Here is a 115,343-nt window from a genome sequence, read left to right on the forward strand (position 1 = left end):
ACCTTTAAGATACGAAAATCAATGCTTCTTTGAAAATATAAAATATAAAAAAAGAGACTGCCTTTTTAGACAGCCTCCTTTCTTGTTTTTACTATTTGTTTAGTCTTTTATAATTCCTCTCGAAATTACAATCTTCTGAATTTCAGAAGTACCTTCATAAATCTGTGTAATCTTAGCATCACGCATCAAACGTTCTACATGGTATTCTTTTACAAATCCATTTCCACCGTGAATTTGAACAGCTTCAACCGTATGCTCCATGGCAACTTTACTTGCATAAAGCTTGGCCATTGCGCTAGACATATCATAATTATTACCTTGATCTTTATCCCAAGCAGCACGCATTACTAACATTCTAGCAGCTTCAATTTCGGTATGCATATCGGCTAATTTAAACGCGATAGCTTGATGGTTGCAAATTTCTGTACCAAAAGCTTTACGTTCTTTAGAATATTTTAAAGCTAATTCATAAGCTCCAGCTGCAATTCCTAAAGCCTGTGCTGCAATACCAATTCGTCCACCAGATAATGTTTTCATAGCAAATCTAAATCCGAATCCATCATCACCAATTCTGTTTTCTAAAGGTACTTTTACATCATTAAACTGTAACGTATGTGTATCACTTCCTCTAATTCCTAATTTATCTTCTTTCGGTCCGATATCAAAACCAGGCATGCCTTTTTCTAAAATAAAAGCATTAATACCATGAGACCCTTTGTGCTTATCTGTTTGGGCAATTACGATATACACTTCTGCGCGTCCACCATTTGTGATCCAATTTTTCGTACCATTTAATAAGTAATGGTCGCCCTTGTCAATAGCTGTTGTTTTCTGAGATGTAGCATCACTACCAGCTTCAGGTTCACTTAAACAAAACGCACCAATACATTCGCCAGTGGCTAATTTTGTTAGATATTTTTCTTTTTGAGCTTCATTTCCATAAGATTCTAATCCATAACAAACCAAAGAATTGTTTACAGAAACCATTACAGAAGCCGATGCATCAACTTTAGATAATTCCTCCATAATAAGGACATAAGAAATTGCATCCATGCCACTTCCTCCATATTTAGGATCGACCATAATGCCTAAAAACCCTAATTCGCCCATCTTGCGTACTAAGCTTTCAGGAAAAGTTTGTGCATTATCGCGTTCTATAACACCAGGAAGTAATTCTGTTTGTGCAAAATCTCGTGCTGCATCACGAATCATTAAATGTTCTTCTGTTAAGCTAAAGTCCATAAACTATAATATTATTGATTTCTTAAAAATTTGATGCAAAGATAATTTATTATTGCGGTATTTTCAATAAGGAATATTATTTTTACTCATATGGCAAAATATAATTACAACATTATTGCAGTAATGTCCGGAACATCATTGGATGGCATAGATCTTATTTATGCGACTTATAATGTAGATAACAAATGGGATTTTAAAGTTCATTATGCTGAAACGATTAAGTATTCACCACAGTGGAAAACCGTATTGGGAGGATTGGTAAATCAGTCAATGGATCATTTACAGGCTATTGACGCGGAGTATTCTGAGTATTTAGCGACGGTGATTTCTAGTTTTATTAAGAAGCACTCCATTGAAGCTATAGATTTTATTTCTTCGCATGGACACACCGCGTTACACCAACCAGAGCAAGGATTAACATATCAAATTGGTAATCAGCAAATTTTAGCTGATATGTTAAATAGAAATGTAATTTGTGATTTTAGGGTTGAAGATGTAGAACTAGGAGGGCAAGGCGCACCATTAGTTCCCATTGGTGATCGTTTGTTATTTAATGATTTTGAATATTGCCTTAACTTAGGTGGATTTGCTAATATTTCTTTTGAATCTAAAAATGAAAGAATTGCTTATGATATTTGTCCAGTAAATATTGTGTTGAATCATTATGTCTCTAAATTAAACCTAGAGTTTGATGATAAAGGTCAATTAGCTTCCGCAGGAAACGTGAATAAAAGTTTATTATTACAACTTAATGCGCTGCATTATTATAAAGAGGAGCCACCAAAATCTTTAGGTTTAGAGTGGGTAGATTTAAATATATTCCCATTAATTGAATCCTTTCAGCTTGAAACGGAAGATATACTAAGAACCTTTGTTGAACATGTTGCCCTTCAAATTTCAAAAGTTTTAATGGAAAAAAACACAAAAGTCTTGGTTACCGGCGGCGGTGTCTATAATAATTTTTTAATTGATAGGTTACGGCAGTTATCAATAGTTGAAATTGTAATTCCACAGAATGAGATCATCGAATTTAAAGAAGCGTTAATTTTTGGATTATTAGGTGTACTCAAAAAAAGGAATGAAATTAATTGCTTAAAAAGCGTGACAGGGGCAAAACGAAATCATTCTTCAGGAAAAATATTAATTCCGAAAAACAGAATTTAATTAAGCTTTCACTTGGATTGTTTTTTATATTTGTTATTGAATAATAAATGTATCAAAATTGATAAAAGATTTACTTCACACATACGAAAATAAGGAACCTGAAATTGTGTTCCATTGGAATGACGCAGAAACAGAAGCCGAAGGTTGGACTGTAATTAACTCGTTAAGAGGTGGTGCAGCTGGTGGTGGAACACGAATGCGCAAAGGATTGGATAAAAATGAAGTGCTTTCCTTGGCAAAAACCATGGAGGTGAAATTCACTGTCTCTGGTCCAGCAATTGGTGGAGCAAAATCTGGAATTAACTTCGATCCTCAAGATCCAAGAAAAAAAGGAGTTTTACAGCGTTGGTATGCAGCCGTTTCACCATTACTTAAAAGTTATTACGGTACAGGTGGTGATTTAAATGTAGATGAAATTCATGAGGTAATTCCAATTACCGAACAAAGTGGTGTTTGGCATCCTCAAGAAGGTGTTTTTGAAGGTCATTTTAAACCAACAATAGCTGATAAGATTAATAGAATTGGTCAGTTAAGACATGGAGTAATAAAAGTGATTGAAAACCCGAGCTATTCTCCTAGTGTTAATAGGAAATATACTGTAGCAGATATGATTACTGGCTATGGAGTAGCTACAGCAGCAGAGCATTTTTATGATATTAATGGAGATTCTATTAAAGGAAAACGTGTTATTGTACAAGGTTTTGGTAATGTAGGAGCTGCAGCAGCGTTTTATTTTGCTCAAATGGGAGCAAAAATCGTAGGTATTATAGATAGAGATGGTGGGTTAATTAATAAAGACGGATTTTCATTTAACGACATAACCGATTTATACTTAGCTAAAAACAGCAATACACTTATCGCGGATAATCTAATTCCGTTTGCTGATATCAATGAACAAATTTGGTCGTTACAAGCAGAAGTTTTCGCGCCTTGCGCAGCTTCACGTTTAGTGACTCAAGATCAAATAGATCAAATGATAAATACAGGTTTAGAAGTTATTACCTGTGGTGCAAACGTTCCTTTTGCTGATAAAGAAATTTTCTTTGGCTCAATAATGGAATATACAGATCAAAAAATTAGTTTAATACCAGACTTTATTTCAAACTGTGGTATGGCTAGAGTTTTTGCTTATTTTATGGAGCGTAAAGTACAAATGACCGATGAGGATATTTTTAAAGACACCTCTAACGTTATAAGAAAAGCATTAAAAGAAGTACATAAAAATAATCCGACAAAAACAGGTATTAGCGAAACTGCTTTTGAGATTGCTCTCAAACAATTAATATAATTAATTACTTTTATAATTAACACTATGGAAACCGTAATAATACTTGTATTCGTTCTTGGCTATTTAGCCATAACCCTAGAACACAATATAAAAATAGATAAATTAATTCCCGCTTTAGTAATGATGGCTATAAGTTGGGCGTTAATATCCCTAGGTATTGACAATTTTACGCAATGGTTTGATTCGGCTACGCATAACTTAATGGATAATTTTGGTTTGCTTCCGCACGAAGAGAAAATGCATATGATGGAAGAAACCTTACTCCATCATTTAGGTAAAACTTCTGAAATACTTGTCTTCTTATTAGGTGCTATGACCATAGTTGAAATCATCGATTATTTTGACGGCTTTTCAACAATTAAAGGTTTTATAAAGACAAAGAGCAAACGGAAAATTCTTTGGATTTTTGGGTTCTTAGCATTCTTTCTTTCGGCTATCATAGATAACCTTACTGCAACTATTGTATTAATCTCAATTTTACAAAAATTAATACATGATAGGGATGTTCGTATTTGGTATGCAGGTTTAATTATCATTGCTGCCAATGCTGGTGGAGCTTGGTCACCTATTGGAGACGTTACAACGACAATGCTTTGGATTGGTAAAAAAGTAACTACGGGTCATTTATTTGTGTATCTATTCTTACCATCATTAGTTTGTATGTTGGTTCCTACATTTATAGCTTCTTTATTACCGGCCTTTAAAGGTAAAATTGAATCAAAAGAAGAGGATAGTGATAAACCGAAAAGTAAATACAGCGCTATAATGTTGTATTTGGGGCTTGGTGGTATTGTATCTGTTCCAATTTTTAAGACAGTGACACATTTACCTCCTTATGTTGGTATGATGTTGGCATTAGGTGTTGTCGCTATTTTTGCGGAAATATATAGTAATACTAAATTTAGTATGTCTAACCATGACTCAGTAGAAAGTGATGCACACGCACACCACAGTCCTGTTCACTACTCATTATCTAAAATTGAATTACCAAGTATATTATTTTTCTTAGGAATCTTAATGGCAGTGGCAGCTTTAGAGTCTTTAGGTATTTTATTTGGTTTTGCAGGTACGCTTCAAGACACAATGCCGATGCTAGGAACTGAATTACATCATGGTGGTGTTTCGGACTTAGTTGTTCTTTTATTAGGAGTAGGATCAGCAGTCATTGATAATGTGCCACTTGTTGCGGCAAGTTTAGGAATGTTTACAGAGCCAATTGATAATGAGCTATGGCATTTTATAGCGTATTCAGCAGGAACAGGTGGAAGCATGTTAATTATCGGTTCTGCAGCAGGAGTAGTTGCTATGGGAATGGAAAAAATAGATTTCTTTTGGTATATTAAAAAAATATCATGGTTAGCATTATTAGGGTTTTTGGCAGGAGCTGTGGTCTTTATGTTTACAAGAACTATCTTTTAATACACATACTTTTGTTTCAAAACAGACGTTATACAAATAGTTAAAAATAATTTCAATTTTTAGAATATGATAGCATTCAGTACTATTCAAGATGAAGTAGCCGTTTTAACTGATGGAGAATCAGTAGAAAAGACTTTATCCATAATAGAATTAATTACAAGTGGTGGAACATCAGGAATGGTGATTATTTTCATTTTATTCCTACTTTTAATTGTATCCGTATATATTTACTTTGAACGCATTTTCGCCATAAAAGCAGCATCTAAAGTCGATTCAAACTTTATGAATCAAATTAAAGATCATGTGAGTAATGGTAAAATTGATTCCGCTCAAATGTTATGTGCACAGCAGAATTCACCAGTATCTCGCCTAATCGCAAAAGGGTTGACAAGAATTGGGAAACCTTTAGAAGATATTAATACGGCTATTGAAAATGCAGGTCGATTAGAAATATACAATTTAGAAAAGAACGTTAGTGTTTTAGCAACCATTTCTGGTGTTGGACCAATGATTGGTTTCTTAGGAACCGTAATTGGTATGATTATTTCAATTTTTGAATTGGCAAATGCAGGAGGTACTATTCAAATGGATGTTTTAGCAAGTGGATTGTATACCGCTATGACGACAACCGTTGGTGGACTTATAGTAGGTATTGTTGCTTATGTGGCATTTAATCATGTTGTGGGGCGAACCAATAAAGTCGTTTACCAAATGGAGGCGAATTCGATAGAATTTTTAGATCACTTAAACGAACCAATCTAATTATGAATATTAGAGGACGAAATAAAGTTACACCAGAATTCAATTTTGCGTCTATGACCGATATTGTATTTCTGTTATTAATCTTTTTTATGATAGCGTCAACATTGGTAAGTACTAATGCTATTGATATTGTGTTACCTAAAGCAAGTGGTAAGACTGAGAATAAAAAATCAACAGCAGTAAGTATCAAAAAAGATTTGACCTATTATATCGATCAGAAACGTGTAGGCGAAAGTGTTTTAGAAACACAATTAATATCCATATTAGGATCACAAGACGCGCCAACAATTGTCTTAAGAGCAGAAAAATCTGTTCCGGTAGAAAATGTAGTGAAGGTTATGGATATCGCAAACCGAAACAAATTTAAAGTGATATTAGCTGTTCAACCTAATTAAGCGACATCATTTTTGAAAACAACTTATTCTTTTCTGTAAGATTTCAAAGATCTGACAGGTTTATATAAAACAAATGAAATATTTAGAGACCAAACACGAACGTAATTCTGCAAGAATCACAGCACTTATTGCTTTGATACTACTTTTGCTATTGTTTGTTGTGGGCCCTCAATATATGGATCCACCAGAAGAATATGGTGTAGCCGTAAACTTTGGAACTACAGATTTTGGTAGTGGAAATAAACCATTAAGTGAACCAAAGAAGGCTGTTGAAGATAAAGTTGTAGAAGAAGAGGTTGTTGAGGAAGTTCAGCCAGAGGAAGCACAAGTTGCTCCTGCAGAAGCGGCATCAAAAGCAGAAGAGGTAATGACCCAAGATAATGCCGAAGCACTTGCTATTAAAAAGCAAAAAGAAGCTGAAGCAAAGGTAAAGGCTGCAGAAGCGAAAGCGAAAGCGGAGGCCAAAGCTGCTGCAGAAAAAGTAGAACGCGAGAAGCGTGAAGCTGAAGAAAAGAAACGTGCAGAAGAAGCAGAGAAAAAGAAACAGCTAGACAATCTTATTGGTGGAGTTAAAAACGCTTCAGGTACTACTGATGGAGGTGAAGGACCAGATAAACAAGGTGGAAATAAAGGACAACTAGATGGAGATCCTTATGCGGCAAGTTATTTTGGTGGTTCAGGACCAGGAAAAGGTGGAATTGGCTATGGTTTAGGTGGTAGAGGAAGACCATCAAAACAGATTTTTAAACAAGATTGTAATGAATATGGTCTGGTGGTGGTTAGAATTGAAGTTAACCAACAAGGAAAAGTGATTAAAGCGGAACCTGGTATTAGAGGAACAACCAATACGCATCCTTGTTTATTAGAGCCAGCTAAAAAAATAGCGATGTCTCATAAATGGCCAGCAGATGCTGATGCACCAACAACTCAAGTTGGTTTTGTAAGTATTAACTTTGATGTAGGTCAATAGAATGAATTATCAAGATACTGTGAATTGGATGTTTCAACAACTTCCAATGTATCAAAATAAAGGCAACTCAGCTTTTAAAAAGGATTTAACGAACACCATTAATTTAGCGAAGCATTTAAACCATCCTGAAGATCGTTTTAGGTCTATTCATGTTGGTGGTACAAATGGTAAAGGGTCTACAACGCATATGCTCGCTTCAATTTTACAAGAAGCAGGTTATAAAGTGGGTTTATATACCTCGCCGCACTTAAAGGACTTTAGAGAACGTATCCGCATTAATGGTAAGGTTATTACCGAGCAATCTGTTATCGGTTTTATTAAACGAAATAAAGCATTTCTAGAGGCGAATCAACTGTCTTTCTTTGAAATGACTGTTGGTATGGCATTCGAGTATTTTGCAGACCAGGAAGTGGATATTGCAATTATAGAAGTTGGATTAGGTGGACGCTTAGATTCAACAAATATTATTACACCAGAATTATCTGTAATTACAAATATCGGTTACGATCATACGCAAATGTTAGGGCATACTCTTAAAGAAATTGCGGGTGAAAAAGCAGGTATTATCAAACACAACATCCCGGTGGTTATCGGGGAAACACATTCTGAAACGGAACATGTTTTTAGGATCAAAGCAGAAGAAAAGGAATCTACTATTTATTTTTCGGATCAATTAATTGATACAATTTTAGAGAGTGATTTAAAAGGAGCTTATCAAATTCATAATATAAAAACGGTTTTACAGTCGGTAACGATTTTAAAAAGTATAGGGTTTACTATTTCTGAAAAGAACTTAGAAAAAGGACTTTTAAACGTCGCTACAAATACGGGTTTACAAGGGCGTTGGCAGATTTTAGGGGCTGAACCAAAGATTATTTGTGATACAGCTCATAATAAAGAAGGCTTAACTTCTGTGATGAAACAATTACATGAAGAGTCATTTGATCACCTTCATATTGTCTTTGGGGTGGTTAATGATAAAGATTTAGAGCCTATAATTCCTCTATTACCTAAGCAGGCTACCTATTATTTTTGCAAACCAAATGTGCAAAGAGGGCTAGATGCTAAAGTTTTGAAAAAAACTTTCGGGGATAATGGTTTAAAAGGGAAGGTTTACGAGAGTGTAGAATTTGCTTTAAGTGTCGCAAAATCAAACGCTAAAGTAACAGATTTGATTTATGTAGGAGGCAGTACTTTTGTTGTGGCAGAAATTATTTGAATTTTTTTAAAAAAATGTTTTGAGATATTAAAAACTAGACTATATTTGCAGTCCTAATAAATAGGGCGACTAGCTCAGTTGGTTCAGAGCACTTGGTTTACACCCAAGGGGTCAGGGGTTCGAATCCCTTGTCGCCCACAAAGTTCACAGAAATGTGAACTTTTTTTATACGTTACTTCATTTATTAGGGCGACTAGCTCAGTTGGTTCAGAGCACTTGGTTTACACCCAAGGGGTCAGGGGTTCGAATCCCTTGTCGCCCACATCAAAAAGAATCCCGATTTACTTTAGTAAATCGGGATTTTAGCTCCAAAAAAGTACCAAGGCAACGGTTTGAGTTGCTTTTTTTGAGTTAAAATTCCTAGAATCGCTCAAGCGATTCGGAATTGTATTTGAAGGAGTGGTTTCGTAAAGGGATATATAATCCTATTTTAATTTACAAAAGGCTCGAAATGGTTTTGAAAACAAAAATATGGGTCATTAACTCAGTTGGTTCAGAGTGTCACGTCGACAACGTGGAAGTCACTGGTTCGAATCCAGTATGACCCACTTAAATAATAAAAGCCTTTCAAGAAATTGAAAGGCTTTGTTTGTTATAATTAATATAGTAAAGAGCTCTATATTGCCCTTATCTATTGCGATTAATGCTAGGTTATTACTTTACAATTAAATGTTTTGGTAGATCCGCTACATTTTCACAACATAGCTGTTCCATGACTTGTTGAAATTCGCGTTTCATTAAAGAAATGGTATGGTTTCCTCCTTCTTTTCCTAATGCTCCAACACCATACATAAAACTACGTCCCATGAATGTAAATTCTGCTCCATTTGCCATTGCTCTTGCAATATCTGGACCACCACGTAAACCAGAATCTACCATGATTTTGATCTCATTCTTATACTTTTTTGCCAAATGCGTCATGGGTACAATTGAAGATTGACCAGCATCTAACTGTCTCCCACCATGATTAGATACAATTAATCCATCAACACCTAAATTAATCGCTTTTTGAGCATCTATTTCATTTACAACACCTTTTATAACTAATTTCCCTTTCCATTGATCTCTTATAGAAGCTATTCTGTCTTCATTTAAACGACCAGAAAAAGTAACATCCATAAATTCACCTAATTTTTTCAAATTTAGTCCTTTAGGCATATATTTTTCCATGGTTTTAAAAGCAGGTTGTCCGTGTATTAAAGTTTGAATAGCCCAATCTGGTTTTCTAAAAACTTCAATAATATTTTTTAGACTCATAGATGGTGGCATTGCTAAGCCATTTCTAACATCTCTAGGTCTGTAACCAAATGTTGGTACATCTGCTAGAATGACTAAAACATCAGTTCCTGCATGTGCAGCTCTATCTAATAAATCTCTTTTTACTTTTTCTTCAGCAGGATGATATAGTTGAAACCAAGATTTTCCTTCTGTTAATTCTGCAACACGTTCAATACTAGATGTGGTTACTGTACTTAATATAAAAGGGATGTTATGATTAAAAGCTGATTTCGCCAAAATCTCTGGTGAATTTGGCCACATTAACCCTTGTAAACCAACTGGCGCAATTCCAAAAGGAGCATCGTAAGTATGACCAAACAATTCTGCTTTTAAATTAGATTTGTCAAATTTTGATAAATATTGTGGCATCAATTCAATTTTCTGAAGATCAGTACGATTTTTATCTAAATTGATATCTTCATTACATCCACCATCTAAGTATTCAAAAGCGAATTTTGGCATTTTAACCATTGCTCTTTTTCTTAAATCTGTTACTGAAGGATATTTGGGATTTATTTTTATTTCCATATTAAAATTTCTAAAGTTTTAATTACGCTTTCTTATTTATAAATCTTTAAAGTTCGATAACCATAAATTGCGATAAAGCAAAAACATATAAAAGGCAAAATAAATGAGAAATTCACACCAGAAAATGGTCCTATTTTTTCAGTATCTATCATTAATCCTTGTAAAATTGGCATTAAAGCACCTCCAACAATCGCCATTACTAAACCAGCTGCACCAATAGCAGTATCGTCTGCTCTTAAACCGTCTAATGCAATACCGTAAATGGTTGGGAACATTAAAGACATAAATGCTGAAGTAGCCACTAGTAAATAAAGTCCTACAATACCTTCAATGAGTATAACACCAGATGTTGTTGCCATAGCACAAAGTGCAAAAATCATAAGTAGTTTTCTTGAGTTAACATACTTCATTAAAAATGTACTTATAAATCGACTACATAAAAATATGGCCATGGCTACAATATTGTAGTTTTGAGCTTCTGCTTTTGGTATGCCTAAGTTTCCTGCGTATTGGATAATGAATGTCCAACACATAATTTGAGCGGCAACATAGAATAATTGAGCTAAAACACCTTCTTTATATTTTCCGTTTTTGAATAATCTTTTAAATGACGATGCAGCACTAGTTGGATTATCGCTAACCGTTCTTTTAGGCATTTTGGTTAATGATATAACCACCAACATTGCTATAACTACAAAGCCAAGAATGACATAAGGATTTCTAATGATTTCTAAATCGTGCGTTCTAATAATTGCTTTTTGCGCTTCATCAAGTGTACTAAAAATGAGCTCACCAGCGGCATTTCGTTTGTCAGAATCTAAGGCCACAAGGATAAATTTTGAGGCTACAAACATGCCAAATAACGATCCAATAGGATTAAAAGCTTGTGCTAAGTTTAAACGTTGGGTTGCTGTACGCTCGTCGCCCATTGATAGAATAAAAGGGTTGGCTGTAGTTTCTAAAAAAGCCAATCCAAAAGTTAAAATGTATAAAGATCCTAGAAAGAATCCGAAGACTTCAAATTTCGCAGCAGGATAAAATAAAAGCGCTCCAATAGCATAAAGTGTTAAACCTAATAGGATACCTTTTTTATAACTGTATTTTCTAACAAAAAGTGCAGCAGGAATAGCCATCGTAGCGTAACCACCATAAAAAGCTAATTGTACTAAAGCTGCTTTTGCGGTTGAAATCTCCATTACGGTTCCAAATGCTGCTACCATAGGGTTTGTAATATCATTAGCAAATCCCCAAAGCGCAAACAAAGATGTGATGAGTACAAATGGTACTATGACCTCTTTAGATACTACTGGTATTTTTGTTGAATTCGTCATTTAGTCTTAGTATTTTAGTTACAATGAAAAAAAAGCACCATTCAAATTAATATCTAAAAATGAATAGTGCTTTGATAATCTAATCTTAATTTCTATCTATATTGTGCATAGATCACCTTCGTTTGAAGGTATTCTTCCATACCATGCTTTCCATCAGCTCCACCGATTCCAGATTTTTTCCATCCTGCATGGAACCCTTGAATCGCTTCAAAATGCTCTCTGTTGATGTACGTTTCTCCGTATTCTAATTCTTCTGCAGCGTGCATTACTTTATTAAAGTTTTCTGAGAAAATTGATGATGTTAAACCATATTCAGAATCATTTGCCATTGCAATTGCCTCATCCAAAGTGCTAAATTTCATTACTGGTAATACAGGTCCAAAAACTTCTTCTTGGATAATCTGCATATCTTGTCTTACATTAGTTAACAATGTAGGTTGGTAGAAATAGCCTTTATCAAACTGGCTAGATTTTTGTCCTCCAACTAAAACTTCTGCACCTTCTTTCTTAGCAAATTCAACCATTTCGGCTACTTTATCTAATTGCGCTTTAGAAACCAATGCACTCATATCGGGATTGTTATCAGAAAAAGCATCTTCTACTTTTAAAGCGTTCATTTTAGCAGTAACCATGTCTAAAAATTGATCGTGAATAGATTCTTCAACATAAACACGTTCTGCACAATTACATACTTGTCCACTATAAATAATTCTAGAACCAACAACGGCATTAACCGCTAATTCTAAATTTGCATCAGCACAAACAATTGCAGGGGCTTTACCTCCTAATTCTAAAGATACTTTTGTAATGTTTTCAGAAGCCGCTTCCATAACTTTCTGACCTGCAAATACACTACCAGTTAAACTGATAATTCCTGTAATTGGACTTTTAGATAAAGCGTTTCCAACTACTGGGCCAGAACCACACACAAAGTTTAATACACCAGCTGGTAATTCGATTTTTTGTATTAAATCTACCCACTCCATAATAGTATTTGGAGCAATACAACTAGGTTTAATTACACACGTATTTCCTGTTATTAATGATCCTGCAACTTTTCTTGCCATTACAAAAAATGGGAAGTTCCAAGGTAAAATCCCTACAGCAACACCAATAGGTGCTTTATGTAAGAAGATATGTTCTTTTTTACGATCACTTTGTATAATTTCACCTTCTATTCGTCTTGCAAATCCTGCATAATAATCAAAATAATCGGCTGTAACATCAATTTCTACTTGCGCTAATCCAATTACTTTAGCTTGTTCTGCGGCTAAAGTTTTAGCTAAAAACACACGATTTTCACGAATGACATTAGCCATTTTATTTAAATAGCCAGCACGTTCAATTGCTGTTAGAGATTTCCAAGCGTATTGTGATGCTTTTGCAGCATCTAATGCTTTATTCGCATCTTCAACAGAACCATGTGGTATCTCTGACAATACTTCTTCTGTACAAGGGTTAAGTACTTTTGTTACTTCTGAAGAAGTAGATTTTACAAACTTTCCGTTTATAAATTGATTAAATTCTTTCATGAGTGTTTACGTTTAGTTTATGTTGTGATATGTTTAATAAATTCGAAGTTTTTCTTATAAATAAACAAAAGCTCGAATTCTTAATTGCCAATGTGGTTAACAAACTTATCTAACAATGTGTTTTTAGTATTTATCCATATTAATCAATAATATGTATAATTTAAACATTGAAGGGTTTTAGTGTTTGAATTTTCAACCGTATTTGGTGTCAAGAACCCATTAATTATCATTGAAATTTGCTGACCTATAACCGAATGGTATTGGACTCTACAAAGAATGATAGAATTAGATAAAGTCGGTTTCTCAAATCCGTCAATTGCTTGCTCAAAATCCTCATAAGCCTAAAAACACACATTATTAGCCTGAAGTATTAAGTATTTAGAAAGCGTAGTCTAGGTATATTTTCCAGATTTGTAGGATGCCGGAGTTAATCCTGTAACCGATTTAAACACGCGTGAAAAATGATAGCGATCAGAAAACCCTAAATTAAAAGCGACATCTTCAATAGACTTGTTAGTGTGTTCAAATAACTCGCAAGATTTTGCGATTTTTCTATTTTGAACAAATTGATGTAATGTAACGTTCATTTCATCTTTAAATAATCGTGCAAATGAATTTGGTGCCATATTAACCAGCGATGACATTTCAGTGTTGCTTAGTTTTTTGTCAATATTGACTTCAATATAGCGGATGACTTTTAAAACACGTTCGTCTATATTAATGGTTTTCCATAATTCGGGACCAATATTAGTAAGTGCTTCTTTAATGAAGGCTTGTAGCTTTAAATTAAAGGTGAGTTTGAAATTTTTATTTTCAACTTTTAAACGATTGGTTAAATAGTTTAATCGGTCCTTTAGGTAATCGGTTAATTCAATTTTTAGAATACCAGGATAAACACTATCAAAAGGCACTCCTAAATTAAAGTGAACGAAAAAATGGATTAAGAACATGTTTTCTAATTCCGCCTCATCGTGATTGCTATTCAACTGCTTTCCTGAGACATGAATGCCTTCCGTATAAATGTGGTTTTTTGTATATAGTGATGAAAATGAAGTAAACGGAGGAATAATATAGATATGATCCGGATCCATTTCAAAAACAGTATCCTGATGAATTAATTGACCACCTGTGTTTTTATTCCAATATAGTCTCCAAAACGGAAATACCATTTCATGACAGTCCCATAGATCTAATAACCAATATCGGCAACATAACATCTTTAATTTCAGGTCAATAAAATTTTGATGATTTGCGGAAGGATCGCCTAATTCTATTTCTTTTACAAACTTCATGAAGCACTAATGTTTGAATTAGATACAAAAATACAGATTTTGAATATTTAATAAGGTGTATTCTGTCTCTATTTTTGTTACAATAATTTTATTTAAAAAAAGATGAACCATCCATAACTAAAAAAGCAATACTTAATGTTGTGATTAATATGGATGCACCACTTGACAAATAAAAATAATAAACATAAACAAATGAAAACGATAAAACTCCCAGTACAGGTAGAAGCAGAATTAAAAAAAGTATCCGAAGTCGCGGGTTATTTATGGCAACGTGAATGGGCAGAGCGAAACGCAGGAAATATTTCAATGAACTTAACATCTTACTTTTCAAAAGAAGAAGTGCAAGGTATTGGGACAGAAATTCCATTTGAATTTCCAAAAGGAGCTGCAGGATTTGTAATCTACATTACAGGTACTGGTTGTTATTTAAGAGATTTAGTAGACAAGCTTGAAGAAGCGTCTTGTATCTTATATATCAATGAAGATGCGACAGCGTATTCAGTTATTTGGGGAGGTAAGCGTGAAAACTTTGGACCAACGTGTGAGTTAATTTCTCATGCAAGTATCCATTTATTCAATTCTATTCATCATCCAGAGAATTTAGCGGTTGTGCATACACATCCATTAGAATTAATCTGTATGAGTCATCATGAGTTATTTGATAATGAAGAAGAATTAAACAGACAAATCTGGATGATGTGTCCTGAGGTAAAAGTATTTGTTCCTAAAGGAATTCACTGTACACCTTATGCTTTATCTAGCACCGCAGCTTTAGCAGAAGTAACTATGGAAGCGTTTAAAACAAGAAACGTATCCTTATGGGAAAAGCATGGAGCAACAGCAACAGCGCCAGATGTAATGAAAGCTTGGGACTTTTTAGATGTAGCAAATAAAGGAGCTAAAATGTTAATGATGTGTTGGGCAGCAGGTTTTCAACCCGCAGGACTTTCTAACGATCAATTAACAGAATTAGAGCAATTCACATAATAAAAAAATATAATCATGAGTAGATTAATAGGTAGACTACCAAAAGTAGGAATTCGTCCGGTGATTGATGGACGTGAATTAGGTGTAAGAGAGTCTTTAGAAGTTCAAACTATGGACATGGCTAGAGCAGCAGCTAAATTAATAGAAGATACGTTACGTTTTCCAAGTGGAGAAAAAGTAGAGGTTGTTATTGCAGATACTACTATTGGTGGTGTTGCAGATGCAGCAGCTTGTGCCGATAAGTTTAAAAGAGAAGGAGTTGAAGTGTCATTAACAGTAACGCCTTGTTGGTGTTATGGAACAGAAGTTATGGACACTGACCCTTTAACACCTAAAGCAGTTTGGGGTTTCAACGGAACTGAAAGACCAGGTGCTGTGTATTTAGCAGCAGCATTGGCAGGTTATTCTCAAAAGGGATTACCAGCGTTTGGAATTTATGGTAAAGAAGTGCAAGATGGTGGTGACCAAACGATTCCTCAAGATGTATCTGAAAAAATATTACGTTTTACAAAAGGGGCTTTAGCAGTGGCTCAAATGAAAGGTAAATCTTATTTATCTATAGGATACAGTTCAATGGGTATTGCAGGTTCTATGGTAGATGTCAATTTTTTACAAGATTACTTAGGTGTAAGAGCTGAGTTTGTAGAGTCTGTAGAGCTTTTAAGACGTATTGATGAAGGTATTTATGACCATGACGAATTCGAAAAAGCATTAGCTTGGACGAAAGAAAACTGTAAAGAAGGAAAAGATTATAATACACCTGAAACACAGAAATCAGCAGAAGTAAAAGATGCTGAATGGGAAAAAGTTGTGAAAATGACTTTAATCTGTAAAGATTTAATGAACGGAAACCCTAAGTTGAAAGACATGGGATTCGGTGAAGAATCTAAAGGTAGAAATGCTATTATGGGAGGTTTCCAAGGACAACGTCAGTGGACAGATTACCAACCAAACGCGGATTATACGGAATCTATTTTAAATTCATCTTTTGACTGGAATGGTGTTCGTCAAGCGTACACATTCGCAACAGAAAATGATTGTTTAAACGCTATTTCTATGTTGTTTGGCCACCTGTTAACGAATAAGGCGCAATTGTTCTCTGATGTCCGTACGTACTGGAGTCCTGAGTCTGTAGAGCGTGTGACTGGTAAAAAATTAACTGGTATTGCAGAGAATGGAATTATTCACTTAATCAATTCTGGTTCTACAACTTTAGATGCAACAGCACAACAAACAGATGCTGATGGTAATCCTACAATGAAACCATTTTGGGATATTACAGAAGAAGAAGTACAAAAATGTTTAGATAACACAAAATGGCCAGCAGCAATCGCTGAATATTTTAGAGGTGGAGGATTCTCTTCTCAATTTAAAACAAAAGGGACTATTCCATTAACAATGTGTAGAATTAATCTTGTAAAAGGGATTGGACCCGTTTTACAAATTGTAGAAGGATGGAGTGTTGAATTGCCAGAGGATGTTCACGAAACTTTAAATGAAAGAACAAACCCAACTTGGCCAACAACATGGTTTGTACCAAGAACAACAGGAACAGGTTTCTTTAAAGATGTCTATACTGTAATGGCAAAATGGGGAGCCAACCACGGTGCGATTTCTCATGGACATATTGGTGCCGATTTAATTTCTTTAGCTTCAATGTTACGTATTCCTGTTAACATGCATAATGTTAGTGAAGACGACGTATTTAGACCAAGTGCATGGTCTGCTTTTGGAGAAGGCTTAGAAGGAGCTGATTATAGAGCTTGTGAAAATTATGGTCCGTTATACGGATTTAAAGATTAATTAGAATAATTCAAAAGGGTGTTTGGCTTTAAAAATCAAACACCCTTTTTTTAATTTTGAACTGTGATGGTGAATGTAATTGCTGTAATTGATATAGGGAAAACAAATAAAAAAATACTCTTGTTTAATGAAGAGTTTGACGTCGTATACAGAAATGCAACACGCTTTGATGAAGTTGCTGATGAAGACGGTTATCCTTGTGATGATATCGAATCTATAGAAAACTGGATTCAAAATGAGATAAAAAGAATACAAGCTGAAGGTGACTATGCTATAAAGGCTATTAATTTTTCTACCCATGGTGCTAGTCTTATTTATTTAGATGATCACGGCAATAGAATTACACCTTTATATAATTATTTAAAGCCGTTAAGTTTAGACACGTATCATGAGTTTTATGATGCTAATGGAGGGCAGGAAGAGTTTTCTAGAAAAACAGCATCTCCCGCTTATGGCATGTTAAATACAGGACTTCAAATTTTAAAACTACAAAAAGAGAAACCAGAATTTTGGAATAAGGTAGATACGATTTTACATTACCCTCAATACCTAAGTTATCTTTTTACCAAAAAAGTAACTGCAGATTTTACGTCTGTAGGCGCACATACAGCGACCTGGGATTTTGATACGATGCAGTATCATAAATGGGTTTCTGATTATAAATTAAATTTACCGACACCACAAAATGGTAAAGAGGCCATAGTAAGCACTTTTAATGGTGAAGAAATTGCTATTGGAACAGGATTACATGATAGTTCGGCGTCTATTATTCCGTTATTAGAAACAGAAAAAGACAACGAATTTATTTTACTATCTACAGGAACTTGGATTATAGCCATGAATCCTTTTAGCAAGGAAACCTTAACACAACACCAATTAAAAAATAACTGTTTGTGTTTTATGACTCCACAGAAACAGCAGATAAAATCGTCTATGCAGTTTCTTGGAAAAATACATGAAGTTTATATCGCTGCTTTAAGTACGTATTTTAAAGTAGACATCGATACACATTTACAATTAGAGTTAAATGAAGCGTTGTGTAATGAACTCATTAATGCGAATGCACGCGTATTTTTAGCGGAAGGGATTGATAGTGATTTTGAAGCACATCCGTATTTATTAACCAATTATAACAATTACGAAGCAGCTTATTACCAATTGGTTTTTGAAATTAGTAAAAAAGTAATTCAAGGTATTAATTTAATTTCTGATGAAAATTCTGTGATTAAAGACATTTATATTTCTGGTGGGTTTAATAAAAACCTAATATTTATTGCGTTCTTAAAGCTGTTAAAAAATGATATCGAAATAAAAATTTCTGATTGTAAAAATGAAAGTGCTTTAGGTGCTGCATTGATGATGAAATCATATATCTAAAAAAATAAAGCAACTATTATGAGTCATCAAAAAACTACTTTAGGAGAATTTATTATAAAAAATCAAGCTTCGTTTCCCTTTTCTAGTGGAGAACTATCTAGTCTTTTAAACGCATTGCGTTTGGCTGCAAAAGTGGTGAATCATGAGGTGAATAAAGCGGGTTTAGTAGATCTTTTTGGCGATTCTGGTGATGTTAATGTTCAAGGAGAACATCAACAAAAATTAGATGTATTTGCGAATAAAACATTTATACAATCTTTAAAGAATAGAAATATTGTTTGTGGTATTGTTTCAGAAGAGAACGATGAATTTATAACCATTGAAGGGCGCGATAAAGAATCAAATGGGAAGTATGTCGTATTGATGGATCCTTTGGATGGTTCTTCTAATATTGATGTGAATGTGTCTGTTGGGACTATTTTTTCAATTTATAGGAGATTAACTCCGACAGGTACTCCTGTAGAAGAAAAAGACTTTTTACAACCAGGCAGAAACCAAGTTGCAGCAGGCTATATTGTGTATGGTACGTCTACCATGTTGGTGTATACCACAGGAGATGGTGTTAATGGCTTTACGCTTAATCCGGCCATTGGATCTTTTTACCTTTCGCATCCAGATATGAAATTTCCAGAAAATGGTGCTATATATTCCGTCAATCAGGGAAATTATAGTCATTTTCCAGAAACAGTAAAGAAATACATAAAATACTGTCAGGAAGTTGACGGAGATAGACCGTATTCACAACGCTATATTGGTTCTTTAGTTTCCGATTTTCATAGAAACATGATAAAAGGAGGAATCTATTTATACCCAAATAGTACTGTTAATACCGATGGAAAACTCAGATTACTTTACGAATGTAATCCCATGGCATTTTTAACAGAGCAAGCGAGCGGTATAGCTACCGATGGAGAGCAAAGTACATTAGATATAGTACCCACTCATATTCATGAGCGGGCACCATTTTATTGTGGAAGTCCTTCTATGATAAAAAAATTACTTGAATTTATTAGGCAATAGATTAAAATCCGTATATTCTTGTGTCAAACTAAATATATAACATGCTTAGAATTATATGCTTTCTTTGTGTTGTAATTACACTCTCTACTGAACAAGCTTATTCTCAAAACTTTGAAAGAATTTCTAATAAAGAGGGATTCAATCAAAATACTGTTAATGCCATAGAACAAGATAAATATGGATTTTTATGGTATGCCACTCCAAATGGCTTAATCCGTTATGATGGCTATGAATTTAAAACATTTAGTACCCAATCTAAGGGGGAACAAGCCATTTCTAGTAATAATATTACCTATTTATTCAACGATAAGGATGGTATTCTTTGGATAGGCACTAACGTTGGTGTTAATATCTACGTGCCTTGGTTAGAACGTTTTTTTACAGTTCCGATAAACTACAATATAGATGTTAATAAGATTGATACTAAAAATGACGGTTATGTATGGATAACGTCTTCAAAGCAATTAATACGATGCAAGTTAACAGACGTTAATAATGGTGTTTTTGAAGTGTCTGAAAATGTTTTGGATTTTAAGGATGAAACTCTAGAAATTAACACGTTTACATTTGGCCTTAAATCTTCAATTATTTTAGGAACAACAGATGGTTTAAAAATAGTAAAATACCAATCTGAAAGTCCAATATTAAAATCTGAACTTCCAGCTGTAGATGATTTTGATTTTTTTAAGGATAAAGAAATCACTGAAATCATAAAAGTGGATAACATTTTTTGGATTGGTACAACAAAGGGTTTATATAGTTCTAATTTAGACGCTAATGCCAATTATTTAGTTAAGAAAATAAAGGTTCCAAATGAAGACTCTGCGTTTTATGTGAATAGTCTTTTCAATGATAATGATAATGCCATTTGGATTGGAACAACAGGCGATGGGCTCTATAAATTTAATCCAATTCTAAATTCTTTTAAACATTTTAATTATGATTCAAAGAATAAAAACACCATTAGTAGTCATCAAATTAATGCCGTCTATCAAGATACTTTTGATGTGCTTTGGGTTGGTACGGCACAAGGTGGTATTAATAAATTAGACCTTTTTCAAAAACCCTTTTATGCATACACTAACAATCCTTACGATGCGTTTTCAATCGGAGATAATTTAATCACTTCAATTTTAGAAGACAATACAGGTAAGATTTGGATTTCTGGTTACAATAAAAAACTATTTAGAAGTATAGATGCCGTCACAGAAGACAATATAGATAAGATTCAATACGAAGATTTACAAAGTAAATTACCTATTGAAAACACGGATGTTATACGATGTATTTATCAAGATGAGAAAAATTATATTTGGTTTGGTACAGATAAGAAGGTCATTGTTTACAGTCCGGTAAGAAAGGATTTTAAGGAAATTCAACTTTTATCTAGAAATGGGAAAGCGTCCTTATTCTTAACCCGAAAAATCGCGCAAATTAATGATACAGATATTGTTTTAGCAGGGAATAGAATTGTGGTTTTAGAAAATCCTTGGAATGACATCGATAATACTAGGCAACCTAAACTGACTATTAAATTCAGCTTAAAAATCGCTGCCAATAGAGTGCAGTCCTTCTTGCAAGATAGTAACAATCAATTGTGGTTTGGCACCGATGATGGTTTACTACAATGCCGATATAGAGATGGTAAAATTGAAATTGTAAGAGAGTATAACGATACTAAAACAGGTGGTAGTAAACTAAGTTACAATAGTATTTTTTCGCTTCATGAAGATGATAATAAGATTATGTGGATTGGTACGTTTGGTGGTGGTTTAAATAAGTTAACATTAGACAGTGATAGCAATCCTTTAAATATTGAGTACTTCCGTAAAAATGATATTTTACCCGATGATGTAATCTATGGAATTTTACCACAAAAGAACAGTGCTAATTTATGGATTAGCACAGATATGGGGTTGGTGCGATTTAATAAAGAAACGAGCAAAGTCAATGTTTTTGATGTAAGTGACGGCTTAATTCAAAATAATTTTAGACAATCAGCTTATGCTTTAGGAGCGTCAGGTTATATGTATTTTGGAGGTTTAAATGGTTTAACCGTTTTCGATCCACAGAAAATATCTTTAAATAGACAACCTCCAAGAGTTTTAATTACATCGCTTTTAATTAATAATAAACCTGTGAATATAGGTGAAAAATTAAATGACATCATAATTCTTAAAAAAGCGATTTCAGAAACAGATACGATAACCGTTTCTAAAAGTCAACGTATTATTTCCTTTAACTTAGTTGCGGAACACACGTCTGCGCCAGCAAAAAATAAAATAGCATATAAATTAGATGGTTTTAACAAGGATTGGGTAGAAACAGATGAAGGTAAATCGGGAATTACATACACTAATTTATCCGCAGGGACTTACACCTTAAAAGTAAAATCAGCCAATGGTGATGGTGTTTGGAGTACTTCAAACAAAACGTTGACCTTAATTGTTTTGCCACTTTGGTACCAAACGTGGTGGAGTTACACCTTACTAGTTATTATATTTTTAGGCATTGGTGTTGGGATTGTTTTCTATTTTGTTCAGCACGAAAAATTAAAACAAAAATTAATTTATGAGCAATTAGACAAAGACAGGATGGAAGTCATTAACCAAGGTAAATTTAAATATTTTACCAATTTGTCTCATGAGTTTAGAACACCTTTAACCTTAATTTCTGGTCCGTTAGATAGAGTTATTGATAATAATACCAACCCAGAAAGTGAAAAATTCTTGGCTATCATTAAAAGAAATACGCATCGTCTTTTGAGTTTAATAGATCAGTTAATCACCTTTAGACAAGCAGAACAAGGGTATTTAAATTTAAACTTTGCAAAATCTACTTTGGGGGATTTCTTATATCCAACAACAGAGGCTTTTGAAAATTATGCCTTAGAAAAGAACATTAATTTTTATTATAAAATAAATTCTCCAAATGAAGAGATTGTTATTGATGTAGAAAAATTAGAACGAATACTTTTTAACTTACTTTCTAACGCGTTTAAAAACACACCAGTGCAAGGTACTATTAGCATTGATGCGTCTATTGTTTTTGAAGACGATGTAAAAAACATAAAAATTGATGTTATCGATACCGGTAAAGGGATTCCGAAAGAAAGTTTAAATAATATTTTTGAACGATTTTATCAATTAGGGAATCAAGATGGTAATGTTAGTGGAGGAGGTATTGGATTATCCTTTTGTAAATCGTTAGTAGAATTATTTGATGGTCGTATTTCTGTAAAAAGTAAGCCAAATAAAGAAACCCGTTTTACAGTTGTGATCCCTTCTTCAACGATTGAAGAAGTTAACATTGAAGGTAATGATGCAAAGAAATCATTTATAAAAAATTGGGTGCCCCTGCAGGGCAACGCTATAGAAGAGACCAATAATAGCAAAAAGAGCGAGAAACAACATAATGTTTTAGTTGTAGAAAACGAATTAGATATCCAGGATTTTCTTAATAATGCATTATCTGATAAATACAATATCACCATCGCAAATAATGGAGTAGAAGCATTAGAAGAAATTAAGAAAACAGAATTCAGTACTATTATAAGTGATGTAATGATGCCAGAAATGGATGGCTTTGAATTGTGTAAACGCATCAAAGCTAATCCGGAAACTTGTCAGCTACCCGTATTGTTATTAACGGCTTTGGGAGATAACGTGGATTTAATTAAAGGTTTAGAATTTGGAGCTGATGAATATATAAGTAAGCCATTTTCTTTAAAACACTTAGAGCTTCGACTGAAAAAACTCATTGAAAATAACGAGAAGATAAAAGATTATTTCTCTAAAAATAGTTTGCCTCCTAAAGACAAAAAGGAGTTAGGGTTTTCTAAAAGGGATTTAGAGTTTTTAGAAAATATCACAGAAATAATAGAGAAAAACTTATCGAATTCAAATTTTGGAGTAGAAGAATTGTCTACAGAAGCAGGTTTAAGTTCTTCTCATTTCTATAGAAAATTAAAGCAATTGACGGGGCAGGTTCCAAATGCTTATTTACGTAATTTTAGATTGCAAAGGGCAGCAGAGTTATTAGATAGTAATAGTGGTTTTAATGTTGCTGAGGTAATGTACCAAATAGGTATAGAGTCTAACTCTTATTTTTCTACCTCATTTAAAAAACTCCATGGAGTATCGCCTTCCGAGTACTCTAAACGATAAAATGATTGTTTTCAGCAACTAAATGATATAAAAAAGAATGCCATTATAATAGATATAAATTAAGTTTGTTACTCAAACAATTAATTAATTATTAAATCATTTTAAAATTATGAAAAAAACAATATTACTATTGGTATTTACAATCGCATTAACAAGTTCATTATTTGCACAAAAGAACACAGACAAAAAAGTAAATGCATACATAGAGACTGTTGAAAGTAAAATAACACTTACAGACGAAGAAAAGGCAACTTTAATTACGTTAAAGACAGCTCATGCTAATGCTATATCTGAAATTAATGGAAAATATGAAAAAGGTTCAGAAGAGTTAAAGGCTAAAAGAAAAGAAAACAATAAGGAGTTTTCTAAAGGTCTTAATAGTGCCTTTGGTAAAGAGCGTGCTAAAGAAATAAAAGCTGCTTCTAAAAAGAATAAAGCTAAAAAGAAGAAAAAGAGGAATTAAATTCTTTCGTGTTTAGGGACTATACCATAGATCGTTTTTATATAGATTAAATGTACTCTATCTAAAATAAGCCTAAATTAAATTCTAATGCCCTTTAAAAGTATTCAGTACTTTTAAAGGGCATTTGTTTTTTGCACGGTAAAGATTAAAAAAGTGACTATAATGAATCATATCTTCTATGAGTTATTTTAAGCCGTTTCCTGTTATGTAGCAATTAAAATGAATATACTGTGGCCTTATACTTTTATTGCGTTCTACGGTACAGTTAAACTACATAAAACTCAATGTTGGTCGTTGTAAATATGGATTTACATTCTATAATAGTCAATAAATTCAGTATGTAATTAGAAAAGTAATTCTCTGTACATATCTATAAAAAAAAATAGCTTCTTGAAGACCAAGAAGCTATTTTAGAAAGCATTTTTATTACGTTTTATCTAATACGTTCAATTGTAAAATATGTTTTGCCAGTAAACTTGTTAATTACTGCGCCGGTAGCAGAACTCTGAGCCTGGATTTCTATAGTGTCTCCAATCGTTAATTCTACTACTGACGATATTTGTCTAGCAACTTGGCTTGGATTTGTTACATTGTTATAGTGATTTGCAGAAAACTCTTGAACAAAATCAGTACCATTTTTAACAACTGCAATTCCAAAGTAATCTGTATTAGCTTGTGAATTATCTGTATGATAGCTCGCGTTTATTCTATAGAATCCAGCAGTACTGGCAATAAATTGACTGCCAGAACTAAGCTCGGTAGAACCTGTTGCGTTTAGAGTGACATTATTAAAATTGATTTTTACCCATGGTGTTCCTCCTGCTATCGTTTGAGCTGCACCAGCCGGGTCGAATGTTGTCGTAATTAAAGAAAACGTAGAAACATCTGCCACAACAGGTATGGTTTGTTGATCCTCAAAAGTTAATTGACCAGTACCATCAGTAACTAAAATTTGATTTGCAGTACCATCTACTTTTGGAAATGCATAACCAGTATCACTAGGGTCTGCTACTTGTACCTCTCCGTTTACTCTAAATATATTGTTATTAAACTCCCCGTAAATTAGTGGTGTATCACTGCTTGAATTTTGAATGACTAACGTATTCTCAGCTGAGCCAAAACTACTATCTAAGCCCGCATTATTACCAATAAAAACGTTAGAGCTACCTGTAGTATTTCGACCTGTATTTTTACCGATAAACACATTCTCGTCGCCAGTAGCACTTCGACCAGAATTATGACCAACAAATACATTGGAGCCACCAGTAATAAGTTGACTTCCTGAGAAGGTACCCACAGCGACATTATTAACTCCAGATGTAACAAGACCTAAAGCATTAGATCCAAATGCGGAATTATTACCGCTTGTGTTAGATTTAAGCGCCCCATAACCAAATGCAGAATTATTGCTACCATTAACATTTTCATTTAGTGCTTCGTAACCTACACCTGTATTATTCGTTCCGTCTAGGTTTTTATACAAAGCATGATAACCTACCGCAGTAGTTTGATCCGCTGTATTACTATTTAAAGCTGCCGTACCAACTGCTGTATTGCCGTTTCCAGTTTTATTAGAGGTCAAAGCCAAATTACCTACTGCTACGTTGTCTGAACCTAAGGTATTTTCAAACATTGCACCGTTTCCAATCGCTGTATTAGTACTACCTGTGTTTTTTCTTAAGGCATCCGCACCCATTGCTGTGTTTTGATTTGCAATAGTGTTTGCTTCTAAAGCTCTTTTTCCGAAAGCGGAATTTCCTACTCCTAAGGTATTATTTTCTAATGCTGAAAATCCAAAAGCCGAGTTATTACTCACAGTACTTTTTGATAAAGTGGCATAACCGAAAGCAGAATTATGATTTCCATCGACATTCAATTCTAATGATTTATAACCTACGCCAACATTATTATTGTCAGTGGCATCATCATTTACACCAGCATCTATACCAATAAAAATAGAAGAACCATCTTCAGAACCATCGACATCTGATTTTGCATCAGAAAGGTCGTTCAGTTTTTCAATACTTGAAAATCTAATCCAACTTGTTGTTGCTTGATCCCAATGATAAAATCCTTTAGAATTTAAACCAACCGTTGTGGTAAGGTAAACAAGCATTCCATCTTGTGCAGCAGTAGGACTTGTTACGGGGAAAGCGTTAATTCTTGGTATTAAGATACCATCTGTATTAGAAGGTGTCGCTTGGTTAGATGCGGTAATATCTAGAGAGGCTTTTGGATCTGTGTTGCCAACACCAACTTGTGCGTAAGAAAAAGAGACCATAATTAACAACGCATAAAAAACAATATTTCTATGATGCACTTCTCTTACTTTAACTAATTTGTTTTTCATATTATGAGGGAGGTTTATGTATGTTATTTTTATTAATATGGACTACATCTTTATTGCTTTATAAATTTGAAAACTTGAATTTCACTATGTTCTGAATACGCTTTTAGAAAATAAACTCCTTTATTTAGTAGTGAAACATCAAAAGACGCTTGATGGCTTTTAAATTCTAAAACTTTCTGTCCTGTAGTGTTATAAATAATTGCAGAAGCGATTTCTTTTGATAATTTAAAATTTTGCTTTACTGGATTTGGAAATAAAGTAAGCTTATTAAAATCTTCATTAGAGTCAATACTTAATGTTTCTCCTACTAAGAAAGCTCCTTCTGGTCTCACATAGGGTTCGTAATCTGGTTTTGGTAATTGTACCATTCTATCATTTATGTCTTGCATTATAACCATTTCATCTGCCGTAATTAAACCATCGGTAATGGTTGTACTCAACGTTATAGCTGCCCCTGCATCTGTAAAAGTTCTTACAAAACGGTAAGCTTGTTCCGTTTCAAAAATTAAATTGGCACTAGCAACGCTCCATTGCTGTCTAATAGGTGCAAAGTAATGTTTTAATGCTAGTTTACTGCCATCGTAAGAAGACCACGAGTTTTCAGTAATTAAAGGAAAAGAAAATTCTTCGTATGCCCAAGAGTTTGGTGGTGCTCCTTGTCCTAATGGTGTCGGGTGCCCGGCTGTAAAATCCATATAAGGATCATTTGCTTCTAAAAAGAACACTTTATAATCTGTAGGGTTTTCATCATTTATGCCATCAGAATCTACTAATATATTGTCTCCATCTTCATTCTTTACATACGATTTGGTAATGTTGGTAGCAATAGCCGCATCTGGATCAACTTCTCTAATCATAGCGATAAAAGCATTTAAATCGCCTGGTAAATTAGAAACATTATCTATCCAATACCCATCAACCAATCCGTTAAATCGTTCAAAAAAGCCTCTAGCTAAAGTTTGCCATGCTAGACCTTCATCTCCAGCAAAATTAGTAGTGTAATAATTTTCCCATCCAACGACAATTCCTGCTTCGGTGGCATCAACATTACCTTGAATTCTTGATGGTCCTGCTCCATTTACATAGAGAATTACTTTTTTTCCTGCATTCTTAAAAACATCAATAACATCGAGTATGATTTGCTCATTTTCTAACGAAGGCACCATGCCAGGGTGAATTTCATTAGCAATATCTACATAAGGATTATCTCTTAAAGTATAAAAGTAACCATGTGCTGGATGTGTAAAATTGGTAATAATATGCCCTACATCTGGTAAATTATTTACAATCTCCTGCGCACCACCAATCCAGTCATAATCGCTGTCATTATCTAATCTAATACCACCATGTAAATTAAATCTTACACCCCAAGATCCGGATAGAATTGCGGCTAGTGGTACGGTTTGTTCAGAATATCCTGAAATAGTATCAATGTAATAGGTTGAGGTTAATGCTGTTTCATCTTCAGAAGCTAATTCTATAACTATTTGGTCATAACCTCCTGCTAAAATAACCGCAGTCGAAATGGTTATTCCGTCAAAATTGAAAGTAAAAGATTCCCATGTGTCTCCTTCTGTAAATAATGATTGATCAAAAGTAACAACCGAAGCTCCAAGGCTAGAGTTTCTTAAAGACAATCGAATGCTATTATTTGTGGAGTTAAAAGCTGAGGTTGCTAAAGTTGTATATGCTTTTAAAGAAATAGTATAGGAAGATAAATCTGTAATAGGATTCGTTAAGTCAAAACTGATGGTAGGATTGGCCTCCCCATTTCTTATAAATTTAGAAACTGTAGTGTTTGAGTTTAATCCGTTTATTTCCAGGTTTGCTTCATTTGTTATAAATGTACCGCCTGTAGCAGTATTAAAATTAATGTTTTGGATACTACTTGAATTCTCATACCAAGTTTGTTGCGCCGTAATAGAGCTCAAGCAGAGAAATGAAAATAGAACTATTAAATTAATTTTATTAATCATGCGTTTTTATTTTTTATAAAGGTAATTAGTAGTCTATTATTATAGTTTCTCTAATCCGTCAGCTTCTTACTGTAATCCATCTAAACTATTATATCCTAATATTGAGACCGATAAGATTGTAAAAGCACCATTATTTCATTTTTAGTTAATTCAAAAAGGTATTGTTTGTGTTCGGTGCTTCAAATTTTGGTAAAATGATGAATTGATGGATTAAAGCAACATTTAAGGCAATATCAGATATAGTATAGTTTTATAATTTTGTTATTTAGCGGAAGCATTAAAACGTTTTAAAGTGGATTCTTAAAAGCGTAATAATTTAGAAATGTATAAGTCAGAAGGCTTTTAAGAATAAAGCCAGAATTTAATAAAATTGAAATGAAGTATAAAGATCTTATCACCTATGTGGTTGCTGGTGTTTTATGTTTTAACTGTACGGCACAAAATTCAAAAGTAGTCAACCAAAAAATACAGGCTACCTCTAGACCAGAACCTAATGTTATTTTATTACTTACAGATGATTTAGGATGGCAAGATGTAAAGGTTTATGATATTGACGAACCATCTCCATATGAAACCCCAAACCTAGACGCTTTAGCAAAAAAAGGAGTTCAGTTTTGGCAAGCGTACTCTCCGGCTCCGACGTGTGCGCCCAGTCGGTGTGCAATTATGAGCGGAACGCATCCGGCCAGAGCCCAAAAGACACACGTGGTAGGTGGTGCGCCTCCTACGGTTTATGGTAATAAAAATTCGCAACGTATTATAGATCCTTGGTATAGCGGTCGTATGCCCGAAAACGAAATGACTCTAGCGAGAGTATTACAGCAAAAAGGTTACACTACAGGACATACCGGAAAATGGCATATGGCTATTAATCACTTTGCTTTTCCACAACCAACAGATCAAGGGTTTGATGTGTCTACTGCAGATCGTGGCGCAACAAGTCCACAAAAACCGCATCGTTTAACCGATTTTGCAACGACTAAAGCAGATGATCCGTTCCGATTAGATGAGAATGGGTTTCCTTTTCATCAAAATAGTCAGGATGCTTTAACTTTTTTAAAGGAGAATAAACAAGATCCGTTTTTCTTGTACTACGCAACATTTTTAGTCCACGCACCAATTCACACAAGAAGTAAAGCGCTTTTAGAAAAATATTGTGAAAAATTGGGCGTGCCTTTTCCAACAGATCCTAACCATTGGGATGTAAAAGGACAAAATAACCCTTACTATGCTGCCATGGTAGAAATGTTAGATTATTACGTCGGACAAGTTTTTAATTATTTAGAAACCACTGATGATCCCCGTTGGCCTGGACATAAATTAAGTGAAAACACCTATATTATTTTTACTTCGGATAACGGAGGTATGGAAAACGCGCATGGTGATGTGGTAACCGATAATTATCCTTTAGATAAAGGAAAGATAAATGCTAAAGAAGGAGGAACGAGAGTACCTTTATTAATATCAGGACCTGGGATAAAGAAAGGAGTGGAGTCTGATGTTGTGGTTAATGGACTCGATTTTTACCCAACCATTTTATCTTTATTAGATATAGAAAAACCTAAGGATAAGCATTTAGATGGTGCAGATTTAGCGACATTGTTGCTAGAAGATCCTACCGATTCTAAATTGGTTTTAGATAAAAATGGTAACGAAAGAACGACGATGATGTGGCATTTTCCGCATGCGTCATACCAAAGTACGTTGCGTGTAGGTGATTATAAATTTATTAGAAATTATGATTATAAAAATAATTCTAAAATACCAGAATTTGAGTTATACAAATTATATACCACCAATAATGGAGTCGCAGAACGTGTAGATATTGAAGAGGCTAATAATTTAGCAACATCAAATCCTGAAAAAATTAAGGAAATGAACGCGCAGTTGACTTCTATTTTAACCGAAATGAAGGCCAGTTATCCATCGTATAATCCGTATTATAAAAGTGAGATGGAGCATAAAGAAACGGTTCCGACTGTGATATCTGCATCAAAAGATAATAACCAAGTGACTTTTAAATTTAAAGAAAATGGAGCTAAGGTGGTAACCGCTAATTTAATTTATACAACCAATGGAGGACATCGTTATGAAGAATGGTTTAAAGCTGATGCTAAAATAAACGCTGACGCAACCATCACAGCTAATTTACCAAAGGGAACAACACATTACATTATTAATGTTATTGATACGCATAATTTCTTAGTTAGTTACCCTGAAATGCCGACTGTAAAATCACTTAAAAACGACAAAAAGAACTACTCTAACTATGCTTTAAAGAACAATTAATTATTTGCACGAGATTAAAGAATTAAAAAAATATAATGAGTGTAACTGTCTGTATTTCTGAATGAAAGACTTTGTTTTACAGGGAATGAGTCTGTTTTTGGTTGATTTAAGCAACTGAATATCAATTAAAGTGGCTAAATTTGACTAACTAAAATTTTAAACTATATATTATGAAAAAACAATTACTTTTTACTTTAGCTTTTCTAGGAGCTATAACGTTTGCGTCAGCACAAACAGAAATAGCATTTGATGCAGCAGGAGATGATCTTCAGACTTTTACTGTTGGACAACAAGCTTCAGATGATCTTGATGAAGGTATTATTACGGTAGGTGGTACAGGTGTATTAGTATCTAATAATAATTTTATGGGTGTTAGGTCTGATACTCCTACAGATAATGGAGCAACTGGTGTATGGAGTTTTACCATAGCTACGACTTCAACTACTGCAATAAACGCAACACTTAATTTAGATATGGCAAAAAGACCAGGATGTAGTGTAAGTGGAACAGTTGCTGTATCAGGATACACAAATATGTCTTATTCTTTTGGGTCTGATGGAACTGATATTTCTGCAGTAATAGACGCACCTATTGAATTTGGATCAATTATTTCTCTTGTTAGTGGATCTCCCTTAACCGTTACTATAACATTAGACGAAATGTTAAATGTAGATAATACGGCTACATCTATTTTTAGATTAGAAAATGTTATATTAGAAAGAAATGGTTCTTTAAGTTTTGAAGAAATTTCAGCTAATAGCATTGTTGCTAGTGTTTCTCCAAATCCTACAGCAAACAGCTTTCAAATAAATTCTAATAAGAGTATTGAAAGTGTAAAATTATATAATATCACAGGTCGTTTAGTAAAAACATTTGGTGAAGAAGCTAATTATGATATCAGTGATTTAACAACTGGAATTTATATTGCAAACATTAAGACGCAATTAGGGTCTAAAACGATCAAAGTTGTAAAAGAGTAAGCTATTCTATTTACGTTAAATTGATTTTAATAAAAGAGTCCCTTAGTAAAGTTTACTAAGGGATTTTTTTTGCTTTTCTTTAATATGATAAAGTACGTTTTTAAGGATTACTGAATGACTAATTACTACATTAAGGTAATTACTCTTCGCTAGGTCTATAAAAGTTTTGAGCGATAGTAAATGGTTAGTGTAATATCTAACTGGTTGTTTATCAATAGGATTTGTTTGTTTTTACAAGAAATGAGAATGCTTTTGGGTGAATTCAGCAAGGGAGAGTTGTTTGATATAATTAACTTTGACTAACTAATTTTTAAACTAATATATTATGAAAAAACAATTACTTTTTACTGCAACATTACTTTTTGCTACATTTACTACCTTTGGGCAAGCAACAGTACTCGATCCAATGGAATCTACTCCACAACAAGTTAGAGTGGCGGATACAGATTATACTCAAAATTTTACAAGTGGAACTTTTGGAGTGGCGGGATCTGGAGCTAATGTAGCAATAACTGATGCAGCACTTGTTAATGGAACTATCAGTTTTGATGTGGTTTCATCTTCAACAGACTTCGAAGCATCAATTAAATTCCACATAAGAAAATTATATGGTAACTCTGGAAGTGTAGATTTTACTGTAAATGGTACAACTGATTCATTTAGTTTACCAAGTGATCCTGCTGCAGCCAATCTTGATGGTTATGAGGTATTTAATCCTTTAACATTTTCTCAAAATGTAACTGTTTCATCGGTTCCTACAACGATAACATTAGATGTTAATGATATTATCACAGATGCAGCTACTGACGCTAAATTTAGGTTCTATAATGTTACATTTACAAATGTAGCTTTAAGTGTAGATGATTTTGAAACACAAGAAACAAGTGTTAAAATTTATCCTAACCCAGCAAAGAATGGCTTCCAAATAGATTCTAATAACAGTATCGATAGTGTACAGTTATATAGTATTACGGGGCAATTATTAAAAACGTTTAAGCAAGAAGCTAATTATGATATTAGTGATTTAGCAACAGGAGTTTATATTGCAAATATCAAAACACAATTAGGTTCTAAAACGTTAAGAATTGTGAAAGAATAAAGGCATATAGCTTTATTCTAAGTCCAAAATCTTAACCTGCTCAATGATATTAAAAATGAAAGGTAGTAATTCACATTGCTACCTTTTTTTTGATTTATTAAATGAAAATTAAGTGATTTAACTAGTATATGGATTTATCTAAAATTTTAATATCAGCCTTTTTGGTTCTGTCTAATATTCTATTTAGTCAATCTGTACCACCAATAAAAGGAATAGTGATAGATGAAAACAAAGCACCGATAGAATTTGTTTCCGTAGCACTCTTAAAACAGAAAGATTCAACATTTATTAACTATACCCTTACTGATGTTAAGGGCGAATTTGTAATACTAGATACGCCAAAAGATTCGCTTTTATTACAGTTTTCGTATTTGGGTTATGTTACCCATTTTAAGCCTATTCACTATACCAACAAACCTATAGATTTAGGTGAAATCATTCTTAAAGAAGAGGCTTTTGAGTTAGATGCCGTGACGTTATCTGCTGTAATACCCATTCAAATAAAAGAAGATACGATTGCTTTTAATGCTAATTCTTTTAAAGTGAATCCTAGTGATAATCTCGAAACACTTTTAAAAAAGTTACCTGGTTTAGAAATTGAATCTAATGGAAAAGTTGTCGCTCAGGGCAACCAAGTTACAAAGATATTTGTAGATGGTAAAGAATTTTTTGGTGGAGACCCGGCCATTGTATTAAAAAACTTATCGGCAGATGCCATTGCAAAAGTTGAAATAATAGATAAAAAAAGTGATGAGGCAGAATTAACCGGAGTAGATGATGGCAACAAACAGATTGTAATCAATTTCACCTTGAAAAAATCGAGAAAGAATCAAGGTTTCGGAAAAGCGTCTGCAGGTATAGGATTAGACAGTCGTTATTTTGGGAATCTCAACTACAATAAATTTTCACCCAAAACGCAATTGGCTGTTATTGGCAAATTCAATAATATCAACATTACAGGGTCTAACATTCAAGGATTTTTAGAAAACGCAGATGGTATTGCAGATGACTCTGATGACGACACTTCTAATGCTTCTAAAACAAAAAGTTTAAGCGGTTATTTAGAAACAGGTGTTGGTGGGGTCAATGTTAGTCATGAGTTTAAAGATAAAGAATCTTTTAATGCCGACTATTTTTACAATCTATCAGATAATAGCGGAACATCATTTTCTAAACGGATTTCTTTTTCAAATACAAATAATTTTGATTTTGAAGCCGATAATGGTTTCGATAAAATTTCAAAAAACCACAACTTTAACTTCAATTATAAAAACAAATCTAGAAGTACAAACAGCCTCACCATTAAAGGACGTTTAATATCGGATGCGGTTGTTCAAAATTCAACCAGAGACGGTTTATACTTTACTGAAGATGGAGACTTAGTGACGTCCAATCGTCAGAGTTATAGTAATAATAACATTAAAAAAACATTTAACGTTAACATCAATTTCTATCAGAAATTAGCTAAGGTTGGTCGTAGTTTTAGTGTAGGATTTAATACTAATATCAACGGACAAACCAAGGATAATAAACAGACTACTTTTGTCACTAACAATATAAATACGGATACCCCTTCAGTTAGAGAGATTTTTGCTTTACGAGACGAAACCTTTAATAATGGATTGTACAATTTCAATATTAAATACACAGAACCTTTAGGTAATAATCATTATTTTAAACTTCATTCTTCTGTAAGGATCTTAAATCAAGATGAAGACATTTATCAACTTAAAACAACTGTAGCTAACGATAATGCGGAGGAGCTGATAACATTTAAGTACAATAATAGGGAAAGCAGTTACCAAAACCGATTGGGGTACAATTACAGTGTTAAAAAGCTAAATGTTTATACAGGTATTGAGCTTCAAGAGCTCGATAGATCGTTCGGTGTGGTTACTGAAGACGGTTTTAATAGTCGTCAGTTTTACGTCAACCCATTTTCAACGGTGCAATACAAGCCTCGGAACGGTGTAAAATACCGATTAGTCTATAACAAAAAAATACGTAGCCCTCGTACAGCGGAAAGCTCTACAGTTATTAATGATTTGAATCCGTTTTATATAAGGAAGGGAAATCCGAATCTTAAACCAGAAAAGACTGATGATCTCAATATCATAGCCAATATATATAATTACAAATCATCATTAAATTTTACAAGTAGAATTAGATATCAGTTTTCTACAGACGCCATTATACCAAATATTACTATTGATGACGACTTTGTAAAAACAAGAAGCTATATCAATAGTGGAGAGCGAAAACGATTTACCTCATTTTTTAATTTTAGTAAAAAAATAAAAGGATTAGGAATTCGCTATGCTATAAAGAATAGTAATTTTTATAATGTTTCAACCTCATTAATTAACCTTCAACTTAACGATGTGGAATCTAAAGATGTCTCAGTAGGATTGTCTTTAGAGAATGCTAATAAGAATGTTGTGGACTTAAAGATTGGGACTAATTACAGCGTTAATAATACGTCATTTTCTATAGAACAAGATCTTAATCGTATTTATAAAAAGCAGCATTATTTTGCGGCTGTAGATTATGATTTTATAGAGAATCTAAATTTTAATACACAATTTGATTATTTCTCTTATGCTGATAATCAATTTGCGACTAATCTGGAACTTCCTATATGGAATATGGCTATTTCCTACACATTTGGAAATAGCCATAATAGTCTTAAACTGGTCTTAATAGACTTACTTGATGAAAATGTGGATTTCGAAAGACGAAGCACCACTAATTATTTTGAAGAAACTACTTCAGAAAGTTTAGGACGCTACATTATTTTAAGTTATACCCATAGACTCGGTAGCCGAAAGCAACAGAAAGGTTAAGGGCCTTAAATAGTGTAGCGTTTAAATGTTACTGCTTTATTAACTTTAAAGTGCTACTATCACCATCCTTATTGGTTACTTGTAAAAAGTATAAACCTGAATTAATTCTAGAGATATCAATATTCTGATATTGATCCTTGAACTCTAAAGTCTTTGCACCATGTATATTATACAATACACCAGATGTTACAGGTTTATTTAGACTAAAAACACCTTTCGCTGGATTAGGAAACACTAATAGGTCTTGAAGGTTGTCTTCCACATCATCTACACCTAAACTCTCTAAATCTAAATGAAAAGTAATATCATAAACCCTAAACCTTGGAGGAAGTGCATTATCTGCATTGATGAGATCTGTAACTAAAACTTCCATAGTCTGAGCAGATTCAGTAAATGTAGTAGGAACGTTATATTCGTAATACAAGTCATCGGCATCTCTAGTACTTGTATATTCAAAACTTTGGGTTTCATCGCCAATAGTAACATCAAAATTTGCGGTATCTCCTTCACGCGATCTTATATGAAATACAATTTTTTCGCAAACTACCGATTGTTCAGCTTTTACGTTAATATTAAATCCATCACCACCACCTACAGTTCTCATTTGAATAAATGACGAATTTGCTGTGGCACCACCAATTAATTCACCATAGACATCTGATTCTTCAGGTTCAAACAACTGTACTTCGTCTACAGTATTAAGTGTAATTTTAGTGATATTAACAATCTCAAGTTCTTCAGATAATACTAAGAAATTATTTTCATCTCTTAAGTTGAACACAATTCCAGAAGCATCATCAGGTACGTTTGCCGTTATTATATTATCGTTTATAGTGACAGCTTCAGCTTCAAACCATTCTTCATTTTGTTCGTTTTTTCTATACAATAAATGACCATAACTAATTACTGCTTCACCTGAACTATTGGCTATGATTGCAGTTGCTACACCTGAATTTTCATCATAAGTTACTGCGTTAATTGCAGGTACTAGAAGTTGATTTTCTAAAGGACCATCAGGTTCTGCATAATCAGGGTTCCATGCTGGAAATCTAGCATCATTATCTGCTAAATATCCTTCCAATGTATCGATCATATCTTGTTTTAAGGTCTGATCCATCGTAGTTATAACATTTATAGTTTCCTCTACATCTACAAGATTATCTCCTCCATTATACAGTTGATATGCTTCGTAAGTATTGTCAATATAATTTTTATATAATTTGTAATTACCTCTTCGAATAGATGATTTTGATCGTTCATCAGAAGCATTAGGATAGTGCCAAAAAAGATCTGTTCTTTCGGTGGTTGCACCATTTCTTGTTTGTTCTACTATGCTATTAGTTCCTTTTAGTAAATCACTTAAATCTGCACCATCAAAATCATCAGAAAGATTGCTAGCTATAGTTGTTCCTGTTAAAGATAAAATTGTTGGAAAAAAATCTAAACCATTAACAACATTGCTATATTCAGCTACTGGAATCTCTGGCCCAGTTACTATCATCGGCACACGAATACCACCTTCTCTAGAACTTGTTTTTCCTAAATCTAAAGGGAAATTATCTGCTACAACTTCAAATCCATTAGCCGCATTATTTTGTTCTGAAGCTCCATTATCTGAAGAAAATATAATATATGTTGTTTCGAATAACGTTTTACCTGGATGTCTAGGATCGTTAGTTGCTTGTAAATAATCAACTAGCTTACCTAAACTCCAATCTACTGTTTGCACCATAGCGCCATAAAATGGATTATATTCTCCAGCAGCAGTTAAAGGTGTCGTTTCCGTTGGTATACCATTTGGACCAACATCAGCAGGATCTATTTGACCAGAATTAACTAATGTTTGCGTTATAGCCTGTAACATTGGTAGATCTCTAGTTTGAATAGGAGTATGCACCAACCAAGTAGCCATATATAAGAAAAATGGTTCACCAGATCCTCCATTAGCAGCTACTCTATTCTCCATATACGCTACAGCTTCATCTGTAACAGAATCATATGGTATTCCATCAGCATCTAAAGGGTAATTTGGATCATTCCCACCAAAATTTGAAATATCATATCTATCACCCATATTTTGGTTTACACCTCTACTTGTAAATTCAGTATCAAAGCCTTGGTCTACAGCTACAGGAAAACCATTGGCTCCATCAACATGCCATTTACCAACATGGCCTGTATGGTATCCATTTGTACTTAAAGCTTCTGCTATAGTGTACTCATTAACATCTAATCTTTTTGGAAAATAAGGGCCTATCATTTTACGATCAGCTTGTGAATTCCTTAATATAGGTAAACCACCACCAGATACTTGAGTTACTTTAGTTTTAATAGGGTGTCTGCCACTTAACATTGCTGCTCTAGATGGAGCACAGGTTGGTGCAGGAGAATAGGCTTGCGAAAACTTAACTCCAGCAGCAGCTAAAGCTTCCATCTTAGGGGTTTCCCAAGGAACAGGGTCGCCTAGGTTATTAAGATTCGTATCTTGCCAACCTAAATCATCTACGTAAAAAATAACAATATTAGGCTTGTCTATAACTTGACCATGTACTTGTGGGAATAAAAGTAAGCTGAACAAAAAAAGCAATGTAGTGTTTTTCATAATAAATTTATTTTAGGTAAAGGTAAAATTTATGAAGAAATCACTTCTGCTATAATTCACCAAAAATTTACTTAAATCGACCATTTCTTTTTATAGACCAAGTTGCTGTTGTCGTCCTATGTCATCTAACTTCTCGTATGAGTCCATTGGTTTTAGGGGATGTGGTTATAACAAAGAAGCTGCCCTTTAACATCAAAGAAATCATATCTATGATGTTATAGAGCAGCTTGTAAGTTGTTAAAAAAAGATTTATTCTTTTAATAGTTTTAGCGTTGATTTGCGACCATCGTTATGAATCACTTGTAAAAAGTATAAACCTGTTTTTAGATTTGAAATGTCTATATCTTGATACTGATTATTAAATTCGTATGCTTTTGCTCCATATAAATTATATAACACACCAGATTCAACTTCCTTTGAAAGACTGAAAGTGCCTGTTACAGGGTTAGGGAATACCTTTAGATTTTGGCTATTCGCTTCTACCTCATCAACTCCTAAGAATTCGTCGATATGAAATGTAAGATCATAAACTCTAAATCGGGGTGTTAAGCCATCGGAATTTGTAAGTGCTGTAGTTGCAATTTCTAGTTCTTGAGGTGTATTTGTAAAGGTCACCGGAATATCAAAGTCAAATTCAACGTCATCAGTATTTGATAAGCTGGTGTAATTAAAACTTTGCGTTTCACCTGCAATAGTAACATCAAAACTTACCTCATCATTTATTTGAGATCTTATGCCAAATGTAATTCTACTGCATATCACTGAAGTACCAGTTGTAGCTTTTACAAGAAATTTTGCGCCATCTCCTCCTCCTTCTGTTCGCGTTTGAAGATAACTAGCATTACCATTTATAGTCGTAGCTCCTATGAGTTCAGAATGATCTGTTCCAGGATTAAAAAGTTGAAGTACATCAGAACTATTAAGCGTAATCTGCGTTAAAGGAATGGTTGCTAATTCTTCTGATATAATTAAAAAATTATTGTCATCTATTAGCGTGAATACAATTCCAATCGCTGAATCTGGAACATCAGCAGTAATCACATTTCCATTTACGGTAGCGTCTAGTTCAAACCATTCTTCATCATTCTCTTTGTAAAGTACATAGGCTGTGCTAATGGCAGCCTGACTTGGTTCTGTTGTAACAATCGTTGTTCCAACACGCGAAGCTTGATCAAAAGTTGTTGAAACTATTGATGGTACATTATTTTGATTTTCTAATGGAGCATCAGAACCAGTGTAATCTGCATTCCGTTGTGGATATCGCGCGTTGTTAGCTAGTAAAAATGTTTCTAATTTAGTAATCAATCCATTCACAGTAGTGGCATCAACGGTGTTAATGACATTTGTTGTTTCTTCTAAATCGTGATTACTTCCATCTGTATTATACAATTGATAAAGCTCGTAAGATCCATCTAAATGATTTTTGTATAGTTTATATTCATTACTTCGAATAGCCGATTGCATTTGGTCATCTTGATTGTGTGGAAAATGCCAATACAGATCAGTTCGTTCGCTTCCACTAGCATCTTCTACGACAGTAGATTCATTTTTTAACAATGGAGATAAATCAAGACCATCTAATTTATCGGTAATACTTGCATCTGCTGTTGTATTAGTTAATGATAAAATGGTAGGGAAAAAATCTAAATGCGATACCACATTGTTGTAATTTCCAACAGCTACCTCAGGACCTGTTATAACCAGTGGAGTACGAATACCTCCTTCTTGAATATATTTTTTACCTTTATCTAACGGAAAATTATCGGTAACCATTTCTGGACCAACATTTTCCACGCCACCATTATCAGATGCGAAAATGATATACGTGGTTTCATATAATTTTTTACCTGGATGTCTTGGATCATCTGTTACCTTTAAATAATCTACAATTTTACCTAAACTCCAATCTAAAGACGCAACCATAGCTCCATAATAAGGATTGGTTTGTCCAGGTGTCGTAATATTTGCTTCAGAAGTAGGTACCGGAATGCCTAATTTTTCGCAATAGTAAGTTAATAAGGCTAAATCTCTGGTTTGTATAGGTGCGTGTACTAACCATGTCGCCATATATAAGAAAAATGGTTCAGAATTATTAAGCTCTAAGAATGCCAATGCCTCTTCTGTAACGTCATCATAAGGTCTGCCATCTTCATCAATCATAAACGGATCATCTACAGCTGCTGTTGCGTAATTAACAGTTCTATCATCCATACCATTAGCAATACCTCTTCCTGTAAAATGAGAATCAAATCCCTGATCTATTGCTTCAGGAAATCTATTGTGTTTCACTGCCATGTGCCACTTACCAACTTGGCCAGAGACATAACCTTGAGGTTTTAAAGCTTCTGCAATAGTTGTTTCTTCTAGGTGTAACCTCCCTCTATAATAAGGGTGAATCATCTTATTGCTATTATTGTTAACGTTGACTTCTGGAATCTGTCCTCCAGACACATGAGTCATTCGCGTTTGCGTGGTGTGACGACCACTCATCATTGCGCTTCGTGATGGAGCACAAGTAGGAGCAGGAGCGTAGGCTTGAGAAAAATTAGCACCTTCTGCTGCTAAACTTAACATGTTCGGAGTTTCCCATGGTACAACAGCGCCTTCGTCATTTAGTTGAGTGTCTTGCCAACCTAGATCATCTGCGTAGAAAATTATGACATTTGGTCTATCAATAATTTGAGCATATAATTGTGGTATTAAAAAGAGACTAAATAAATAAAGTAGTGTTGTGTTTTTCATCATTAAATTGTTTTTGATAAAGATAAATTTCATAGCGCGTTCATTTCTGCTATAATTACCCAAAAGGTTTCTCATATAGACCATTTGTGTGTTTAACGACTTCTTTTTGTGTTGTTTATAAATTGTCTGTGTTGTGAATTATCATTTCAATGGTTTATTTATCTAACAAAAAAAGCACCATAGTTTAACGCTATGGTGCTTTTTTTTAATTTGAAATCGTTTAATTATTTAACAGCAATTGCTTTAGTTGCAAATACTTTAGTAGTTTTTTGGTAACCACCATCCGGATAACCGATTAAGTAGTTGTTTTCGTCAATTAAGTTGAATACGTAGTGCGTTGTACCTTTAGGTAAGGTTACAGAAACATTATCATTTCTAAGATTCATAGTAATAGGAAACCAGATTTCACCAGGAATACCACCATTAGTCGTGTATATTAATTCCGCCTTTACCACCTTAGCTCCATTGTTTTTATATTTTAACCAAACATTATTTCCATCTATGCCATGTTCAACAACTGTAGGTACTTTAGATTTGTTAGGTAAAGATGCTTTACTGGTAGGGTTTAAATAAGGATATCTCGCATTTAACTTTTCTAAGCGCTCTGTTAAAAGACGGTTCATCTCTTTTGTTTTCTCCGGCATTTTTTCTGCTAGATTTTGAGATTCTTCAATATCCACACGTTTTGAATCCTTTTCATACAATTGATATAAAGCTAAATCTGTCTTTTCCTCAGTTACCGTATATTCACGTACCAGTTTAAAGCCTCCAATTCGTAAAGTCGATTGCATAGCGCTGTTTGGAAAGTGCCACATCATCGTATTTCTTGGTTCTCCGGTTTCAGGATCTAAAACGAGTTGAGCATCTGTTGGGTCTTTATCTAATAATGTAGATAAATCAGCACCGTCAAATATTTGATTCGCATCTTTTGGAGTGTCTGTCCAGCTTAATATAGTAGGGTAGAAGTCTACACCATTTACCATTACATTAGATTCTGCGTTTGGTTTAATAGTTGGGCCTGTTATAATTAATGGTACTCTTACACCACCTTCTTTAGCATTTATCTTTCCTTTATCTAAAGGATAGTTGTCTGTGATAATTTCTCCCGTATGTCTTTCCATACCACCATTATCAGAGGTGAAAATGACATAAGTGTTTTCAATTAACATATGTCCTGGCCATCTTGGATCTTCTGTTTCTTCAAGGTATGTAATAAGTTGACCTGTATAATGATCTATCATTTCTACCATAGCGGCGTAATAGGCATTTTTCTGACCGTTTTCGTCCCACATGTCATTCTTTTTAGGATACTCTAATCCTAATTTTTCATAGTATTTACGTAATAACGCTTCACTACGTGTTTGAATAGGAGTGTGTACTAAACGAGAGGCATAAAATAGAAAAAACGGGTCTTTTTTGTTCGCATCCATAAAATCAATACCATCTTGGGTAATGTCATCAAAAGGGAAACCATCTTCGTCTAAGGTAAATGGATCTGAAGCATCCGTTGTAGCAAATCCTTTTGTTCTATCGGCCATTCTTTTGTGAGCACCAAACCCATGTTTGGTAAAATCAAAACCTTGTTCTTCTGGTAAAGGTTCGTCTGTTCTTGCGATACCAACATGCCATTTTCCTGAGTGTCCTGTTTTGTAGCCATTAGATTTAAGCGATTCTGCAATGGTTACTTTTGAAGCATCTAATGCACCTCGCATCCAAGGGCTAATTAAGGTAGAGCCATGGTTAAAAGGTAATGGTGGATGACCTCCTCTTACGCTAGTTCTTTCTAAACGAACAGGATGTTGTCCTGATAGTATAGCACCTCTAGATGGAGAACACGTAGTTGCAGGCGAATAGGCTTGCCAAAATAAAACACCTTCTTTGGCTAATCTGTCAATGTTTGGCGTTTCAAAAGGCGAAGGCTCGTCAATATCGTAACATTTTACGTCTTGCCATCCCAAATCGTCTGTTAAGATTAATACGATATTTGGTTTTTTTGGACGTTCTTTATCTAACTCAACTGGTCCATTGTTGCTACATGTAGCGGATAAATTAAGTGAAAATAGAAGTGAAAATAGAATTAGTTTAGACATTGTATTTATGTAAATAATTATTAGATATAGTTTTATGTTGAACATATAAGTGGTTTAAGACTTATATTGATGAACGAAGTTAGTTTTTCTTGTTCTTTTTCTTTTTATTTTTTTTGTTCGATTTTTGTTTTTTTGCTGATTTAGAAGGCTTTCCAATTAAAAAAGGCTTTTTTTCTTCAGCTGTTGCATTTCTATCAAATAACACGGCATATTTCTGATATAAGTTATCCTCTACCGCTTCTTTCTTTAATTTGGCAAGGTGCTCATCGTAAATCTTACGCATTTTTTCAAGCTGTTTTTGGGAAGAAGGATCGGTAGCTTTGTTGGTCATTTCTAGTCGATCTTTCCCTATATGGTAAAGCTCTTCGGTTGTACTCATCTCATCATCTTCATAATTCCAAAAAATGTATTTCCAATCTTTAGACACCACTCCCATGGCTTGTATTTCGTCATTGCCCCACATATTAGTAAGTGCAACAGTTTCACGTTTAAATTTCTTTGGCTTTTCTATCAATAAACGTAAATCTTCACCATCCATATTAGCAGGAGGTTCAATGCCTGCATATCTTAAAATGGTTGGAGCCATATCGATGTTTGCTGTAATTTCTTCACGTCTCACACCTCTTTCATTGATAGGCGTTCTAGGATCGTAAATAATTAAAGGCGATTTTGAAGCTTCTTCATAAGGTAATACTTTTCCGCCCATATTATGTGCTCCACAGCTATACCCATTATCACTCGTAAATATGATAATGGTATTGTCGGCAATACCTTGCTCTTCTAACGTTTTTCTAATCATTCCCAATGCGTAATCGACACCGTGGATTAACTGATTGTAATTTTTAATGGTTTTTTGGTAACTTTCTTCAGAATCGCGCCAAAACGTATAGTCGTTATATTGTCTTCCTGTCTTGGCTTGTGGCGCTAAATGAGTTGCATTTTCGGCACCATAGTTATCTGGTTTTTTATAGGTTTTTCCTTCGTAGACATAATCAAAATATTGGTCTGGTGAAAATGGCATATGTGGTGCTTTAAAACTGATAGACATTGAAAAAGGTTTGCCTGATTCTTTTGCTTCAATAATAAAATCCTCAGCCCAAGCGGCATAAGCTCTTGTGCTATGTGGATATTTTTCAGCATATTTAGCCATATACTTGTTGTTGGCCGTTTTGTAACTTGTTTGGCCTAAACCACCTGCCCAATTATCAAAATCATCTACCGGAAGTGCATCCCAACTATTGTGTCTTGTACTGTTGCCTTCATCAGAAACAGCTAATCCAAATTTACCAGCAAACCCTGTATAGTAGCCTTGTTCTCTTAAAAGAACTGGGTAAGATTTAGCAAACTTATCCTTTCTTAAAGGGCCGTGATCAAAATTACAGCCCGCTTTATATTCGTACATACCTGTTAAAATAATGGCTCTACTCGCCATGCAAATCGCAGTGGTGTTGTAATGATTTTCAAATAAAACGCCTTCTTCTGCTAAGGCGTCCATATTTGGTGTGACTACTTGGTCGTTACCATAACAACCTGTTGCAATATTGGTTTGGTCATCTGACAAAAGGAAGATAATGTTTGGTTTGTCTTGTGCAAAACTACTTGCTGTAATTGTGCAGATGATTAATGATAGAAAAATTTTTTTCATAAACTTTTACGATTGTTTTATATGAGTAGATTGATTCTTTTGTTATTGGGATACTATTATTTTTCGAGTGATGCTATAATGATTACTATTGGATAGTTTTACAAAATAAATACCCGAATCTAAGGTGGATACATTTAATTGTATACTTGTAGTTCCATCATCCCATTTCTTTGTTATTACTTTTGTTCCTAAAGCATTTACAACGGTTATATCGTTTACATCGGTAGCTATTCTAGTTATTGTTAATTGGTCCGACGTAGGATTAGGATAAAATTTAAAATCAGATTTATTAGAGAAATTATAAGAACTGGTACTTAATGTTTCTCCGACTAAGAAAGCTCCTTCTGGTCTTACATAAGGTTCAAAATCGGGTACAGGACTAGATAGCAATCTGTCGTTAATGGCTTTCATAATTACCATTTCATCTGCCATAACATAACCTTTGCTAACAACATTATCTATGGTGGTTGCAAAAGTAACGCCAGCTTCGGCATCTACAATTTGCTTGGCAAACCTGTAAGCATCTTCTGTACCAAATATTAAGGGCTGTGAAGATACATGCCACCTTGCTCTAACTGGAAACCAAGCGTGTTTTAAAACGGTATTCCCTTCAAACATTGTCCAGGGATTTTCAAGCATGGCAGGTATGGTAAATTCTTCATAACCCCATGAATTTGGTGGTGCTCCTTGTCCTAATGGTGTAATATGTCCGCTTGTATAATCTTGATAAGTGTTAACTCCTTCAAAACTTACTATTCTGTAATCTCTATCATCGTCATCATTAAGACCATCAGAATCTACTAAAATATTCTGACCGTCTTCTTGGAAATAGGCACCGTTTGGAGAGGCAGAAATAGCAGCTCCTGGATCAGTTGCTCTAATCATGGCTACAAAATCTTCTAAATTGTCATCAGCGTTAAGTGCTGCAGTGGTATCTAGCCAATAGCCATCGGCATAATCTTTAACTTCGAGTATAAAGCCTTCAATTAAATCCTTGTATGCTGCATATTCGTCGCCGGCAAAATTGTTAGTGTAGTAATTGATCCAAGCGGCTTCAAGGTCTGCACCATCATCAATGGCTCTATCTAAGTAATTGGTAGAGATGTACAAAATTACCTTTTTACCATCATCTTTAAACTTTTGCATGACCTCAAAAATAATGTTTTGATTGGCTACACTAGGCACTAATGCTTCATGGATTTCAGTAGCGACATCCACATTACTATTCTGTCTAAGTGCGAAATAATGCGAATGAGCAAAATAAGACAAGTTTGTAATCACATGGCCTACAGCAGGCAATTCATCTAATACTTCTTGTGCACCAGCAGGATGATCATAACCATTTGCCACTACCGTATTTAAACGCTCCCCTCCAAAAACAGGAAACGTAATTCCCCATGAGCCAGACAACCATGAGGCTGGGAGAGAAGGGACGTCTACTACTTGATCTGTTGTGCCACTAATAGAGTCTATATAATACGTAGTTGCAGGAACTGATGCCGTGCCATTGGCAAAACCTAATGCAATATGTTGATAACCATTAGCATTGATAATGGCGTTAGGTATTGAAGTCCCATTAAAATTAAAGGTAAATGTTTCCCATTGTTTCCCAACGGTAAAGTTGAGCTCTATTTCACTTTCTGAACTTACCGTAGGATGAGATAAATGCACACTTATTTTTGAATTATTTGCAGTTAATGCAGCTGTTGGTATATCGATATAGGCTTTGAATGTTACAGCATATCCTGAAAAATCTGTTACAGCCTTGTATAAATCGAATTGTAAAAAAGCACTTGTGCCTTCCTCCCTATTAAATTTAGAAACGGTTGTATTTGTATTTATTCCGGTAGTATTTGGATTTGGAACATCTCTAAGAAATGTGCCTGAGCTTGTACTTTCTTGTTCAATTTTATAGGTGTTTGATTCATTTTCATACCACAGAAATTGTGCATTAGAAACCTGAACAAATGCTAGGAAAAACAAAAAAGATGTTAAAAACTTATACATGATTATAGTTGTATACTTGATTAAATAGCCATTAAATGAAACATGGTTTTCACATTTTGAAGGCTAAGTAAAAATAGCACTAGCAACTCAACTTTATTTACTCTCATTCACTAAATCATTGCTCAAAACTGCCATCAAATCGCAATATTAGGAATTATATCTATTTTAAATATTGTTTTTAATGTATAACACCAATCGATTTGTGTAAACCTACAAGGCTTATTTTTAAAATGTTAATCTTACTTTTTAGTTTTTTTCTTTTTTTTACAATCTGTATATCCTAAAGGTGTCGTACTAAATTTTGATTCCAATTCTTCTATTTTTTCATTTTAATTTGTTGCTAATCATAATATTTTGTATTTGAGTATTACTCTCGATTAATCATTGGGGTTAACCATATTCTTCCAAGATGGATATACAGGTCTTTCTTTTGATTCTCTATACTCATCAACTGATGGAGCAGGAGGAGCTTGTTCGAGCATCTTTTGAAGATTTGTTTTTGTGAATATAAGCGAAGTATCAAGTTCTTCTAATAGTAAATTCTTCGTTTCATGAATATCACTAGGTATATGATACATACCTCCATTACGATACAATTTATACTCTTGATTTCTTACGAATTGAGCGCCTTTATATTTACCTACTTTTCCCCAGTAAGGTTGATAGTGCCAAAATACCCATTCTCTTGGTTTCCCTGTTTCTCCTTGTAGTTGTGGTAAAAAACTACGTCCGTCAATAGGGTCTTTATCTGTCAAATTTAAGGAAGCAATATCCGCAAAGGTGGTATAGAAATCTGTAAAGTCTATTAAGTCTTCACTTTCCATGCCCTTTGGCGTATGTCCTTTCCAATAGGCTATAAATGGAACATGTGTGCCCATGTCTACTGTTTCTCCTTTGGCTCCTTTAATATTTTGCCCATTCCAACGAGAAGTTATAGACTCTGTCCCATTGTCTGATGTAAATAAAATAATGGTATTTTCAAGCAGCCCTTCATCTTCTACTTTCTTTACAATTTTGCCAACAATTTTATCCAAATAATTAACCATAGCCACATAATTGTCTTTTTTCAATTTTCTGTCTCTGGGTGCTCTATTTGCGCTTTGACCTTTTGGTTGGTCGCCGATTGTTTCTGGCGTTGGTACAAAAGGACTATGAACCAAAACAGTTGGATAATACACAAAGAAGGGTTCGTCTTTATTCTCTTCAATAAAATCACAAACAAAGTCAGACATAATATCAGGACCGTATTTTCCCATATTCTCTTCTGTGCTTATCAATTTTCCATTACGTTCTAAGGGTGGACTCCAAAAACGTTCACCTCCGTTTAGGGCTTTTTTTTGTGTTGTTACTTGCCATAAATAAGACTCATCAAAACCAGCTTTTTGTGGTCTATTTGCGTCTAAACTACCTTCTGCATTATGGTACAATCCGTTTAATTGCCATTTACCAGCAATAGCCGTTTTATAGCCAGCATCTTTCATTAAGTGCCCAAATGTTTTGTCTTTAGGATTAAGGTACCCAAAATGGGTGTAATTCCTGAAATTATATTGACCCGTCATAATTTTCACTCTAGAAGGCGTGCAAATTGGTGTAGAATAACAGTGATTAAACTTTATGCCTTTGGAAGCTAAGGCATCAATGTTAGGTGTTTCATAATCTTCGGCACCGTAAGTCCCAAAACAATTCCAGCTTACATCATCAGCCATAATTAATATAATATTTGGCTTTTTAACTTCCTGTGAAATCATAGAAACACTAAAAAAAAGGAATGTAATTCCTATTACAATTTTAATATTTTTCATAACTGTTATATTAATTATTTGTTTGGGCAAATCAGTTCCAATAATAGCCATTTCTAATACAAGTGCGATTCCTAAATATTTCTCTAAACGTCCTGCTAAATTTTAAATACTCTGAAGTATAGTCAGAGTCTATGTGAAAGTTTATTTATTTTTTGAGTTCACCTACTTCTCTGTTTTCACTTCCTTTTGCGATTCCCACATTTAAATCTCCTAATTCTTTTCGGTATTTTTCGACAACTACCATAAGTTCTTTTACTTTTTCTGGGTGAGAAGCGATTACATTGTATTGCTCTCCTGGATCTCTAGATAGATTATAAAGTTCAGGTTGCTCAATAGCCATTTTTTTCGTTTTTCCATGAACACCATCATTTCCTGCTTTTGTATCGTAAGAATTGTATTTATGTGGTAAAACTAACTTCCAGTTTCCTTTTCTAACAGCGTTTAAATTATTTTTTCTATAATAATAAAGAATCGTTTCACGAGGTGTTGCTTCAAAATCTCCTTTCCAAAGTGATGAAATATCTACGCCATCAATTTTATTTTCAGATAGTTTTCCATCTGTAATAGCCGCAAGGGTAGGAAGTAAATCTATAGCACAGGCTAATTTATTACAAACCGTTCCTTCAGGTACATTACCAGGCCAACGAATAATAAACGGAACACGTTGACCACCTTCCCAACTAGATAATTTACCTTCTCTTAATCCTCCAGATGATCCAGCATGATTCCCATAGTTTAACCAAGGTCCATTGTCTGTGGTAAAAATAAATATAGTGTTATCTGCAATTTTATTCTTTTCTAATGCTTTACTTATCTCTCCAACAGACCAATCAATTTCCATCATAACATCTCCATATAATCCTTGCTCGCTTTTACCTCTAAACTTATCAGATACACCAAGTGGCACATGACCCATAGTGTGAGGAACATATAAAAAGAAGGGATCTTTTGCGTTTTTATTGATAAAATCAACAGCTTTCTCTGTGTAAAGTGTTGTTAACTCGTCTTGGTCTTCTAACGATGTTATATATTTTTTAATTTCATTGCCTTCCATCAATGGAAGTTCTGGATATCTTGATCGTTTATGTGTTGTGGGTACTTTTTCTCCAGTTATGTTGTTACGTGGCCACATATCATTTGAATATGGTAAACCTACATACTCATCAAAACCATGTTGTAATGGTAAAAATTCTTTTTGCCATCCTAAATGCCATTTACCAAAACAAGCCGTTTTATATCCTTGTTCCTTAAACATTTCGGCAATTGTTAATTCATCGGAATTAAGTCCTTTTTTATGGAGTGGAGTTAAAGCCGCTGAAATTCCTATTCTATTGGGATAAGAACCTGTTAAAATGCCAGCACGTGAAGCACTACAAACAGGTTGAGCTGCATAATAATTTGTAAACCTCATTCCTTTACTCGCCATATGATCCAAATTAGGTGTTTGGAAACCAGTTGCGCCATAACTTCCTACATCACCATAACCTTCATCGTCTATAAAAATGATTACTACATTGGGTTTTTGGCTATTTTGATTTTGTTTAGATTGACTATAGCTATTAAGAAATAGCACTGTAGTAAATAGTAATAAAAAGTTGTACTTTCTCATTATTGAAATTCTTAATTTAAACTGATTATAAAACAATTGTCTTACCTGGAATTGGAACCGGATAATCTCCAAATTCATTTGGCAAAACAGGTGGAGTTGAACTCATATTAATGTCATCTGTGTAATTGAATAAAGGAACCTTAGACTGTATAGCTTCGTCCCATTGTAGTTCTTTACCAGACCAACCAGCCATTCTACCAAAAACCCCTGTCATAGATGATTTTGCGGCATAAAAAGCGTCATTAAAATAAGGTTTATTATGGTAAATACTTTCAATTAAATTTTTCTGAACTAAGTCGAATGAGCCATGCAGGCGACCGTATTCTTTACTACTTGCTCTAAAAACTTCTTTTCCTTTATTATTATAAATTACAGCGTCTTCAGTAATAATACACTTACCTTTTGTTCCATAAAAATACTCTCCATTTTTATTTTTACAATTTGGTATATTTCTACTATAACTATGCAAAGACACATCATTTTTATATTTGAAGTTAGAGGTTAAGCTATCAAAACCGCCCAAAGAACCTGAGAAATTCTTATCAGGAGATTTCCCTCCTAAAGCGATTACAGATTGTGGATTAGTTTCATTTAAAACCCAGTTTACAATGTCTAAATTATGCACATGAAACTCTTCAATATTTCCTCCACTTACCCAAGCAAACGATCTCCAATGTCTATTTTGAAATTCCATTTCTGTCCACTGTTCTTCTCTCTTACGTTCTAAATCTCCTATAGGTTTTCCTAGCCAATAACATTCTGCGGTATGAATGTCACCAATTGCTCCATCATGTATTTCGTTAACTACAGCTTGGTATCCTGGAGAATATCTTCTTTGTAATCCAGCTGCTACGTACAATTTATTTTGTTTCGCTAATGAAGCTGCAGCTATAACTTGCTGAAAACCGATAGAATCTACACAAACAGGTTTTTCTATAAATACGTGTTTTCCTTGTTTTATAGCTTCTTGAAAAATAGCAGGTTTAAATGCGGCAGGAGTTGTAATGAATACAATATCTGCTAAAGCAATTGCATCTTTATAGCCTTGGAAACCAGTAAATTTAGTGTCTTCAGTTACTTTTATTCTGCTTTTGTTTTTCACTGCCTTTAATAATACTTTTTCTCTGTGATCAATTTTGTCTTTAAACAAATCACACATGGCAACAAGCTCTGTGGGAATTTCTAAATCTAAAGCTGCTTTAACTGCTCTTGCACCTCTTCCTCCACATCCAATGTAGGCTATTTTTAATGCATCTGATGAACTATTATGAAAGCCTAAGACGTTATCTAAAACTTTTGATGAGGTTAAAAGTCCGGCTCCAGCTAAAACTGAATTTTTAATAAAATTTCTTCTTTCCATTATTTTATATTTTTGATTAACTGAATAGGTTTATTCTAACATTGAAGAAAAGAATAGTTCTACATCTTCCTTACTTGGCTGCTCTAAAGGTCTTACCAATCTAAAACCAACAAACTCAGAATCTGTGTTCCACCAAAAACTTTTAGGTAATTGTGGGTCTCTTGCTTTCCAATCGTCTGTTGAAGTTATTCTATTTGTACTTCTGCATTCCGTTTCATCATCTAAAAATGAACCTCCTCGGGCTGATCTTGGGTACAATGCATCTGGCATTCCTCTAGGATCTTTTTCTCCATCTTTTATTGTAGTGTAATAATCGGCATAATACTGATCTAAACACCACTCGGACACATTTCCATAAATATCATATAAGCCGTTAGGGTTTGGTTTTTTTAAACCAACTTGGTGTAATTGTCCTTCTGAATTTTCGGCATACCAAGCATATTCTGATAAATCATTTTTCTTTTTTCCGAAGAAATACGGAGTTTCTGTGCCTGCTTTTGCAGCCAATTCCCATTCTGCTTCGGTTGGAATTCTATAAAAAATCCCCGTTCTTTTATAGAGCCAACGGCAATAAGATAATGCTCCATATTGTGTTAAACCAACAGTTGGTTTCATATCATCATCTCCTAATCCTTTTGAAGGATCTTCATACGGACTTGAGGGTCTAGAAATAACTTCAGTGTTTAAAGTGCCATCAGCTAATATATCACTTGTAGCATCTGTAAATAGTAAAAATTCTTTCTGAGTCACCTCAAAAGCACCCATCCAAAAAGAACTAACTTCCACTTGTTTTTGTGGCAACTCATCAGCTTCTTTTTGTTTATCTTTTTTTGATGCTCCTAGCATAAAAGTAGCACCTTTAATCGGCACCATCTTAAAGGATACATCAGTACCTTTAATCTGTTGTGAATACGGTTTAAATTCAGCTTGAGCAAATCCATTTGTAGCTAAAAAAACAAATGGTATAATTAATAATTTAAGTAATTTCATATAATAGTAATTAAGGTGATTTATAGTTTTATAAAGCTTAAATTAAACTTTACATTTAATTCGTCTTTTGTTTTTAGTTGACCAAAGAAAGCAGTTGGCTTTACAATATTAAACATAGCCATTGTCAGATCTTTAGAGCCTTCGAAAGACATAGTTTTCATTTCCGGATTAAAAAATCCATTTAATGCAACTGTAAGCGGTTTGCTAACACCTGCCGCTGTAATTGTCCCTACAGACTCTAACACAAATTTATCACCATCTAAAGCTGTAATCTTATTTTCAATAGACTTATAAGTTACCAATGGATTTACATCACTAATTAAAGCTTTTTTAATTTTTGAATCCATAATTGGCCCTCTACCACTTTCCATTTTATCAACTGGAAAACTAAATTCTAAATTTGAATAAAGAATTTCACCAACTTCAATTTTAATATCTTCTGATGTAGTAAAGTTTCCTGTAGCCTCCATAACTTCAACAGACCAATCACTAACCGTTGAAGATCCATCAATTTTCATTGTAGATTCTTTAGAAAGCGTGAATGTTGTTTGCGCCTCAACCCCTAAACTAACCAATAAAAAAGCTAGTAATAGTATGCTTATTTTAGTATTCATTCTTTAATTTTTATCTGTTTTAAGAAATTTCTTCGTCTCAAAAATTATATCGTGCTTGTTAAAAATTAACAATTCAATATTCTTATGATTATCGATTATTTTTTCTATTTCATCTTTGTTCACTACAATATTGAATGTTGATGCCAAATAATCAGCTTCAACGGCACTATTTGCAATTACTGATGATGTGAAATTATGAGAAACCGGTGTTAATGTTTTTGGATTTACAATGTGAGAATACTTTTTACCTTCAATTATTCTAAATCGGTATGTTTTACCCGAAGTTGCTATTGCTTGACCAGATTTTAATGCTACGATATAACTATTACTATTTGTTGCTGACACACCAACATTCCAAAAATCAGTATTCTCAGGTCTGCCAAACACTCTTATGTCGCCTGCAGCTTCAATTAAAAAGGAAGTGATGTTTTTTTTCTTTAGAAATGCATAAACTTCGTCAATGATATACCCTTTGGCAATGCCTCCTAAGTCTAATTCACTCTTTCTTGCCAGAAAAATATCGTTGGAATCTGTAATCGTTAAAACGGACTTTAATCCAACAAATTTCTGTTGTTTTAATATCGAATTCTTTGAAGGAAACCTCTTGTTTTTTTCTGCTTTATCCCAAAAGTCAATTAACGGTTTTATTGAAATATCAAAATAACCATTGGTGTTTTTATGGGCTTGTTGTGATAGTTTTAAAAGTGCTATTAATTGGGATGAAGCATTTTTAAGTTTCCTTTTTCTATTCAATAAACTTATGTCGCTCTTTTTTAAGTAATTGCTAAAAATTAGGTTTAAAGAATCAACGAACAAATAAGTCTGATTAGCAATTAAATCTGCATTGTTTTTTTCTGAAGTGTAAAAAATCAGTTTAAAATCTCCACCGAGCTTTTTCTCATTATATGTAAACTTATCTGCATATAAATTTACTGTTGTAAAAACAGCAATTAACAGCATAACGTTTTTATATAAATTCCTTCTAACTTTCACTTTACAAATTTTAACCTTTTTAATAAATCGATGCTTTACTTTAGTTAGCTGTCTTTTTTAAGGTAAAAAACAACAAAAACCGAATTCCTAAATCTTCTATTTTTTGTGTAATTTGTATTTGATGTTTTTAAACGCAACAGGACCATGATCTCCTTGTATCATAATAGGAGCCATAGAAGTTTCTGTCTTAAAAGCAGCTGCTCTAGTTGGGCCAGTAACTTCAATGTTTTTATGTATTAGTACGCCGTTTAACCAAACTTCATCAAATTTTGCGTTTTTAGTTTTATTTCCTTTTTCATCAAAAGTAGGTGCGTTAAATTTTATTTTTATGTGTTGCCATAAACCAGCAGCTTTAGCAGCGTTTATAGTAGGAGGATGCCCTTCGTAACCTTGTTTTCCTTTTTCTGCTGTTTTGTCCCAGCGTTGGTAAATAGCTCCCATATCTGAATATGTAGGTTCTTTGACGTTCCAGCTGTCAAAAAGTTGGATTTCATATCTTCCCTGTAGGTAAATGCCCGAATTAGATCCTATGGGCATCATAACATCTAACTCTAGCTCAATATCTCCATGCTCAAAATTTGTGAAAATATTTTTTCTTGAAGTTCTATCTGAATTGTTTAATAATACACCAATGCCATCAACCCCTGAAATGCTTCTTTTTTTGGACGTATTTACGACTGCGTCACTTACAATTTGCCAGTTTTTTGAAGTTGGTTTAAAATCTGAAAGATCTTCCAATGCCATATGCGTGTATGGTAACGTCTTAAGGTGTTGCGACGTTTGGCCTGTTTTGTCAACGTCTTTTTGTAACCCACATGAACTGATGAGTATTAAAAGCAAAAGATAATTAATAGGTTTTTTCATGCTAGGTTTTTAAATTTACACTAATAGGATAGATTTCTATTCACCATCCCTTTTACCAACAGGTTTTAAGTATCTTTCATCGAATCCTTCAGAATAAAACGGATAATTGTCCCAAGGTGATAAGCCTTCCATTCTAGGATCGTTTGTCTCTTTCAAATACGTGAACAATTCGTCTTTTACATTTTCTAAAGAAATGTGTTTGTAAGATTGGTCGTCTGAAATACAAAACAGAATATTTGGTCTCTTCTTGTTTGGGTTTTTATCACTAGTTTTCTTTTGTGCATTCGCAACAATAGAAATGGCACAAATAAGTAGAAGAGTTAAATAGTTTTTGAATATCATGTTTAATATGTTCGCCAGTACAATACCAAAATTAGCGATAAGTCTGTTTTTAATATTTCTCTAATCTATCTTTTCCTTGCTCTATCATATTAAAAGGCGAGATTTAGGTCTACTGTTGAAGTCTTTAATATTCTGGGAGCAAATGTCACCTCTTTTAAGGATCAGGCAAAACCAATAAAAAAGTCCTTAGTTAAAAATTTAACCAAGGACTTTTTATTGTCATGTCATCTAATTGTTCTAATGATTCTTAAATTATATCATAAGTAATCGTATCGATATAAAATTCAAGACCATTATCTAAATTTGTAAAGTTATTACCTATTAATCTAATTTCTCCGTTAATTATATCAGATGTTAGGTCAGCACCTGTTGGTGTTCCTGAAAAATCAAATACCATCGTATGCCATCCAGCCTCGTCCGATTCAACAAAATTATGTTGTACATATTGTACAGCAGTACCATCACTTAAATAGAATCTAATACGCTCATTAGCATCAAAATTACTAATGTCATTGTAACTAGGCCAGTACATACGTACGGTTACTATTAAATTACTATAATCAGCAAGTGTAACACCCTCTCCTTCATTGAAATCAAAACTAAGGCTTTTATTTCCACTACCAGAAGTAGAACCTATAGTCCATTTTGTTACAGTCGTAGCTTCTACATCTGCAGCATCAGGATTTGCTACTGTTGTTACAGAACAGTCCGTACAAGTCGTTGCCAATGTTAAATTTGTAATTGAATTGTCTACATCGAGCCAAGTATTTTGTGTAGGTGCACTAACATCTTTCTCTAGAGTTACTTTTGCTAACCTAAAAATTGGGTTTGTTGTATTACCTTCAGTTAACATCTCATCTAGAGTAATAGTAACCGTAAGCGGTGTACCTGAAACCAATGAAATCGTTGATGGGAATTCAAAATCGATAGCTGGAGCACTACCACCATTCTCGGTAGAAGTAGCCGCATAAGAAAAAGGTGTCTCTGGATAACCTGTCACAGAAACTGTTCCGCTAACGCTACCTTTTGCTCTTTTTGCTAACTCTAAGTTTAATGTTGCATTAATTGCAGTAGCTGAATTTGTAGTTAAGTCAAAAGTAAAAACTGCAGTGGCACCATCATCACTAGCATCTTCAGTACCAACACCTATAAAGTTATTGTTTTCTACAAGTACGCCTGTACCTCCCACGGTAATAATATCCTGGTTAAGATCATCTTCATCTTCATTTCCTACATTAAATGTTTGACTATTATCTCCCGCGTCATCAAATAATAGTGCTGGGTTACCATCATCATTACCGCCACCGTCATCATTACCACCACCATCACCATAATCACCATCAGATTCTAAGATGATTTGTACTACAAATCCTTCCATGTTATCTATACTGTCAGAAATAAAGATAAACCTTCCGATGTTTTCAAAATTAAAAGAATACACACCGTTTTCTTCACCATTAGTTGCTTCTATAAGCGTCTCCGCTGTGTAAGGCCAGTCATTTCCCTCTGCATCATCAATTCTAAGGGTAGGGTGTTTCGCTTTTAATACTCCAAATGCAAATTGTAAATTTTCCTCAAGGGCACGTGGATAACTCGTTGTATAATTTTCGTATGCGTCAGAATATAAATATATTTTATCTATAATGTCTGTTGTTGTGTTTACGCCAAACCCTATGCCTTCGGATAAATATTGCCATCTTACGATACCATCGGCTGCTGAAGTTATCTCTTCTGGTTCTCCGTGTAATGCTTCTAATTCTACTGAAGTATCTACTCCTATTTCTATACCTTCTACGGTTTTGAAATCTACTGTACCATATTCGTTCATACCAAATGAACCTTGTTCTGGTATCACTACTGGGTCATAGTCTGGATCAGATGAACAGGATATGCTAAACAATAATAGAATAGCTGAAATATACTTGATAGTTTTCATAAAGATTGAATTAGTATTAATATGTCATCAAATATCTCATACTTATGCGAAAAAACGATTCTTTATTCTATCAAATGCTTGCTCTTTTTATGCATAAGTAAGATTTAGTCGTTAATTAGCACGTTAAATCATAGTTTATGGTCTTTAGTTGATACAATATTTAAAAGGTTTGAATTTGGACTTCTCGGGTTTTTAACACAACCCAAATACTTAAACTTAGTCTGCTAACTTAACAACTATTTTATCAATAATAGGTTTTGATTCATTTTCTGAAGAATCCTTAATTTTAAATTCAACTTCAAACCCTATTATTCAGAAAAAGGAACATCATTGAACATCTTTAATCTAAAGGTGCCATCCTCTTGTTGTTCTACCATCCAAACTCCTGTATTTGTTATTTGAGGAAAACCATTTAATGGATCATTGGTAAGCATTCTTAGAACGGCTTTTCCACTGCTTCCATGACCTGAAAGAAGTATGGTATTATGTGATGCACTGCGATCCTCAATTAATTCTAAAACGCGATCTATAATTACCTTTGCCATTGCATTTTCTTTTGCACTTTCAGAATGGTCTCTAGGAAAACGTAGTTTCTTAAATTCATGTGTGCCATCATTGCGTAACGTGAAGTAAGGTTCTTCTTCTGGAAGTAGTGTTATTTCATCTCCTGCTCCAAGTATTTTTTCAGTTGAAGTATGTTGTGGTAAATCTGGCGAAACAATGAGGTTGGTGGCATAGATTTCTGCAAGTTCTGGCCAAATCTCTGCCTTTATTTTTGAATCTTCTAAATAGGGTAATACGGTATTTTTACAACGCCAAGCAGGACTTACGGCTACAAAATCGAAATTAAACCGATTTAATTTTTTAGAGACTCTAGATTGTTGCATAATTCCTTTAGGTGTAAAAGCACTATGGTTACCAACATAAGCGGGCCATTCGCTCTCAGGATATATTCCCCATTCTTTTTTAACATTGTGTCCACCTTCAGCATGTCTTATATAGTAAATTCTAAGCTTTGATTTGGTAGAATCTTTCTTTTGAAAAACTTCAGTATTGCTAGAACTATGGTCCATGGAACTCACATTGCTATCTGAACGTAGAATTCCAAAAAACAAGATTCCCATGACGATAGGAAATGATAGTAATAGCTTTTTCATGGGGTGTATTTTTATTGAATATTAAATTAGTTGAGTTCCGATACCAAAGTTTTACAGCGTTCTCTGTATGCATTTAAAACATCGAGGTAATCTTTATTCCCAACTAAGTTGTTCTGTTCTTTTGGGTCGTTTATAATATCGAATAATTCTTCGTAAATGGGTTGTTCATTTGTTTCAATGGTGTGTTCCGGAATGTATTTATTTCGGTCGTTTTCCTTACTAAACGAACGAATGTATTTAAACTGTTTACTACGTACCCCTTCTTGTCTTGGGTAGCCTTGATCTGTAAATAAGTTTTCTAAAAAGATGTCTTCTCTCCAGTTTTCATTTTTACCATCAATTAATGGTAGCATACTTTTTCCTTGATAAGATTCAGGTACTTTTACTCCGCACATTTCTAAAATAGTTGCAGGAATATCTTGTCCAACCACCAATTCCTCAACAACTTTACCTTTGGTTTTATCGTTGAAAAATGGCGAATACACAATCATTGGTACATGTACAGATTCATCGTATAAAATAGTTTTACCTCCTAAGCCGTGTTCGCCTAAAAACAAACCGTTGTCAGAACAAAAGACGATAATGGTATTGTCTGCTTCGCCTATTTCTTTTAAATAGGCACGTAAATTCCCAACCATTAAATCAATGGCATAATTAGCACGATCCATTCTTAACTTTTCACTTAATAATTTTCCTTTATTAGAGGTGACATAATATTTCATTAAATCTGATGTCGCATATACCTCTTCAGGCAGACTAATAGCTTGTGGGTAGTTGTCTGGTAGTTCTATTTTGTGTTTTACATCGTCATATTTTGTTTTGTAATAGTCTGGATCTTCTGGCTTTGAACCCATACCTCCAATACTAGAGGCATGTGGAAGATTTAAATTAATCCATGCCGAAAAAGGCTTGTTAGGATCTCTTTTTTTAAGTTGATTTTTAATGGAAGGATCCGCATTCTCATAGAAGTAATCGTAATCATCTCCTTGTGATAAATAGGCTTTTGTCGCTTCTAATAAACCTTCAACCTGAGTTTTGTTTTTTAGATTGTCAAACTGTGGGTGTTTTTTGGCAGGATAAAAGCCTAAATGCCCATTGCCATAATAACTGAAATCGGTGTTTTCGACTAAAGGTGTATCCTTTTTATCTCCAATTTTGGTGTGGTGTTTTCCTATAAAAGCCGTAGAATATCCCGCTTTTCTTAATTGTGCTTGCCAGCTGTTTTGGAAGGTTTCTTCGGAAATTACATGCTTAGAAACATTGGTGAAGCCAATTTTATTTCTGCGTTCCCATTGTGCTGTAAAGATGTTCGCTCTACTTGGTCCACAAATAGGACTGGTAATATATGCGTTGTTAAAAAAGACACCTTCTTTTGCCAACTGATCGATGTTTGGTGTTTCTGCTATAGGATCACCTGTCATACTCAACGAATTGAACCTTTGGTCATCCGAAAACACGAAAATGATATTCGGTTTCTTTTGTTGCTTTTGTGCAGTGCATGATGCAAAAGAAGCAAGTATAAATAGGCAGTATAATAGTGTTTTCATGTGTTTTTTAATAAGAACTGTAATAGTCATGACCTGGTAGTCGTTTTGTTTTCTCTCCATAACCGAATAAATTTTGCTCTGCTTCCGATTTTGGTAATTCTTTTATGCTTAAATCTGTTGTCTTTAAAGACTTTGACGTAATAATAACCGATTCATCTTTCTTTAAATTGATGCTATAAGAACCATCTGCTGATTTATTTACAGAAATAGATTTTCCATCGATATAAAATTGTGGATTTTCAAAATCAACTTGAACAATACATGCATTGCCTTTTAAACTTTTTACAGATACAAATTCGGTGTTACCGTCTATCTTTTTAGCACTCACTAAAAAAGCACCTTGTGTTCTAAAATCGTGAAACGCAACGTCTTTCCATTTTTTCGGACTTGCAGGAAATACACGTATTTTTCCACCCCAACTTTGCAACATCATATCGTGTAAGCTTGTGGCAAAAGATAGGGGACTTTCAATCACAGGATTGATTTTTCCTTCGGAATACATAGTCGTTGATGAAATGTTTTTATGCTTGATTAGAAAATCTAGATAATAATAGGCTTTTTCGGCATCGCCTAAATTGGCATACATGGAAGATGCTCCTGTTGCTGTATAACCCGTTACTGGCATCGCCTTGATTTTTTTGCCACTATTAAATGTAACATCTAACCAATGGTCTAAAGACGTGCGTAATAATTTTTTGTCTTCTTCTTTTTCTGGTGTGATTACCATTAAAGGATAAAAAGCGAGTAGATGTGAATAATGTCTATGTGGATTAGCAAAAGGTCTGTCTTTTCCGACCATAAGACCATTTTTATCAATTTGAAAATCCACTAAATTATCTAATACATGTTGCCATTCTTTTTTAAGCGGATCGTTTATGTGATGCTGATTGTCAATATCAATAAGTGTTTGGAAACTCCAGCGAATTAGAGCTAATGTAAAATTAATATCTTGACCACGACCAGGTTTGTATTCTGGCGACCAACTGTATTTAATATGAATTTTACCGTCTTCGGCATCTACTGGATTTTCTTTAATATAATTCAGGTAACTATTCACCGTCTTTTTTAAGATAGGAAATAGTTTGTCTCGCATACGACTATCATCACCTGAAAATTGAAGATGCAACCAATAATCATTTAAAATCCACGCTAACATATCTGGCACTTTTGAACCGTTGTAAGCAATAAGGTCTTGTGGCATTAAAGCAGCAACGGCAGCACTATTTTTCCAATGCTTAGGCACATTGTCTTCAAGGTTTTTCGCATATTTATCAATGTTGTTGGGTAAGGATTCTCCAATAGACATTCTATTTGCGGTTAAATGCGTCCAATAGATGAGTTGCACATTTAAATCTCCCCAAACCATTGGCCAAAAGGTTCTATTGTACCAAGGTCCCATTAAATCTAAAATCGGTCCGTTGCCTCTAGACGCAGAACCTAGTTTATACATTTGTATCCAATAGAATGATTCTTTTTCAGCATCATTGATGGTTACAAAACTTAAAGGGTAATACTCGTGCCACCATTTTTGATGGGTAGATATAAAGTTGTTGTCTTTAATAAGAACTTCAGCTGCTTCTAAATTGTTAGTCACAATTTCTATTGAATTGTGCTCAGGGAAACTATGATGTACACTGGTAATTAATTGTTGATTTCCGGAAGCATCGCCTGTTATTTTCCAACCTGTTGTGGTTTCACCTCTATTATCATACAAAGCTTGGTAACAGAAATTGTATCCATTTTTCTCACTAAATGTAGGTTTAGGTGCCATTTCTAAAGTTACAGCTCTCATTTTATCCCAAGTGCCACCTTTTGGACCGCCTCCTTTTTGCAACACTTCATAAACTGGTGGAATAGGATCTTCGGCATGCCAAGTAATTTCTATAGTTTCATCTTTTGTATCGGTTTCAAAATAGATGATATCATTGGCGCTATGGGTAAGACCTTTTATTTTATAACTTCCTTTGGTCGTTTTTATAGTGCCTATTAATTCGGCATTCCATAAATCTAAACGCATGTCAACACCTGTAATCTTTCCTTTAGATTTCAACTTAAAATGACCTAGTGGTAATCTGCTTCGTTTTATCCAAAGCATTTCTTCTGCTTTAGTTTCTGCTTCTCTATGGTCGTAATAATCATGTCTTCCTATATGAAGCGAGATCACATTATCTTTTTCTTCTGGGCTTTGATACAATAAAAAGCCAACATTTCCATTTCCTGAATAAGGTGCGGTTTGCCATTTGTCTGGAACCATGTCCCAAAGCATATCGTGTTTGGATAGAAAGGATTCGTAATCCACTTTAAAATCGACCTGATTATTCTGAGAAAATAAGGTGCTCGAAACAAGAATAAAAAGATAAAGAATACGTATTTCTAATTTTAATCGAAACATTGATTATTTAGTATTGGATTGTGAGTGATCTAAAATGAATAACAAATATATTTTATAAACTAAAGAAAGTCGTTCTCTAATCTTGCAATTACTTTCTTTATTTCAGCATTCGATAAATATATAGTGCATATATCTAATTATACATATGAAATAAGGCACTCTTCTGGCCATTTGTCTGTATAGGAAAAAGAACGAATTGTCCGTAAGAAAATAGATAATAGATCTCAATAATTTATTCAAGTTCAATTAGAGTAATAAAATGGTCGATAACAGAAAACACATTGTAGCACTAATCCATAGTTTTACAATATTCATACCAATGTCCAATCCAGATCAAAATGTATAAATCTATAATTGCAATTTTTGTTTTATGTTTTAGCCCAAATATAAGAGCACAAAAACAAGCAGATACCAGTCGTCCAAATATCATATTTATTTTTGCCGATGATATGGGAATAGGTGATGTCTCTCATACCACGGGAAAAGCGGCGACACCACATCTAGATCGTTTGGCGGAAGAAGGTATTCGTTTTACGGACGCACATACGTCATCTTCCGTTTGCACACCGTCTCGCTATTCGCTTTTAACGGGTCGTTATAATTGGAGAACAAGTTTATCTAAAGGGGTCATCCATAAACCGACTGCGAAACCGCTGCTTAAAAAAGGTGAAACAACTGTAGCAAGCTTGTTAAAGCAAGCAGACTATCATACAGCAATGATTGGTAAATGGCATTTAGGTATCGGTTGGGAACTGTTACCTAATTATAAGAAGGAAAAATGGCAAATAGGTGGCGGATGGAATATCGATTATACTAAACCTGCTATAACGCCAACAAGTAATGGTTTTGATTACTTTTATGGCATAGCAGCTTCTTTAGATATGCCTCCGTATGTATATATTGAAAATGAAAAAGTGACAGAACTTCCTTCTGTTATGAATGACCCAAAGATACGTTCTAGAAAAGGGCCTTCTGCTCCAAGTTTTAAATCAGGTGAATGTTTACAAGTTTTTGCAGAAAAATCAGTGGATTATATAAATGAGAGAGCTGAAGAAAAAGAACCTTTCTTTTTATACTTGCCATTAACCTCACCACATACGCCTATTGTTCCTAGTGAAAAATGGAGAGGAAAGTCTGAATTAGGACCTTATGGAGACTTTTTAATGGAAACAGATTGGGTTGTAGGAGAAGTTTTAAAAGCTTTGGATAAACATAATTTATCCGAAAACACCATTGTTATATTTTCTACGGACAATGGGTGTTCGCCTGCTGCAAAAATTCCTGCTTTAAAAAAGAAAGGACACTCACCTAGTGGAAATCTAAGAGGAAATAAAGCCGATATTTACGAAGGTGGACATCGCGTACCTTTTATTGTTCGTTGGCCAGAAGTTATAACAGCAGGAACACAAACAGATAGATTAACATGTATGACTGACTTTATTGCTACTTGTTCTGATATTACAGGTATAAAATTAGATGATACATCTGGTGTCGATGCCATTTCTTTTTTACCAACGTTAAAAGATCCAAAGAAAACAAATAGAGAAGACATTATTAGCCATAGTATTAATGGTTCTTTTTCTATCAGAAAAGGAGATTGGAAACTAGCACTTTGTCCAGGGTCTGGTGGTTGGAGTACGCCAAGAGCAGGGCAAACTCCAGAAGGATCACCTAGTGTGCAGTTATTCAACCTATCAGACGATATTGCTGAAACAACGAATCTGCAGGATAAATACCCAGAAAAAGTAGAAGAGTTAACCCAACTACTTCAATCTTATGTTGACAAAGGAAGAAGTACACCTGGGGAAATTCAAAAAAATGATAGAGACGTCAACATATATGCAGAAGATAAAGCAAAATAAATTACAGATTAAATAGGAATAAAAAAATATCTAAAAGAATGAAAAACGTAATTACCTTATTATTAATCTTATCTATTATGCCAATGTATGCACTAGATATCCATGTTGCTACAACTGGTTCAGATTCTAATGAAGGAACGGCATCTAAGCCTTTGTTAACTATTGAAGCTGCTCAGAAAAAATTAAGAGCTAGTGGACGTTTAGGAAAAGAACCTTGTCAAATCATCATGCATCAAGGCACTTATAGATTAAACACGCCTCTAAGGATTACAACAGAAGATAGTGGTACTGAACAATTTCCTGTTATGTATGCTGCAGCTAAAAATGAAGAGGTCGTAATTACTGGAGCGCAATTAATTTCCTCTAAATGGGAATTATTTAAGGATGGCATCTATAGAACTAACGTTGGTGATTTAAATGCTATCGATCAACTTTTTGTAGATCATACCAGACAACATATGGCTAGGTATCCTAATTTTAACGCTGGATTTATACCTACAGATGGTGATGATTCTGTACGTGGAAAAAAAGCAGGAACAGTTCCTTTTTCAGGAGCGACGCCAGACGCTTGGGATGCTAAAAAAGCGGCAGAATGGGAAAATCCTGAAGGCGCCATCTTAAATGGAATGCACAGAGGGCTTTGGGGAAGTCAGCATTATTTTGTGACGGGCAAAAACGATAAAGGAGAATTGGTTTACGAAGGAGGTTGGCAAAACAACCGATCTGCTCCACCTCACAAAGGCTACCGCATGATTGAAAACGTTTTTGAAGAATTAGATGTTCCGGGAGAATGGTATCACAATACCAAGGACGGTTGGTTATATTATATGCCAGAAGCCCATGTAAATCTTAACGACACAAAGATTGAAGCCGTTCTTCAAATTAAACACCTTATTGAAATTTACGGAGAGCATAAACTACCTGTTGCGGAAATGGTTATTCACAAAAGTGGTAATGCACAAAAAGAAACCGTTGTTAAAAACTACGAAACGACTAAGCCGGTAAAACATATTCAGATTTCTGGTATTCACTTTACGGGAACAAAAAGAACCTTAAAAGAAACCATTGAGCCTTTACTCAGAAGCGATTGGTGTGTATATCGTGGAGGTGCTATTCATATACGTGGTACGGAGAATATTATTGTTGAAAATTGTTCTTTCGAAGAATTAGGAGGAAACGCTGTATTTATTGATAGTTATAATCGTCATATAGAAATTAAAAGCAACTTTTTTCAGAATAATGGTTCTACGGATGTGAACTTGGTTGGTTCCTTTGCTGCGGTTCGTGATCCTTCATTTAGTTTTCAACATCTTCCACCACCAATAGATGAAATAGACACTACAATTGGTCCAAAATCTGAAGAATATCCAGCAGATTGTATAGTTGAAAATAATCTGATGATGCGTTGTGGTCGTTTTGAAAAACAAGCCTCAGGAATTAATATTTCTATGTCATCAAGAATTACAATTGCTCACAATACTATTAGTCATACACCAAGAGCCGCCATTAACATTTGTGATGGAACTTGGGGAGGTCATATTATAGAATGGAATGATTGTTTTGAAACTGTACTAGAAACGCACGATCATGGCGCTTTTAATTCTTGGGGAAGAGATCGTTTTTGGTTTAGAGCTGGCCCATCGGGACCAGATTTAATGGATGAAAATGGAAAGCCTATGATTAGTAATTATATAGAAAAGTATCCAAATATACCTTTATGGGATGCGTATCAAACAACTACAATTAGAAATAACAGAATGCAATGCGATCATGGTTGGGATATCGATTTAGATGATGGCTCAACCAATTATGAAATCTATAATAATATCAGTCTTTCAGGTGGTATTAAAACACGTGAAGGCTATCATCGTAATGTTACTAATAATGTAATCTTAGGCAGAGGATACACTTGTAATGTACCATACCCTAAACCAACGCACGATATTTTTGAAAGTAACATTTTATGGGGAGGAACAGTGTATAAATCTAGTAACCCAACGCTTTGGGGAGGTATACGCAATAAGAATTTCATTCACAATCCAGATGCTAAAGACGTTGTACCTGCTTATGGAGTACAGCAACAAACACTAGATGATGCAGAAAGTCTCTATGGAAATGTTCTTTTTGAAGCGCCTCAACATGGCGATTTTACAGTTTCAAACAAATCATCAGCATTACAACTTGGATTTAAAAACTTTCCGATGACGGGTTTTGGTGTTACTTCAGATAAATTGAAGCGTTTAGCAATGAAACCACAAATACATGCACCAAAAGAGGTAGCATCCAATGTGTATGTGGAGCAAAAGATGAAAGGATTATTTGGAGCTAAGTTTAAAACGCTAGAAACAGAAGCCGAACTTACAGCAACGGGAATGTTTGACACCTATGGCGTTTTATTGGTTTCTGTTCCTAAGGATAGTAAATTGGCTAAAATGGGATTTAAAGTGGATGATGTCATATTTGAATTAAATTCGGAAAAAATAGCAAATGAACAAGATTTTATTAAAAAAATGAAGCAATTAGCGAACCATGAGCATACCGTAAAAGTGTGGAGACATCAAGAATCAAAAACATTTTCTTTTGAAAAATAAATCATATAATTCATCTAAAAAAATCATGAAAACAAACCATAGAACACAAGTAAATAAAGGCTTATTTCTGTCACTTACATTTTTATTATTTACAGCAAGCGGAATGCTACACGCACAAAATACTTGGACTATTGAATCTCAAGAAGACTGGCAAGCGAATATAGCTACAAAATCAAATTTGGAAATCACCAATGGAAAAGTAATTCCTACTGAAAAGGAAGCTGTTTTTCAAAGCGCCATGAAAAAGTTTACAAAAAAAAGAGCTGCAAAATCCATTACGTTTTCTCAATCACCAGAATGGTTAAATTGGGAACAAATCCCTACTGCAGCACCAGCAAATTTAGGTGATGCTCCTGTCGCATTGCAGTTAGGAGATGGAAATTACTGGATGTTTGGTAAATACGATACTAGAAAGAAGAATAAACGACCGAATGATTTTAAAAGTAAGGATACCATCTTAAAAGGTTATGATGTGGTATTAAAAACCACACATCTTAAAAACCAATTTGATGCTCCATCAGGATTAAAAAAATCGCTAAAGGGATATCATGCTTGGCATAGTATCGATATGAAAAACTGGGTGCATTATGGACCTATATCAGACATGTCTTCACGTTGGGTAACTTCTGCAGAATATATTGATGGAAAATTTTATTTTTATTACGATTTTCCAAACGATCAAGATCCGCATTTACTTATTGATGACAACTTAACTGATGGTCTTGTTGGGAAAAAGATGGGCATGGCTTTTAAAGATCCCTCAGATGGTTCTGATTGTGCAGTCATTAGAGATTTAGATGGTAATTTTCATATTATAGCTGAAGATTGGTCGCCTATTGATGCTTCTACGCATGCTTGGGATTCGCCCTTAGCAACGCATGCTGTAAGTAAAGATGGTTTTAATGATTTTAAAATTTTAAATCCTCCTGTAGATGAACGCACCAAACCAACTGGTAAATTTGCGGAATATGCACATCCACATTGGTTTAAGGAAGACCCTGATAATTATCCTGGAAAACCGTCACCAATTGATATACCGAGACAAAAAATCAAAAAAGGAGACGTCGTTGCTTTTGGTAAATACGAAATCCATGAGCCAGAACAAAATTCTTTTGGAGATTGGGCTTCTATTTCTATTGGTGGTCAATATTATTTATTCGCAGATTATGATCCCGCAGGTAAGACTGGAGGAAAGCATATGAGTGTTGCTTGGTTTACGTCTGATGATATTAATAAACAATTTGAATTTTGTGGAAATATAGGTCAAGGACATCCAGATCCAGATATCATGTTTGCAGAAGGTAAATATTACTTGCTTACGCAAACTAGAAACGATTATGTAAGTACTGGTCCTTGGGTAGAAACCGTAGAAGTGCGCATGGGAGTGGATACTACCAATGACGGACAAATTAATGAGTGGAGTAACTGGCAAGTTGTAAAGGAAGAGTATGATTATATAAAAGGGTTTTCTAAGCAGGTTGAAAAAACACCAGCACAGCTGAATTTTTCTGACTTACCTAAAGGATATGGGTTTCAATTTGAGGTTAAAATGACGGATACAACGGAAAATGAATCTAAACCAATTTTAGATAAGGTAGTTGTGTCGTTTAAGAAATAAAAATTAAAACCGAATTTAAGTTTCATAAAATGATGAAAAATATATTAATAGTTCTTTCCGTATTGTTAATAACTGGAAGCGCTTTTGCAAAAGATATTTATGTATCATCTAAAGGAGACGATGCTAATTCTGGTACAAAAAACAGTCCCTATTTAAGTTTTGAAAAAGCCTTACAAGAGGTAAAAAAATATGCAGGTAACGAAGCCGTTACGGTCTGGTTTACTTCTGGAGTATATTATCTTAATAAAACCATTGAGATAGGTAGTGATTATTCTGGAACGGAAAAATATCCCGTTGTATTTTCAGCTATACCTGGAGCAAAAGTAATTATCAAAGGCTCTCAGCGCTTAGCGCATCTAGAATGGAAAGCCTATAAAAATGGTATTTATCAAGCGCAAGTTCCTGAAGGCTTGTCTATGGATCAATTATTTGTTAATGGAGAACGCCAAGTGAGAGCAAGATTCCCTAATTATGATTATGAGAATCCTCTTCGTGACGGGAAAGGATACCTTCAAGTCACAGGTGGTACAGATAAGCGTTATGATAAATGGTTTTCCTATGATCCTGAAACTTTTTCAGATAAAACATGGGAGCATCCAGAAACAGGAATTGTGCATGGTTTCCAAAGTCATAACTGGGGAAATATGCAGTACAGACTTAAATCAATTAATAGAGAACAAAATAAGATTTTTCTAAACGAAGGTGGTTGGCAACTTCAAAGAACACATGGTATTGGAGGAAAAAAAAGTCATGCGTCTTACTATTTTGTTGAAAATATTTTTGAAGAACTAGATGTTCCTGGGGAATGGTTTTTAAACAGAGAAACCAATACGCTTTACTATTATCCGATGCAAGGCGTAAAATTAAGTGACGTTAAAATTGAAGTTCCAGTTATAAAAGATATGATTCAGTTGAAGGGCACTAAAGAAGCTCCTGTAAAACATATTCAGTTTAAAGGATTCAATTTTACACAAACCAACTACACGTTTATGGAGTCTTATGAGCCGGTTGCTCGTGGTGATTGGGCTATTCATAGAGGTGGTGCCATTTTTATGGAAGGTACAGAAAACTTGTTGATTACAGATTGTAATTTTGAATATGTAGGTGGAAATGGTGTATTTATGAGTGCCTACAATCGTAATAATAAAGTAACCGGTTGCCGATTTGTACACACCGGAGAAAGTGCGGTTTGTTTTGTTGGTTCGCCGGAAGCTGTTCGGTTTTATCAAACTTGGGATGACAGATTAATGGATGGCAAGAATTGGAATGAAATGCGTGAAAATATGGACTTAGAAGCTGGTCCTAAAACCCCAGATTATCCAAAGAATTGCGTGGTTGAAAATAGCATTATGCACGATTTTGGAGATGTTGGTAAACAAGTGGCAGGTGTTTATATTTCTATGAGTCATAAAATAACAGCCTCACATAATACCATTTATAACTGTCCGCGTGCAGGCATATGTATTAATGATGGTACTTGGGGCGGACACCTAATCGAATTTAATGATATCTGGGAAACCGTAAGAGAGACAGGCGAGCATGGCCCTTTTAATTCATGGGGACGTGAGCGACAATGGAAAGGAGGTAGAGGAACCGATGAGCATTTTATTAAGGAATTGACACGACTAGATGCTATTGACAATGTGGTTATTCGAAATAACCGAATTGCCAATTACCGTAAATCTATTAGTGCTGGAAATTGGACGATTGATTTGGATGATGGCTCTAGTTATTACGAAATCTATAATAATTTAAATTTAGGGTCTACCATTAAACTAAGAGATGGCATGGGACGCAAGGTTTTTAACAACATAACTGTAAGTGCGGTTCCTTTAGGTTGGCATGTATGGCCAAAAAATTCCGAAGATGAAATTTATAACAATATTTTTGTGATTGCTGGAACTTTACCTGGAAAAACGACGCCTACAAATAACTTTATACGTGAAGTTGCTTTACCAAGCGATGTTAAATGGAGTACCAATTACGATAAAAACTTGTATTGGAATGTTAATAATCCTGAAGGTTTTACTATGACGCAAGATATGAATATGGAGGAATGGAATAGGAGAGGGTATGACCTAAGTTCTATTGTGGCCAATCCTAATTTTGTGGATCCAATAAACGGTAATTATCAAGTGCAAGATAACTCTCCAGCTTTAAAATTAGGTTTTAAAAATTTCCCAATGGATGAATTTGGTCATCAGATGACACGTATTTTGCCTTTTGGAGGAGATTTTGAAAATGAGCTTGAAGTTAGTTTAGAAGCAGATATTAGAGCAGAAAAGGGTTCTAAGGTCTATTTCACCACAGATGGTTCAGAACCCAATAGGAATTCAACAGTATATTCATCACCATTTAAAATAAAGAACACTACCGTAATAAAGGCAAGAACTTTTAATGCTAACGGCATTGCAATAGGATTTACTGCAGAAGCTGTCTTTAATAAAGTAAGCACTGTTACATATCCAAGCTGGTTACGTACCTTAATTGCTGGTGAATATAAGTCAGAACATAGTAATCAGGAGAAAATTACAAAAACCAGAAAAGCACTTGAAAAAGAAGTACATGGCGCTTTGTTAATCAATATTGCAGACGATCCAGATTTAATAGATGCCACAGGTGGCTATAATTTTGGCTGTTATATTAAGTCTTTGGATGGTGAAAAAGGACAAATGTGGTTAGATGGTGGACTCGATAAGGATTGGGTGATTCAAAAATTAAACAAGCATAAGATTTCAAATATTGCACATTTACAAAAGTATCTTAAAACATATTCGGGCCAAACAGTAACGATTACTGCGGTGAGAGATTATGGGACTAAAATATTTGAAGTAAGAATTCCTTAAATCATTCCTTCATTGTTGTATGTATAATACAACTAAATAAGTATTAGAATTAGTCCTAATAATTGAATAAAAAATAAAAAACCCATAGCTTAATCGACTATGGGTTTCGCTTTTATTAAACTCTTGTTTTAATTTTTAGACGTCTTCTTTTTATTTTTTGCTTTCTTACTTCCATTAACAGCTCTTTTTTTCCATAAAATAATATCATCCATATCATTTTCAGAAAACTCCCCTTTGGTACTTCTTCCTGTTTTGATGTCTAATTCCAATTGCTTTAAAAGTTGTTCCGCAATTTCAGGATGTGTTGTATATAAGTTTGTGGTTTCGGCAGGATCATTTTCCATATCATATAATTGCGCAACAGGCATAGTATCTAATGTAGGATCATCTTCTTTTGGAAAACTCCAACCTCCTGACCCTTTAGATAATAACAATTTCCATTTTCCTAATCTATACCCAAAATGGCCACTTATGGAATGATGAATAACGCCAGCTCTAGTACTATTGATAGCTTCCCCATGTAATGCTGGTAAAAAACTCACACTATCTTCTCCACTTTTGCTTGGCATAGCAACATCTGTTATTTCGGAAAACGTAGCGAAAATATCGGTTAAGCAAATTAAATCATTGTTTGTGGTGTTAGGTTCTATGTTATTCGGCCATTTTACAATAAATGGTATGCGATGGCCGCCATCCCATAAATCGGATTTTGAACCACGATAACCTGCACTTACAAGATGTCCTTTTTTTGCAAGCCCTTTGATATTTGCAGCTTTAGAGGCACCATTGTCACTAGTGAAAATTACCAATGTGTTTTCTGACAATCCGTTAGCTTTAAGCGCATCAGTTATAGCGCCCACAGTGGCGTCTGTTTGCATTACAAAATCGGCATAATCTCCAAGTCCACTTTTACCTTGCCATTCTTTAGAAGGTACTATTGGTGTATGTGGAGATCCTAAAGGCACATATAAGAAAAAAGGTTTTTCGTCTTTGTTTTTTGCTTGTTGGTTAATATACTCTACCGATTTGGTTGTTAAACGCGGTAACATATTAATTACTTCGTCATGAATAATTACTTTGTCGTTTTCTATAACTGCTTTCATACTACCTGCGTGGTGAAAACCATGATAATATTCAAATCCTCTATGAATTGGTCCATCTGGAATCGTTGCACCTACAGGTGGTAAGTTTCTCCCTTTTTTGCGAATGATTGTTTGTGAAATAGGATCTACATATTGAAAGTTTAAATGCCATTTTCCAATGATAGCTGTATGATAACCTTGGTCTTTAAGAAAATTTCCAATTGTTGGTCGGTCTTCTTTAATTAAATTGGGTTTGAAACCAGATACGACGCCACTTTGTAATGTTGTACGCCAACTATAACGTCCGGTCATAATACCATATCGTGTAGGTGTACAAACAGATGATCCAGAATGCGCATCCGTAAATGTCATCCCTTCTTGGTTCAACTGATCTATGTGAGGGGTTTTAATTTTACTAGTTTCTGGTGCTAAACTTTGTACATCACCATAGCCTAAATCATCACAGACTATTAGAACAATATTAGGTTTCTTTGCATTTTTTTGGGCATTAGAAGACCAAGTAAAGATGCATAATAGTAAAACAATTAAGCTTAGGCTATTAATTTTTTGTTTTTTCATGGTTATATTAATTTAGTATTATTGTGATATAAAATTTTTTAACGGAATCTTTATAGTATTATATTCCGTTTATTTTAAATAAGAAATAAAATAATCTATTGTTGTTTTGATTATCGATTCTCGTGTTGGATTGATGTCAGCTCCAACTTTTCGCCAATTATGTCCTGCGTTTTTTACAATTAATGTGGTTACAGGTGCGCCAACTTTATTCGCTTTTTCTGCCATATAATAAGCGTGTTTTACTGGGATGGTTGTGTCCTTGTCTCCTTGGATCATTAATAACGGAGCGCTGTGTTTATCTAAATAATTAATCGGACTCATTTCCTTATACAGCGCTAATTTATCTTTAGGTTTGGTATCTGGTTTTGTTATTCTAGCACCAAATCGATCTTTAAAATTGGGGCTATCATCATAATTAAATAAACTGATATCTTCAAAATCGCAAGGACCGTACCAAGATACTCCAGCGACCATGTTATAAGTATAAGAAGATAATTCAGGATCGCCAATTAGCGTTTCTGGTGCACTTAATAATAGCATTTGGGAAATATGACCACCAGCAGAGTCTCCAAAAGAGAAAAACCGATTGGCATCAATGCCTAATGTTTCACTGTGTTTAGACAAATAACGCATAGCATCTTTACTGTCTATTACGCAATCTCGCATGGTCGTAGTTCCGTCTTTTTTCCAAAGTCTATAACTCACGGATACCACACAAAATCCTTTTTCTAAAAGTGCTGTATGCACCGTTTTAAAAGAAGCATTAGCTGCTCCGTGTCGGCTACCTGCTGCCCAGCCACCTCCATGTGTGTATATCACTACGGGTAATTTTTTACCGTCCTTTAACGTTTTAGGATAATAAATATCTAAGTATAAATCCTCTTCTTCAGTAACTTTATAAAGCACATTTAACTTTCTTTTTCCTTCTGTCTTTAGATACGGAATTTGCTTTTTAGCCGAAAATTCTTCAAAGCTAACTAGGGCATCTCCGTTACTGTCCAATAAATTATTTAAATTTTTCCATAGGCGTTTGTTGTCCTCCTCTGTAAATTGACCATCTTTGTTTACATCTAATCTTTCCCAAGTTTTGTTAATGTAAACATCACGATACGCTCCGTTGGATTGATCCTCTGATTGCGCAAATCCTTGTAAAAAAGGAAATGTGATACCTAGAATTACTAATGAAACATTAAAATTAAATTTTCTAAATCTTGTCATAACTCTGCTGTATTCCTATTTATTACTATACCCTTGACTTTTATAGGTCTCTAAAAGTTGTTCTAATTCTGCTACAACTTCAGGATGTTCGTTATAGAGATTATTCTTTTCTCCAGGATCATTAATCATATCATATAACGTCCCAGGAGCTTCGTTAGGTTTGGGTTCTATAGACCTTGGCTTTGTAAAACCACCGGAACCTAATTCGGGAGTGTATTTCCATTTACCTTTTCTAATGGAGAACACACCAAACATTGAATGATGCACCACGGCTTCTCTAATTGGTGTCTCTATATTAGAGGTATAAGCAGGCCAAAGATTATAACTATCTTCAGCACCTTTTTCTACGTTAGGTTGATTTAATACACCAGATAAGGTAGCAAACAAATCTGTTGTACACATGAGTTGATTTGATTCCAATCCTGCAGGAATGACACCTGGCCACTGCGCAATGTATGGCACGCGATGGCCTCCTTCGTAAATATCTGCTTTTTGACCTTGGTATATATAATTGGCACGATGCGCAAATTTTTCCTTATCTCTTTCTGTCCAATTAGAGCCGTTATCAGAAGTCACAATAATTAAGGTGTTATCTAGTTGTCCAGATTTTTCTAAGGCAGTAACCACGGCGCCTACAGCATCATCTACCATAGTAACATAATCACCATAATCGCCTGCTTCAGATTTACCAACAGCATCACCAATTGGTAACCAAGGTGTATGAGGTGCTGTTAACGCAAAATAAAGGAAGAAAGGTTGGTCTGTGTTTTTTTGCTCATCAATAAAAGAAACCGATTTTTTTGTAAAATTGTCTAAGACTTGATCAAATACAAAATTAGGTGCTTTTTCCCCTGGCCTCCAACTAAGACCGCGACCCTTTCTTTTTACGTTTGTATATGCTGTAGGTAATTCTACAGCTTTTCCATTTTCGATATATAAATATGGAGGGATGTCTAATGATGCAGGAATGATATATGAATAGTCAAAGCCTAAATAACTAGGGTCTTTTATGGGTTTACTAAAATCTACATTACTAACTCCGTCTTTTGCTTTTATAGTCTTATCTCCATCTTTTGGTTGCATATCTAAGCCTATGTGCCATTTTCCAATACATGCTGTGGTATAGCCATTATTTTTAAGATAAGAAGCTACTGTTGGCCTGCTTTCTTCTATTAAAGCAGGTTTGTAACCGTTTAAAACCCCTTTTTTTAAGGAACTTCTCCAGGCATAACGTCCTGTAATGATACCATATCTAGTAGGTGTACACACTGAAGAATTGGTGTGTGCATCTGTAAAATGAACTCCTTCTGATAGCATTTTATCCATGTGTGGAGTTTGAATTCCGGATTTTGGATTTAAAGCCGACAAGTCTCCATATCCCATATCATCGGCCAAAATATATACAATATTTGGCGCTGTATTTTTAGTCGTAACATCTTGTTTTTCGATAGTGGTTTGAGCCTTACAAGAGGTTATAAAAGCTAAGATGAAAAGGAATCGTAATATGTTCATTCGTTCTTTTAATATAATTATTGTGGCTTAAATTATTTTTTTAAAGCAAACTTTGCTTGAGGCCATTCTCCTGAAATAGCATCGTTTTCTTGAACTTTTCCAGGAGTACTTCTGCCATCCTTTATTTGTTGAATTAGAATCTCTTTTAATTCTTTAACCTTTTCCGGGAATTGATCGGCAACGTTATTCTTCTCTTTAACGTCCTTTTTTAAATTGTATAGAATTTCTTCCGCAGTAACATCTTTATATATTTTTGTTTCTCCAGAGGCCATAATACCTGAGTTTGGAGATACAATTAATTTCCAATCTCCTTTCCTAATCGCAAAAACACCATACTTGTCATGATGAATAGTGGCATCTCTTAAATAATCTCCTTCATTGGTTAATAAAGGCATCATGCTAAAACTATCTTCTGCCTCATTATCCTTAAAATCATAACCAATAATATCTGCACATGTTGCCATAAAATCCGTAGTACATATGGTGGCCTCTGAAACCGAATTTGGTTTTATTTTTCCTGGCCATTTCACTAAAAATGGGACTCTGTGACCTCCTTCTAAATAACTTCCTTTATAACCACTATAAATATAACTTGGACTGTGTTTTTCCTTTCTTAAAGTTTTTAAATCGTTAGTAGTAGCAAAACCGTTATCACTTGTAAAGATGACTAATGTATTTTCGTCAATGCCTTGTGCTTTTAGTGTTTCAAAAATACGACCCATTAAATCATCTATCATGATTACAAAATCGGCATAAGGACTTTTAATGTCGCTTTGCCCTTTCCATGGTGCAATTGGTAACACGGGATTATGTGGAGCAGGTAAGGGGATGTACATAAAAAACGGTTGATCTTTATTGGCATTTTCCTTAATGAAAGTAATAGATTTATCTACAACGTTTGGTAGTACGTCTTCATGTTTAAAATCATCCGCAATGTCTCCTCTAATCCAAGTGGCATATGGTGATTGTTTTTTGGTTTGAGCCGAAATTCCTGTTGGTACCATTGTGGCCTTATTATTTTCTATATACACAAAAGGTGGCATGTTTAGGGATGCTGAAATCATATATGAATAATCGAAGCCCATATCATTAGGTCCAAACTTTAAAGGTTGACTATAATCAATAGCCTTAAAATTCAAGCGATCTGATGTATCTGAAAAATGATCAAACTCTTTGCTGTTATTTTTCATCGTCCAGTTTAAACCCAAATGCCATTTTCCAATACTTGCTGTTTTATAGCCCTTATTTTTTAGCATCTGTGCCACTGTTAATCTGTTTTTCTGAATTAAACTAGGTGAATTTCCCCAAGTCACAAATTCTTTTAAAGGGGTTCGCCAATTATATCTTCCAGTTAAGATGCCATATCGTGTTGGTGTACACACAGAAGAAGAGGTATGTGCATCTGTAAACTGCATGCCTTCTTTACCCATTTGATCTAAATGAGGTGTTTGTATTTTACTGTTTTCGTTATAAATACTTAAATCACCAATACCCAAATCATCGGCCAAAATGTATATAATGTTTGGCTTTTGGGGTTTTGGTTCTTCTATAGTTTCATTATTATCAAAACTGGTAAGCATAAAAAGTGATGCCAATAATAAGCTACTAATTATAAGTATTTGAGTTGTTTTAGTTTTCATAATTTTATTTAATTATTTTTTAAAGTCACTTCTATAACGTAACCAAGTGCGTCTTTAGGCACTCCTGTTATTGTGGTTTGTAATCCGTTTTTATTCTGATTCCAACTAAGGATCTTATCGCTTCCTAATACTTTTACCTGTTCAATATCTCCTTCTCCCTTTTTTAGTGATTTTATTAAGATATCTCCTTCTGTTTGGGTGAGTGAAATAGCATAAACTTTATGCTCTTTAGCAGTAAACCAAAAATCTTTAGATGTAAAATCTCTTTTGAAACCTTTGGCAGCTCTATGACCTGTGCCATCTAATAATGTTTCTTCTTGGCCTTCGTTTGGTGTTTTCCAACGAGTTGTTCCGTAAACAGCATCTGCATTTTGATGAATCCATTTGCCCATGTCGCGCAAGTTTTCTGCACTAGTTTCGGGCACATGTCCTTTTCCGTCAGGACCTATATTTAATAGGTAGTTTCCACCTTTAGATAGAATATCGACAAAGTAGTAGAGTAGTTCTTTTGGACTTTTCCAATCGTCATCATAAGATTTATAACCCCAAGAATTATTCGTAGTGCCACAGGTTTCCCAATATTTTTCTAGGGTTTCTGAAGCCGAAGGAATCTTATTATCTCCTGCATCTAAATAATCTCCAAAAGCATATCCCACTCTTCGGTTAACTAAAACGTTTGGGTTCCTTTCATAAACGAGTTTATAAAACTGAAAGGCTTGTGCTTCTGTAGTAAAACCTGTGCCATCAAACCAAATTAAACGCAGTTCAGGTAACATGGTTAGTAATTCTTTTATTTGTGGATAGGCTTTGTTTTCCAGATATGATTCATGTGTGTTTTCACTTGGATCCCATAAATTTTTACCATTTGGGTGTGTATAAATCCCTAAAGAATCGTTTACTTTTTTGATGTTCTTGTAATTCCCATCGGAGCCATCCATCCAATCATTACCATGAGAATAGTACACACCAAAATCTATACCTTCTTCTAAACAGGCATTGTAAAGTTCTTTTATGATGTCTGCTTTGTAAGGCGTGGCGTCAACCATATCAAATTCAGAATGTTTAGAATTAAATAAGGCAAAGCCATCATGATGTTTTGAAGTAATGACGATGTATTTCATACCAACATCCTTAGCTAATTTTACTACATTTTCAGCAAAGGATTTATCGGGGTTAAAGGTTTTTGCTAATGCTCTGTAGTCTTCTCTAGGAATTTGAAACGCATACATCAACCATTCAGCAACTTTTGGTCCTGGATGCGGTGCGTTGTTAATTTTAGTGCCTTTCCATAGTCCACCAGCTTGTGAATATAATCCCCAATGAATAAACATGCCGAGTTTGGCTTCTTTAAACCGTTGTAGGGCATCCTGTTTTTCCTTGGATTGGTGCATGGCTAACCATTCTTGATGATACTTACCAGAACCAATAGGTTTTTTATAATGTGGAATTATTCTTAAGCTTTTAAAATCGGCTTCAGTCGTTATAGAAAGTGTCTGTTTTTCTGTGTTTTTTATTGAGAATATGTTTTTGAATTCTGAAACGATTTCATTTCCGTTTATTAGGTGGTTTTTCAATAAGGATGCTTCAAATTCTTGTGCACCTATTTTTATTTTTACAGATTCATTATTTTTAAAGTATGCTTCAGTTGAAACCAATTGAAGTACATAATCTGAAGGGGTTTTTACCTCAAAAGTCCAAGAAAATGTATGTCCTTCTTTAGTTGCATCTGTTTTGTCTAATACGATCCAATTATCAGTTTGATTGAAATGCTTGTTTTCAGATACATTAGCTTTTTCTTTTGTTGTACAGCTATATAGCACTATTGAGGCTGTAAATAGTGAACAAATAATTGCGGTATGGGTTTTTAATCGCTTCATAATTATAACGATTTTATAATAACATCTAAGCTTACACCTAAAGTCGCTTTTGCAATGGTATTTAATTCGTGTTCATCTCCTTTTAAATGCATAGTAGTTTGAATATGCATCATGGTTTCATTTGGTTTTAAGGCTGCTGCTGGTGATGAGGTTTCTAACTCATAAAATGGTCCCATTGGCGGAACGCCTGGTTCTGGTGATCCGTCATTGTAGGCATTTATAAGATCGCCTGCATAAGGTTCTTCTTGGTATTCCCATGCCGAATTTACATAACCATGAGGGGCTTCTTGTGCATTATAAGTTACCAAAGTTAAAACTTTACCTAAAGCATCATAACTTCCTGCAATTCCTTTTGCGCGTTTTGAGTTGACTCCAATTTTACTGCGTTTTGTACCATCACCTTTAAAGAATAAAACATCGTTTTTAACTTCTAAATAGTCTTTAGGTACCTTACCAAAATAGGTGTCATTTACTTTTTGTCCTAAAGCAGTTTCTTCACCAGCTTTAAAAGGAATAACCATAGTGGTTTCTGGTGAGGGGTTATACATTCCTAAAATCCATATAGAGGGTAATCCCGTTTCTGGTAGCCATGGTTGATCACCAATATTTGTAATTTGATTATTGGTTTGATAGCCTACAAATTCAATGTTTTCGGAAAACTGTATTCTAAGGCTATTTTCAATGGATGCTTTATTTAAAATAGAAATGGAACGCCCAATACCTATTTTAAAAATGGTTCCACTTTTATTTATAAGTTCGCAATGGTGTTCAAACGTCGCCGAATGATTTGTATGAGAAACCAAGGTAAAAGCCTCTGTATCTATAACAGCAGGTGTTTTCCAATTTGAGAATTCAAAATCGTCTTCCGGCTTAAAAAAGATAGAAAACTGACCGCCTTCAGGACCTAACCAAAAACGTTCTTCGCCTCCAAACACATAAATCTGATTTTCTAAGCGCCCCTCACGTTCTTCTTCTGAAAGAAAACCAGCTTCAATGACTTTTTTGTTAATCCACCCAAAACCTTCGCCTTCAGTTACATTTGTTGTGCTGGTCATAACACGTCCTTGAAATTGAGGAGCAATGGCTAAAGCGCTCTGTCCTTCTTGCAAAACAATAATATCGGTATGTTTTTTTAGAAAGGTGAGGTCTTTTGAAAAACGGTCTTCTTTTTTTGTGTTATCAGGCATAGTTGTGGGATGGTCGTGTAATTGATAAATGCTTTATAAATCCAAATCGTTTTGCTACGAGATAAAAGTTTTCAAGGTTACTAATTTGCAGTTTCTTTTATGATAATGTCATATCTAATTCAACCTAAAATATGTCTTATTTAAATAATTTGAACTGCTTTAGATGTCTTCGAAATCATTGCATATTGCTTTTTAGTTTTTTTCTGTAATCATATCGTTTGGATTCCAATAGGGAATTCCTTCGGCTTCTAGTTGTTTATAATACTTAATATGTAACGGTTGCTCTTTGGTGCGCTTTTTGTTTTCGTTTATCATAAGTGGAATAGAGGCAGACCACCATTGGTTATACGGTTCTTGAAATTTTGCAATCACATCGGGATGTTCTGCAGCTACATTATAACGTTCGCCAGGATCATTAATAATATCATATAATTCGGTATTATTTACAAAACGCCATTGTTGACTTCTTACAGCCATTTTAGTGTATTTGGCTTCGTTGACCATTCCGGTTTTCCAACGGCCGCAATGCACAAATAGCAAACGGTCTTCCCAATTTGTCGCTGTATTTTCTAATAAAGGAATTAATGACAAGCCTTCTAAAGGTTGTATGTTTTCTGGTAATTTAACGCCTGCTAATTCTGAAAAAGTTGGGTATAAATCGATATGTGCGGTAAGTTGGTTAATGTCTTTTCCTTCGGTTAAAACACCTTTCCAATACAAGAAAAGCGGCACGTGATCGCCACCTTCGTTTGGTGAGTTTTTTCCACCTTTAAGATTGGCATTAAAATGTTTTACTTTTTCTCCATTTAAAGTACCTCTTAAATGTGTAGCTCCATTATCTGTGGTAAAAATAACTAGGGTGTTTTCTAGAGCATTCCATTCGTCAAGTTTGCTCATCAATCTTCCGAAGTTATCATCGATGTTTTCAATCATGCCATATCTACTGGCAGTGCCTTCATCATAGCCTAATTCTAAAAAACGTTTTTTATAGTTTTCAGGAGCTACCAAAGGAGCATGTGGCGCATTCAAAGAGAGATACGTAAAGAAAGGTGTTTCTGTAATAATCTGTTCTTTTGTCCAAGCCATAGCAGCATCGAAAAACACATCCGTACAAAAGCCTTTGGTTTTTACAATGGTTTTATTGTGAAGTAAAACATTGTCAAAATACACATTCTCTTTATTCGGTAGGAAATCGCCTAAACTCACTTGACCAATTCCACCAGCACCATGCATCAACACTTCATTAAAACCTCTGTTTTGTGGTAGATAGTCTTCAGCATCTCCCAAATGCCATTTGCCAAACAATCCAGTTTGGTAACCTGCAGATTGCAAGGCTTGAGGCAGCGTGTACACATCCAAAGCCATGCGTTCGCGTTCTAAAATAGTATGGGTAACCCCAACTCTAAATTCGTGTTGTCCACTCATTAGAGCAGCTCGAGAAGGAGCACAAGTAGGACTTACATGGTATTCTGTAAAACGTGTTGATTTTTCATAGAAAGCATCAATATTTGGGGTTTTTACAACCTCATTTCCCATGCACGATAAATCGCCCATGCCTTGATCATCCGTCATTACAAAGATGATGTTGGGCTTGCTGTTTTTTAACGTATTAGTACTTTCTTGGGCATGGCCCATTTGAATAAAAAATAGGAAGCACAAGCAACAGTTAATAACTATAGTTTTCATGATTCCTATTTTTATTATTTAACGTTTAATTATTTTACTTTATGAAACTCACCTTTTATCATGAAACGATTTTCATCAATTAGGATGATACCATATTCTATGGCTTCTTTAGGAACCGTAAACGTGTATTCCAAATTATTTTTTCCAGCGTCTACAGGTATTCTGATATATGTGGATTTCACTTTTCTTTTCTTACCCTTTTTCTTAGCCTTAGCCTTGTCTGATATTTTTACAAGTGCATAACTTTCAACGACATTAGAGTTTCCTTTTTCTAAAGTAATGGCAACTTTACGAGATGCAGCATCAAAAACATCTTTAGTGATAACAGGAATAGCAGCTACATCTTCTTCATTTTTAAATTTTGAAGGGTCTTTATAGGGCAATTTAGCATCATAATCTTTCAGATAGTTTTCTAATTTTGAAGCTAAGGCTTTTGTGATTTCTGGCTCTTCTTTAGCAATATCATTCTGTTCTTCTAAATCATAGCGCTTTCCATCTTTATACAAACGATGCAATACGTAATTACCCGTGATAAAGTTTTTATATAACTTATAGTCGCCAGATCGTATAGCAGATTGATTTTTAGTCTCGTCGCCGTAAGGGTAATGCCACCATAAATCTTCTCGAGGTTTTCCATCTTTATTTAAGACTTCCTTTTCATTTTTCAATAAGACATTGGAAATATCTAACCCATCTAAATCAGAACTATATTTAGTAGGTATTTTACTATTGGTAAGGCTTAAAATAGTTGGATAGAAATCTAACTGATTAATCAAAACATCCTTTGTTTTTTCTTTAGGAATGTTTGGTCCCGATATAAGCATTGGGACTCTAATGCCGCCTTCTTCCGAATATTTTTTACCTTTATCTAAAGGAGCATTATCAGACATTACTTCTGCTCTACGAGTTTCCGCTCCGCCATTATCAGATGAAAAGATGATGTAAGTTGTTTCGTATAATTTTTTACCTGGATTTCTTGGGTCATCTGTTTTCTTTAACAAATCGATTACACGACCTAAACTCCAATCTAAGGTGGTTACCATAGCTCCGAAATAAGGATTATTCTGACCTTCTTTAGTCCATTCAGTATCTACCTCAGGAAGCTCTACTCCTAATTTATCACAATAATAGTCTAATAATTCGCGGTTTTTAGAGTGAATAGGATAGTGCACCATCCAATGTGCTAAATATAAAAAGAACGGTTCCTCCTTATTTTCGGTAATAAATTTAAGTGCATTTTCGGTGACTGCATCAGTTGGATAAGAGATTCCTTCAGGCGATTCCTTTGTGAAAGGAAAGTATTTTTCTTCACTTAAACGATACGCATCATTTTTATCATGTGTTGCAAAAGCATTTAAGCGATTTTTAGCTCCTTTAGGTCCTTGATGTGCTCCACGAGATTCGTGTGCAAAATCAAAACCTTGATTTGTTGATTTTTGAATTTGAAGACTTCCAGCATGCCATTTTCCAACATGTCCCGTTCTATAACCATTCATTTTTAAAGCTTCAGCAATCGTGAAGTGATCAGGCATTAATCCTTCTGGAAAATAAGGACTCATATATTTTTCAGATCTCTGAGCCTTAGGGATTCCTCCGCCACTAACATTGGTTATTCCTGTTTTAGCAGGATGTAATCCACTTAAAAGTGCAGCTCTTGAAGGTGCACAAGTAGGAGCAGGAGAATAGCCATTTGTAAAGTTAATGGCATCTTTTGCTAATGCTTTAATATTTGGGGTATCCCAAGCACAAGGTTCGTCTAAATCGTTTAATTCTACGTCTTGCCAGCCTAAATCATCAGCGTAAAATATAATGACATTAGGTTTTATTACATCAGATTTTTTCTGACTATTACCAGAGTTAGAGAAAGAAAATGCCAATAATACAATGGCTAATAATGTTCTGTTATGTTTCATGATATAGGTTTAAAGCACATGTGATACTGTAATTTTAATCCAAACAGTATCACATTCAATGCTTCTATTTTTAGTTGATTTTATGAAAGTCACTTTTTACCATAAAACGATTTTCATCGATTAAGATAATACCGTATTCTATGATGTCTTCAGGAATAGTAAACGTGTACTCTAAATTATTTTTGCTAGACTCTACTGGTATTTTTATTAAGGTTGAATCGTGTTTTCCTAGCTTTCCTTTCTTGCCTTTCTTCTTTTTTAAATTTGCGTTTACAATTCTTACAAGCGCATAAGCTTCTATGACCTTAGATTTTCCTTTTTCTAAAGAAATAGTTACGCTTTGAGATTTTACATCAAACGCGTCATTCGTAATAACAGGAATAGATGTTACAGCGTCATCTTTGAATTTTGAAGGATCTTTATAAGGCATTTGTGCATTATAATCTTCTAAATATGTTTCTAATCTTGCAGATAAGTCCTTAACGATTTCTGGATTTTGTGCTGCAATATTATGCTTTTCTTCTAAATCTTCACGTTTTCCATTTTTATACAAACGGTATAATTCATAAGTATCAGGAATTAAATTTTTGTATAATTTGTACTCGCCATGTCTAAGCGCAGATTGCATCTGAGAATCTGTATTGTGAGGAAAATGCCACCATAAATCTTCTCTTTCATGTCCTGACGCATCTTTAACGGTCTTATCATTATTCAATAACACCCCAGAAATATCTAAGCCATCAAAATCTGAACTATACTTTTCAGGTACAGTACTGTTTGTAAGGTTTAATAGTGTTGGAAAAAAGTCTAATTGATTGATCAATACATCTTGTGTTTTGTCTTTAGGAATATGAGGCCCACTAATTACCATAGGCACTCTAATACCACCTTCTTGTGCATATTTTTTACCTTGGTCTAAAGGGAAATTATCTGTAACGATATCTCCATTGGCTTTTTCTACACCTCCGTTATCCGAAGAAAAAATAATATAAGTGGTTTCAATTAGCTTTTTGCCTGGATTTCTTGGATCGTCCGTTGTCTTTAATAAATCTACCACACGTCCTAAACTCCAATCTAAAGTCGTTACCATAGCTCCGTAAAACGGGTTGGTTTGTCCACCTGTTTTAATCGGAATATCTTTGGTTGGCATTTCTACCCCTAATTTATCACTGTAGTATTGTAATAACTCCTTATTCTTAGTATGAATCGGTGCATGTACCAACCAATGTGCTAAGTATAAAAAGAACGGCTCGTCTTTACTAGATTTAATAAACTCAAGTGCCTTTTCTGTTACCATATCCTTTGGATATGAAATGCCGTTTGGAGATGATTTTGTAAACGGAGGATATTTTTCATCACTTAAACGGTAAGCATCTCCTTTATCATGGGTTGCAAAATTGTTGATACGGTTTTTTTCTCGTTTAGGCCCTTGGTGTGCACCTCTAGATTCGTAAGCAAAATCGAAACCTTGATTCGTTGATTTTTGAATGTCAAGAGCTCCTACATGCCATTTTCCAACATGTCCGGTTGTATAGCCATTCATTTTTAATGCTTCTGCAATGGTGAAATTTTCAGGCATTAATCCTATAGGGTAATACGGCGTCACATAATTAGAACGTCTAGTGGTTTTAGGTTCAGTACCTCCACTTACATGTGTTACACCTGTTTTAGTTGGATGCAAACCAGAAAGCAGTGCAGCTCTCGATGGTGCGCAAGTTGGAGCAGGCGAGTAGCCATTTGTAAAATTGATACCTTCTTTTGCCAGTGCAACTATATTTGGTGTTTCCCAAGGTGTTGGCTCATCTAAATCATTGAGTTCTGTGTCTTGCCAACCTAAATCATCAACATAAAAGATAACAATATTAGGTTTTACTAAATCTTTCTTTTCTTGACTAATGGCATAGTTAGAAAAGCACAATAAAATTGTAAGTGATGTTAAAAGTGATTTCATTTTTTTATGTATAAATATTAAGGGTTCGTTTATTTCCAATCTAATTGGGCTGTTTTATTTTGTATATCTAAAGTAACGTCTAAATGTTCAAAAGATCTTGTGTAAATGTAGCCTTCACGTTTCGCATAGCCTTTTGGTGCGCCGAGTTTTTTCTCATACTGCGGAAAGGTTTTAAGCCAAACTGCAGAACTCCCAACACCATAGCCATCATGTGGATAGACGTAGCTGTATTTTTCGGCACAAACCAGAAAAATAGCCAATAGATAATCTAAGCGTTTTGTGAAATTTTCATTTATAGATACTTTTTGTCTGGCATCATCAATACCAGCTACTGCATTTTTTAATCCTTTACCAATCCCGAGAGACATAGCAATTACATTGCCTTCTCTTGCCGATTTTTGAACAGCATCAATGCCTTTTGCAAGGTAATCTTCATAAGTCATGCCAGAATTTCCACGCTCAAAACCTTCTAAGTACGATCCATCAAAGAATTTTAAGTATGCTCTACCCGAATCTTCAAATTCAGAACGCACACGAATGATATTGGCAATAAGTAAATTATCTTTTCCTATTTGAGTATCTAAATCTGCCATCATAGACAAATAGCCTGTTTTTATGGCTTCTCGTTTTTCTTCTCCAACACGACTATTAAAAAAGAAAGGCACTAAAACTTTAATGTTAGCATCTAAAAACACACCATCAATAAATGGACTTTCGGTCACCTTACTTACATGGTTTAACCAATACTCACGAACATAGTCTTTTGAAATATCGAAGAATCCAGTTTTACCATTAGGCATTAAGGCTTTTTCGCCTTTGGCGTTAACTAATAAGGCCTCAGGATGTTGGTATAAAAAATCTTCATCTTCTTTATAACCTCCCCAGTTGATAACCACATTTTTATAGTAAAGTATTTTGGCATCAGGATTTATTTTTTTTACAGCTTTAGCCGCTTTAATAGTGCCTTTTTCTGTGGATCCTGATGATTTACTTCCGGTTGTTTTTTCAAACGTTATTAAAGGAAATTTTGAAAGATAGGTAATCTCTTTTTTTGTAAAAGCCGTGGATTTACGCATGTGCATATATAAGGGCATTTTATCCCAAGAAAACTCAGGTAATTTTTGTTTTACCACGGGCACCTCTTGTTTTTGCGCGGAACACGCACTTAAAGAAATGGCGAATAAAACCAATAAAAATGTCGTTTTAAAATGCATTCTGACTTTTAGTTAATTATTTATTTAAGTTGTTATTCTGTGATTATTTTAAAACAAATAGCCGATTGATTTGGGATGTTTTTAAAATCATATGTGATAGCTAATCCATCTTTATTTCGGTTCCAGTGAATGGTTTCATCGCTGCCTAACAACTGTATATCTTTTATGTTTTTTTGTAAAAGTCCTTTTGTTTTTAGAACTTCAATTAAAATATCTTCTGTTGGTGACGCTAAAACAAAAGCGTAAATATTTCCATCCTTTGTTGTAAAACGAATGTCTTTCTCAGAGAAATTCTTCAAGTTTTCACCTGCGCGTTTGGTAACGATTTCTAAAGGTCCTTCACCAAAGGTTTTCCATGGTCTGGTGTTGTAAATACCTTCTTGGTTAATCTTTACAAAGTCTCCAAAATTAGTCAGCATTTGCTTTTGATTTTCAGGAATTGTACCATCTCCTTTTAAAGCAATATTAATCATCACTACACCATTTTTACTAATGGCATCTATCGCATTTCCTATTAAAACATCTAAAGACATTTTAGTAAATGAATCTTTTCTGTAAAACCAACTACCCGATAAATCGGTTGCCCAAATCCATGGGTGTTTCTGTTGTTCCCCAAACATCCCACGTTCTAAATTATAGGTAAATGCCGCTTTATTTTCTTTGGTGTTTTTAAAAGATAATACAGTGGTTTGCTTGCCATTATTTTCTTTTAAATCTCTATTTAAATAATCAGAAAATAGTTTCACGCCTAAACCTTTTCCTGTTTTTATAGACGGATAAGGCGAATCGTTATTAAACATGTCTGGATCGTATTTTTCTATTAAATCCCAAGAGCGTTTGTACCAATGCTCATTCCAACTGTCTTGACTAGCAAATTTAAAGGTATCATAATCCATATTAAAGAACTCCCATTCTGGTGTGCCTTCTTTTTGAAATTTCCGAGCCGTTCTAAAAAAGCGTGGAGACCAATATAAATGTGTAGATACTCCAAATTTTAAATCGTGCTTATAAGCTGCATCCTTCCATTCTCTCAGGATATCTTTCTTTGGTCCCATTTTAACTGAATTCCAAGGAAAGAAGGAATCATACATATCAAAATTATCATGGTGTGTGGCTACAGGCATAATAAAACGCGCTCCATTGTCTTTAACAAACGCTACAATGGCATCAGCATTAAAGTTTTCCGCTTTAAAATCTGCTATAAATTTTTCGTAACCAAATTCTGAAGGTGGTCCATAGCGTTCGGTGTGCCATTTCGTTAACCTTACCGTTCGCATTCTGTCCGGTTCATTTCTAGCATCATAATCTTCATCACCGTACATGCGTCTTCCGTAGTGAGAACCATCGTCTGCTCTGTTTTCGTCTATTGAAGACGGAATACCCCAATGCATCCAAACGCCAATTTTACCATCTTGAAACCATTCTGGTACTTTATAGTTCTCAGCCATGGATTCCCAATTAGGAGCAATTGTTTTTGTTACCTGTTTCGTTTGACCAAACATAATACAGGCATTAAGCATTAAAAAAGGGATGATTGTAATTGTTTTTATAGACATCTGTATCTATTTATGGTGCACTTACAAAGTAACTATTTACTAATTTAGTAACGCTTCTCTATTCCGTCATTTTGTTGCTGTAAAAATTCAAATACACTTAGACTACCTAGCACTTAGGGGCTTTGGTTGATTTGAGAAAATTTAAAAACGAACAGAGCAAGTTGATTTGTCTTATTTGATACATATTTGTAGTCATACGAACTAACTCATCATGTCATGAAAAAAATTAATTCTAAAAGTTTACTGTTCTTAATGCTGCTGCAATGCTTTTTTAGTTTAGTACAGGCGCAAGTCATAACAGGTAAAATTACAGATGTCGATAATATGCCATTGCCGGGTGCAAGTATTATAGAAAAAGGCACAAAGAATGGTGCAATGTCTACAATGGATGGTGACTATACTATAAAATTAAAGAATCCTGATGCAATCCTCGTATTTCATTATATAGGTTTTAAGACTGTAGAGTATTCTACAGCAGGAAAGACTGTATTGAACGTTCAGATGAAAGCGGATTCTGAAGCTTTAGATGAGGTTGTTCTTACTGTAGGGATTAGAAGTTCTCAATTGAATGCTGTTAGAGAGAAGCGAGAAGCCACTACCGTAATTGAAGCAATTACGCCAGAGGATATTGGAAGTTTTTCTGATGGTAACGTAACTGATGCTTTACAAAGAGTTGCAGGTGTGCAAATTGAGCGGAATGATGATGGTGTTTCTGGAGATAGAGTATCTATTAGAGGTATAGGGCCTCAGTTTGTGAAAATTACGATGAATGGTCGAACACCTATTTCTGCAGGAAATGAGGGGAAATCGGATTTTAGAAAATTTAACTTAAATGTTATTCCTACAGAAATTATTAATGGAGCTAGAATCCATAAAACAACACAGGCTAAAGAAATTGCTACAGATATTGGTGGAACAGTAGATTTTCAAACCTTAAGACCTTTAGATGCCAGGTATAAAAGAGGGAAGAATTATTTTGCTAGTGTTAATTTAAGAGGAGATAGCGATTCAGAGTTCGAAGATATCGATTTTGATACCAGAATATCTGGTGTGTTTGGAGGTAAAATAAATGATAAATTAGGAGCCGCTGTTTCAATAGTTCACACTGATGATAATAGATACCGCGATGAATCGGGAATGCGAGGTTACAGAAATGTAGATTTTTATGAAGATACTAATAGTAATGGTGTTTTTGAAGATGGAGAGAATGTTTATGAAGGGATCTTAATACCAGCAACTATTAATAATGCCGTACGAAAAGACAACAGAAAACAATTGGCTTTATCAGCGGCAATTCAATACAAGCCAACAGCTAAACTAGAGTTTTTGTTAGATTATACCTTAACTAAATTAGAAGCTTTTTCAGATAGACAACAATTTCAAACATCATTGTCTACAGGTGGTGATAATGGTTTGCTGGGTGTTAATAATTTCTTTACTCCAGAAAGCCTGGTTTTTAATGGGAATAATTTAGCCTACATCGATGCAGCTGGTGCAGATGTGTCTCGAGTGAATATTCAAAATAAAAATCAGTTCTATACAAATAATACCACAAATAACATACTAGGATTGAATACCTTATACAAGGAGTCAGATAAATTGACTTTTAGTTTTGATTTATCGTATTCGGATTTAGATTTTTTCCAAGATTTAACGCAAATAACTGCAAGATTGGATGGAAGAGATTATGACAATAGTGCTATTAGTTTAGATTTGAGAGGTGAACTTCCTCAGTTTGGACTTCCAGATGAAATTTTAGATCCTACAGCGTTTGGTCTTAGATCTGCAGCAAAAAGACATATTAGAACTAATGGCTACAATTATGCTTCAAGATTAGATGTAGAGTATGAGCTTAATAAAAAGGTGAAATTCTCATTGGGTGCAAGATCAGCAATTACAGATTTCGAAGCTAGAGAAGCGCAAGCAAATGCTGACGATATCTATGGTGATTATACAGATGAGCAATTACAGCAATTTGTAGATCTTATTTCTTATGATAACTATTATATTCCAGGTGATTTTTTAGGCGGTGGAACAGGTTTAGATCAATGGATTAATATTCCCGGAAATGCCGTGTTAGATTTAACACCAGGATTTAATAGTTTAAATGGTGGAAGTATTTTTGATTTTGATAAACCTATAGATCAATTGGTTTCTCAGGAAGGTGATTTACAATTTAATCCTGCAAAATCTTATGGGGCTATAGAAAAAACTTTTTCTACCTATGCACAAGTTGATGCAAGAACAACAGTATTTAATATACCAGTGGTTTTAAACTTTGGGGTAAGAGCCATTAATACCATAAATGAATCAAGGGGGTTTACCGGAGTAGAAATAGTTGATCCTATAGCAGAGACTAGTGGTGTAGTAAGTGATGCTATATATCATGAGGTAGAAAATTCTAGATGGGATGTGTTACCTAGTTTTAATGCCAATTTTAAAATAAAAAGAAATTTCAACTTGAGATTTAGCGCTGCAAAAGGAGCATCTAGACCAAAATATAGAGATATGATGCCGAGTAATGAGGTGGAGTATTTAGATCCTACTTCAGAAATATTCAACCCGAGTTCACCAGACTATGAGCCAAACTTAGGTACAAGTTTATATAGAGGGACTATTAAATCTGGTAATCCAAAGTTAGAGCCTTACAGTGCATGGATGTATGATACAACATTTGAGTTGTATAGCAGAAATGGTGGTGCAATTATCGGTAGTATCTTTTATAAAGACATTAGAAATTATATCGGACGTCAAACATTAAATGATCAAGCATATCCTGGTATAGAAGCGCTGGGTATAGCAATACCTGCAGGTCAAGAAGATTTATTGTTCGATATTTCTACTCCTATAAACATTACAAATGCACAACTTTATGGATTTGAAATAGGCTTTAATCATCACTTTACGTTTTTACCTGGTTTTGCGAGTGGGTTTGGTTTACGAGCTAACTATTCTTTTGTTGAAAGTAATTTTGATGGTGCTGTTGGAGATGCTACTAATGGTTTTCCAGGGACTTCAAAACACAATTTCAATACAGTGATGTACTATGAAAAGTACGGATTCTCTTTTAGGTTTACTGCAGCCTACAGAAGTAATTACTTAAGTAATTTAGGTGGTATTGGCTCTACACGTGCAGATGAAGCACATTATACAGAAGGAACGACACTTTTAGGAATCAACTTAAAATATAAGATTACAAGAAAGATACAAGCAAGTGCAGGTGTAAGTAATCTTACAGGAGAAGATACACGTCGTTATATTGGAGATGATACTCAAAATTTCACATCTTATTTCGGTAGAACTCCAACATGGAAAGTAGGATTGAGATACAGATTATAATCTAGAATAAATATGTTTTTGGGAGCGTCGCTAATTGATGAAAACTAGTGATGGCTCAAGAATGTTATATACAGTAAAATAGGTAGATTTCTATCTGCAAATCAAAAAAATAATAAATTAATAATAGTACGCATATGTTTAAGAATAGATGTATAATGTTTTCCGTTTTAGTAATGCTTATTAGCGTTATGAATAGCCATTCTCAAGAGAAAGACAAAAAAGGAATGGAAGAAATGTGGGGAGAAACTACAGTTTCTGGTGATGCTTTAAAAAGTGGAAAAGCGAAGTTATTTGATGAAGGCAACTACGGTATGTTTATTCATTGGGGATTGTTTTCAAATCTAGGTGGAGTATGGGAAGATAAGACCTACTACGGTATTGGAGAATGGCTAATGAGCAAACGTGTGGCAAACATTTTGCCTGAAGATTATATGGAAACGGCAAAAACGTTTAATCCAACAGAATTCGATGCTAAGCAAATTGCGCAATTAGCAAAAGATGCTGGTATGAAATATATTATCATTACCAGTAAACATCACGAAGGTTTTGCGATGTTCGATTCTGAAGCTAGTGATTTTAATATTGTAGATGCCACTCCATTTGGTAGAGATCCAATGCACGAGTTATCTGCTGCGTGTAAAGAATTAGGACTTGGATTTGGATTTTATTATTCTCATAATCAAGATTGGACGGCTCCAGGCGGAACTAGAGGTCCTGAAGTTGATGAGAACGGAAAGAAAATGGATTTTAAAGATTATTTCTATAATAAATGTAAGCCACAAGTTAGAGAAATCTGTACCAACTATGGTGACATCGATTTTGTTTGGTTTGACACTCCTGGTGATATGCCAGAGGAATATGTAGTAGAATTAGCGGATATGGTAAGAGAGTTACAACCAAATGCTATGATGTGTAGTCGCGTAGGATATGGTATGGGTGATTATGCTAGTATTGGAGATATGGAAGTGCCAACCCGAAATGTAGAAGGGCTTTGGGAAACTTGTGATACTAACAACGATTCTTGGTCTTATGCATGGTATGATAATAACTTTAAAAGTCCTAAAAAGATTTTAGGTCGTGTTATTGAAACTGTAGCTAGAGGCGGTACGTATTTATTTAATGTAGGTCCAGATAGTAACGGAGCTATTCCAAGTATTGGTATAGAATTTTTACAAGAGTCTGGTCGTTGGATTCAGAAATACCCACAAGTTGTTTACGCCGCAGGTAGTTCACCTTGGGGTTATGCATTGCCTTGGGGTGATGTTACTACCAATGATAAATCGCTTTATTTATCTGTTAGTGAATGGCCAACTAATGGTAAATTATACTTACCTGGATTAAAATCTAAAGTGAAAAGAATATCAGTTTTAGATGGCGACAAAAAGAGTTCACTTAAATACTCTAAAGACAACGATTGGTTAGTTATCGATGTGCCATATAAAGCACCTGAAGAATTGATTTCTGTAATTGAAGTGGAACTTGAAGATGCAGAAGCTGTAGTAGAATCACACTTAGGTATCTATCCAAATGTACCTACAAGATTATTAACTGAATTTGGTGAGGTTGAAGGTGCAGAACAAAAAAACGTACGCTGGATGGAGAAATTTGGTGAATGGAAACATGCCAACCAAGTGAGCAATTGGGAAGAAGATGGTACGGTTTGCTGGGAAGTAAACGTTCAAGAACCGGGTTATTATTATTTAGATTTAGAATATAAAGGTGAAGGGCGCTTAGTTTGGAAAACCACAACAGATGAAGGTATTAAAGTTCAAAATCAACAAGCAGCAACTGATAAATATGCGTATCGCAGAATGGGAATTTTAGAATTTAAAACGGCAGGTAATCATATTATTAAGACGTCATTAGTTGAAGGTGATGTTCAAACCTCAAGTTTGAAATCGATTAAGATTTTACCAATAAAATAAAATTGTAAGCATAATGAAGTTAGCGTTTTTACATAAAAGTCTGTTTTTAATTGGTTTGGTAATGTCTCAAGTGGCCTTTTCACAAAACGATAAGCACTATCCAGAATTTAGTTGGGATAAGGTTCCTGTTGCGTTTCATTTTGGAAAAAAAGGGGATTTGTTAACTAAGTCTGAAGCTAAATTTATAGCGGAACATTCTAACTTTACGGTATTAGAAAAGGCGCATGGTTTTCCGAAATATAAACATTCAGAAGAGTCTATTGCTGCTGATGCAAAAGTGCTAAAAGATTTAAATCCAGATATGAAAGTGGTATTCTATTGGAATGCATTTTTAGATTATAGTATGTATAAAGCGCATGAAGACTATCAAACAAAATCAGAGTGGTGGCTAAAAACAAAAACAGGCGAATTAGATTTAAAAGATGGTAAATTAAAGCGCTATGATTTATCTAATCCAGAGCTTAGAGATTGGTGGTCTGATATTGCCAAAGACAATTTGGATAATGAAAACGTGGATGGTGTTTTCTTTGATGCCTTAGTTCAGGTTACTAATCCAGGTAATAAAAAATTATGGGGAGCTGAAAAGTATGATGCCATTCAGCAAGGCTTAAAAGATCTAATTAAAGAAACGAGAGCTAAAATTGGTGATGACAAATTAATCGTTTATAACGGTATTCGTTCTACACCAGTTAGAAATAGCGAAAATGATTTTCCAGATTTTACTGATGCCATAATGATTGAACATTTCGGATATTTTAATAGCAAAACGAAAGAAAGTATGCTTAAGGATATTCAAGAAATGGAAAAAGCAGGTAAAAGCGGTAAAATAGTGGTGTTTAAGACATGGCCAGAGAATGCTTGGGTAAACAAAAAGTTTATGGCTAAATCTGAAAAAGAAAAAGAGAAAATTTCTAAAGAGCATTTAACATTTGCCTTAGCCTCTTTTTTAGCTGGAGCACAAAAACATTCTTATATTAGTTATAATTGGGGGTATCGCTTAAGTATGGGATCACTTCTATGGTATCCTGAATTTGATAAACCCTTAGGCAAACCTCTAAATGAGATGCAAGTTAACGGTTGGATTTTAACCCGAAATTATGAACATGCCAGTATTTGGGTCGATTTAGAAAACAAGAAAGCCACCATTGACTGGAAAAAAGAAAGTTAAAACCATGAAAATAAGCGCCTACTTTTATATGATACTGTTGGTGTGCTTAACAGCTTGTCAAGAACAAACAAAACCAACACCAAAAGTTAATAAACCCAACATCATCATATTTTATGCTGATGATATGGGTTTTGGTGATTTAGCAATTCAAAATCCACAATCTAAAATCCCAACACCCAATTTAGATCAATTAGCAAAAGAAGGGCTTTTAATGACAGAAGCTCATAGTTCTTCAGGTGTTTGTACACCAAGTCGGTATGCCTTATTATCGGGCCGCTATCATTGGAGAGACTTCAACGATATCGTACATGCCATGGGCGAATCTGTTTTTAAAGAAAACCAGGTGACTCTGCCTAATATTCTTAACACTAACGGTTACCATACAGCAGCTATTGGTAAATGGCATTTAGGATGGAACTGGGAAGCCATTAGAAAAAAAGATGTTACTCAAAAAGTAAAAGCTAAGCACGGAAAAAAGGAAATCGAAATTTGGCCAGCACAGGCTTATGATTGGGATAAATCTATTCCTAATGGGCCGTTGTCTATAGGTTTCGATTCTTATTTTGGTGATGGTACTATTAATTTTCCTCCATATACGTGGATTGAAAATGATAAGGTTACAGAAGCACCAACACTAACGTTACAACATCCTAAAGAAGATTTTGCATTAGAAGGCAATTGGGAATTACGACCAGGACCAGCAGTAAAAGATTGGGATTTTTATAAGATTTTACCAACGGTGACGCGCAAAGCTGTGACTTTTATAAAAAATCAAGAACAAGCTAAAGAACCTTTTTTCTTATATATGGCATTTCCTTCGCCGCACGCACCAATAATTCCGAATGAAGCGTTTAGAGGAAAAAGCAATGCAGGACCTTATGGCGATTTTGTGTTTCAGACTGACGATGCTGTCGGACAAATTTTAGACGCATTAAAAGCTATTAATGCAGATGACAATACCATTGTTATTTTTACTTCAGATAATGGGTCAGAACACTATGCTTACAACCGTATTAAAAATTATGATCACGATAGTTCTCATCCGTTTAGAGGTGTAAAAAGAGATGTTTATGAAGGCGGACATCATGTCCCTTTTATCGTAAAATGGCCAAACCATATTAAACCAGGAACAAAGAGCAATCAATTATTTAGCCAAATAGATATACTGAATACTTTAGCGTCTATTACAAATAGCGATTTACCAAAAGGATTTCAGCATGACAGCTTTAATTTTTCTAACGTATGGTTAACTAATACAGATGAACCTGTAAGAGAGACTATTGTTCACAATACCTGGACGTCTAAATATGCGATTAGAAAAGGCGATTGGTTATACATTAATAATAAAGATGGTTACCACACCAGAATACCAAAATGGTTTGAAGAAGGGCAACGTTTTAAAACCGCTAAGGATACTGTGCAACTCTTCAATCTAAAAGACGATATTGGGCAAAACACGAATTTAGCAAGTCAATTCCCTGAAAAAGTTAAGGAGTTAGCGGTAGCATTACGTAACGAACAGGAAAAAGAAACGTTTGAAAATTAATACGGAAATGAGAATGCGTTATTTAAAACATATCACACTTTTATGGGTTGCTATTGCAATGTATTCTTGTAATAATACTAAGACGAAAACCATAGCTGATAATGGAGCTGTTGCTGAAACAGAAGATTCAAGACCAAACATCATTTTTATTTTCGCAGATGATTGGGGTTATGGTGACTTAGGCGTGTATGGAAATACAGAAGTAGTGACACCAAACATAGATAAAATGGCTGCTGAAGGCACACGATTTACACAGTTTCATGTAACAAGTGGAGTTTGTTCACCAAGCAGGTCTTCGGTTTTAACAGGTCATTTTCCAGCAAAACATAGCGTTCATGGGCATTTCGCAGGAAATGAAGAGAATGCCAAACGTAATATGCCTAATTATTTAAATGATTCCTTGCCGGTTTATCTTCCTCAGACCCTACAAAAAGCAGGTTACAAAACAGCGCATTTTGGGAAATGGCATTTAGGAGGCGGAGGCAAACCTCATGGCGATCCTTCAGCTCCAGAGCCTAAAGTTTACGGCTACGATGAAGCTAGAGTTTGGAACGGCAATGGACCAACTTGGAAAGCAGATCAAAAATGGCCAACTACACGATTTATGGATTCTGATACCTTATGGGTACAAAGTTCGAGTAGAATTGCTGTAGATGAAACGATTAATTTTATAAAGGAAAATAAAGGCAAACAACCAATGTTTGTCAACCTTTGGTTAAAAGATCCGCATACACCGTTATGGCCTTCAGAAGCGCAACGCGAACCGTTTAAAGGCTTATCACCAAGTAAAGAAACCTATTATGCGGTTTTAAAGGATGCCGATTTTCATGTTGGACGTTTATTAGAATCCATATCAGAAATGGGATTAGATGACAACACCTTAATTGTGTTTTCTAGTGATAATGGTCCTGCAGGATGGGGACCTTCCAAAGAAGCGGGTTCAACCGCAGGCTTAAAAGGACGAAAAGTGGATATCCTTCAAGGAGGAGTCGTGGTGCCTTTTATTGTAAAATGGAAAAATCATGTTAAAGAAAATAAGGTAGATTCAACTAGTGTATTATCTACAGTAGATTTATTACCAACCTTTGCCAATTTAGCAGAAATAGAATTGCCAAATGATTATGCTATTGATGGAGAAAATATCAGTTCAATTTTAGAAAATAATAGCTTTAAAAGAACAAAACCCTTATTTTGGGAATGGCGTTTTCCTAGAGAAAACACGAATCACTGGGCGCAAGGCGCCGTTAGAAAAGGAGATTGGAAACTATTATTTAATGAAAAAATGAAGAGAGACGAACTCTATAATATTTCTAAAGATCCTTTTGAAAAAATCAACCTAGCAGCGCATAATGAGGAAGTTGTAAGTGAGCTTAAAAGGCTTTGGTACGATTGGAAAAAAGAACTTCCGGAATAACTAAATATCGCTTAAAAATAATTTAATAACACCCTATACTTTCAAAAAACAGTATTGAAATGAATAAAAAAGTAATAGCATTAATAGCCCTTATGGGACTTACGTTTTCATGTACGTCTCAATCCACAAAAACAGTAACCACTAAAAAATCAAAACAGCCCAATGTCATTGTAATTATTACAGACGATCAAGGTTATGGAGATCTTGGTGCTCATGGGAATACCTTGGTTAAAACGCCAGCTTTAGATAAATTTCATGATGAATCGGTGCGTTTAACAGATTTTCATGTGGGACCAACCTGTGCACCTTCAAGATCGGGTTTAATGACCGGAAGATACGCTAACAGAGTTGGGGTTTGGCATACGATTGGTGGTGTTTCAATTTTAAGAGCAGATGAAGTTACTATGGCAGATGTGTTTCAAGAAAATGGGTATGAAACCGCAATGTTTGGTAAATGGCATTTGGGAGATACCTATCCTTCTAGACCACAAGATAAAGGTTTTAAATATACCATTACACATGGTGGAGGTGGAGTTGGTCAGACACCAGATTATTGGGATAATGATTATTTTGATGATACCTATTTTAAAAATGGAGTACCAACAAAATTTGAAGGTTATTGTACCGATGTTTGGTTTGATGAGGCGATAAAATATATTGAAGACAAGAAAGATGAACCGTTCTTCGCTTATATTTCTGCGAATGCGCCACACCTTCCATTTAATGTGCCAGAAGCTTATTATAATAAATACAAAGACTTAGATATTCCAGAATTTCAAAAGATATTTTACGGAATGATTACCAATGTTGATGACAACTTTGCGAAGCTTCAAAAGAAATTGGAAGATTTAAATATAGCCGATAATACCATCGTTATTTTTATGACAGATAACGGAACGGCTTCAGGTTATAAAACAGTTGGTGGTCAATTATACGGTTTTAATGCAGGAATGAAAGGCACAAAAAACAGTGAATATGAAGGTGGACACCGTGTGCCATTTTTTATATCGTATCCAGCAAAGAATATTGAAGGCGGAAGAGATATAACGGATTTAACAGCGCATTTAGATATTTTACCAACTTTAGCAACTTTGTGTAATTTAGAATTACCTGAAGGACAAAAGGAAATGGATGGTTCAGATATTTCTTCATTAATTTTAGGTACCGAAACTACGATTGGTAGAGATTATTTAATTACAGATTCGCAACGTGTACAAAGCCCAATAAAATGGAGAAAAAGTGCCGTGATGTCAGACAAAATGCGATTGGTTAACGGTAAAGAATTATATGATATTTCTAAAGATCCAGGTCAAGAGAATGACTTAGCAGCTCAGTTTCCTGAAAAAGTAGAACAAATGCGAGGCTATTATAACGAATGGTGGAGTTCTGTTTCTACAGAATTTAACCAGTTTCCAATTATTGTTTTAGGATCAGATCAGCAAAACCCAATTGAATTAACTTGTCATGATACCCATGTGCACGATTCTAAAATTCCATGGAATCAGAATTATATTAGAGAAGCACAAAAGAATCCTGTTGGAGGTGAATTTACCGTAGCATTTGAACAGTCTGGGACCTATACTATTGAATTAAGCAGATGGCCTTTTGAATCTAATTTAGCTATTAATGCCGCTGTAGCAGGAAAAGAAGGCACCATTTCTACAGAAGCTATTGCAGAAGGTAGAACGATGAACTTTAAATCTGGTGGTGTAAAAATTGGAGCTTGGGAACAAACTAAGGCTGTAGAAAAAGAGGCTAAAGTGATAAGCTTTACAGGTAATTTTACGGAAGGAGAAACCGATATGAGTGCTTGGTTTACAACAGACAAAGGTGAAGACTGGGGCGCATTTTATATTAAAGTAACTAGAGTATCAAAAGAATTCTCTATGATAGATTAATCTTTCAATAGATTGCGCTTCACAGAATAAGCGTTGGAATTCATTTTATAGAATAAAAAAAGGGAAAGCTAACTTTCCCTTTTTTTAGTGCTATATGTGAACGGTATGTATTATTCTTTAGAAGTTAACATATCTGGTGTTGCTACTGTTCTAAAGCCCATATGATCGGACCCAGAATCTACAGAAACACCCATTTTAGCCGATATTCTAAAACTAGCACAGTAAGAGGCATGGCACAAAAAAGACCCACCTTTCATCACGTGTTCTACTTGGTACGGATTATTAGGATTAAAATGTGTAGCTGCTCCTTTAGGATTTACAATCGGCTTAGACGTGTCTAATTCACTGTAATATTTTACACTAAAGAAATCACTAGTAATTTCCCATACATTTCCAGCCATGTCGAATAACCCAATACTATTTGAAGGATATGATTTTACAGGAGAAATAAATTCAAACCCGTCTTCAGAATCATTACTCGTAGGAAATACACCTTGCCAAGTATTAGCATTCGCATCTAATTTTGCAGCATCATTTCCCCAAGTAAATATCGTGTTTGTGTTTTTTCCTTGCGCAGCAGATTCCCATTCTGCTTCGGTTGGTAGACGTCTATTTGCCCATTCGCAATAGGCTAAAGCATCTTGGTAAGCCACATGTACTACCGGGTAATCATCTTTACCTTCAATAGTAGTTTCCGGACCATCAGGATGTTTCCAATCAGCTCCAGTTTTCCAAGTCCACCATTGACCGTAGTTCTCCATATTTACAACAGCATTCACATCTTTGTTAAAAATTAAACTTCCGGGCTGTAAAATAGAATCATGAGGTTTTGGTGTGTTTGGAGGTAATTCTTTTTTCATCTCATCCCAGTCAATCTCGCGTTCTGCTATAGTTATATAGTTTGTAGCTTCCACAAAGGCCTTAAACTGCTTATTAGTAACTTCTGTGATATCCATAAAAAAACCATCAACAGTAACCCAATGTGCAGGCTTTTCTCTTGGCATGGCATAATTGTCGGTGTCTTTAGCCCCTTGTAGAAAGGTTTTCTTCTCTACCCAAACCATACCTTCAGGTGTGCCGACTTTTGAAGTTGGTTCCGCTTTAGTTTCAGCTTTGGGTTCTGGTGATTTTTTGTCTTCTACGTTTTTACAGCTATAAACTGTTGAGCCAAGTAATAAAATAAGTGAAAAATAAGTGAACTGTTTTGCTATGTTTTGATAATACATATGTTTTTTGTTTTAAAGATAATTATTCAGAATGGTGTTTTTATGGTATTAACGTAATAATTGAGTCGTTGTTGAATAAATCAATTAATATTTCATTTGTAAATAAACTAATTTTGAGTCATACTATTGCAAGTGTTTTTTGTTAATTTTTACGATTAAAAAAACCGCAATATTTAAAAAAAATATCACGGTTTTTCTGCTATTAATCAATTTAGGGTAATGTCTATATTTAAAAAATTAAGACATCAATTATACATTTTATTTTATGATAATCTTTTGAGTTCTATTTTGTGTATTACTTTTTAATTCAACAATATAAATTCCTGCTTTTAAAGCATTCACATTTATAGTATTTGTTGTGTTAGACGTATTTAATGCGTTTTGTACTATCAATCGTCCTTGTACATCGTAAATAGCAGCTGTCGTATCTGAGTTTAATTGCCCTTTAACTACGACTGTTTTTGTGGCTTGTTCTGAATAGATATTTAAACCATTTAACAAGTTGTCTTCTGTAGATAATGTTGAAGAAGAAAAATGCACATAGAAACGACCTGTTCCATTTAATGTACTAGCTGGTGTAAATACATAATCACCAGTATTTAGTATAGTCCATGTATTGGTAACATTATCTTCAAGATATACATTAATATTAGAAGGTAAAGAAACCGTTTCCGTATCTAAGCCAATAGTTAATTGTATACCTGCTTCTCCTTTAATACCAAGTGGAACAACTACATCGTTAAAATCGTTGTATGGTAAAGCTTGAATAGCCATATCAATTCCTGTATTGTTTTCTACAAGATTTGTGAAGATGCCATTAGATGCACCAAGATAAGCACCTGCATCGTAACCTGGGTCTAAACCACGAGTTTGGTTGTCTACAAAATAGATGTCGGTAGAATAGGTGTCAGAAGAATTACTTAAATGCAATTTTGCTAAAGCGATGTTTAGATTATTAGCTGAGCGTCCTACTATAAAATCATCAGAAGAACCAATAGTTCTCATAGCCGGTGTGAACGTTACAGTACCTGTTGTTGATGCTATAGTTTTCACAAAGAAACCTTGACCAGGTGTAATTTTACCATCAGGAGGAAGGTTAAGTAGATTGTATGCTTCCCATTTATCTCCACTAGCTGCACCATTATAACCATATAGGGCTTGAAAAGCACCAGTGTCAAATTGCATTTTATTAAGATTAAAAAATGTAGTGAAATCTAAATATGAAGGATAAGGATTTCCTATTAAGTTCCATGCACCATACGTAGGGTCAGCACCATGTGTTATATCAATAGTAATATCTGCTATTGGAGAGGCTGGTTCTCCTTTAAATTCAATAGTACTTCCAGAAGTCGTTGCTGCCCTATAACCTTTTCCAAGAACTATATTGTCACTACCATTACTTACAGTATCCCAGTTTTCATATAAACCACTTTCATTATTAAATGGACCAAACGCTCTTTGTGTTGGAACAGCAGGATTTGCAAGAAGGCCTGCTTCAATATCTGAAAAAACTTCAGGTGTAGGAGAAGCTATTAAGTCGTTTCCTGGAGTTGCGTTAATAAACCTACTATAACCAATGTTCTGACTTACATTTCCATTTAGAATTAAACTACCAAAACTAGTGGATGTAGACTCTGCGTAGAGATTATGTCTTGTAATAGCATCTCCGTTTATAGTAATAGAGTGACCTGGTTTAACTGTTACGGATTCTGCTACATTATCTTCGTTAATAATTGTAAAATTGTTTACGGTAACATCTGAATTTATATTTAATTTACCATAAATCACGACACTATCAGTAGGTCCAGGAACATTTCCTTCTATCCAAGAACTGCCGTCTTCCCAATTAATATCCTGACCTGTCGTTGAAATGTAAATTAGTTTATTTATATAACCAGATGCATCTTGATAGATACTGCCATCTGCAGGTTCTACCCCATCAATAAGCCAAGTGTTTAATAGGGTTTGAGAAATACTTGATGGAGTATTTGTATCACCTATTCTAAGAACACCAGATGTGTAATTTTGTAAGTCTACTACGCCCTCCGGAGACGAAGTAGTATATGAAGAAAATTGCACAAGCGTCACACCATCAGCAAAGACTAAGTCTAAAGCATCATCATTTACTTGTAAGGTTCCCATGTTGCTTTGACTTTGGTTAAATGTAATGGTAACAGTACCATTCGCTTGAGAATCTCTATTAATACTACCTTCAAATTTATCTGCTACGTTAAAGGTAACAGAAGCAGTACCTTCTAATTCTATTTCGTTTGTGCTACTAATTAGACTAGTACTATTAAAAACAATTGCATTATTTCTAGTTTTAAATCCTGCTGTAAGGTTTGATAAATCTGAAGTAGCACCAAAAGTTACTCCTCCATTATCAATACCATTTGTATTTACAATATTAATAAGTTGTTCTGCCTCTAACAATCCATTAATTTCGAAAGCATTTGAAGAGTCATTTAGAAAAACTAGAGGAGCACTTGTTGAGCTAATCGTATTGTTAACTGCAAAAACAGTTTTAGAGCCAGGAGCATTATGAAGTCTTCCAGAACTCATAGCTATATCACAATCAATAGTAACAGTGCCACTGCCACTTGTATTATATAATACATCATTAGCATTTGGTGTAGTAAGGGTTAAAGTAGAATTTGAAGCACTACTAATTGTTATAGCAGTATTTATTATCAAATTTCCAACAGTTGTATCGGTATCAACATCTACACTAGCTTCTAGGGTTGCAGTACCAGTTGCATCAGCTATTATACCACCTGTCCAGTTAGCTGCTGTAGACCATAAGCTATCTCCAGCTCCAGCATTATTGGTAAAAGTTCCATCAACTTGTGCGTTTAGTTGAAAGTTGCTTAAGCTGATTACAGCTAAAAGCATAATAAATTGTAGTTGTTTGTTCATAGGTTTAGGGGCTTTATAATTATTTGTCAAAAATAAGTGAATATCCCGACTTAGCTTTGCTTAATTCACCCAAATTTATACTCATTTCTTGTTGCTATCGTGTAATAGAGAGGTAGATATGCCTTGTGTGCTGTAGGAATTTTAATAGCTGCTGTTTCTATAGTGTTGTTTTGTAGGACGGTATAATTTTTAAAATAGAAGCTAATTTTAATAGTTATGAAGTCAGTACCACATTAATTATTTGTCTTTGGAGTTGTAGGAGTATTTAAATTAATTGTATTGATGGTATAAGTCTTAAATAATATGTGTTAGTAACGAAGCTTTTAATTCTTTTTTTTTTTAAAGGGATTGAGCAATAAAAACTATGAAATCAGCTAAGGGGTTATGATGAATTTAGATAAATTGAAATTCACATTTTTGTTAAATTTAAAAATCTAAAAACATGAAAGTACAAGCATATTTATCGTTTAAAGGAAATTGCCAAGAAGCATTAAAATTTTATAGTGAATTATTTGATGCTGATATTATTAACCGTCAAACTTATGAAGACAAAAAAATAGATGTTCCATCTTCTTACAGAGATAAACTACAGCATGCTGAGTTAAAAGGGAAGAATGTTTATTTTATGGCTTATGATGCCTCTCCCGACACACCGCTCAATAGCGGAAATCAATGCCAAATGAGTATTGAAGCATCTGATAATGCTGAAGGAAAACGGCTTTTTGACGCCTTATCCAAAGGAGGACAAGTACATCATAATTACCGCGAAAGGGAATGGGGTTATTTTGGCCGCTGTACAGATAAATTCGGAATTGGTTGGATGGTAAATCATAATCAATAAGAATTTTTGATGAAGCAGAATTAACAAATAACCCTTTTGAAATCGTTTTCAAAAGGGTTATTTAGTGAGGTATGGTTTTGTATTCAACACCTAACGTTATAAGTATTCTAAAATCCGTTCTAAAGCCATCCCACGAGAGCCTTTAATTAATACCGTAGTGTTATTAAGGTTAAGGTCTTTTAAAGTCGGTTTTAAGTCTTCAAAGCTAGGAAACCTAACTGTTGCGCCTTTAGTTTTAGTTTTGTAAAAGTTTTTGCCTATTAGGACGGTATTAGTTTTAAAATTATCCTCTATAAAATTGACTATAGACTGATGTTCTTTATCAGCGTCTGCACCTAATTCAAACATATCTCCAAGAAAGAGATACTTCTTGTCTGCATCTAATTGCTTTAGGTTTTTAAGAGCAGCTAACATACTTGTAGGGTTAGCGTTGTACGCATCTAAAATGATTTTGGTAGTTCCTTTTTTAATAATTTCAGAGCGGTTATTGTCGGGTTGATAACCTTCAATAGCTTTTTTTATGTTTTCTGTAGTAACATTAAAATGCTTACCAATGGTAACAGCTACTGCTATATTTCCGTAATTGTAATCGCCTATAAGTTGACTTTCAATTTTAGAGCCATCATGTAATAAGGTTACGTTGGGGTTGGCACTTTCAAAAGTAAGTGTACAGTCATTTTCTAAGCTATTACCAAAAGTGATAATCTTAGAGTAATCTCCGATTTGTTTTACCTGTTTCTCATCGTCCTCATTAATAAATGCTGTTTTCTGATTCAGTTTTATATAATCATACAATTCTGATTTTGCTTTAATAACTCCTTCAATACTGCCAAATCCTTCAAGATGCGCTTTACCGAAGTTAGTAATTAAACCGTAATCGGGTAGGGCTATCCCACATAAAAAAGCGATTTCTTTTTGATGATTGGCTCCCATTTCAACAATTCCGAAATCCATGTCTTCAGAAAAACGTAATAAGGTTAGTGGTACACCGATATGGTTATTTAAGTTTCCAATGGTAGCTTTTACATTGTATGTTGTGTTGAGTACGGTATAAATAAGCTCTTTAGTGGTTGTTTTACCATTACTGCCTGTTAATGCTATGATAGGAATATTAATGACTTCTCTATGATGTCTAGCAAGCTCTTGTAGGGTAGTCAATACGTCGTCTACCAATATACAGTTGTCACTTTTTAAGGCATCAACATCATCTACAATACAGTACTTGGCACCACCAGCAAATGCTTGGTCGACAAATTTATTACCATCAAAATTATCACCTTTCAAAGCAAAATATAGGCAGTCTTGTTGAAGTTTTCTGGTATCTGTTGAGATGGTAGAGCAGGTCTTAAACTTTTGATATATAATATCGATTTCCATAAGTTATTATTCTTAAGCTTTTACGTGTGTTTATAGCGATTACGTATAAGAATGCTTGTTATTTAAACACGTTTCTTTAATAGGTTTAAAAATAAAAAGTCCTGATATATTTATCAGGACTTTTTAAAAAAATATTTAAAGCTTCTTAATTTCGTCTTTTTCCTCCGTCTTCACTTTTAGATCCAACTCTAGAAACAGCACATCTAAAACCAATATAGTCTGTTGCCATATCTTGTGGGAAATAGCGACGTTGAGCTGGGTCAATCCAGTACGCTCTATCTCTCCAAGAACCACCTTTATAAACTCTCACTTCATCGTTAATTAATGATGTTCTGCTATTAGACTGGTCATATTCTCTAACCATAGTCCCTTCTAAAGTATCAATTTGAACTGAATGTTTAGGAGAATTGTACATCTTACTAGTTGCACTCTTGTCGCCTTCAGTTTCGTCAAAACTTTCTCTGTAATAACGTGAAGAACGCTTATCACCATCTCTAAAGTTTCTGTTATCACTTTGACTAAAGTTAGTTCTTAAATACGTTTCGTCCTCATCAATTGGCACTCTAGCAATTTCACCAGGTAAATCTCTAGCGATAATTTTACCGTTGCTTAATGTATCATATACAATTTCATCAACAGTTACAATTTTTACTGTACCATCTTCGTTAATTGCATTTTTAGAATAAACGTTTCCTCTATAGTAGTTAAAATCATTAAATTCATCATCTACAATAGGTCTGTAAACATCAGCTACCCACTCAGCAACATTACCAGCCATATCATATAAACCGTAATCATTTGGTTCGTATGTTTTAACTTCTGCAGTAATATCAGCACCATCGTCAGACCAACCTGCGATTCCACCATAATCACCTTTACCTTGCTTAAAGTTAGCCAATTGATCTCCACGATTTACACGTTTTCCAGATCTAGTATACTGACCATCCCATGGGTATTTTTTACGACCTCTATATACGTTATATTGACGTAATTCACTCATGCCTAAAGCAGCATATTCCCATTCAGCTTCGGTAGGAAGTCTGTATTTTACAGGAATTAATCCAGATTCTCTATTAGCATAAATATTGATAGGGTTACCATCGGCATCTGTTTGCTGTCTACGTTGTCCGCCTTCTAATACTTCAGCATTACCACCATATGTTTGTGATGGTGCATTGATATATGTATCTGTACTAAATGTGCTTTCTGCGCTTACGTCTGTGTATTGTGCATCTCTTTTGATGTATCCTGCTTCTTGTAAAGACAATTCTGCAACACGGTCAGTTCTCCAATTAGCATATTCTACAGCTTGGATCCAACTCACACCAACTACAGGGTAGTTTGCATAACCTGGGTGACGCAAATAGTTTTCGGTCATCATTTCGTTATATCCTAAACGATTTCTCCATACTAATGTATCAGGAAGTGCTCCTTTATATATTAAAGCATAGTTAGGGTCGTCTGGTGGGTATACATTTTTTAAATAATCTAAATAAAACAAGTAGTTTACATTCGTAACTTCTGTTTCATCCATATAAAATGACTGTATATGCTGTTGTGTTGGAGTGTTATTCCAATCGTGCATTGGGTCATCTGCTACTTTACCCATTGTAAAGGTTCCACCTTCAACAAAAGCAGTTCCTGGAGGAGTTTCCTGCTCTTTGAATTGTGTGTTGTACTGAAAACCACCTTGTTTATCGTTGATTTTCCAGCCTGTGGCACTATCTACGTTGCCAGAATTAGAAGAACGATTACAACTCACAATTGTGGCGCAAAGCGTTGCTGCTATTAAAAATTTTAGGTTTGAGACATGTTTCATATCCATACGTTTAAGTAAGCTCGTTTAATTTTAGAGTCGCAATATAACAATTAAAGGTAAACCGACAACTTTTTTTTGTGTCTAAATTTAAAAAATGATGCATTTCATCCTTTTTTTTGAACATAACAACGGATTTTTTTCAATTTATCGATGTATTTTGCCCTTTAATAACGAGCCTAGAAATGATTTATTGTTGTATTTTTGAAATAAAAATGCTGTAGTCATAATAACGTCTCGTATAAGTCGTTATTTTATTGTGAAATATAGGATGTGTTATATCAGACTTATCTTAATAATTCTATTTGAGACGAAAAACGAAAATGAATAAATGAAAAACTGCTATTTAATCTCTCTTCTCTTATTTACTGTGCTTTGTTTTGGGCAGCAAAAGCAATTTAATATAAACTGGGATGGCTATAAAGTTTTAGAAACTAGTTATAGTAAAATTGAAGTCCCTGCTTTTGATGAGAATCATTTTAATTATAATGACGATACTGGTTTAATCTTTTTTGACCAATGGGAAAGTAACGGGGGTCAAATTGACCAAAATTCAGTTGCTGTTACCAATATTGTATATGAGACAATGTCGTTTAACGAATTGAAAGATTTAAATCCAAAGCTTATTCCTGTGTCTCCGAGGTATAAGATGCATACGACTAATGCTAGAGGAAAGTATAGTGATTATTTTGAACTAACTCCTATTATTAACGATAAAGGGATCTATAAGAAAATAACAGCATTTACGGTAAATTATAATGTGCTTTCTAGTCGTTCTGCGACGGGTACAATGGGGGTAAATGCCATTACAAATTCAGTTTTAAGTTCCGGACAATGGTTTCGATTTTATATAGAAGACTCAGGTGTCTTTAAATTATCTAAGAGTTTTTTGGGCGGTTTAGGGGTGAATACAAATTCTGTTGACCCAAGAACCATAAAGATTTATGGTAATGGAGGACGAATGCTGCCATTAGAAAATTCTGAAAATTATCCTTTTGATGTTGTAGAGAATGCCGTGAAGTTTGTAGGTGAGGAAGACGGTCGTTTTGATAATGCCGATTATATACTTTTTTATGGAGAAGGTCCTAAAACCTATAGCGAAGAAAGTGAAACAAATTTAAACTTATACACAGATAAGACCTATTACTATGTTAATGTTAGTTCTGGTAATGGTAAGCGTATTCAAAGTATGCCTACGATTAATGCTGCCGCTAATATTGAAATTGATACGTTTCAAGATTACCAGTTTTATGAAGTTGATGAGTATAACCTTGCAAAGTTAGGTAGACGTTGGTTTGGTGATGATTTTGATATTGAAAATCAGCGTTCTTACGAGTTTGAATTCCCAAATTTACTAACAACTGTTCCTGTAGACTTTCGTATTGCTGTCGGATCTGTTTCCGAAGTGCCTACAACTATGAAAGTTACAATCAATGGTAATGAGGTTACAACTTTAGGACTTTCAGCTATAACGCCAGGCTCAGTTTTAGGAACTGCTGCGGCCTACAATCAATCCCAAAATATTGCTTCGGATGTTATTACGGTAACTTTTGACTATAATAATAGTGGTAACCCATCTGCAAATGCATTTCTAGATTATATTAATATAGAAGCCACGCGTAGTTTGAGATATGAAGGTGATCAGTTCGTTTTTAAAAATAAAGATGTTATCACTACACCAGGAATTGCACAATATAATATTGCAAACACAAACAATATTAGAGAAATCTGGGATATAACAGACCGTTTTAATGTGAGTACTACAGTGAATTCAGATAATGCCAGTACGATGTCTTTTAAAGCACAGTCAGGAGAAGAAAGAACATATTTAGCTTTTTCTAACTCTGATGTGTTTTCGCCTAAAGTAGATTCTAGGACCGTAGTTTCAAATCAAAACTTAAAAGGCACAATTTTTACCAATAATCAGGGTGAGTTTGAAGATATCGATTATATCATTTTGGCGCCATCTCAATTTTTAACTCAAGCAGAACGCTTAGCTGAGATTAATAGAAACCAATACAGTCTGAAGGTAAAGGTGGTTGATTTACAAACGATATATAATGAGTTTAGCACCGGAAGCCAAGATATTGCGGCATTGCGTAATTTTATTAAATATGTTTATGACAATGCGAGCACACCAAGTAAACGGTTAAAATATCTGTGTTTGTTTGGTGACGGTTCTTATGATTATAAAAATAGAATAAACAATAATACAAACTTGGTACCATCATGGTATACTACAAGTAGTTTTAGTTTAACAAGTTCATTCGTTTCAGATGATTTTTATGCCATGTTAGATGACAATGAAGGCGGCATGATTAATTCCATTGACCGAATGGATATTGCGGTGGGTAGAATTTTAGCAGAAGATGTGCAACGTGCTAAAGAGATGGTAGATAAAATTAATACCTATTACCAACCAGAAGCTTATGGCAGTTGGAGAAATAATGTCCTTCTTATTTCTGATGATGTTGATGAGGCTTGGGAGCAAAGATTGCAAAAAACGACCGATGATTTAGGGACGACGCTAGATGAAGAAAAACCATTTTTAAATGTTGTAAAAATTCATTCGGATGCCTTTGAACAAGAATCTTCTGCGGCAGGAAATAGATATCCTAAAGTAAATGATGCTATAAAAGATGCTATTGAAGTTGGCGCTTTAGTAGTTAATTATTTTGGTCATGGAGGTGAAGATGGTATTGCTAAAGAACGAATTTTTGATAAAATAGATTCGCAAGAGATAAACAACATTTGTAAATATAATTTGTTTATCACCGTAACTTGCGAATACACCAAATTCGATGATCCAAACAGAGAAACCGCAGGTGAATATACCTTTTGGAATACAAATGGAGGTGCTGTGGCTTTAGTGACTACAACACGACAAATTATTGTGACGGTTGGTGAATCTTTAAATAATGTATTAGATGACTATTTATTTGCGTTTGGTTCTAGAGATTACGTCTCAATGGCAGAAGCATTACGTTTAACAAAAATTGATAATAATATCGCTGGTTCTAGTCAAAAACGATTAGTGTTCTTTATTGGAGATCCTGCTATGAAATTAGCTTTTGCGCAACCAGATATTAAATTAACCAAAGTAAATGATGTAGAAATTACACAGCCTATCGATGTTCTAAAAGCGTTAAGCTATACAAAACTAGCAGGTGAAGTGGTAGATACAAACGGCAATGTATTATCTAATTATAACGGAACACTAACAGCAACGGTTTTTGATAAAAATATTGAGCGTCAAACCTTAGGTAATGATGGGGTTACAGATACTAGCGGGGATCTTATTATAATGGATTTTAATACGTTAGGCGAAGTCATATTCAAAGGTCAAGCAAGTGTTGTAAATGGACTGTTTGAATTTGATTTTATTGTGCCAAAAGATATCGGAATTCCGGTTGGTAATGGTAAAGTGAGTTTTTATGCGCAAACCGCTAACCCCATTTCGGATCAAGCAGGTGCAAATTTTGATATTCAAATTGGTGGTATTAATGAAAATGCTCCCGAGGATAATATCGGACCAGTCATTAATTTGTATATGAATGATGAAAATTTTGTATCAGGTGGTATTACGAATGAATCTCCAGTGTTATTAGCAAAGCTTCAAGATGATAATGGTATTAATACAGCAAGTGGTATTGGTCATGATATTACAGCTATAATTGACGGAGATGAAACCAACCCAATCGTTTTAAATAATTATTACCAAGCAAATGTAGATGATTATACTAATGGTGCAGTTTCCTATCCATTTAGAGATTTAGAACCTGGTTTACATACCTTAACTTTAAAAGCATGGGATGTTTACAATAACTCTTCAACCGTCGAAATTCAATTTATTGTTTTCGATAAAGATGAAGAATTAGTCATTAATAATGTTTTAAACTACCCAAACCCATTTGTGAGTTATACGGAGTTTTGGTTCAATCATAATAGTGTAGAGCCTTTAGACATATCTGTACAAATATTTACGGTTTCGGGTAAATTAGTAAGAACTTTAAACGGACAAACCTCAGGTGGAAGCAAAGCGGTAAGTTCTTTATCTAAAGATATTATATGGGACGGAAGAGACGATTTTGGTGATAAAATCGGAAAAGGAGTCTATGTCTATAAACTAAAAGTGAAATCTAACCGTTTAAATAAACAGGTTGAAAAAATTCAAAAACTTGTCATACTATAATAATAATTTATATTTGCTAACGAATTAATACTATCTAATAGGTGTTAATATTTCAAAAATTGAACATGAAGAAACATTTTATAATCCTTATCGCACTCGTAACAATTGGTTCTACCTATGGTCAGACAGTAATTCTACCAAATAATTTTGATAGTAGAGTCATCACTACAGGTTTACCATTTATGTTAATTGCACCAGATGCTAGATCTGCGTCATTGGGAGATATGGGAGTTGCAACATCAGTCGATGGGTTTTCACAACAATACAATCCGGCTAAATATGTGTTTTCTGAAACAAAACAAGGAGTTAGTTTAAGTTATACTCCTTATTTAACACGATTGGTAAATGATATATCTTTAAGTTACGTAACGTATTTTAATAGAATTAATGATGTTAGTGCATTTTCTGTAGGTCTAAAGTATTTTTCTTTAGGTGAAATTGTATTAACTCAAGACGCAACATCTGAAGGTATTGCAGTAAAACCAAATGAGTATGCTATAGATGGAGCTTATACGCTTAGATTAAGCGATCAGTTCTCAATGGCAGTAGCATTGCGTTATATGAGATCTGCTTTGAAACTTCGTGAAGTTGATACAGGAGCTAATCCAGGTAGTACCTTTGGTGCTGATATTACAGGGTATTATCAAAGTGAAGAAGAAGCTTATAACGATTATAATGGCCGTTGGAGAGCAGGTTTTGCAATTCAGAATTTAGGACCAAAATTTAAGTATGATGACGGTGGTAATGATGTGTTTCAGCCAACGAACTTAAGATTAGGGGCAGGATTCGATTTTATATTTGATCAATATAATAAACTAGCGATAACTGGTGAGATTTCTAAATATTTAGTACCAACACCTCCTATTTATGGTGATGAATTCAATTATGAGGATGAGAATGGCAATGGAGAATATGATGAAGGTGAAGAGTTTGGTAACCCAATTAGAAATAATATAATTATTGAAGGTCAAGATCCTGATGTTAGTTTTTTAAATGGAGTGTTTCAATCGTTTGGTGATGCACCAGGTGGTTTTAGTGAAGAGCTTAGAGAGTTTACTTGGGCCTTAAGTGCAGAGTACACGTATCAAGATAATTTTTCATTGAGAACTGGTTATTTTAATGAGTCTGATGATAAAGGGGCACGTAAGTTTTTTGCACTTGGAGCAGGTTTCAAATACACTACCATAAATGTTGATTTATCATATTTATTTTCAGCATCTAAAATTCAGAGTCCATTAGAAAATACATTACGTTTTTCACTGACCTTTAATTTTGGTGATGGTGAATACACTGAATATTAAAATTTATAACTAAATTTAGATATTAAAAACTATTGTTTATTAAAGCAATAGTTTTTTTGTCTAAAATAAATTGCAAACTATGAAGGAAGTCAAAATAGAAACCACATTACAAGTCTATGATGATATAAATGAGCTTCCTAAAGCCATTCAAAATTTAATGACTACGGCCATAGAAGCTAGAGAGAATGCCTATGCACCATATTCAAAATTTAATGTAGGTGCTGCTATTTTGTTAGATAATAGTATTGTTGTTATTGGTAGTAACCAAGAAAATGCATGTTTCCCTTCGGGACTGTGCGCAGAACGTACAGCAATATTTTATGCAGGAGCAAAATATCCTAAAGCTAAAATTCTGAAGATGGCAATAACAGCTTCCTCACAAAATCAAATTACGGATAAGCCTATTCCTCCATGTGGAGCATGCAGACAATCCATCGCAGAATACGAAATAAAACAAGATCAACCCATCGAAATTTACTTCATGGGAGCAGAAGGTAAGGTTGTAAAATCACATTCTTTAGCTAATTTATTGCCGCTTCTTTTTGAAAGTTCAGTTTTATAAGGCTTTCATTGCAATAAATTCAGTAATAACTTATTTTTTTTATGATATACTGTTTCTTCATTATTGACTAATGTGTTATTTTTGTTATTCTATTTTATTTAAAAAGAACTCATCAAGAAATGCAAAAAATAACTAAAGAAGTTTACCTAAAGTGGTACGAGGACATGTTGTTCTGGAGAAAGTTTGAAGACAAACTAGCCGCAGTTTACATTCAGCAAAAAGTTAGAGGATTCCTTCACCTGTATAATGGTCAAGAGGCTGTATTAGCAGGAGCTTTACATGCTATGGATTTAACTAAAGACAAAATGATTACAGCATACCGTAATCACGTTCAGCCAATAGGTATGGGTGTAGATCCAAAACGTGTTATGGCAGAGTTGTTTGGGAAAGCAACAGGTACATCGATGGGTCTTGGTGGATCTATGCATATTTTCTCTAAAGAATTTCGTTTTTACGGAGGTCACGGTATTGTTGGTGGTCAGATTCCTTTAGGAGCTGGTATTGCATTTGGTGATAAATATCACGATAAAGACGCTGTAACTATTTGTTGTTTTGGTGATGGTGCTGCAAGACAAGGTTCGTTACACGAAACGTTTAACTTAGCTATGCTTTGGAATTTACCAGTTGTATTCGTTTGTGAAAACAACGGTTATGCCATGGGAACTTCAGTAGCACGTACAGCAAATCATACCGATATCTGGAAACTAGGTCTTGGGTACGATATGCCTTCTGGACCAGTAGATGGGATGAATCCTATTAAAGTTGCAGAGGCTTTTGATGAAGCTATTCAACGTGCAAGAAAAGGTGGTGGACCTTCATTTTTAGAAGTGAAAACATACCGTTATAGAGGGCATTCAATGTCTGATGCACAGCACTACAGAACTAAAGATGAGGTTGCTGAGTACAAAAAAATTGACCCAATTACACAAGTAAAAGATATCATTCTTGAAAATGAATATGCGTCAGAAGCGGATTTAAAAGCGATTGACAAAGATGTTAAGAAGCGCGTTGCAGAGTGTGAGAAA

General features: G+C 34.4%; 71 protein-coding genes and 3 tRNA genes (1 of these 74 running past the window's edge). 35 read left to right on the forward strand and 39 right to left on the reverse strand.

Translation table 11 applies throughout. The features are described from left to right. Positions 1-99: 99 nt before the first annotated feature. Positions 100-1,242, reverse strand: coding sequence for an acyl-CoA dehydrogenase (locus tag HM984_RS04755; protein ID WP_115811286.1), 1,143 nt, complete (start codon positions 1,240-1,242; stop codon positions 100-102). A 90-nt stretch (positions 1,243-1,332) separates the two neighbouring features. Between HM984_RS04755 and HM984_RS04760 the strand changes: the two genes are divergently transcribed. The 10 genes from HM984_RS04760 (at position 1,333) to HM984_RS04805 (ending at position 9,007) form a co-directional block, all read left to right on the forward strand. Continuing rightward, positions 1,333-2,406, forward strand: a complete 1,074-nt coding sequence (locus HM984_RS04760) for an anhydro-N-acetylmuramic acid kinase (protein ID WP_179348319.1) — start codon at positions 1,333-1,335, stop codon at positions 2,404-2,406. 61 nt (positions 2,407-2,467) lie between these two features. Beyond that, positions 2,468-3,694: a Glu/Leu/Phe/Val dehydrogenase dimerization domain-containing protein gene (locus HM984_RS04765; RefSeq protein ID WP_115811313.1), complete on the forward strand. Its 1,227-nt coding sequence runs from the start codon at positions 2,468-2,470 to the stop codon at positions 3,692-3,694. Positions 3,695-3,718: 24 nt separating this feature from the next. Then, entirely contained in the window at positions 3,719-5,113 is a 1,395-nt protein-coding gene (nhaD, locus tag HM984_RS04770) for a sodium:proton antiporter NhaD (RefSeq protein ID WP_115811282.1), read from the forward strand. Between the two features lie 66 nt (positions 5,114-5,179). Continuing rightward, positions 5,180-5,875, forward strand: coding sequence for a MotA/TolQ/ExbB proton channel family protein (locus HM984_RS04775; protein ID WP_020895290.1), 696 nt, complete (start codon positions 5,180-5,182; stop codon positions 5,873-5,875). A 2-nt stretch (positions 5,876-5,877) separates the two neighbouring features. Continuing rightward, positions 5,878-6,270, forward strand: a complete 393-nt coding sequence (locus HM984_RS04780) for an ExbD/TolR family protein (RefSeq protein WP_115811280.1) — start codon at positions 5,878-5,880, stop codon at positions 6,268-6,270. A 73-nt stretch (positions 6,271-6,343) separates the two neighbouring features. After that, complete coding sequence (locus tag HM984_RS04785) at positions 6,344-7,240, forward strand: energy transducer TonB (RefSeq protein ID WP_179348320.1); 897 nt, start codon at positions 6,344-6,346, stop codon at positions 7,238-7,240. A 1-nt stretch (position 7,241) separates the two neighbouring features. Then, the gene (locus tag HM984_RS04790) at positions 7,242-8,459 is read left to right on the forward strand and encodes a bifunctional folylpolyglutamate synthase/dihydrofolate synthase (protein ID WP_179348321.1); all 1,218 of its coding nucleotides are present in this window, start codon (positions 7,242-7,244) and stop codon (positions 8,457-8,459) included. Between the two features lie 63 nt (positions 8,460-8,522). Beyond that, positions 8,523-8,597 (forward strand) — tRNA-Val (locus HM984_RS04795). Positions 8,598-8,646: 49 nt separating this feature from the next. Further along, positions 8,647-8,721, forward strand: a tRNA-Val gene (locus HM984_RS04800). Between the two features lie 211 nt (positions 8,722-8,932). After that, positions 8,933-9,007 (forward strand) — tRNA-Val (locus HM984_RS04805). A gap of 106 nt (positions 9,008-9,113) precedes the next feature. Here HM984_RS04805 and HM984_RS04810 read toward each other — a convergent pair. The 4 genes from HM984_RS04810 to HM984_RS04825 form a co-directional block, all read right to left on the reverse strand. Further along, positions 9,114-10,265 carry an alpha-hydroxy acid oxidase gene (locus HM984_RS04810; protein ID WP_179348322.1) on the reverse strand — a complete coding sequence of 384 codons (1,152 nt, stop codon included), beginning with the start codon at positions 10,263-10,265 and terminating at the stop codon, positions 9,114-9,116. Positions 10,266-10,297: 32 nt separating this feature from the next. Beyond that, positions 10,298-11,596, reverse strand: a complete 1,299-nt coding sequence (gene fucP / locus HM984_RS04815; protein ID WP_179348323.1) for an L-fucose:H+ symporter permease — start codon at positions 11,594-11,596, stop codon at positions 10,298-10,300. A 92-nt stretch (positions 11,597-11,688) separates the two neighbouring features. Further along, a complete protein-coding gene (aldA, locus tag HM984_RS04820; protein WP_115811270.1) occupies positions 11,689-13,128 on the reverse strand; it encodes an aldehyde dehydrogenase in 1,440 nt (479 codons plus the stop codon). Positions 13,129-13,520: 392 nt separating this feature from the next. Beyond that, a complete protein-coding gene (locus HM984_RS04825; RefSeq protein WP_179348324.1) occupies positions 13,521-14,420 on the reverse strand; it encodes an AraC family transcriptional regulator in 900 nt (299 codons plus the stop codon). A 192-nt stretch (positions 14,421-14,612) separates the two neighbouring features. Here HM984_RS04825 and rhaD point away from each other — a divergent pair, with 192 nt between their 5' ends. The 6 genes from rhaD (at position 14,613) to HM984_RS04855 (ending at position 24,236) form a co-directional block, all read left to right on the forward strand. Then, positions 14,613-15,407, forward strand: a complete 795-nt coding sequence (gene rhaD / locus HM984_RS04830) for a rhamnulose-1-phosphate aldolase (protein ID WP_179348325.1) — start codon at positions 14,613-14,615, stop codon at positions 15,405-15,407. 15 nt (positions 15,408-15,422) lie between these two features. Next, the gene (locus tag HM984_RS04835) at positions 15,423-17,210 is read left to right on the forward strand and encodes an L-fucose isomerase (RefSeq protein WP_179348326.1); all 1,788 of its coding nucleotides are present in this window, start codon (positions 15,423-15,425) and stop codon (positions 17,208-17,210) included. Positions 17,211-17,276: 66 nt separating this feature from the next. Next, entirely contained in the window at positions 17,277-18,587 is a 1,311-nt protein-coding gene (locus HM984_RS04840; protein ID WP_179348327.1) for an FGGY family carbohydrate kinase, read from the forward strand. Between the two features lie 18 nt (positions 18,588-18,605). Then, entirely contained in the window at positions 18,606-19,607 is a 1,002-nt protein-coding gene (gene fbp / locus HM984_RS04845) for a class 1 fructose-bisphosphatase (protein WP_115811262.1), read from the forward strand. 41 nt (positions 19,608-19,648) lie between these two features. Continuing rightward, positions 19,649-23,773, forward strand: coding sequence for a hybrid sensor histidine kinase/response regulator transcription factor (locus HM984_RS04850; protein ID WP_179348328.1), 4,125 nt, complete (start codon positions 19,649-19,651; stop codon positions 23,771-23,773). Positions 23,774-23,882: 109 nt separating this feature from the next. Then, positions 23,883-24,236, forward strand: a complete 354-nt coding sequence (locus tag HM984_RS04855) for a hypothetical protein (protein ID WP_179348329.1) — start codon at positions 23,883-23,885, stop codon at positions 24,234-24,236. A gap of 433 nt (positions 24,237-24,669) precedes the next feature. Here the strand turns inward: HM984_RS04855 and HM984_RS04860 are convergent, their stop codons facing one another. Both HM984_RS04860 and HM984_RS04865 read right to left on the reverse strand, forming a co-directional pair. Continuing rightward, positions 24,670-26,586, reverse strand: a complete 1,917-nt coding sequence (locus tag HM984_RS04860; protein ID WP_179348330.1) for a phage tail-like protein — start codon at positions 26,584-26,586, stop codon at positions 24,670-24,672. 50 nt (positions 26,587-26,636) lie between these two features. Beyond that, a complete protein-coding gene (locus HM984_RS04865; protein WP_179348331.1) occupies positions 26,637-28,562 on the reverse strand; it encodes a T9SS type A sorting domain-containing protein in 1,926 nt (641 codons plus the stop codon). Between the two features lie 375 nt (positions 28,563-28,937). Here HM984_RS04865 and HM984_RS04870 point away from each other — a divergent pair, with 375 nt between their 5' ends. The 4 genes from HM984_RS04870 to HM984_RS04885 all read left to right on the forward strand — a co-directional run bounded on the left by HM984_RS04870 (position 28,938) and on the right by HM984_RS04885 (position 35,773). Beyond that, the gene (locus HM984_RS04870; RefSeq protein ID WP_179348332.1) at positions 28,938-30,851 is read left to right on the forward strand and encodes a sulfatase; all 1,914 of its coding nucleotides are present in this window, start codon (positions 28,938-28,940) and stop codon (positions 30,849-30,851) included. A 170-nt stretch (positions 30,852-31,021) separates the two neighbouring features. Continuing rightward, the gene (locus HM984_RS04875; protein WP_179348333.1) at positions 31,022-31,831 is read left to right on the forward strand and encodes a T9SS type A sorting domain-containing protein; all 810 of its coding nucleotides are present in this window, start codon (positions 31,022-31,024) and stop codon (positions 31,829-31,831) included. Positions 31,832-32,156: 325 nt separating this feature from the next. Then, the gene (locus HM984_RS04880) at positions 32,157-32,930 is read left to right on the forward strand and encodes a T9SS type A sorting domain-containing protein (protein WP_179348334.1); all 774 of its coding nucleotides are present in this window, start codon (positions 32,157-32,159) and stop codon (positions 32,928-32,930) included. 128 nt (positions 32,931-33,058) lie between these two features. Continuing rightward, positions 33,059-35,773, forward strand: a complete 2,715-nt coding sequence (locus HM984_RS04885; RefSeq protein ID WP_179348335.1) for an outer membrane beta-barrel protein — start codon at positions 33,059-33,061, stop codon at positions 35,771-35,773. 28 nt (positions 35,774-35,801) lie between these two features. Here HM984_RS04885 and HM984_RS04890 read toward each other — a convergent pair whose 3' ends face one another. The 17 genes from HM984_RS04890 to HM984_RS04970 all read right to left on the reverse strand — a co-directional run bounded on the left by HM984_RS04890 (position 35,802) and on the right by HM984_RS04970 (position 62,465). After that, on the reverse strand, positions 35,802-38,375 hold the full coding sequence (locus HM984_RS04890; protein WP_179348336.1) for a sulfatase-like hydrolase/transferase: 2,574 nt from the start codon (positions 38,373-38,375) through the stop codon (positions 35,802-35,804). A 249-nt stretch (positions 38,376-38,624) separates the two neighbouring features. Beyond that, entirely contained in the window at positions 38,625-41,120 is a 2,496-nt protein-coding gene (locus HM984_RS04895; RefSeq protein WP_179348337.1) for a sulfatase-like hydrolase/transferase, read from the reverse strand. Positions 41,121-41,341: 221 nt separating this feature from the next. Then, the gene (locus HM984_RS04900; protein ID WP_179348338.1) at positions 41,342-43,207 is read right to left on the reverse strand and encodes a sulfatase; all 1,866 of its coding nucleotides are present in this window, start codon (positions 43,205-43,207) and stop codon (positions 41,342-41,344) included. Positions 43,208-43,286: 79 nt separating this feature from the next. Next, positions 43,287-44,852, reverse strand: coding sequence for a sulfatase family protein (locus HM984_RS04905; protein ID WP_179348339.1), 1,566 nt, complete (start codon positions 44,850-44,852; stop codon positions 43,287-43,289). A gap of 42 nt (positions 44,853-44,894) precedes the next feature. Further along, on the reverse strand, positions 44,895-46,859 hold the full coding sequence (locus tag HM984_RS04910; protein ID WP_179348340.1) for a T9SS type A sorting domain-containing protein: 1,965 nt from the start codon (positions 46,857-46,859) through the stop codon (positions 44,895-44,897). Positions 46,860-47,236: 377 nt separating this feature from the next. Then, positions 47,237-48,661, reverse strand: a complete 1,425-nt coding sequence (locus HM984_RS04915) for a sulfatase family protein (protein ID WP_179348341.1) — start codon at positions 48,659-48,661, stop codon at positions 47,237-47,239. Between the two features lie 145 nt (positions 48,662-48,806). Continuing rightward, positions 48,807-50,270, reverse strand: coding sequence for a sulfatase family protein (locus HM984_RS04920; RefSeq protein WP_179348342.1), 1,464 nt, complete (start codon positions 50,268-50,270; stop codon positions 48,807-48,809). 25 nt (positions 50,271-50,295) lie between these two features. Next, positions 50,296-51,630 (reverse strand): Gfo/Idh/MocA family protein, encoded by a 1,335-nt coding sequence (locus tag HM984_RS04925; RefSeq protein ID WP_179348343.1) that lies wholly within the window; start codon positions 51,628-51,630, stop codon positions 50,296-50,298. Between the two features lie 30 nt (positions 51,631-51,660). Beyond that, a complete protein-coding gene (locus tag HM984_RS04930; protein WP_179348344.1) occupies positions 51,661-52,620 on the reverse strand; it encodes a formylglycine-generating enzyme family protein in 960 nt (319 codons plus the stop codon). Between the two features lie 20 nt (positions 52,621-52,640). Then, on the reverse strand, positions 52,641-53,234 hold the full coding sequence (locus HM984_RS04935) for a YceI family protein (RefSeq protein ID WP_179348345.1): 594 nt from the start codon (positions 53,232-53,234) through the stop codon (positions 52,641-52,643). Between the two features lie 3 nt (positions 53,235-53,237). Beyond that, positions 53,238-54,194 carry an FAD:protein FMN transferase gene (locus HM984_RS04940; RefSeq protein ID WP_179348346.1) on the reverse strand — a complete coding sequence of 319 codons (957 nt, stop codon included), beginning with the start codon at positions 54,192-54,194 and terminating at the stop codon, positions 53,238-53,240. Positions 54,195-54,323: 129 nt separating this feature from the next. Further along, complete coding sequence (locus HM984_RS04945; protein ID WP_179348347.1) at positions 54,324-55,091, reverse strand: 3-keto-disaccharide hydrolase; 768 nt, start codon at positions 55,089-55,091, stop codon at positions 54,324-54,326. A gap of 36 nt (positions 55,092-55,127) precedes the next feature. Beyond that, positions 55,128-55,433, reverse strand: a complete 306-nt coding sequence (locus HM984_RS04950) for a hypothetical protein (protein WP_179348348.1) — start codon at positions 55,431-55,433, stop codon at positions 55,128-55,130. 247 nt (positions 55,434-55,680) lie between these two features. Beyond that, positions 55,681-57,369 carry a hypothetical protein gene (locus HM984_RS04955; protein WP_179348349.1) on the reverse strand — a complete coding sequence of 563 codons (1,689 nt, stop codon included), beginning with the start codon at positions 57,367-57,369 and terminating at the stop codon, positions 55,681-55,683. 308 nt (positions 57,370-57,677) lie between these two features. Beyond that, positions 57,678-58,526, reverse strand: coding sequence for a histidine phosphatase family protein (locus HM984_RS04960; RefSeq protein ID WP_179348350.1), 849 nt, complete (start codon positions 58,524-58,526; stop codon positions 57,678-57,680). A gap of 26 nt (positions 58,527-58,552) precedes the next feature. Next, the gene (locus HM984_RS04965; RefSeq protein WP_218845015.1) at positions 58,553-60,073 is read right to left on the reverse strand and encodes a sulfatase-like hydrolase/transferase; all 1,521 of its coding nucleotides are present in this window, start codon (positions 60,071-60,073) and stop codon (positions 58,553-58,555) included. A 7-nt stretch (positions 60,074-60,080) separates the two neighbouring features. Continuing rightward, positions 60,081-62,465: a glycosyl hydrolase family 95 catalytic domain-containing protein gene (locus tag HM984_RS04970; protein ID WP_179348351.1), complete on the reverse strand. Its 2,385-nt coding sequence runs from the start codon at positions 62,463-62,465 to the stop codon at positions 60,081-60,083. A 338-nt stretch (positions 62,466-62,803) separates the two neighbouring features. Here HM984_RS04970 and HM984_RS04975 point away from each other — a divergent pair, with 338 nt between their 5' ends. From HM984_RS04975 to HM984_RS04990, 4 genes are read left to right on the forward strand one after another with little or no spacing between them, the layout of a single operon-like run. Next, the gene (locus HM984_RS04975) at positions 62,804-64,327 is read left to right on the forward strand and encodes a sulfatase family protein (protein WP_179348352.1); all 1,524 of its coding nucleotides are present in this window, start codon (positions 62,804-62,806) and stop codon (positions 64,325-64,327) included. A gap of 38 nt (positions 64,328-64,365) precedes the next feature. Then, on the forward strand, positions 64,366-66,918 hold the full coding sequence (locus tag HM984_RS04980; protein ID WP_179348353.1) for a PDZ domain-containing protein: 2,553 nt from the start codon (positions 64,366-64,368) through the stop codon (positions 66,916-66,918). Between the two features lie 25 nt (positions 66,919-66,943). Beyond that, complete coding sequence (locus HM984_RS04985) at positions 66,944-68,536, forward strand: glycoside hydrolase family protein (protein WP_218845016.1); 1,593 nt, start codon at positions 66,944-66,946, stop codon at positions 68,534-68,536. A 32-nt stretch (positions 68,537-68,568) separates the two neighbouring features. Then, entirely contained in the window at positions 68,569-71,382 is a 2,814-nt protein-coding gene (locus tag HM984_RS04990) for a chitobiase/beta-hexosaminidase C-terminal domain-containing protein (protein ID WP_179348354.1), read from the forward strand. Between the two features lie 128 nt (positions 71,383-71,510). Here HM984_RS04990 and HM984_RS04995 read toward each other — a convergent pair whose 3' ends face one another. The 11 genes from HM984_RS04995 to HM984_RS05045 form a co-directional block, all read right to left on the reverse strand. Continuing rightward, on the reverse strand, positions 71,511-73,043 hold the full coding sequence (locus HM984_RS04995) for a sulfatase family protein (protein ID WP_179348355.1): 1,533 nt from the start codon (positions 73,041-73,043) through the stop codon (positions 71,511-71,513). Positions 73,044-73,112: 69 nt separating this feature from the next. Continuing rightward, positions 73,113-74,261 (reverse strand): alpha/beta hydrolase, encoded by a 1,149-nt coding sequence (locus HM984_RS05000; protein ID WP_179348356.1) that lies wholly within the window; start codon positions 74,259-74,261, stop codon positions 73,113-73,115. A 15-nt stretch (positions 74,262-74,276) separates the two neighbouring features. Then, the gene (locus tag HM984_RS05005; RefSeq protein ID WP_179348357.1) at positions 74,277-75,773 is read right to left on the reverse strand and encodes a sulfatase family protein; all 1,497 of its coding nucleotides are present in this window, start codon (positions 75,771-75,773) and stop codon (positions 74,277-74,279) included. Positions 75,774-75,805: 32 nt separating this feature from the next. Next, positions 75,806-77,413 (reverse strand): sulfatase family protein, encoded by a 1,608-nt coding sequence (locus HM984_RS05010; protein ID WP_218845017.1) that lies wholly within the window; start codon positions 77,411-77,413, stop codon positions 75,806-75,808. A gap of 8 nt (positions 77,414-77,421) precedes the next feature. Further along, positions 77,422-79,290: an alpha-L-fucosidase gene (locus HM984_RS05015; RefSeq protein ID WP_179348358.1), complete on the reverse strand. Its 1,869-nt coding sequence runs from the start codon at positions 79,288-79,290 to the stop codon at positions 77,422-77,424. Between the two features lie 2 nt (positions 79,291-79,292). Continuing rightward, positions 79,293-80,477, reverse strand: coding sequence for a DUF6786 family protein (locus HM984_RS05020; protein ID WP_179348359.1), 1,185 nt, complete (start codon positions 80,475-80,477; stop codon positions 79,293-79,295). Positions 80,478-80,669: 192 nt separating this feature from the next. Continuing rightward, entirely contained in the window at positions 80,670-82,163 is a 1,494-nt protein-coding gene (locus tag HM984_RS05025) for an arylsulfatase (protein ID WP_179348360.1), read from the reverse strand. Between the two features lie 29 nt (positions 82,164-82,192). Continuing rightward, on the reverse strand, positions 82,193-84,076 hold the full coding sequence (locus HM984_RS05030) for a sulfatase (RefSeq protein ID WP_179348361.1): 1,884 nt from the start codon (positions 84,074-84,076) through the stop codon (positions 82,193-82,195). Positions 84,077-84,146: 70 nt separating this feature from the next. Further along, a complete protein-coding gene (locus HM984_RS05035) occupies positions 84,147-86,027 on the reverse strand; it encodes a sulfatase (protein WP_179348362.1) in 1,881 nt (626 codons plus the stop codon). Between the two features lie 29 nt (positions 86,028-86,056). Then, positions 86,057-87,241: a putative glycoside hydrolase gene (locus HM984_RS05040; protein ID WP_179348363.1), complete on the reverse strand. Its 1,185-nt coding sequence runs from the start codon at positions 87,239-87,241 to the stop codon at positions 86,057-86,059. A 32-nt stretch (positions 87,242-87,273) separates the two neighbouring features. Next, positions 87,274-88,797 carry an alpha-L-fucosidase gene (locus HM984_RS05045; protein WP_218845018.1) on the reverse strand — a complete coding sequence of 508 codons (1,524 nt, stop codon included), beginning with the start codon at positions 88,795-88,797 and terminating at the stop codon, positions 87,274-87,276. Between the two features lie 216 nt (positions 88,798-89,013). On the opposite strand from HM984_RS05045, the gene HM984_RS05050 reads away from it, so the two are divergent. The 6 genes from HM984_RS05050 (at position 89,014) to HM984_RS05075 (ending at position 100,087) form a co-directional block, all read left to right on the forward strand. Next, positions 89,014-92,136 carry a TonB-dependent receptor gene (locus HM984_RS05050; RefSeq protein WP_179348364.1) on the forward strand — a complete coding sequence of 1,041 codons (3,123 nt, stop codon included), beginning with the start codon at positions 89,014-89,016 and terminating at the stop codon, positions 92,134-92,136. Between the two features lie 134 nt (positions 92,137-92,270). Next, positions 92,271-94,061, forward strand: coding sequence for an alpha-L-fucosidase (locus HM984_RS05055; protein WP_218845019.1), 1,791 nt, complete (start codon positions 92,271-92,273; stop codon positions 94,059-94,061). A 13-nt stretch (positions 94,062-94,074) separates the two neighbouring features. Beyond that, positions 94,075-95,229, forward strand: coding sequence for a putative glycoside hydrolase (locus HM984_RS05060; protein ID WP_179348365.1), 1,155 nt, complete (start codon positions 94,075-94,077; stop codon positions 95,227-95,229). Positions 95,230-95,233: 4 nt separating this feature from the next. Next, positions 95,234-96,775, forward strand: coding sequence for a sulfatase family protein (locus HM984_RS05065; RefSeq protein WP_179348366.1), 1,542 nt, complete (start codon positions 95,234-95,236; stop codon positions 96,773-96,775). Positions 96,776-96,788: 13 nt separating this feature from the next. After that, on the forward strand, positions 96,789-98,189 hold the full coding sequence (locus tag HM984_RS05070; protein ID WP_179348367.1) for a sulfatase family protein: 1,401 nt from the start codon (positions 96,789-96,791) through the stop codon (positions 98,187-98,189). A 59-nt stretch (positions 98,190-98,248) separates the two neighbouring features. After that, on the forward strand, positions 98,249-100,087 hold the full coding sequence (locus HM984_RS05075; RefSeq protein WP_179348368.1) for an arylsulfatase: 1,839 nt from the start codon (positions 98,249-98,251) through the stop codon (positions 100,085-100,087). 110 nt (positions 100,088-100,197) lie between these two features. Here the strand turns inward: HM984_RS05075 and HM984_RS05080 are convergent, their stop codons facing one another. Continuing rightward, positions 100,198-101,313 (reverse strand): formylglycine-generating enzyme family protein, encoded by a 1,116-nt coding sequence (locus tag HM984_RS05080; RefSeq protein WP_179348369.1) that lies wholly within the window; start codon positions 101,311-101,313, stop codon positions 100,198-100,200. A gap of 258 nt (positions 101,314-101,571) precedes the next feature. After that, the gene (locus HM984_RS05085; RefSeq protein WP_179348370.1) at positions 101,572-104,229 is read right to left on the reverse strand and encodes a T9SS type A sorting domain-containing protein; all 2,658 of its coding nucleotides are present in this window, start codon (positions 104,227-104,229) and stop codon (positions 101,572-101,574) included. Positions 104,230-104,671: 442 nt separating this feature from the next. On the opposite strand from HM984_RS05085, the gene HM984_RS05090 reads away from it, so the two are divergent. Then, a complete protein-coding gene (locus HM984_RS05090; RefSeq protein WP_115811188.1) occupies positions 104,672-105,070 on the forward strand; it encodes a VOC family protein in 399 nt (132 codons plus the stop codon). Between the two features lie 96 nt (positions 105,071-105,166). Here HM984_RS05090 and HM984_RS05095 read toward each other — a convergent pair whose 3' ends face one another. Further along, the gene (locus HM984_RS05095; RefSeq protein ID WP_179348371.1) at positions 105,167-106,447 is read right to left on the reverse strand and encodes a UDP-N-acetylmuramoyl-tripeptide--D-alanyl-D-alanine ligase; all 1,281 of its coding nucleotides are present in this window, start codon (positions 106,445-106,447) and stop codon (positions 105,167-105,169) included. Between the two features lie 145 nt (positions 106,448-106,592). After that, on the reverse strand, positions 106,593-108,272 hold the full coding sequence (gldJ, locus tag HM984_RS05100; RefSeq protein WP_179348372.1) for a gliding motility lipoprotein GldJ: 1,680 nt from the start codon (positions 108,270-108,272) through the stop codon (positions 106,593-106,595). 322 nt (positions 108,273-108,594) lie between these two features. On the opposite strand from gldJ, the gene porU reads away from it, so the two are divergent. The 4 genes from porU to pdhA form a co-directional block, all read left to right on the forward strand. Further along, positions 108,595-112,455: a type IX secretion system sortase PorU gene (gene porU, locus HM984_RS05105; protein ID WP_179348373.1), complete on the forward strand. Its 3,861-nt coding sequence runs from the start codon at positions 108,595-108,597 to the stop codon at positions 112,453-112,455. 65 nt (positions 112,456-112,520) lie between these two features. Continuing rightward, positions 112,521-113,756: a type IX secretion system outer membrane channel protein PorV gene (gene porV / locus HM984_RS05110; RefSeq protein WP_179348374.1), complete on the forward strand. Its 1,236-nt coding sequence runs from the start codon at positions 112,521-112,523 to the stop codon at positions 113,754-113,756. A 79-nt stretch (positions 113,757-113,835) separates the two neighbouring features. Then, positions 113,836-114,318 carry a cytidine deaminase gene (cdd, locus tag HM984_RS05115; RefSeq protein WP_115811178.1) on the forward strand — a complete coding sequence of 161 codons (483 nt, stop codon included), beginning with the start codon at positions 113,836-113,838 and terminating at the stop codon, positions 114,316-114,318. A gap of 119 nt (positions 114,319-114,437) precedes the next feature. After that, positions 114,438-115,343, forward strand: partial view of a pyruvate dehydrogenase (acetyl-transferring) E1 component subunit alpha gene (gene pdhA / locus HM984_RS05120; protein WP_179348375.1) — the 5' portion only. It continues 96 nt past the right edge of the window; 906 of the gene's 1,002 nt are visible here — the first part of the coding sequence; its start codon is at positions 114,438-114,440; its stop codon lies beyond the right edge, outside the window.

It is taken from the genome of Winogradskyella pacifica, from assembly GCF_013403915.1.
Taxonomy (GTDB): Bacteria; Bacteroidota; Bacteroidia; order Flavobacteriales; family Flavobacteriaceae; genus Winogradskyella; species Winogradskyella pacifica.

Coding starts and splice junctions, on each gene's coding strand:
- HM984_RS05000 (WP_179348356.1), bottom strand. CDS start 74,261: ATGACAAGATTTAGAAAATTTAATTTTAATGTTTCATTAGTAATTCTA.
- HM984_RS04900 (WP_179348338.1), bottom strand. CDS start 43,207: ATGTCTAAACTAATTCTATTTTCACTTCTATTTTCACTTAATTTATCC.
- gldJ (WP_179348372.1), bottom strand. CDS start 108,272: ATGGATATGAAACATGTCTCAAACCTAAAATTTTTAATAGCAGCAACG.
- HM984_RS04755 (WP_115811286.1), bottom strand. CDS start 1,242: ATGGACTTTAGCTTAACAGAAGAACATTTAATGATTCGTGATGCAGCA.
- HM984_RS04990 (WP_179348354.1), top strand. CDS start 68,569: ATGAAAAATATATTAATAGTTCTTTCCGTATTGTTAATAACTGGAAGC.
- HM984_RS05015 (WP_179348358.1), bottom strand. CDS start 79,290: ATGAAGCGATTAAAAACCCATACCGCAATTATTTGTTCACTATTTACA.
- HM984_RS05020 (WP_179348359.1), bottom strand. CDS start 80,477: ATGCCTGATAACACAAAAAAAGAAGACCGTTTTTCAAAAGACCTCACC.
- HM984_RS05050 (WP_179348364.1), top strand. CDS start 89,014: ATGAAAAAAATTAATTCTAAAAGTTTACTGTTCTTAATGCTGCTGCAA.
- HM984_RS04890 (WP_179348336.1), bottom strand. CDS start 38,375: ATGAAAAACACTACATTGCTTTTTTTGTTCAGCTTACTTTTATTCCCA.
- HM984_RS05070 (WP_179348367.1), top strand. CDS start 96,789: ATGCGTTATTTAAAACATATCACACTTTTATGGGTTGCTATTGCAATG.
- HM984_RS04895 (WP_179348337.1), bottom strand. CDS start 41,120: ATGATGAAAAACACAACACTACTTTATTTATTTAGTCTCTTTTTAATA.
- HM984_RS04780 (WP_115811280.1), top strand. CDS start 5,878: ATGAATATTAGAGGACGAAATAAAGTTACACCAGAATTCAATTTTGCG.
- HM984_RS04995 (WP_179348355.1), bottom strand. CDS start 73,043: ATGAAAAAACAAAAAATTAATAGCCTAAGCTTAATTGTTTTACTATTA.
- HM984_RS04970 (WP_179348351.1), bottom strand. CDS start 62,465: ATGTTTCGATTAAAATTAGAAATACGTATTCTTTATCTTTTTATTCTT.
- HM984_RS05060 (WP_179348365.1), top strand. CDS start 94,075: ATGAAGTTAGCGTTTTTACATAAAAGTCTGTTTTTAATTGGTTTGGTA.
- HM984_RS05025 (WP_179348360.1), bottom strand. CDS start 82,163: ATGAAAACTATAGTTATTAACTGTTGCTTGTGCTTCCTATTTTTTATT.
- HM984_RS04860 (WP_179348330.1), bottom strand. CDS start 26,586: ATGAAAAACAAATTAGTTAAAGTAAGAGAAGTGCATCATAGAAATATT.
- HM984_RS05035 (WP_179348362.1), bottom strand. CDS start 86,027: ATGAAATCACTTTTAACATCACTTACAATTTTATTGTGCTTTTCTAAC.
- HM984_RS04790 (WP_179348321.1), top strand. CDS start 7,242: ATGAATTATCAAGATACTGTGAATTGGATGTTTCAACAACTTCCAATG.
- HM984_RS04905 (WP_179348339.1), bottom strand. CDS start 44,852: ATGAAAAAAATTTTTCTATCATTAATCATCTGCACAATTACAGCAAGT.
- HM984_RS04865 (WP_179348331.1), bottom strand. CDS start 28,562: ATGATTAATAAAATTAATTTAATAGTTCTATTTTCATTTCTCTGCTTG.
- HM984_RS04920 (WP_179348342.1), bottom strand. CDS start 50,270: ATGAGAAAGTACAACTTTTTATTACTATTTACTACAGTGCTATTTCTT.
- HM984_RS04840 (WP_179348327.1), top strand. CDS start 17,277: ATGGTGAATGTAATTGCTGTAATTGATATAGGGAAAACAAATAAAAAA.
- HM984_RS04925 (WP_179348343.1), bottom strand. CDS start 51,630: ATGGAAAGAAGAAATTTTATTAAAAATTCAGTTTTAGCTGGAGCCGGA.
- HM984_RS05085 (WP_179348370.1), bottom strand. CDS start 104,229: ATGAACAAACAACTACAATTTATTATGCTTTTAGCTGTAATCAGCTTA.
- HM984_RS04810 (WP_179348322.1), bottom strand. CDS start 10,265: ATGGAAATAAAAATAAATCCCAAATATCCTTCAGTAACAGATTTAAGA.
- HM984_RS05080 (WP_179348369.1), bottom strand. CDS start 101,313: ATGTATTATCAAAACATAGCAAAACAGTTCACTTATTTTTCACTTATT.
- HM984_RS04945 (WP_179348347.1), bottom strand. CDS start 55,091: ATGAAAAAACCTATTAATTATCTTTTGCTTTTAATACTCATCAGTTCA.
- HM984_RS05075 (WP_179348368.1), top strand. CDS start 98,249: ATGAATAAAAAAGTAATAGCATTAATAGCCCTTATGGGACTTACGTTT.
- aldA (WP_115811270.1), bottom strand. CDS start 13,128: ATGAAAGAATTTAATCAATTTATAAACGGAAAGTTTGTAAAATCTACT.
- HM984_RS05005 (WP_179348357.1), bottom strand. CDS start 75,773: ATGAACATATTACGATTCCTTTTCATCTTAGCTTTTATAACCTCTTGT.
- HM984_RS04955 (WP_179348349.1), bottom strand. CDS start 57,369: ATGAAAACTATCAAGTATATTTCAGCTATTCTATTATTGTTTAGCATA.
- HM984_RS04885 (WP_179348335.1), top strand. CDS start 33,059: ATGGATTTATCTAAAATTTTAATATCAGCCTTTTTGGTTCTGTCTAAT.
- fucP (WP_179348323.1), bottom strand. CDS start 11,596: ATGACGAATTCAACAAAAATACCAGTAGTATCTAAAGAGGTCATAGTA.
- HM984_RS04825 (WP_179348324.1), bottom strand. CDS start 14,420: ATGAAGTTTGTAAAAGAAATAGAATTAGGCGATCCTTCCGCAAATCAT.
- HM984_RS04760 (WP_179348319.1), top strand. CDS start 1,333: ATGGCAAAATATAATTACAACATTATTGCAGTAATGTCCGGAACATCA.
- HM984_RS04785 (WP_179348320.1), top strand. CDS start 6,344: ATGAAATATTTAGAGACCAAACACGAACGTAATTCTGCAAGAATCACA.
- HM984_RS04775 (WP_020895290.1), top strand. CDS start 5,180: ATGATAGCATTCAGTACTATTCAAGATGAAGTAGCCGTTTTAACTGAT.
- porV (WP_179348374.1), top strand. CDS start 112,521: ATGAAGAAACATTTTATAATCCTTATCGCACTCGTAACAATTGGTTCT.
- HM984_RS04935 (WP_179348345.1), bottom strand. CDS start 53,234: ATGAATACTAAAATAAGCATACTATTACTAGCTTTTTTATTGGTTAGT.
- HM984_RS05010 (WP_218845017.1), bottom strand. CDS start 77,413: ATGAAAACTAAAACAACTCAAATACTTATAATTAGTAGCTTATTATTG.
- HM984_RS04850 (WP_179348328.1), top strand. CDS start 19,649: ATGCTTAGAATTATATGCTTTCTTTGTGTTGTAATTACACTCTCTACT.
- HM984_RS04875 (WP_179348333.1), top strand. CDS start 31,022: ATGAAAAAACAATTACTTTTTACTTTAGCTTTTCTAGGAGCTATAACG.
- cdd (WP_115811178.1), top strand. CDS start 113,836: ATGAAGGAAGTCAAAATAGAAACCACATTACAAGTCTATGATGATATA.
- HM984_RS04960 (WP_179348350.1), bottom strand. CDS start 58,526: ATGAAAAAGCTATTACTATCATTTCCTATCGTCATGGGAATCTTGTTT.
- HM984_RS04835 (WP_179348326.1), top strand. CDS start 15,423: ATGAGTAGATTAATAGGTAGACTACCAAAAGTAGGAATTCGTCCGGTG.
- HM984_RS04965 (WP_218845015.1), bottom strand. CDS start 60,073: ATGAAAACACTATTATACTGCCTATTTATACTTGCTTCTTTTGCATCA.
- HM984_RS05030 (WP_179348361.1), bottom strand. CDS start 84,076: ATGAAACATAACAGAACATTATTAGCCATTGTATTATTGGCATTTTCT.
- HM984_RS05090 (WP_115811188.1), top strand. CDS start 104,672: ATGAAAGTACAAGCATATTTATCGTTTAAAGGAAATTGCCAAGAAGCA.
- HM984_RS04855 (WP_179348329.1), top strand. CDS start 23,883: ATGAAAAAAACAATATTACTATTGGTATTTACAATCGCATTAACAAGT.
- HM984_RS04940 (WP_179348346.1), bottom strand. CDS start 54,194: ATGCTGTTAATTGCTGTTTTTACAACAGTAAATTTATATGCAGATAAG.
- rhaD (WP_179348325.1), top strand. CDS start 14,613: ATGAAAACGATAAAACTCCCAGTACAGGTAGAAGCAGAATTAAAAAAA.
- HM984_RS04975 (WP_179348352.1), top strand. CDS start 62,804: ATGTATAAATCTATAATTGCAATTTTTGTTTTATGTTTTAGCCCAAAT.
- HM984_RS05065 (WP_179348366.1), top strand. CDS start 95,234: ATGAAAATAAGCGCCTACTTTTATATGATACTGTTGGTGTGCTTAACA.
- porU (WP_179348373.1), top strand. CDS start 108,595: ATGAAAAACTGCTATTTAATCTCTCTTCTCTTATTTACTGTGCTTTGT.
- HM984_RS04910 (WP_179348340.1), bottom strand. CDS start 46,859: ATGTATAAGTTTTTAACATCTTTTTTGTTTTTCCTAGCATTTGTTCAG.
- HM984_RS05045 (WP_218845018.1), bottom strand. CDS start 88,797: ATGTCTATAAAAACAATTACAATCATCCCTTTTTTAATGCTTAATGCC.
- fbp (WP_115811262.1), top strand. CDS start 18,606: ATGAGTCATCAAAAAACTACTTTAGGAGAATTTATTATAAAAAATCAA.
- HM984_RS04880 (WP_179348334.1), top strand. CDS start 32,157: ATGAAAAAACAATTACTTTTTACTGCAACATTACTTTTTGCTACATTT.
- HM984_RS04985 (WP_218845016.1), top strand. CDS start 66,944: ATGAAAACAAACCATAGAACACAAGTAAATAAAGGCTTATTTCTGTCA.
- HM984_RS05040 (WP_179348363.1), bottom strand. CDS start 87,241: ATGCATTTTAAAACGACATTTTTATTGGTTTTATTCGCCATTTCTTTA.
- HM984_RS05055 (WP_218845019.1), top strand. CDS start 92,271: ATGTTTAAGAATAGATGTATAATGTTTTCCGTTTTAGTAATGCTTATT.
- HM984_RS04950 (WP_179348348.1), bottom strand. CDS start 55,433: ATGATATTCAAAAACTATTTAACTCTTCTACTTATTTGTGCCATTTCT.
- HM984_RS04870 (WP_179348332.1), top strand. CDS start 28,938: ATGAAGTATAAAGATCTTATCACCTATGTGGTTGCTGGTGTTTTATGT.
- HM984_RS05095 (WP_179348371.1), bottom strand. CDS start 106,447: ATGGAAATCGATATTATATATCAAAAGTTTAAGACCTGCTCTACCATC.
- nhaD (WP_115811282.1), top strand. CDS start 3,719: ATGGAAACCGTAATAATACTTGTATTCGTTCTTGGCTATTTAGCCATA.
- HM984_RS04915 (WP_179348341.1), bottom strand. CDS start 48,661: ATGAAAAATATTAAAATTGTAATAGGAATTACATTCCTTTTTTTTAGT.
- HM984_RS04980 (WP_179348353.1), top strand. CDS start 64,366: ATGAAAAACGTAATTACCTTATTATTAATCTTATCTATTATGCCAATG.
- HM984_RS04930 (WP_179348344.1), bottom strand. CDS start 52,620: ATGAAATTACTTAAATTATTAATTATACCATTTGTTTTTTTAGCTACA.